Annotated in this window: 74 protein-coding genes, 17 tRNA genes, 1 rRNA gene, 1 pseudogene and 1 other annotated feature (2 of these 94 running past the window's edge); of the genes and pseudogenes, 21 read left to right on the forward strand and 72 right to left on the reverse strand. The window is 50.1% G+C overall.

The annotated features are described in order from the left end of the window. Positions 1-289: the 5' portion of a hypothetical protein gene (locus NYE70_RS12445; RefSeq protein WP_213655992.1), read on the reverse strand. The gene continues 152 nt to the left of window position 1, outside the view; only the first 289 of its 441 coding nucleotides appear in the window; its start codon is at positions 287-289; its stop codon lies off the left edge, out of view. Between the two features lie 217 nt (positions 290-506). On the opposite strand from NYE70_RS12445, the gene NYE70_RS12450 reads away from it, so the two are divergent. After that, positions 507-1655: an MFS transporter gene (locus tag NYE70_RS12450; protein ID WP_211025969.1), complete on the forward strand. Its 1149-nt coding sequence runs from the start codon at positions 507-509 to the stop codon at positions 1653-1655. Positions 1656-2420: 765 nt separating this feature from the next. Continuing rightward, positions 2421-2768, forward strand: coding sequence for a toprim domain-containing protein (locus NYE70_RS12455; protein WP_341047585.1), 348 nt, complete (start codon positions 2421-2423; stop codon positions 2766-2768). 22 nt (positions 2769-2790) lie between these two features. Here NYE70_RS12455 and NYE70_RS12460 read toward each other — a convergent pair whose 3' ends face one another. From NYE70_RS12460 to trpS, 3 genes are all read right to left on the reverse strand, one after another. Further along, positions 2791-3390, reverse strand: coding sequence for an SCO family protein (locus NYE70_RS12460; protein WP_211025967.1), 600 nt, complete (start codon positions 3388-3390; stop codon positions 2791-2793). Between the two features lie 13 nt (positions 3391-3403). After that, a complete protein-coding gene (cyoE, locus tag NYE70_RS12465) occupies positions 3404-4345 on the reverse strand; it encodes a heme o synthase (protein ID WP_211025965.1) in 942 nt (313 codons plus the stop codon). A 276-nt stretch (positions 4346-4621) separates the two neighbouring features. Beyond that, positions 4622-5605 (reverse strand): tryptophan--tRNA ligase, encoded by a 984-nt coding sequence (gene trpS / locus NYE70_RS12470; protein WP_341046217.1) that lies wholly within the window; start codon positions 5603-5605, stop codon positions 4622-4624. Positions 5606-5674: 69 nt separating this feature from the next. After that, positions 5675-5931 (reverse strand) — a binding site (T-box leader). 139 nt (positions 5932-6070) lie between these two features. Between trpS and NYE70_RS12475 the strand changes: the two genes are divergently transcribed. Continuing rightward, on the forward strand, positions 6071-7048 hold the full coding sequence (locus NYE70_RS12475; protein ID WP_341046218.1) for an aldose 1-epimerase: 978 nt from the start codon (positions 6071-6073) through the stop codon (positions 7046-7048). A gap of 162 nt (positions 7049-7210) precedes the next feature. Then, on the forward strand, positions 7211-7447 hold the full coding sequence (locus NYE70_RS12480; protein WP_211025960.1) for an alpha/beta-type small acid-soluble spore protein: 237 nt from the start codon (positions 7211-7213) through the stop codon (positions 7445-7447). An 88-nt stretch (positions 7448-7535) separates the two neighbouring features. Here NYE70_RS12480 and NYE70_RS12485 read toward each other — a convergent pair whose 3' ends face one another. The 7 genes from NYE70_RS12485 to NYE70_RS12515 form a co-directional block, all read right to left on the reverse strand. Continuing rightward, positions 7536-7955 carry an O-methyltransferase gene (locus tag NYE70_RS12485; protein WP_213655919.1) on the reverse strand — a complete coding sequence of 140 codons (420 nt, stop codon included), beginning with the start codon at positions 7953-7955 and terminating at the stop codon, positions 7536-7538. Positions 7956-8151: 196 nt separating this feature from the next. After that, on the reverse strand, positions 8152-9231 hold the full coding sequence (locus NYE70_RS12490; protein WP_341046220.1) for an NAD(P)/FAD-dependent oxidoreductase: 1080 nt from the start codon (positions 9229-9231) through the stop codon (positions 8152-8154). A gap of 183 nt (positions 9232-9414) precedes the next feature. Then, positions 9415-10272, reverse strand: coding sequence for a MurR/RpiR family transcriptional regulator (locus tag NYE70_RS12495; protein WP_213655917.1), 858 nt, complete (start codon positions 10270-10272; stop codon positions 9415-9417). A gap of 69 nt (positions 10273-10341) precedes the next feature. Then, positions 10342-11049, reverse strand: coding sequence for a hypothetical protein (locus NYE70_RS12500; RefSeq protein ID WP_211025952.1), 708 nt, complete (start codon positions 11047-11049; stop codon positions 10342-10344). Positions 11050-11077: 28 nt separating this feature from the next. Further along, on the reverse strand, positions 11078-13219 hold the full coding sequence (locus NYE70_RS12505) for a hydantoinase/oxoprolinase family protein (RefSeq protein ID WP_341046221.1): 2142 nt from the start codon (positions 13217-13219) through the stop codon (positions 11078-11080). 44 nt (positions 13220-13263) lie between these two features. After that, positions 13264-14562 carry a citrate transporter gene (locus NYE70_RS12510; protein WP_213655914.1) on the reverse strand — a complete coding sequence of 433 codons (1299 nt, stop codon included), beginning with the start codon at positions 14560-14562 and terminating at the stop codon, positions 13264-13266. A gap of 67 nt (positions 14563-14629) precedes the next feature. Further along, the gene (locus NYE70_RS12515) at positions 14630-15979 is read right to left on the reverse strand and encodes an FAD-dependent oxidoreductase (RefSeq protein WP_211025945.1); all 1350 of its coding nucleotides are present in this window, start codon (positions 15977-15979) and stop codon (positions 14630-14632) included. 226 nt (positions 15980-16205) lie between these two features. Here NYE70_RS12515 and NYE70_RS12520 point away from each other — a divergent pair, with 226 nt between their 5' ends. Next, positions 16206-16910: an N-acetylmannosamine-6-phosphate 2-epimerase gene (locus tag NYE70_RS12520; RefSeq protein ID WP_211025943.1), complete on the forward strand. Its 705-nt coding sequence runs from the start codon at positions 16206-16208 to the stop codon at positions 16908-16910. Continuing rightward, positions 16907-17845 carry an ROK family protein gene (locus NYE70_RS12525; RefSeq protein WP_341046223.1) on the forward strand — a complete coding sequence of 313 codons (939 nt, stop codon included), beginning with the start codon at positions 16907-16909 and terminating at the stop codon, positions 17843-17845. Before NYE70_RS12520 ends, NYE70_RS12525 begins: the two co-directional genes overlap by 4 nt. A 57-nt stretch (positions 17846-17902) precedes the next feature. Here the strand turns inward: NYE70_RS12525 and NYE70_RS12530 are convergent, their stop codons facing one another. Both NYE70_RS12530 and NYE70_RS12535 read right to left on the reverse strand, forming a co-directional pair. After that, positions 17903-18838: a copper amine oxidase N-terminal domain-containing protein gene (locus NYE70_RS12530; protein ID WP_211025938.1), complete on the reverse strand. Its 936-nt coding sequence runs from the start codon at positions 18836-18838 to the stop codon at positions 17903-17905. Between the two features lie 136 nt (positions 18839-18974). Next, positions 18975-20789, reverse strand: coding sequence for a M3 family oligoendopeptidase (locus NYE70_RS12535; protein ID WP_341046224.1), 1815 nt, complete (start codon positions 20787-20789; stop codon positions 18975-18977). A 127-nt stretch (positions 20790-20916) separates the two neighbouring features. Here NYE70_RS12535 and NYE70_RS12540 point away from each other — a divergent pair, with 127 nt between their 5' ends. After that, positions 20917-21090, forward strand: a complete 174-nt coding sequence (locus NYE70_RS12540; protein ID WP_211025936.1) for a YycC family protein — start codon at positions 20917-20919, stop codon at positions 21088-21090. Further along, positions 21087-21317 carry a hypothetical protein gene (locus NYE70_RS12545; RefSeq protein ID WP_211025934.1) on the forward strand — a complete coding sequence of 77 codons (231 nt, stop codon included), beginning with the start codon at positions 21087-21089 and terminating at the stop codon, positions 21315-21317. The genes NYE70_RS12540 and NYE70_RS12545 overlap by 4 nt, the downstream gene beginning before the upstream one ends. 24 nt (positions 21318-21341) lie before the next feature. On the opposite strand, the gene NYE70_RS12550 is transcribed toward NYE70_RS12545, so the two are convergent. After that, positions 21342-22040 carry a DUF2225 domain-containing protein gene (locus NYE70_RS12550; protein WP_341046225.1) on the reverse strand — a complete coding sequence of 233 codons (699 nt, stop codon included), beginning with the start codon at positions 22038-22040 and terminating at the stop codon, positions 21342-21344. A gap of 41 nt (positions 22041-22081) precedes the next feature. Next, positions 22082-22465, reverse strand: coding sequence for a globin domain-containing protein (locus NYE70_RS12555; RefSeq protein WP_211026016.1), 384 nt, complete (start codon positions 22463-22465; stop codon positions 22082-22084). 386 nt (positions 22466-22851) lie between these two features. On the opposite strand from NYE70_RS12555, the gene ylbJ reads away from it, so the two are divergent. From ylbJ to NYE70_RS12570, 3 genes are all read left to right on the forward strand, one after another. Continuing rightward, the gene (ylbJ, locus tag NYE70_RS12560; protein WP_341046226.1) at positions 22852-24093 is read left to right on the forward strand and encodes a sporulation integral membrane protein YlbJ; all 1242 of its coding nucleotides are present in this window, start codon (positions 22852-22854) and stop codon (positions 24091-24093) included. A 67-nt stretch (positions 24094-24160) separates the two neighbouring features. Next, positions 24161-24964, forward strand: coding sequence for an NAD kinase (locus NYE70_RS12565; RefSeq protein WP_211025928.1), 804 nt, complete (start codon positions 24161-24163; stop codon positions 24962-24964). 27 nt (positions 24965-24991) lie between these two features. Continuing rightward, the gene (locus tag NYE70_RS12570; RefSeq protein WP_290406606.1) at positions 24992-26452 is read left to right on the forward strand and encodes a S41 family peptidase; all 1461 of its coding nucleotides are present in this window, start codon (positions 24992-24994) and stop codon (positions 26450-26452) included. Between the two features lie 377 nt (positions 26453-26829). Here NYE70_RS12570 and NYE70_RS12575 read toward each other — a convergent pair whose 3' ends face one another. Together NYE70_RS12575 and lipA are read right to left on the reverse strand one after the other, a co-directional pair. Continuing rightward, positions 26830-27171, reverse strand: a complete 342-nt coding sequence (locus NYE70_RS12575; RefSeq protein WP_290406607.1) for a YutD family protein — start codon at positions 27169-27171, stop codon at positions 26830-26832. A 20-nt stretch (positions 27172-27191) separates the two neighbouring features. Further along, complete coding sequence (gene lipA, locus NYE70_RS12580; RefSeq protein ID WP_211025734.1) at positions 27192-28091, reverse strand: lipoyl synthase; 900 nt, start codon at positions 28089-28091, stop codon at positions 27192-27194. Positions 28092-28379: 288 nt separating this feature from the next. On the opposite strand from lipA, the gene NYE70_RS12585 reads away from it, so the two are divergent. Further along, positions 28380-29366 carry a M23 family metallopeptidase gene (locus tag NYE70_RS12585; RefSeq protein WP_435530091.1) on the forward strand — a complete coding sequence of 329 codons (987 nt, stop codon included), beginning with the start codon at positions 28380-28382 and terminating at the stop codon, positions 29364-29366. 69 nt (positions 29367-29435) lie between these two features. On the opposite strand, the gene yunB is transcribed toward NYE70_RS12585, so the two are convergent. Both yunB and NYE70_RS12595 read right to left on the reverse strand, forming a co-directional pair. Further along, positions 29436-30323: a sporulation protein YunB gene (yunB, locus tag NYE70_RS12590; RefSeq protein WP_213655906.1), complete on the reverse strand. Its 888-nt coding sequence runs from the start codon at positions 30321-30323 to the stop codon at positions 29436-29438. A 383-nt stretch (positions 30324-30706) separates the two neighbouring features. After that, on the reverse strand, positions 30707-32866 hold the full coding sequence (locus NYE70_RS12595) for an alpha-galactosidase (RefSeq protein ID WP_211025727.1): 2160 nt from the start codon (positions 32864-32866) through the stop codon (positions 30707-30709). Between the two features lie 194 nt (positions 32867-33060). On the opposite strand from NYE70_RS12595, the gene NYE70_RS12600 reads away from it, so the two are divergent. Then, a complete protein-coding gene (locus NYE70_RS12600) occupies positions 33061-33888 on the forward strand; it encodes an AraC family transcriptional regulator (RefSeq protein WP_213655904.1) in 828 nt (275 codons plus the stop codon). A 37-nt stretch (positions 33889-33925) separates the two neighbouring features. On the opposite strand, the gene nadE is transcribed toward NYE70_RS12600, so the two are convergent. The 16 genes and pseudogenes from nadE to NYE70_RS12680 form a co-directional block, all read right to left on the reverse strand. Further along, the gene (gene nadE, locus NYE70_RS12605) at positions 33926-34744 is read right to left on the reverse strand and encodes an ammonia-dependent NAD(+) synthetase (protein ID WP_290406609.1); all 819 of its coding nucleotides are present in this window, start codon (positions 34742-34744) and stop codon (positions 33926-33928) included. A 17-nt stretch (positions 34745-34761) separates the two neighbouring features. Further along, positions 34762-35376, reverse strand: coding sequence for a nicotinate (nicotinamide) nucleotide adenylyltransferase (nadD, locus tag NYE70_RS12610; protein ID WP_211025721.1), 615 nt, complete (start codon positions 35374-35376; stop codon positions 34762-34764). A 16-nt stretch (positions 35377-35392) separates the two neighbouring features. Continuing rightward, on the reverse strand, positions 35393-36853 hold the full coding sequence (locus NYE70_RS12615; RefSeq protein WP_290406610.1) for a nicotinate phosphoribosyltransferase: 1461 nt from the start codon (positions 36851-36853) through the stop codon (positions 35393-35395). After that, on the reverse strand, positions 36853-37446 hold the full coding sequence (locus tag NYE70_RS12620; RefSeq protein ID WP_435530089.1) for a cysteine hydrolase family protein: 594 nt from the start codon (positions 37444-37446) through the stop codon (positions 36853-36855). The genes NYE70_RS12615 and NYE70_RS12620 overlap by 1 nt, the downstream gene beginning before the upstream one ends. 33 nt (positions 37447-37479) lie before the next feature. Then, entirely contained in the window at positions 37480-38256 is a 777-nt protein-coding gene (locus tag NYE70_RS12625; protein WP_290406611.1) for an NUDIX hydrolase, read from the reverse strand. A 196-nt stretch (positions 38257-38452) separates the two neighbouring features. Further along, positions 38453-38695: pseudogene (locus NYE70_RS12630) on the reverse strand (SDR family NAD(P)-dependent oxidoreductase); the annotation flags it as partial. Between the two features lie 88 nt (positions 38696-38783). After that, the gene (locus tag NYE70_RS12635) at positions 38784-38927 is read right to left on the reverse strand and encodes a hypothetical protein (RefSeq protein ID WP_213655900.1); all 144 of its coding nucleotides are present in this window, start codon (positions 38925-38927) and stop codon (positions 38784-38786) included. Continuing rightward, complete coding sequence (locus NYE70_RS12640) at positions 38924-40018, reverse strand: GerAB/ArcD/ProY family transporter (protein WP_213655899.1); 1095 nt, start codon at positions 40016-40018, stop codon at positions 38924-38926. Before NYE70_RS12640 ends, NYE70_RS12635 begins: the two co-directional genes overlap by 4 nt. Beyond that, complete coding sequence (locus NYE70_RS12645) at positions 40015-41217, reverse strand: Ger(x)C family spore germination protein (RefSeq protein ID WP_290406612.1); 1203 nt, start codon at positions 41215-41217, stop codon at positions 40015-40017. Before NYE70_RS12645 ends, NYE70_RS12640 begins: the two co-directional genes overlap by 4 nt. Positions 41218-41262: 45 nt before the next feature. Continuing rightward, complete coding sequence (locus tag NYE70_RS12650) at positions 41263-42801, reverse strand: spore germination protein (protein WP_290406613.1); 1539 nt, start codon at positions 42799-42801, stop codon at positions 41263-41265. Positions 42802-42926: 125 nt separating this feature from the next. Continuing rightward, positions 42927-44738, reverse strand: a complete 1812-nt coding sequence (locus NYE70_RS12655) for an FAD-dependent oxidoreductase (RefSeq protein ID WP_290406614.1) — start codon at positions 44736-44738, stop codon at positions 42927-42929. A gap of 144 nt (positions 44739-44882) precedes the next feature. Further along, the gene (locus NYE70_RS12660; protein WP_341046228.1) at positions 44883-46157 is read right to left on the reverse strand and encodes a MerR family transcriptional regulator; all 1275 of its coding nucleotides are present in this window, start codon (positions 46155-46157) and stop codon (positions 44883-44885) included. A gap of 500 nt (positions 46158-46657) precedes the next feature. Next, complete coding sequence (locus NYE70_RS12665; protein ID WP_341046229.1) at positions 46658-46780, reverse strand: hypothetical protein; 123 nt, start codon at positions 46778-46780, stop codon at positions 46658-46660. Positions 46781-46785: 5 nt separating this feature from the next. Further along, positions 46786-47844 carry a Gfo/Idh/MocA family protein gene (locus NYE70_RS12670; protein ID WP_341046231.1) on the reverse strand — a complete coding sequence of 353 codons (1059 nt, stop codon included), beginning with the start codon at positions 47842-47844 and terminating at the stop codon, positions 46786-46788. Positions 47845-48261: 417 nt separating this feature from the next. Further along, positions 48262-49062: a TrmH family RNA methyltransferase gene (locus tag NYE70_RS12675; protein WP_290406617.1), complete on the reverse strand. Its 801-nt coding sequence runs from the start codon at positions 49060-49062 to the stop codon at positions 48262-48264. 36 nt (positions 49063-49098) lie between these two features. After that, the gene (locus NYE70_RS12680) at positions 49099-49773 is read right to left on the reverse strand and encodes a potassium channel family protein (protein ID WP_211025696.1); all 675 of its coding nucleotides are present in this window, start codon (positions 49771-49773) and stop codon (positions 49099-49101) included. A 126-nt stretch (positions 49774-49899) separates the two neighbouring features. On the opposite strand from NYE70_RS12680, the gene sspI reads away from it, so the two are divergent. Beyond that, positions 49900-50133 carry a small acid-soluble spore protein SspI gene (sspI, locus tag NYE70_RS12685; protein ID WP_211025694.1) on the forward strand — a complete coding sequence of 78 codons (234 nt, stop codon included), beginning with the start codon at positions 49900-49902 and terminating at the stop codon, positions 50131-50133. 85 nt (positions 50134-50218) lie between these two features. Here sspI and NYE70_RS12690 read toward each other — a convergent pair whose 3' ends face one another. The 4 genes from NYE70_RS12690 to NYE70_RS12705 all read right to left on the reverse strand — a co-directional run bounded on the left by NYE70_RS12690 (position 50219) and on the right by NYE70_RS12705 (position 56175). Then, on the reverse strand, positions 50219-51802 hold the full coding sequence (locus tag NYE70_RS12690; RefSeq protein WP_213655893.1) for a peptide chain release factor 3: 1584 nt from the start codon (positions 51800-51802) through the stop codon (positions 50219-50221). Between the two features lie 153 nt (positions 51803-51955). Then, on the reverse strand, positions 51956-53404 hold the full coding sequence (locus NYE70_RS12695; protein WP_341046232.1) for a DUF5050 domain-containing protein: 1449 nt from the start codon (positions 53402-53404) through the stop codon (positions 51956-51958). Between the two features lie 170 nt (positions 53405-53574). Then, entirely contained in the window at positions 53575-55122 is a 1548-nt protein-coding gene (gene zwf, locus NYE70_RS12700; RefSeq protein ID WP_211025688.1) for a glucose-6-phosphate dehydrogenase, read from the reverse strand. A gap of 237 nt (positions 55123-55359) precedes the next feature. Continuing rightward, entirely contained in the window at positions 55360-56175 is an 816-nt protein-coding gene (locus tag NYE70_RS12705; RefSeq protein ID WP_341046233.1) for a YwmB family TATA-box binding protein, read from the reverse strand. Between the two features lie 128 nt (positions 56176-56303). Between NYE70_RS12705 and NYE70_RS12710 the strand changes: the two genes are divergently transcribed. Genes NYE70_RS12710 through NYE70_RS12720 form a run of 3 tightly spaced genes read left to right on the forward strand, consistent with a single transcriptional unit; the run spans position 56304 to position 60035 of the window. Next, a complete protein-coding gene (locus NYE70_RS12710; RefSeq protein ID WP_341046234.1) occupies positions 56304-57404 on the forward strand; it encodes an endospore germination permease in 1101 nt (366 codons plus the stop codon). Then, positions 57394-58890, forward strand: coding sequence for a spore germination protein (locus NYE70_RS12715; protein WP_341046236.1), 1497 nt, complete (start codon positions 57394-57396; stop codon positions 58888-58890). The genes NYE70_RS12710 and NYE70_RS12715 overlap by 11 nt, the downstream gene beginning before the upstream one ends. Then, the gene (locus tag NYE70_RS12720; RefSeq protein WP_341046237.1) at positions 58887-60035 is read left to right on the forward strand and encodes a Ger(x)C family spore germination protein; all 1149 of its coding nucleotides are present in this window, start codon (positions 58887-58889) and stop codon (positions 60033-60035) included. The genes NYE70_RS12715 and NYE70_RS12720 overlap by 4 nt, the downstream gene beginning before the upstream one ends. 46 nt (positions 60036-60081) lie before the next feature. On the opposite strand, the gene NYE70_RS12725 is transcribed toward NYE70_RS12720, so the two are convergent. The 7 genes from NYE70_RS12725 to NYE70_RS12755 form a co-directional block, all read right to left on the reverse strand. Continuing rightward, positions 60082-60732: a response regulator gene (locus NYE70_RS12725; protein WP_435530092.1), complete on the reverse strand. Its 651-nt coding sequence runs from the start codon at positions 60730-60732 to the stop codon at positions 60082-60084. Then, on the reverse strand, positions 60710-61798 hold the full coding sequence (locus tag NYE70_RS12730; protein WP_341046238.1) for a sensor histidine kinase: 1089 nt from the start codon (positions 61796-61798) through the stop codon (positions 60710-60712). Before NYE70_RS12730 ends, NYE70_RS12725 begins: the two co-directional genes overlap by 23 nt. 19 nt (positions 61799-61817) lie before the next feature. Continuing rightward, a complete protein-coding gene (gene liaF, locus NYE70_RS12735; protein WP_211025676.1) occupies positions 61818-62468 on the reverse strand; it encodes a cell wall-active antibiotics response protein LiaF in 651 nt (216 codons plus the stop codon). A 111-nt stretch (positions 62469-62579) separates the two neighbouring features. Further along, positions 62580-63281 (reverse strand): PspA/IM30 family protein, encoded by a 702-nt coding sequence (locus NYE70_RS12740; protein ID WP_213655887.1) that lies wholly within the window; start codon positions 63279-63281, stop codon positions 62580-62582. 3 nt (positions 63282-63284) lie between these two features. Further along, the gene (locus NYE70_RS12745; RefSeq protein ID WP_341046240.1) at positions 63285-63809 is read right to left on the reverse strand and encodes a PspC domain-containing protein; all 525 of its coding nucleotides are present in this window, start codon (positions 63807-63809) and stop codon (positions 63285-63287) included. After that, a complete protein-coding gene (locus NYE70_RS12750; protein WP_211025672.1) occupies positions 63809-64483 on the reverse strand; it encodes a PspA/IM30 family protein in 675 nt (224 codons plus the stop codon). Before NYE70_RS12750 ends, NYE70_RS12745 begins: the two co-directional genes overlap by 1 nt. Positions 64484-64543: 60 nt before the next feature. Further along, positions 64544-64840, reverse strand: coding sequence for a hypothetical protein (locus tag NYE70_RS12755; RefSeq protein ID WP_211025669.1), 297 nt, complete (start codon positions 64838-64840; stop codon positions 64544-64546). A 355-nt stretch (positions 64841-65195) separates the two neighbouring features. Between NYE70_RS12755 and NYE70_RS12760 the strand changes: the two genes are divergently transcribed. The 4 genes from NYE70_RS12760 (at position 65196) to NYE70_RS12775 (ending at position 69215) form a co-directional block, all read left to right on the forward strand. Further along, positions 65196-66473 carry an ArsB/NhaD family transporter gene (locus NYE70_RS12760; protein ID WP_341046243.1) on the forward strand — a complete coding sequence of 426 codons (1278 nt, stop codon included), beginning with the start codon at positions 65196-65198 and terminating at the stop codon, positions 66471-66473. A 628-nt stretch (positions 66474-67101) separates the two neighbouring features. Continuing rightward, positions 67102-67455 carry a hypothetical protein gene (locus tag NYE70_RS12765; protein ID WP_341046244.1) on the forward strand — a complete coding sequence of 118 codons (354 nt, stop codon included), beginning with the start codon at positions 67102-67104 and terminating at the stop codon, positions 67453-67455. Positions 67456-67562: 107 nt separating this feature from the next. Beyond that, positions 67563-68057 carry a cation:proton antiporter regulatory subunit gene (locus NYE70_RS12770; RefSeq protein ID WP_211025663.1) on the forward strand — a complete coding sequence of 165 codons (495 nt, stop codon included), beginning with the start codon at positions 67563-67565 and terminating at the stop codon, positions 68055-68057. Positions 68058-68363: 306 nt separating this feature from the next. Next, on the forward strand, positions 68364-69215 hold the full coding sequence (locus NYE70_RS12775; protein WP_341046245.1) for a YitT family protein: 852 nt from the start codon (positions 68364-68366) through the stop codon (positions 69213-69215). Positions 69216-69374: 159 nt separating this feature from the next. Here the strand turns inward: NYE70_RS12775 and NYE70_RS12780 are convergent, their stop codons facing one another. From NYE70_RS12780 to NYE70_RS12905, 26 genes are all read right to left on the reverse strand, one after another. Further along, a complete protein-coding gene (locus tag NYE70_RS12780) occupies positions 69375-71219 on the reverse strand; it encodes a DUF2264 domain-containing protein (RefSeq protein ID WP_341046246.1) in 1845 nt (614 codons plus the stop codon). A gap of 45 nt (positions 71220-71264) precedes the next feature. After that, the gene (locus NYE70_RS12785) at positions 71265-72404 is read right to left on the reverse strand and encodes a glycoside hydrolase family 88 protein (protein WP_373316839.1); all 1140 of its coding nucleotides are present in this window, start codon (positions 72402-72404) and stop codon (positions 71265-71267) included. Positions 72405-72440: 36 nt separating this feature from the next. Beyond that, a complete protein-coding gene (locus tag NYE70_RS12790; protein ID WP_341046248.1) occupies positions 72441-74273 on the reverse strand; it encodes a heparinase II/III family protein in 1833 nt (610 codons plus the stop codon). 291 nt (positions 74274-74564) lie between these two features. After that, complete coding sequence (gene nrdG, locus NYE70_RS12795) at positions 74565-75068, reverse strand: anaerobic ribonucleoside-triphosphate reductase activating protein (protein WP_341046249.1); 504 nt, start codon at positions 75066-75068, stop codon at positions 74565-74567. Positions 75069-75072: 4 nt separating this feature from the next. Beyond that, entirely contained in the window at positions 75073-77253 is a 2181-nt protein-coding gene (nrdD, locus tag NYE70_RS12800; RefSeq protein WP_341046250.1) for an anaerobic ribonucleoside-triphosphate reductase, read from the reverse strand. Between the two features lie 195 nt (positions 77254-77448). Then, complete coding sequence (locus tag NYE70_RS12805) at positions 77449-78180, reverse strand: class I SAM-dependent methyltransferase (protein WP_211025647.1); 732 nt, start codon at positions 78178-78180, stop codon at positions 77449-77451. A gap of 21 nt (positions 78181-78201) precedes the next feature. After that, positions 78202-79056 (reverse strand): aminoglycoside 6-adenylyltransferase, encoded by an 855-nt coding sequence (gene ant(6) / locus NYE70_RS12810; RefSeq protein ID WP_341046251.1) that lies wholly within the window; start codon positions 79054-79056, stop codon positions 78202-78204. A 61-nt stretch (positions 79057-79117) separates the two neighbouring features. After that, the gene (locus NYE70_RS12815; protein WP_341046252.1) at positions 79118-79972 is read right to left on the reverse strand and encodes an alpha/beta fold hydrolase; all 855 of its coding nucleotides are present in this window, start codon (positions 79970-79972) and stop codon (positions 79118-79120) included. 195 nt (positions 79973-80167) lie between these two features. Continuing rightward, positions 80168-80247, reverse strand: a tRNA-Leu gene (locus NYE70_RS12820). Between the two features lie 34 nt (positions 80248-80281). Then, positions 80282-80358, reverse strand: a tRNA-Arg gene (locus NYE70_RS12825). A gap of 12 nt (positions 80359-80370) precedes the next feature. Then, positions 80371-80456, reverse strand: a tRNA-Leu gene (locus tag NYE70_RS12830). 11 nt (positions 80457-80467) lie between these two features. Continuing rightward, positions 80468-80541: transfer RNA gene (locus NYE70_RS12835), tRNA-Cys, on the reverse strand. 11 nt (positions 80542-80552) lie between these two features. Then, a tRNA-Gly gene (locus NYE70_RS12840) sits at positions 80553-80627 on the reverse strand. Positions 80628-80633: 6 nt separating this feature from the next. After that, positions 80634-80708 (reverse strand) — tRNA-Gln (locus NYE70_RS12845). A 22-nt stretch (positions 80709-80730) separates the two neighbouring features. Next, positions 80731-80806 (reverse strand) — tRNA-His (locus NYE70_RS12850). A 28-nt stretch (positions 80807-80834) separates the two neighbouring features. Continuing rightward, positions 80835-80908, reverse strand: a tRNA-Trp gene (locus tag NYE70_RS12855). A gap of 8 nt (positions 80909-80916) precedes the next feature. Then, positions 80917-81001: transfer RNA gene (locus tag NYE70_RS12860), tRNA-Tyr, on the reverse strand. Between the two features lie 5 nt (positions 81002-81006). Next, positions 81007-81082, reverse strand: a tRNA-Thr gene (locus NYE70_RS12865). 23 nt (positions 81083-81105) lie between these two features. Beyond that, positions 81106-81181: transfer RNA gene (locus tag NYE70_RS12870), tRNA-Phe, on the reverse strand. Between the two features lie 84 nt (positions 81182-81265). Beyond that, positions 81266-81342: transfer RNA gene (locus NYE70_RS12875), tRNA-Asp, on the reverse strand. A gap of 33 nt (positions 81343-81375) precedes the next feature. Beyond that, positions 81376-81449 (reverse strand) — tRNA-Met (locus NYE70_RS12880). A 37-nt stretch (positions 81450-81486) separates the two neighbouring features. Next, positions 81487-81562: transfer RNA gene (locus tag NYE70_RS12885), tRNA-Val, on the reverse strand. Between the two features lie 60 nt (positions 81563-81622). Beyond that, positions 81623-81697 (reverse strand) — tRNA-Glu (locus tag NYE70_RS12890). Between the two features lie 21 nt (positions 81698-81718). Beyond that, positions 81719-81810, reverse strand: a tRNA-Ser gene (locus tag NYE70_RS12895). A 3-nt stretch (positions 81811-81813) separates the two neighbouring features. After that, positions 81814-81889, reverse strand: a tRNA-Asn gene (locus NYE70_RS12900). 65 nt (positions 81890-81954) lie between these two features. Then, positions 81955-84487: ribosomal RNA gene (locus tag NYE70_RS12905) — 23S ribosomal RNA — on the reverse strand (it continues 397 nt past the right edge of the window).

Raw genomic sequence — 84487 nt, forward strand, 5'->3', positions numbered from 1 at the left:
TACCGTCCGGATTCCGGTTCAGCTTCGCTTCGCTAGCTTCCTTTTTCATCATATTCAATGCTTCGGTTTTGCTGATATCCACCGCCTGCTCTTTAACCGCTCCCACCGCGTCGCCGATATCCTTCAGGGAAATTCCGCTGTATACGATGATAAATGCGGCGATGACCAAAACAAGCGCCCATTTCACAACCGTCTTCACCAAATTTAAAATCAGGAACAGTACGACCAGAGCTATAACAATAACCAGCCAGTTCTGTTTCAGAAATTCAGTCCAGACTTGCAAATTCAAATCCAACATGACCCACGCTCCCAAAGTTCTTTAATATCAGTTCAGGCACGCATGCCTGCATGCTTTATACATTATACATGATGGCCCAGTCCAATGTCAGCTTAACCCCGTTTTTCCGCAAAAACCAGGAAATAGGACGAATCCCTCAATCCGGTAATAAGTTCGTCCTTGGAAACGTACAAGTAGATCATAAGAACTTTCCAGGGAGGCACAAGGAATGAAAATGGCATTTTGGCTTTATTTCTTTATGTTTCTCGCTTTTTTCGATCTGCACGCCCAGTATCCCATCCTGACGCCATTTGCTTTATCGCTAGGTGCGGCTCCGACTTTCATCGGCTGGATGATGGGCATTTACGCCCTGACGCATTTACCGGGCAATCTTCTGGCCGGTCAGGGTGTTGACCGGCACGGAAGCCGGGGCTACATGATTTTCAGCCTGATCGGAGCCGGGTGCATTCTATTGCTGCAAGCGCATGTCACTATGCCTTGGCAGCTCCTGGCGCTCCGGTCGATCAGCGGTTTCGTGCTGGCCTTCTTATCCCCGGCATGTCTCGCGATGCTCGCTTCCCTGTCCAAAAATTCGGTCCAGCAAGGAAAACTGATGGCCGGACATGGAGTCGTGCATACGCTCGCCTCGGTCGTTTCCCCGGCCGCCGGCGCATTTCTGGTCGCCCGGACCGGTTACTCGCTTACCTTTCAATCCTTAGGCTGGCTCTTGATTGTCACGGGCATCATCGCCATTTTTACGATTCACGAGCCGAAGAAGGAGAGGTTGGCTCCCTCTTTAAACGCAAAGCATATTCCCGTCAAAATCAACATCATCCCTTTGCGCTACTATGTGCTACCGCTAGCCGTATCCTGCTCGCAGGGGATTCTCTTCTTCGAGCTGCCGCTGCAAGCCGGAGGTACGTCGGGTATTTTGCATACCGGCCTGTATTTCTCGATCATCAGCCTCGGGGCGCTCGTCACTTTGTCCATGCTCTTCCTGAATCGCTATAGCCCGTATAACCGGGTACTGCTGGGTATTTTCGGCATTGCTCTGTCCTTTTTCGCTTTGGCGGCTCTGGATTTCATTCCGCTCCCCGTGTCGCTCTTTGCTCTTGGAATGGCCAAAGGGATTACTTTCCCTGCGATGGCCTCCATGTTCATCGACCTTAGCGGCGGCAAGCGGCTGGGCACCGTATTTTCAGTGCAATCCATAGCCATGTCCATCGGCTCGTTCATCGGACCGATCACGGCGGGCATGCTTCACGAGACCCATTCGCCATATTTTTTCGCATTTCTTCTACTGATGGTCGTCCTGATGTTTACCCCGCCCACGAAACGGCGGGATACACCGGCCCCTCCAGCTATCATTGGAACCTGACAGAACGTCTCAAAAGTTCTTACTTACCTTAACCGGAATAGTTGACTTGCTTTGTAAACAGTTTGTTTTTTGCTTCCGAAATTTAGCTGTGGCAGAGTGGGTAAGGCAGGCAGGGCCCACTGAGAAATAACTGGATTTTCTACAGTTAGTTCCCCACAAATATACCTTTTAGATAAATTAGATGTAAAACCTCCATCTATTTTCGCCGATCATGCCGGATTCGGGCCTTTAAGAACAAATTAACTGTAGTTTTTCCAGTTAATTTCGATTATCCGGCAGATTGGGGGAAATTAACTGTAGGTTTTCCAGTTAATTTCCTAGGAGCATGCACCACCCTCTGTCCATAGGTCCGAGCCCACCTCATCTAGATTATTAGGGGTCCACTGCTGCCCGAATAATTTTTCGCCCATAGGCTGGCACACAGAGCACGGGCCATTGTGCCACATAGTATATCGTGTAGTAACCGATCGAAATGAAAGTGGGGTGAACCTATGGGCTACGTTAATCCTTGCGGACCAGGACCGGGGGTAGGAGGCATATGGACATCGACAGGAGCCATCCTCGTTCTGTACATTTTGCTTGTCATCATTCTCCGCTCTCCTTTCTTCTACTAATAAGAAAACAGAGCACGGAGCTGTCTGACGTAGTCGCTGGCTACGTAGGGCAGCTTTCTTACTTTTGCATGATAAACCACACGGGGTATAAACTAAGTAGGTGCCTCCTTCTATGGACGCATGCATTAGACAGATAAGGCAGGTGATCACGTTGTCCATCAGCATCATCGTAGAGGGCAAAAACGACCTCAGCAAACTAAGGCGGCTTCTGAACGGGGAAGTGCGGATTCATTGTACCTTCGGGACGCTCAACTCGCAAAAACTGGAGTCTCTGCGCAAGAACGTTAAGGGGGACGAGCTATATCTGTTCCTTGATAATGATCCTTCAGGCAAAAGAATCCGCGGTGTGCTGAGAGACACTTTTCCGGATGCGGAGCAGATCTATACCCGCCGGGGTTATGCAGGCGTAGAAGGCACCCCGGACGAATACGTTATCGCGCAATTGGAAAAGGCCGGCCTGGAGGAATTTATTGTTTATCCCCCGGCCAGCCCTTTTTGATTGATGATCACACTAAATTAATTTATTCCTTAGCCAAATCGGCTACCGCCTTCGCAATTTCGTCGGCCGTTACTTCCGGCCGGTAAATTTCCCGCAGGTTTCCGTCCCGATCGACCAGACCGATCAAATCCATATGGACGAAATTGCCGTCCCGGTCCTGGTTAATGAGAATTTTAAACGAGTTCATCGCCAAATCCATAATTTTTTGCTGGTCCCCCCGCAAGAAATACCAGCCCGAATAATCGGCTTTAAACTTATCTCCGAAGGCCTTGATTTTCTCTCGCGTATCTCTCTCCGGATCAAAGGAGATCGAAACAATGGAGGCGTCTTTGGCAAACAACCCCTTTTCTTTCAGCACATCCTGCACTTGGCTTAACCGGAACGTAGTCACCGGGCATACGTCCGGGCAACTGGAGAAGAAGAAATAGAAAAGTCGAACCTTACCGTTCGTATCCTCCAAGGTTACGTTTTTTCCGTCCACATTTTCCAAGTTGAAGCTTTCCACCGGGCGGATGACCGGCAGCTTTGGCTTGGCAAAAGAATCCCATAATAGATACCCCGCCAAGACTACGCAGATCGCCAGCAAAATCCATGTCCATTTGTACTTTTTCAAAAGGGTCATGACGTCTCCTCCATTACAACCATACCGTATCCAAAATCATCACGATCAAAGCGATCGTCAAATAGTTGACCGAGAACAGAAATACCTTTTTGGCCCAACCTTCATCGTCAGTTGAACGAAATCCTTTGAGCGCCATGAAAAGCCAAGCTACGGACAGGATTTCTCCGATAATAAGAAACCAGATCCCCGTATAATCATAAAGATACATTAATACCGGAATCGGAATCAGTAACACGATATACGGAATCATTTGTATTTTCGTTCTAGGAATGCCTTTAACTACAGGCAGCAGCGGGAAGCCCGCAGCACGGTATTCCTCGACGCGCCGGATGCCGAGCGCCCAGAAATGGGGAGGCTGCCACAGAAATAACAGGGCGAAAATGAGCCAAGCTCCCATATCGATATTTCCCGAAGCGGCGACGTATCCGATCAATGGAGGCATCGCTCCGGAAATCGCACCGACCGACGTGCTCCAGGTGGAAGTACGCTTCAGCCAAAGCGTGTAAACAACGACGTAAACAAACATGCCGACAACCCCGAAGGCCCCGGCAAGCAGCCCTGAAAAGGCGAATAGTACGGCCAAGCCGATAATGCCCAAAGCAACGGCATACCAGAGAACGGTCTTCGGCGATAGCTTGCCCACCGGTAACGCACGGTTCTTGGTGCGGGCCATTTTAGTGTCCAGATCCCGGTCAAAGTAGTTATTGAAGACACAGGAGGACGCCATAACCAACACGGTCCCGATCAGCGTTAAAATAAGTTTTCCATATTGAAGGTCCCAATGGGAAGCCAGCCAAAACCCGGCGAATGCCGCGATCAAGTTGGAGCGGAGAATTCCCGGCTTCGTCAACGCAACAAAATCTTTCCAAGTTGCCGATTCCCCCGGGGGCGAAGGTCTTACAGAGGACAGCGTCGCCGATTCCGCAGGAGAATGGTAACTGAATTGTTTATCCACTTTTGATTGTGCCTCCTAATTTATGAGATAGAGGTTCCGTATATATAAACCACAGAAAATTCAATGATTTTCAGCCCTTGCTATAAACTTTATCATATCAAAATGCGAAAGTGTTTGACAATCATTTGATCATTGGTGTTTATTATGACAATTCAGTGACATCTATATATTGATTTAGCTATATAAGTTGAAAAATGGATAGCAAGTAAAAAATCCGGACAAATTGTCTGCCCGGATTCTCTTGATGTCACACTTCACGTTTCGCAAATTGATTTCTTATTCCGGCATGAAGCCCATTAAGTTCTGCACATCGCGCAGCGTCTTCTCCGCCATTTCCGAGGCTCTCTCCGCACCTTGGCGCAGAATGTCACGAATTTCCCCGGACTCCCGGATTTCCCGGTAACGCTGCTGGATCGGTTCCAGCGTACCAACTACGACTTCGGCCAGGTCCTTCTTGAACGGACCGTACATCTGCCCTTCGTACCGCTGTTCCACTTCGGCAACCGACAACCCGGAGCATTGGCTGTAAATGGTGATCAGATTGCTGACCTCCGGCTTATTGGCTGGATCGAACTTCACTTCACGCCCGGAATCGGTCGTAGCGCGGCTGATCTTCTTACGGATGTCGGCAGGAGAATCAAGCAGGTAAATCGCGCTGCCCGCATTCGGGTTGCTCTTGCTCATTTTGTTCGACGCATCGTCCAGCGACATGATCCGAGCCCCCACCTTTGGAATGTAGGGTTCGGGAATAGTGAAGTATTCGCCGAAGCGGTGATTAAAGCGTCCAGCCAAATCCCGCGTCAATTCCAAGTGCTGCTTCTGATCTTCTCCAACGGGAACCAAATCCGCATTATAGATCAAAATATCCGCAGCCATCAGAGCCGGATACACGAACAAGCCTGCTCCGACAGATTCCTTACCGGCTGCTTTATCCTTGAACTGGGTCATCCGCTCAAGCTCGCCCATCGAGGTCAGGGTGGTCAGAATCCATCCGAGTTGGGAATGCTGGCGCACATGAGACTGCATGTACACATTCGCCTTATTCGGATCGATTCCCGCCGCTACGAACAGAGCTGCCACCGCTTCCGATTGCTCGCGCAAGTCGGCAGGATCTTGTGATACTGTAATTGCGTGAAGATCAACGACCATGAAGTTGCAAGTATAATCATCCTGCAAGGTCACGAAATTTTTTAAGGCTCCAATATAGTTGCCTAACGTAATTTTACCGCTAGGCTGGATGCCGGAAAGTACTCTTTTCATCTAAATCAGCCTCCAAGAAATATAGTGTAAGGTCAGGGTTTACAGAAAAAACAAAAAGGCCCCACATCCTCAAGGGACGTGAGACCGTGGTGCCACCCTTATTCACCGGGAAAATAACTTCATGACATACATCGTCATCAGGCTCCCGGCCTTATCTTCCGTAACGTGGAATCAGACGGCCGGCATACTGCGTAAGGAAGAATCCTTTCCGGTTCTGCACGGCGCTCAAGGGTCCATTCGGCAAGGTTCTTCCTCCGGTTCGCATCAACCACCGGCTTTCTGCAGAAATGAAACTTTTGCTTACTTGTCCCTGTCATCGCATTACATTTATTCACCCATTAATATAAGCTCATCATATAGTTCTTCAAGCCGCCATGTCAAATCCATTTTTCGTCCCGGAAAAAAAGTGTTATTATAGTCTCAAGCTTAGGGTTACGATTATTATGTGGGAAAAGGAGCAACGATATGAAAAAAGTGACCAAAGGGCAATGGAATGGTTACGATACGTATATCTTACATAGCCGCGAACTTGAAGTCACACTGCTACCCCGCCTTGGCAATAATGTCATTAGCATATGGGATCATGCCCGGCAACGCGACGTTCTGCGCCGTCCGGAGGAAGACGATCTTGAGTTCTATCTGCAAAAGCCGTATCATTTCGGGGTTCCGCTGTTAATTCCCCCAGGCCGAATTCGCAGAGGGCATTTTACGTATGCCGGTCAGGAGTACCAATTCGACCAGAATACAGCAAATGACAATCACATCCATGGACTTCACCGCACTCAGGCATGGTGTGTCAGCGATATCGATGAGGACGAAGACGGTTGCGCGATTACCACTGAATTTATGACGAGTGATGATCCCAACTGGATGCGCCAATATCCGGTTCCTTTAAAACTGGAGATGACCCTTCGTTTACAGGGGTCTTCCTTGAAACAAACTTTTAAAATAAGTCATTTGGGCGACCGGCCGGCACCTTTTGGTTTAGGCCTTCACACCTGGTTCCTGCTTGACGGAGAGCCTGATCAATGGACTCTGAAACTGCCGGTAGACAGCATCTATTCATCCGATGAAGAATTAATCACTACCGGGGAAACCGCTCCATTGGGAGAACTCGCGGCATTGAACGACGGATTGAATATGAAAGGCAGAAACTTTGATACGATGTTTAAAATAGGTCAGAATCCCGTTCTTGCCGAATTGATTCGCAGCGACGGATATGGGCTGCATTATTCCGCGGACCCGGCCTATTTCAAACACTGGGTTCTCTATACAAAAGGAGAAGCGGATCAATTCCTTTGCATCGAGCCTTACACCTGGCTGCCGGACGCTCCGAATTCCGGACTTCCGGATTCAGAAACCGGCCTGATCGATCTTCAGCCGGGGCAGACGCTGGAATTGAACGTAAACCTGGATATGATCTATCCTTCTGAAGAAGCTTAAAAGCATCTTATAATAAGGAGCCATCTCCCTAACGGGAAGTGGCTCCTTATTTGTTGCTGGGAGAAATGCAATAATTACCACTGCTATAGTTTGACGATAAGCCGAATATTTTGCGCTCCAGAAACCATACTAACATCACAAAGGCCAAAGGAGGTGACAAATATGGCAGGTCAAAACCAAGGCCGCGGTAGCCGCTCTAACAACCTTGTAGTTCCTCAAGCAACTGCTGCATTGCAACAGTTGAAATATGAGGCAGCTCAAGAATTGGGCGTGCAAATCCCGCAAGACGGTTACTATGGGAACTACACTTCCCGTGAAACCGGCTCCCTCGGGGGTTATATCACAAAACGTCTGGTACAATTGGCAGAGCAGCAATTGTCGGGTCGTTCGAACCTGTAATCGGTTTTCAGTTTCCCCCTATACCATATAGGGAGACAGGCGGTCTGCGCTAGCAGGTCGCCTGTCTTTTACATTATAAGTGCACTGATCAGGAAGATACGTCTGCATCTTGGTATGTATGAATATGATTCTTTCGCGGATAACGCTGAATCATCAGATTTGCCATGTTGTAATTGGATTCTAGGATGGCGTCAACGACAATCATGTCCTGTCTGATCGCAAAGTCATAACTGATTTCCCCATGAGTCCAATATTTCTTGTATCTTAATGCTTCAATGGCCATCGTACGAAAAGAATGAAGCTGAGTCGCCGATAATCCGGCTTCCTCGTCCACCATGCGGCCGTTCCGGCCTGCGATCGGATGATGTCGAATCCCGAATTTTCCGATCCCGTTGTTTCGGATTTGGATGAATACGGTCCCCGATGTCATTCCGCCAAGCTCTGATTCCAACTCTTTAAAGACCATATCCACCTGTCTAGCGAGTGATAGCTGATCGGTATTCAGCATATTCACCCTCCCTTCCCGTGTAGTACCCTAGCACCTTAGGGCTTACGTCTCATTATAGGACATACTTATATAAGCATCAACAATATACAACAAAAATGGTTATTTATTACTATACAAAATATGACTTTACCCCCTTTCTCTTCTATAATTCAACATATTTGCTGTTCTTTCGACATGCGAAAATTATCCCTCTATGTCATTTCCCGCCCCATCGCAAAAACCGGGAGATTATTTTCAACACATCCATCTGTGTAGTGAGCAGCTTCTCACCCCAATATCCATTCATCTTTTTTACGAGTTTGTCTTTTTGTGAATTATCCATCTTTTCATACCACCTGCGGAGAATCAAAGAATTTCGGTAACTTTCACGTATTTCTTTCGTCGTTTCGATATAGGATCCAAGACCGCATAAGTCCTCCGCCGCATAAATTCCCGACAACATCGCAGGGAACTGGCCAAATCCAAACAAAGGCATAATCGTCCCAAGGCAATTACCCGTAAACAATGTATTTCCTATTCTGGGCTCATTGCACTGCCCGATCATGTAGTTGTTCACTTCAAAATGATCGGTTATCTTCAAATTTTGTCCTAAATCCAAGCATACACGTTCATAGAACAGGCTCCATTTCTCATCACCGCTGTCAGGCGGGGAATGCAATTCATCCGGGAAGGCGATTACGAGGTTAGCCTCTGTCTTCGAATAAGGAATCAAATATCCGTAGCCTTTCGGAGCGTAGCGGTCATCCAACCAGCACATCACGCAGTAACGCGAAAAATCTCCTTCTACCGTTGCACCTTTAAGTGTAACTGTAAGATCAACTTCGAAATTTTTCATTTCGGATGCGTATTCCGCATCGCCTGTCGCCACGATGACATGGGTATAATCCTTTGCCAGATCTTCATAGGTATGTTCCGAATGATAATGAATGTTCGACTTGACCTGGCGGCCAAGCTGATTTTCGAAAGAGTTCTCATGTCGGCCGCGGATATTGCTGAAACCCAGGTGTCCGCTCAATTTCGCCTGTTCGTGCTCGGAGTGAATGATGAACTCGCCGATATGCCCTGTCGGGTGAAGATAGATTTGATATTGATCCGCCAAATAGGAGATCTCGTCACGAACCGGTCGCGAAAAAATCGTAAGCAGGACCTCTCCGTTGACGAATCGGTCCCCGATGCTTCCCCGCTTCTCGAAAATATCCGGATATATTCCCAACTGCTCCAGGCGAATAGCGCAGGCCAACCCTGATAACCCGGCCCCCATAATCGCTACCTTCATATTGGTCTCCTCCTAAATCTGTAACTAACTCCCCCACTTCTTATTTTGTCCTCGACCAGCTTTGTCTAAGCATCAAGCAAGTTATAATAACTCGAAGCCGCGGTACGAATTAGCTCCTACTCAAGACAGATAACAAAAAGCGGCTTGCCTCCGTCGGCAAACCGCTTTTTTGTGAATTTTCTATCAATAATACTCCGTCACCGAAGGGCGACTGGAAATAATGCCTTCGCTGTCCAGCTTCTTCTTCAGATAGGATTTGTCCGAGGATATAAGCAGGCTCGTGACGGCATCCACTACAAACAAAAATGTAATGTGATTCGACATCATCGCACTGTTGCTGACCGACATTTTGTCCGGTACGATGATATTCGTTTCCGCGGCCTCGGTAACCGGCGAAGAATCATAACAGGTGATGGCCACCGTCTTCGCCTGGTTCATCTGCGCCGTGGAAACCGCATCGATGATTTCGGGCGTCGCGCCGGAACGGGTAAACGCGATGACGATGTCCTCCGCCGTAGCTTGGGACGCTGCGATTTTCATCGCCCTGCTGTCGTTGCTGGCCTCGGCGCTGATTCCGATCATCGTCAGACGGTTCTTCAAAGCCATAGCGGGCAAGAAGGAATCAAAAATGCCGAATATATGAATGCGTCTGGCCTTCTTCAGCATTTCCGCCACGTTCAGCAGCGCCTCCTCGGAAACCATAGCCGACGTATTGACGACCAGCTCGTTGTAATCGAGAGCCAGTCCATCGATCGGCGTGATTTCGCGGCGTTCTTTTTTTCGCGTCTGCATTTCCCGGTAGAATGTATCCTGGGCAATGGCGATCTTGAAATCGTTAAAACCCTTGAAGCCGATCTTCTTGCAAAACCGGTTGATGCTTGTTTCCGATACGCCGATTTCATTGGCAAGTGCCGTAATCGTATGTTGGCTGATGAATTCGGAATTGTGAATCACAAATTGAGCGATCTGGTTTTCACCGTAAGTAAACTTTTGCTTAAGCGAAATGATCTTTGCAATCACCGCGGGTACTTGCGAAGCCATGATATGTCCTCCTGCATTTGCGGAGAAACGTCCTGTAAAAACGTTCTCACGCAATAAACGATTTACTTATTATAGCATATGGAGTCCATTCTCGCCCAAAATCATTTTCCACTTTTTCACATTTTCCGTAAACTGCTCCATTTTCATATGGCCTGTCTGCATCAGATAAATATTATCCAATAGGCTGGGTAAATAAGGCAAGCCGAGTAAACCTTTGCAGAAGGCGTGTGCTGCAATTTCGCTGCTCTGCAGAATCGTCGCCGTTCTGCGGAAGGGGCCGATTTTCAGGCACTCCACCGGCTCCAGCAGCTCATTCGTAAATTGTCCGCTGCGGTACTCCAGCAAGTGATAGTACTCATGTGCCAGATGGATGTCCACAATCCTGTCGAAGGTAACCGGACCAAGCGCTCCCTCCGCGGCCTCAGCCGCTATTTGAAGCTGGTGCATGGATTCCCGGTAAACGGTAATCTTCGGCACCTTCCCGCTCCAATCCAACTGGGCCCGAAGCGCGACCTTGAAGGCTCCCGTACCGGCTGCGGCCGCCAAGTTAAATTTCACGCCCGCTTGATCGAGCAGCTCCCGGATATCCCGGCCTTTCAACCGGTCCGCGGCCTCTCTGCCCATGTCCAAGGAACGGGACAGATAATATCCGTACTTGTCGGGCGCGATTTTATGAAAAACCGGATCCCGCTCCAGCTCGGCCAAAGCCAGCACCTCATCGCTAAGCCCCAAGCCGCGGATCTTGAAGACTTGTTCCTTATTTCGTACCCCCGTCATGGCTCCATCAGCTCCCTTCCGCTTCCGGTTATTGATACGCTACCGCAAGCCAAAATTCCTCATCACCCAGCATTTCCGTCTCCATATCCAAAATGGACAACATTTGCTCCTTTGTCTGCATTCCGGTCAGATCGAGCATTTTTTCCCGGAAAAATAAGAATACCTTCGGAATTGTCGCATTTGCATCCGAATAAATCGTGTGGTCATCCAGGAAAGCCACAAAGGCATCATGCCGCTGCTTCTTGGCAAACTGACCGTAATGAACCCCGGCCTGCTTGAACCGGACCACGCCCTCCCTGTCTACCACGCTGACGGAAGTGCGTTTCTTCTTCAGCAAGCCGAAGAAGGATTTGCGAATTTCCTCGCTGGCGAACAAATGCCAGCGGCCGGTTTGGGCAGCCAGGACCATCGAATCGGGCGGCACGTCCACAGAGCTCGCCGCAATACTTCGCATTTCCTCTTCCGTCAAAGCCGCCTGTCCCAAATCCTTGGACCGGAGCTCGGTTGAACCGGTAGCGATCGCTCGCAAAATGTTCTTCTGATTATCGATCTCGATCATGATTTCAACGGTTTCTTCGCTCGCACCGGACTGAACGATCTTATCCATCACATCGCTGCGAATCCGCTTGATATCCGCTTCGGTCGGGTTGATGACCGTCCGTTCGATCTGCTCCTTGACCATAGCCAGAGCTACCCCAATCGTCGAGATAAAGGGCGCATTCTTGGCGATCTGCCATTTCATTTGTTCTTTCTCGGCCATGGCAGGTATCAGGACGGCTCCGCTGCCGCCTCCGCCGACCAGAGTGACGAAAGAACGGTCGAGCTCGTAATCGGCAATCATTTCATTAACCGTCTTCATTGTCTTCTCGATGGCGATATCCATCACCTGGCGGGCCGCCGACTCTCCGGACATTCCCAGATGCGCGCCCAAAGCGTCCCACGCCAATTCCGCGCTTTGCTTCCCGGCGTACGCATAGTCGCCTTCCGGCACGTAGCCGAGCAGGTTGGCCGCCCCCGCCAGCGTAAAGGAAAACTCCCCGCCGCTCCCCCGGACAATGGCGTATTCGGCGGCGTCACCTTCGCGCGGACTGATGAACAGAACTTGTGCATCCTTCAATTCGCCCGGATCGGCGAAGCATTCATAGGCCTTCCCGGCAATATGGGCACTCCGCGGGCCGACGTCGACGATCTTGCCGCCTGACACGCGGATCATACTGCCGCCCGCTATGCCTAGGGTCCGGACATCCAGGGACTGCAGGTAGGTGCGGTGTCCCCCGACCTGCGCGTTTTGGATCATGACCTTGCCGTTTTTGATAACCGAGATATCCACGCTCGTTCCTCCGACTTCAAAAAAGATGCCGTCGGATATTTTCTCGTACATCAGCGCCCCCGCGACGCCGGCGGCCAGCCCCGACAGCATTGTCAGGATCGGACGCTTGCGCACCTCGTCGATGCTCATAACCCCGCCGTCGCAGCGCATGATCATCAGCTGTGAGGTGATGTTCGCGTTCTTGACCGATTTCTCGGTCATATTGGCCGTCTCCATCATCTTGGGAATCAGACTGGCGTTGATTACTGCCGTCCTGGTCCGAGTCCGCAGGCCGTATAACTGGGAGATTTCATGTCCGCCGGTCGCGAACACGCCACGCCGGTTCGCCGCTTCGACGACGCGCAGTTCACTCGTCGGATCATCCACACTGTAGGCCTCGGAAGCTACGATGACTTCGGCCCCTTGAGAAAGCAGATCCTCCAATCCCTGCTCCACGGCTTCATCCTTCAAATTTTTGGAATCCTGGTACGTATGGTAGGTCTGCAGGTTTTTGCCTGGTGCGAGTTCGATCTGTCCCGGATTGGACTCGCTGCGCGCGCTCAATCCGTCCATTCCCGCCCCCATGCCGAGGATGCCGACTCTGGCGACATCCCCTTCCAGCAGAGCGTTGGTCGCCTGCGTCGTCCCATGGGCGATGAAAGTTACATCCTCCGGAGCAATGCCTTTACTCGCCAAGATGCTTTGCAGAATCTGCACAATCCCCTTCGCCACGCCGTCCTCATCGTGATGGGTGGTCGGAATTTTCATTTTTTCGATGATCTCAAACGTTTCATTATCCAGCACGACCGCATCCGTAAACGTACCGCCGACATCAATGCCAACCCTTACTTTTCGACCCATTTCATATCTCCCTCCTATCTCTCTATATCCATGGCGTCTTTATTCTAAAAAACTACGAACGAGCCCCACACCATGGAGATCAACACGGCTGCAACCATCCAGGGCAGAGTCCGCTTCAAAATTTCGTTAATGTCACTCTTCGTAAAATCGGCCACCCAAACATTGTGGGAGTTGGTCGGATCGGAAACGGACTGCACATTGCTGACTACCCGAAGCGCCAGCATAGCAGCGATCGGCGTCATGCCCGCCCCTACGAACAGAGCGGCGATCCCGCTACCCAGGCCCCACACGTTAAGCGGACCGCGGTAAATTGCCAGCGGCGACAAAATCGTAAAGAACAGGATGTACATCCACGGGCTGTTCGGCAGCACCGATTCGATGACCGGCGAAATGATCGCCGTAACCTGAGGCGCCATAACCGCATTGACCAGCATACCGATCCCGATCATCAGCCCCAAGGCTCCGGCCACATCCTGAATTCCTTCCACCAGGGAGCTGGAAAGCACATGTACCGGACGTTTCGGCCAGGACAGCAGCAACGTGGCAACCGCACCGATGATGACGGCAGGCACGATGTCCATTTTAAAGGCAAAAACCATAATTACAGGAACCAATGGGCTGATCAGAGCGATGGTTGGCACTTTTCGACCTCCTTCAGGAGTCGGAGAAGTAGCCGGCATGGCCCATGCTTTGCGTCCGCGTCCATCGCGGCGGGCATAAAACACGATCATGATCATGCTGATTACGATAAGCGGTAAAGCGGCGATCAAAGTATAGTCAGCAACGGTGGAAACCGGCAGACCCATGACATCCACGTAAACCGCCCAGTTGGAAACGTTGAACAGTACCCCGACGCCTACGGAAGTCAGCAGAACGACGGAGGCAAGAAATTGACTAATTCCGGCGGTCAGCATAATCGGGATAATGATCGTCCCTACGAGAATAACCATTCCGAGACCGCTTGCCGCGGAAAAAATAACCGATGCCGTAACGAAGAACAATAGGGCGATCAGCACCGGTTTGTCGCCGGCCAGCTCGGCAGCTTTACGGATAATAGCCTTGGTAATCCCGACTTTATTCAAGATCTGGCCGAACCAGGCGCCGAAAATTAGCCCGGCTATCGCCGTAGACAGCCGCATGGAGCCTTGGGCAAGAATCGTCCCGCTAAGCGTGGCCGTATCGGGAGTACTGGAAGACCAAGGCACGCCCGCGATCAATGCAAACAGAATCGCCATACATGGCAGCGCCAGAATCGTCGGCAGCTTCCGGGTCATCATCAGCGCCGAAAAGACAAGAAATACGACTAAAATGCCAATTGCCTGTACCCACATCATTGAACTCATGGTTCAATCCCCTTTATCATTCAAATTAAGAAACAACCGGTTTCTATCGTTAGTTCTCTTGTCCAAATTAAAGCTCCAGGTACGCGCCTTGCTTTTTCAGTTCGCTTTGTACCCGGGTTACGTCAACCTGCTGGACATCCAGGTTATGCAACGCTGCCTGCGCTGCGGCAACCCCTCCGGCATGCCCGATGGCGCCGGTCGTTGGCGTTGTTCTGACGGCGGCCTGGGCTTCGAAAGTGGCGGACAGGCAACGGCCGATAACGATAACATTTTTGATAGTCGGCGTAATCAGGCAACGGTAAGGAATGCTGTACATGCCGCCCCATTCCAGCTTTTCATGCTTCGTTCCTTCACCGTCGGGACTGTGGATATCGATCGGATAGCCGGAATGGGCAATCGTATCCTCAAACTTCGTCTGCGACAGAATATCTTGCGCCGTCAACGTATAGAGGCCGATGATTTGTCGTGATCCGCGCACGCCGATCGCTGGGCCGGTAGATTCCACGACAGCGTTTTCAAAACCGGGAACGTATTTTTTCATAAAACGCTCCAATTCCCTGCATTGCTTGCGACCTTCCGTCTCGGCCCGGCTTAGGCTCCATGCATCCGTACCGTCATGCCCGAGAATCCGCGTCGTGTTCATGATCACCTCGCCCGGTGTATTCGTTTCGAAGAAGAGAATATCCTCCCGCGGAATGGAAATCTCGCCGTTCTCCTTCGCTTTCTTGAACAGACTGACAAAGCCGGCGGTCGACAGCCGCGGAGCTTTCTCAATGATCGAGGTGTCGCCATTGTAAAGCGGAAAATCCTCCGGATGGGCATGGATATAAGCCTTCACTTTAGGAATATCGACGTTAATCATCTTCATCTTCAAGGTCATCGGCTGGGTCGCCCCATCGCTTTCGCGTCCTTTCGTGAAAGGAGCCCCCGCACGAACGGACAGGTCGCCGTCCCCCGTACCGTCGATGAAGACTTTGGCGGACAGCTTGCTCAACCCGGACTTGTTGCAAACCGTAATTCCGGTAATCCGCTGGTCCTCCGTATGCACCTCAGCCAGCATCGTGTGGTACAGAATCTGTCCCCCATTCTCCAGGATCATGGATTCCAGTTCTACCTTCATAGCCTCGGCATCGAACGGAGTCACCGAGTACGTGAACCCGACCGTATCAAAAATATGCCCCGGCGATTTGCCGATCCCTTTCAGCCTTTCGATCAATTCATCCGTAAATCCCTGAATAGCCTGCTTCTCCCCGGCATGAAAAGTCATCATCGGGCCGACTCCATTGGCGGTCAAAGTACCGCCCAGATAGCCCTGCTGCTCCACGATCAGCGTCTTTGCGCCCGACTTGGCGGCCGCCACTGCGGCCATCGTACCGGAAATGCCGCCGCCCATTACTATGACGTCAAACGACTCCATCTTGGCAATTCCTCCTCAGTATGTGGTTTGCTGTTTCTTGAGTTCTAAAGTAGCAGAATAATTCCAGCTTGTAAATGATTATGTTTATTTTTTTCTAAATATCCGTTAAATTAGAAAATTATTTTCTTTACATGTTTGTTTAATGATTTTATACTTTGAAATATCTAGTTGTATGCGCTTTATATATTTTTAAAGACTATATTTATTAAAGGAGTCAAAAGAGAATATGGAGAAAATACTGGAACAGTTGAAAGGACAACTGATCGTATCCTGTCAAGCTTATCCGGGAGAAGCGCTGTACGGAAGCCATATCATGACAGCCATGGCGATTGCCGCCAAGGACGGAGGAGCTGCGGCCATCCGGGCCAATTCGCCGCAGGATGTGGCTGCTATTAAAGAAGGCTGCGGATTGCCGGTCATCGGCATCTGGAAACGGGACTATCCCGGCTCGGACGTTTACATTACCCCGTGCCTGTCCGATGCGGAGTTGTTGTTTGCTGCGGGCGCCGATATCGTCGCCGTAGATGCTACAGAGCGGGTGCGGCCTAATGGAGAGACCCTGGAAACGTTGGTGTCCGGCGTCCGAAAGCAGCCCGGCCGATTACTGATGGCCGATGTCTCAACCTTGGAGGAAGGAATCGCCGCCGCCGCGCTGGGATTTGATCTGATCTCCACGACCTTGTCCGGCTATACCCCTTACAGCCCGCAGAGCGAAGCCCCTGACTTCCATTTGTTGAAGGAGCTGGCCGCCGCCGTGCAGGTACCGGTCATTGCCGAGGGGCGGATTCAGAATCCGGAACAGGCCGCCGAAGCGCTGCAGGCGGGTGCCTTCGCTGTCGTCGTTGGAACGGTGATTACCCGTCCACATTCGGTGACGGAACAATTCGTCCGTACCATCAGGGGGGCCGAGTCAGCCGGTAATGCCCGATGAACCGGATCAGAGGCGCCATCGGCATCGATCTCGGAGGCACCGGCATCAAATCGGCGCTAGTCGGCGCGGACGGCAGCGTCAGACACTTCCGCACTACGCCGACTGAGGCCTCGCGGGGCCGAGATGCCCTCCTTGCCAAACTGTACGACATTATCGAGGAGCACCGGCGGACCGCTGAACAGGAAGGAATGCAACTGCTCGGCATAGGCATAGGAACCGCCGGTTCGGTCGACCGCTCCGGCACGGTTTCCTATGCGACGGAGCATTTACCCGGCTGGACAGGAACCCCACTAAGGCAACTGCTGGAGCAGGAGTCCGGGCTCCAGGTCACCGTAATGAACGATGTCCATGCCATCGCGTTGGGTGAACAATGGAAAGGAGCGGCTCAGGCCATTCCCGATTTTGCATGCGTTGCTATAGGTACGGGAATTGGAGGATGCATCGTCAAGGGCGGCACGATCGAAGGCGGAGACGACGGTTATGCCGGCGCCTTCGGTCACCATATCGTCGCCATGGGCGGCCTTTCATGCACTTGCGGCAATCGCGGCTGTTGGGAGAACTACGCTTCCGTGACCGGGCTTAAGAATCTGATGCGCGAACATGAAGCCCCGGATTCCTGGGTTCAGGATCCGAGGGAGCTGTTCGCGGCAGCCCGCGGCGGGGATGCTCGGTCACTGGATCTTATCGGTCAGTATTCGGAAATCATCGCCATCGGTCTCTCCAATCTGGCACACATTCTTAATTGCCGCCGCTTTCTCCTCGCTGGAGCTATTACCGCTCAGGGAGACTTCCTGTTGGATAGAATCGGCGAGCATTTGCGCCGTATCGTCATGCCCGTCTACTGGGGCGACGGAATTCTCCTTCATGCCGCCGTGTTAGGTGAGCATGCCGGGGTCGTCGGTGCAGCATCTTCCGTAGCGGGTATGAGAAATTAAATAGCTTCCCATGACATAAAAGCCGGCAAGGTGTATCCCTGCCGGCCTTCTGTCATATTATTTTGATTGTTCTTCTTCGTAAACTACTACGGAACCGGATTCCGCTTCCCATTTCACCTCTGCCCCCAGAGCTTCACTTACGAAACGGGCCGGGACCAGCGTGGTGCCCTTTACAGTCGTTGAGGGAACTCCCAATTGCTTTTTCTCCCCGTTGACAAGCGCCGTTTTGCTGCCGAGTATCAGCTTAATGGTGATGTCTTCCTTTGTAATCGTGATTGTTTTCGTTTTCTCGTTCCAGTTTACTTCCGCCTGGAGCGCTTCTGCAATGGTTCTGAACGGCACCAGCGTATTCCCGTCTTGCACTACCGGAGGCACCGCCAAGGCCGACTCTTCTCCGTTTACAAACAGCTTCACGCCATGTTTGCCGAGCTTTTTATAATACTTGCCAAGCTGCTTGTATCCATCGAGGTTTTTCACATTCGCTTTAATGGCTTCCTTCTGGACGTAGACCGCATCCGTTACGCTTCCTTGCTTGTCCAACAGATCTGCGGCTTCGGATAATGCAGCTTCGGCCTCGATGATCGCCTCCAGCTCGGTTCTCATTTCATCGGTCAAATGCGCGTCGTATTTACTCAGCAAAATCTCGGCAACCACCGCGCCGGCAGGCTTATCCTTAACATTTTCAATCGCGTGCAATAACCCCTTATATCCTTGAGGCCCCCGCTTGTTATCTGTATATGTCGCATCGGTAACGGTAACTTTTTCTTTTTCCTTTTCTTTTTCTTTCGCTTTCTGCTGCTTTTGATTTTCGGAATTATTGATTTTTTCCGTTTTGTCATTTACCGGTTTACCGCTAGGTTTGTTTTGCTTCGAAACTTCCTCTTTTTTGTCCGGTTTGGCTCCCTTGTTGTCGTTTTTGGCAAAGACCGGACTGCCGACCAAACTTATAGCCAAGATGCAAGTCAGAGCGATGACCCACGTTTTCTTTTTCATTAATCCGCCTCCTTAATCTGTCTTAAATTCAATATCGGCATCACGATTATTATGTTTAGTTGAAAAATATGGTATCGGCGCAAAAAGCCCCGCCATCAGGATAATCCCTGACAGCGGGGCTGTATTCAAATTGATTTTACTTTGTCAGTTCCAGGAACAGCTTCACATCTTCCACGACTACAGACACGGCTTCACGCCAAAAATCAGGCTTTTTCAGGTCTGCATTCAGATGTTTAGCCGCCAATTCTTCAACGGTCATCCGGCCGGTATCCATCAACAGCGCGTCATATTTGTCGGCAAAACCGGCTCCTTCGCGAGCGGCAAGCGCATAGATTCCGGTACTGAACAGGTATCCGAATGTATACGGGAAGTTGTAGAACGGAACACCCGTAATATAGAAATGCAGCTTGGAAGCCCAGAAATGCGGGTGATATTCCCCTAATGCTCCGCGGAACGCTTCCCGCTGCGCTTCTTCCATTAATGTGCACAATTCCGACGCTTCCAGCAATCCTTGCTTGCGCTTCTCATAGAACCGCGTTTCAAACAGGAAGCGGGCATGGATATTCATGAAGAAGGCGATGCCGCTCTGAATTTTGTCCGCCAAAAGGCTGATTTTTTCCTTTTCACTGGCCGCATTCCGGACCAGAGCGTCCGCCACGATCATTTCCGCAAAGGTGGAAGCCGTTTCGGCTACATTCATGGCATAGTCCTGATTGAATTGCGGAAGCTCATCCATCAGATATTGATGATAAGCGTGACCAAGCTCGTGCGCCAGCGTCGCCATGTTCGAAACCGTGCCCCCGAAGGTCATGAATATCCGGGTTTCCTTGCTCACCGGCAGTGAAGTACAGAACCCGCCCGGACGTTTACCGGGGCGATCCTCCGCTTCGATCCAGCCTTTGTTAAAGGCCTGCACCGCAAAATCCGCCAGCTTCGGACTGAAGTTCCGGAATTGCTTGACGATTTCGGCTGCGGCCTCGTCATAGGTGATTTTCCCCGTAACCTCGCCCAGCGGGGCATCCACATCGCTCCAATTCAGCTTTTCCAGGCCTAACAGCTTTGCCTTCCGTTCCAAATAAGAGACGAAGATCGGTTTGCTTTCCTCAATCACCTGCCACATCGTATCCAGCGTTTCACGGGACATCCGGTTAATATCAAGCGGCTCCTTCAAGACATCTTCCCAACCGCGCTTATCGTATACTTTCAACCGGAACCCGGCTAACCGGTTCAAGGTGTCCGCAGCATAATCGGCAACCCCGCCCCAAGCCTCTTCCCATTTGCGGAATGTCGTATCCCGGACGCTCCGGTCCGGATCGTCAAGCTTGTTCGCCGCTTGACCAACGGAAAGAGTCACGGTTTCTCCCTTGTCATCGGTATAGGGAACACCTACCTTGGCGACGATCGTATCGTAATGCTGACCCCAGCCATGATAGCCGTCCACGGCAAGGTCCGAGACCAGGCTCTCCAGATCAGGCGATAACTTTTCTTTTGCCGCATGACGCTTTTCACTTAACACAAACGAGATCGGCGAAATTTCGGGACGTGCCATCCATGCTTCCCACACGGAATCTTCCGTCATCTGAAGTATATTTTGAAACAGCGTCATCACAGTTTCGTACTTCGCTCGAAGCGCGGTCACTTTGGATTCAAGCTGCACTGCTTTTTTGTCATGCTGGTCCTGTGCCGTCAAACACTCCACAAAACCCGAAGCTTCCAAAATGCGACGGGAAGCGCTCTGCATACCTTCGATCAAGTCATCGAAGCGGCCGGTATCCTCCGCATGTTTAGGAGCCTCGGCCCCTTTCAGACCTTCATTCAACGAGGAGAGATCTTCCTCCAACTGGTCAAGGAAGGACCGGAAAGCCTCTGAGGAAGAACCTCCCGTAAAAATCTTTTCAAGATCCCATGTCGGCGTAACCGGATTGCTTAATTGTTCCATCGCTATATTCATCCTTTCTTGTCCCCCGTATTGATCCCGGGCGGAATAAAAGTGTATAACTATAAGTACATATTTGCCCATTTGAGCTGTTCGACAACGGGGCGTATACTAAGTAACACATTTAGGAGGTAATTTTATTATGAAGCCATTGCAAATCTCGCCGGAAACCGCAATCAAGCTGGCTGCCGAACTGAAGGTGCCAATCGAGCATCTTATGCATATGCCGCAACATATATTACTGCAAAAAATCGCGGAGCTAGCCACGAAGGAAGCCGCTGGCCAGCAGGCCGACAAACCGGATCAGTCATCATGATTCCTTTTGAGAAGACGCTGCCCTACGACATCATCATGAAAGATGTCTATGTACTTGAATGCCCCTTCTGCGGAACAAACAATGTCCTGCTTCCCCTTAAGCCGCGCGATATTATTCAGGTCCATGAGGGAAAAAAGAAGCTGCTTGTCTTCCCTTGCTGCGGAAACAAAGTCATGCTCTTGGACAGCGATAATGATTATTTGCTGACAGACACCGTTCTACGTTAAGAAATGTAAAACAGCGGGGTTACATTAACCCCGCATTTCCTCCGGCAATTCCTGCCCACCGTTCAGCATTTCCTCACGAAGCAAAGCCCACTGTTCCCGGCAGGCCCGAATCATGGCCGCGTCCATAATCCGCTTGTCATTGATGACGCGGGAGAACCATTTCACCGCATCGTTGTTATTCCCCGTACGGCGATGAAGCTCACCGATCAGGTACATCAAGCGGGCATCGCTGCCTTGCATGTCCTCATTTTCATAAACCCGGATATAGGAGTCCAGGGAAAATTTCAGGAACCGCTGCTCCTGCTCCTTGTTGTCCTGATACCTGTAAAGCCAGGCAATATGATGCAGCAGGCTCGCGACGATCCGATCCTTTTCCCCGATCGTTTGAGCGCATAACAATCCCAATTTGTACGTTTCGAGGGCCGTGTTCCAATCTCGGTGTCCGCCGAAATCGCGTTGGACGAACCGTTTGCCGATGACTTCCTGGAACCGGCTCCGCTGCATATCATTAATTTTTGGATTGAAATTTTCCGTCGACGCGAATCCGCAGGAAGGACAAATCCGCACTACATAATAATCCGGATTCTCCGCCCGGTAATATCCGCAAAAATCCGTATCCGTCCGTATAGCCCGTTTAAAACTCTGACGCACACGTGAGGTTGAGAAAACGGCTTCGCAATGGCTGCATGTCACCTTGATCTGGTAAAGAGGTTCTAATTCCACAGGATTAACTTCCTTTCGTATCCGTCTAAAATAAGTGCGCGTTATTCCTCTGTTGTATTGACGAAATGAAAAGCTGGGCCCGACAAACGTTTAAGTACGAATTCCCGCAGCGGCTCCTCGACCCCTATCTCCTCCAGAGCATTGCGCATGCATCCAAGCCAGGCTTCCGCCCGTTCCGGCGTGACCGGGAAAGGGAGATGACGAGCCCGCATCATCGGATGACCGTATGCATCGGAGTATAGGGACGGCCCCCCGAAAAATTGCGACAGAAACATATACTGCTTCTCCATCACCGGATAAATATCATCGGGAAAAAGCGGACCGAGCAGAGGATTCTCCTGCACTTTCGGATAGAACGCCTCCACCAGCCGCCGGATGGTATCAGCTCCGCCCAAATTATCGTAAATGCTTAAACTTGGATTCAATATATCTCCATCTTTCATACGAATTATTAAAAAAAGTTTATACTGTCCTTATTATACCAAACTTATGGCAAAAAAAAATAAAAGCTCCGAAACGGAGCTTCTACGTATAAGTGACCTCTTGAGCAGAGGAATGTCTAGTAACTGCGCCAATCCTCTTCACCGGAACGGACTAGAGAGGCGCGAATGACGTATACAAAGGCGCAAACGAGAACACCGGCGACAAAGCTCATCTTCAACACTCCATCCATGTTCGACTTTATAGGCACATTTTAACATAAAGAAACGAAAAATACAGCCTCTTTTTGTAATCGCTTTCTTTATTTTTTGGTGCTGTTTGTCCCTTCGAATACATACACTTCACTAAGATCCTAGTGGAGGCGTTACTAATGAATTTAAAGCGATGGAGCACTCTATCCTTGATCGCCGCAACGCTGTTTATGGCGGTGCTTATGCTGGCGTTCCCTCGCGCTTCGTGGGAAGCCGGAATAAGAGGGCTCGCCATTTGGTGGGACGTGCTATTTCCGTCCCTTTTTCCATTCTTCGTCATTTCCGAGGTCATGCTTGGCTTCGGAATCGTGCATTTTCTCGGCAAGCTGCTGGATCCGCTGATGAAGCCGCTGTTCCGTATTCCTGGAAGCGGCGGATTTGTGGCCGCCATGGGTTTTGCCTCCGGCTATCCCGTCAGTGCCAAGTTGGCTACCAAACTAAGAGAACAGCGGCTCGTTAGCCGTGAAGAGGGAGAGCGCCTCGTCGCTTTCACAACCTCTTCGGACCCTATTTTTCTGATCGGCGCCGTGTCGGTCGGCTTTTTTGGCAACCCTAAACTGGCCGGCATCCTAGCCATTTCCCATTATGGCAGCGCGTTGCTGCTAGGGGTGCTGATGCGCTTTTACGGGACCCAAGGCGGAGGAGGCAACCAAGACCAGCCCTCTTCAAAGTCACCCCGCCCCTCATTCAGTCTCCGGACCGCGCTGAAGGCGATGCATGAAGCAAGGCTGCAGGACGGGCGCAGTCTTGGCGAATTGCTCAGACAAGCCGTCGGTTCTTCCCTGCAGCTCATGACCGTTGTCGGCGGATTGGTCGTATTTTTCTCCGTCGTCCTGGAGGTATTAACGGCCTCCCATGTCATGAACGCATTGTATTCCGGCGTCCGGCTGCTGCTCCCGGCTGTCGCCCTGCCCTCCGATCTCGCAGAGCCGCTGGTCGGCGGGCTGTTTGAAGTGACGCTTGGCGCCAAGGCAGCGGCGGCTCCGGCGGGAGTTCCGCTGATGTTCAAGGCGGCGGCCGCCGCCTTTATTCTGTCCTGGGGCGGACTGTCGGTCCATGCCCAGGTGGCCAGCATCTTGAACGGAGCGGATCTTCGCTATTTGCCATTCCTAATCGCCCGCCTGATTCATGCCGTTTTGTCCGCAGTTCTTCTGCTTCTGATATGGAACCCCCTGATGGGCCATCTCCCCGCCTTTTTCCCGCTAACTTCAGAAACAGGGGCGATATTCTTCGGATGGGGAGGCGTTCCGAAAATGATTTCACTGATGGTGGTCCTCATCGCCTCACTCGTTATTGTCTCGCTGCTTGCCGGAATCATTCACCGGATCGTGCCGGGAATAGGGAAGCGGGCTGGAAAATGAAACGTTGTGTTCTGTTTCGGAATTGATTATGATCGTTACAAAAGGAAAAATAAAGGAGCCTGTCATCTTGAGATATTACGTTCTGGACCGCGGAGATCAGTTGTCCGTTGACTTAAGCGAATCCTTCCATAAAATGGCGTCCGAGCAAGGACTGCAACTGGATGCCGAATCTCCGGATATCGTCGTATCGATCGGCGGTGATGGCACGATGCTTCATGCCTTTCATACTTTCATCGACCGGATTCCTTCAATCGCCTTTGTAGGCGTTCATACCGGACATCTCGGCTTCTATGCCGACTGGAAAGCGGATGAAATTCCCGAATTGATCCGGATGATGAGCAGCCATAAAGATGAAGGGATGCTAAAGCCCCGGATTGTCCGTTATCCGCTCGTAGATTTGGAAATTCGCAAAAAATCGGGAACTTCATCTTATATATGCTTAAATGAGTTTACTCTCAAAAGCGTTGACGGGACCGTCGTAGCCCAGGTGGATATTAACGATCATTTGTTCGAGATGTTCCGCGGTGACGGCATTTGCGTTTCCACCCCATCCGGCAGTACGGCCTATAACAAAAGTCTGGGGGGAGCCATGATCCACCCTTCCATCGAGGCTTTGCAAATCTCGGAAATCGCTTCGATCAATAACCGGGTTTTCCGGACCATGGGATCCGCTCTGGTGCTGCCGAAGCATCATCATTGCGATATTTATTCCAGAAAAGAGCAGAACCTGCTGCTTACTGTAGACCACATTAATTTGCCTATGGATGATCTGATTTCCGTCCGCTGCCAGGTGGCCGCACAAAAAATCAGCTTCGTGCGTTATCGGCCGTTCCCTTTCTGGAACCGGGTCCGGAACGCTTTCCTGGGCTAACACTTTTTTAGCAAAGGATAATCATTTATGAAATTGAACAAGTTTTACCGCAAAGCCCTCATTCCGCTGCTGGCGATTCCGTTGCTGGGCCTTCCCCAAGCGGCGGGCGCAGCGGCGGACAGCGCAAAAGCCGCCGAAGAGGCGGGGCAAACCTCCGAGATGGAGATTATTCAAGAAGTGCTTAATTATTTGGACGCTTATAATATCGAGGGAGCAGACAGGGAGTTATTTCTCGAGAACGCGATCCGAGGAATGGTTTACACCTTGGATGATCCTTACAGCGATTATTACACCGCTGAAGAATTGGCGGAATTCGAAGACAGCGTGAATCAGGAATTCGTCGGCATTGGAGTAACACTCCGGTTTACCGGGAACAAGCTGTATATAACCGATGTGCTGCCCGGTTCCCCAGCCGGTTCCGCGGGGCTGAAGAAGGGAGATATCATTGCCAAGGTTGACGGGGAACCGGTCAAAACCGGCGAGGATATTCTTCGGATACAGGGTGAAGAGAATACGAAAGTGCTTTTGGGTATAACCCGCGGCAACCAGAACCTCTCGCTCTCCGTCAAGCGGTCCCATTTCTCGCTTCCTTCCGTTACGGGAAGCTACATTCCTTCGGGCAGGATCGGATATATCACCTTATCCTCCTTCTCCGAGAATGCGGACAAGGAATTTGCAGCCGAGCTGGACAAGCTCCGCAAGGCGGGGATGAGATCGATGGTGCTGGATCTCCGGGACAATCTTGGCGGATACGTGGATTCGGCGGCCAACATCGCCAAGTATTTTATGAAGAGCGGTACATTAATGTATACGTCCGGACAAAACGGTGAACTCGAAGCGGTGACCATTTCCGGCGGACAAGATATCGGAATGCCGGTTGTCATTTTAACTAACGAATTGACCGCCAGCGCCTCCGAGATTTTAACAGGTGCCCTGCATGATAATGGGATTGCAACCGTTGTAGGGACTCAAACCTATGGAAAAGCACGAATTCAAAACGTCTTTACGCTCTCCAACGGCAGCTCCCTGAAGCTTACGGTTCAGCGGTACTTAACGCCGAAGCGGGAGGACTTCAATCATGTCGGCCTTAAGCCGGACATCGAAGTGATGAATAACGCTACAGCCCAGTTGATCACAGCCTTGAACAAGGCGGGAGCAAGAACCATTGAACTAAGCGGTAATGCTTCTTCACTAACTATCAACGGCGTGGCTTTTAGCGGTTATGTCGATACCTTGCAAAGCGGCGACAAACTCTATGTCCCTTCCCGTATTCTTGCAGCGCTGCTCAAAGGCGACGTAGCGTGGAGTGCCTCCACCCAGAAGCTGACCGTCACGAATGCCGCCGGAAGCAAGGCCGGGTTTACGATCGCGGCGAAAACCGCCAAAATGATCGATGGGGAAACCTATGTGGAAATTCATGAGTTCCAGAAGAAGTTCCCTGACATCAAATGGAGCTTCAAGCAAGGCACGCTTCACTTATCCAAATAAACTTATCGCATCGTCATCGCAATTATAAGCATCATTCTTGGAACCTGGGGCCACTTGGCTTCGGGTTCTTTTTATTTCCTTTTGTTCTAACTTAGAACCTTCAAAACCTTCATTCATTGCGGTGATCTAACAATCTAACATGCTAACGGACATGAGGGCCGCTAACTGCCCCAAATTTTACTTTTCTAGACGCTAACGGACATGAGAGACGTTATCCGCCACTATATGCTTCAAAAAGTCACCTTTTCTACGCTTTAACGTCCCTGGTGTCCGTTAGTTTTTCAAACCACCTGTTTTGGCGCAAATAACGGCCTCCATGTCCGTTAAATCTCCAAAGTGTTGTTCCGCTCAACTGAAAATAAAAAAACGGCCCCCGATCAAGATTCGGGAACCGTTTTTTCTTCGCCTGACGGCTGTTTTGCTGCCGGGACGTTTTCTTTGGTATTTTCTTTAACCTTTTGCAACACAAAATATTTACATCCGAAATTGCAGTATTCGTTGATATAGTCCGTAATGCCCGAGTAAGCCGTGTCGCGATTTACTTTCGGGTGGTTATCGCGTAAAAAGCCCTTTAAGCGCAGCTTTTCGTAACCCCAATCCCCGATAATATAATCGTATCTATCCAGGACCTCACTGTATCTTTGCTTAAATGCTTCCAAATCCCAAGCATCCTTGTAATTCTGAATCAGTTCATAGTTTTTGCCGCCGATTTGAATCAATCGCCATACCTCCTTACCCGCTAAACGGAAGCGGATGCACCTTCTTTATGGCTCTTCGCCGATTTGACCTGCTCATGGGCATGGTAGGAGCTGCGGACTAGCGGTCCGGACTCCACGTGGCTGAAGCCGCGCTTCAAGCCCTCTTGTTTTAGCTCCGCAAATTGCTCCGGAGTATAGTATTTCTCCACCCGCAGATGCTGCGGGGAAGGCTGCAAGTATTGGCCGATCGTCAAAATATCGCAATCCACAGCACGCAGATCATCCATCGCTTGCAAAATTTCGTCCCATTCTTCGCCTACCCCAAGCATAATGCTCGATTTCGTAGGAATGGACGGCTTCATCGCCTTGGCGCGCTGCAGCAATTCGAGGGACCGACGGTATTTCGCCTTGGCCCGGACCCGGTCCGACATCCGTTCTACCGTTTCAATATTGTGGTTCAAAATATCGGGTTTAGCTTCCATTACGATTCGCAGCGACTCTTCATTTCCGAGAAAATCAGGGATTAACACTTCCACGGAGCACAGAGGCAAACGCCCTCTAATGGCATGAATCGTTTCCGCAAAAATCCGGGCTCCTCCATCGTTCAGATCGTCCCTGGCGACACTTGTCACTACGCAGTGCTGCAAATTCATATTTTCGGCCGCCTCGGCTACCCGCTTCGGCTCCTCCAGATCGAGCTCGGTCGGCATTCCGGTATTCACCGCACAGAAGCGGCAAGCACGGGTGCAGGTTTCGCCCAGAATCATAAAAGTGGCCGTACGGTTAGCCCAGCATTCATATATATTGGGACACCGCGCTTCTTCACAGACGGTATGCAGCGTCTTGGAGCGCATCATATTTTTAATGTCCTGATAATTATCTCCGGTTGTCAGCTTAATTCGAATCCAGTCTGGTTTAGGTTCACTCACGGGTTTTGGCAAATCTGGAGACCTTCCTTCTTGTGGAATAAGCTATAGCGCCATTTATTATATCATGAATTCACTGGAAATACCTACTTTAAAAGGTTGTTCAAATAGTCATCTTTGGATGCTTCGCCAATTTCATAATTCCCCTGCCTCCTCAAAATTATGAAATCTGCACTAAAACTGGAATAAAAACACAACCTTTGCATCAACCTAAGTGACAGCCAACCCAACCAAAGGAGGAGATCTTCCTTGAGATCTTTTGTTATTTCCGGCGGTAAAATCATTCGCATCCTTATCTGCGTTATGGTGCTTACCTCGCTGTCGACGGTCCCCGGCTTTGGCGCGGCTGCCGCCAAGGCTCCCGGAACACCGGCAACGTCCGCCGGCAAGAGCATTCACGAACTAAGGCAGACCCTGTATCAAGAGACCGGAATGCTGACACAGATTCCTTGGTACTGGCTTGCAGCGATAGATCAATATGAACGCACGATCACCCCGCGAAAAAAGACGGAGTCCACAAAAAAACGGCTTGTGGACCTTAATTTTAAAGGCGCTGTCTGGGCCGGACCGCTTAACCCCAATCCCGAGGATACGGTTCCCGCGACGATCGGATTATTCGGCGGTCTCGGTAAGGACGCCACCGCCGACGGAGCGGCGGATCCCAGTAACGACCGGGATGCGTTGTTCACACTCGCTACCTATCTTAGCAGCTTCGGGTATGAGGACGAGGATTTTCGCATAGCGTTATGGCGTTATTACCAGAATGACTCCTCGGTAACGAGAATTCGCCAGTTTGCAAAAATCTATAAAACCTACGGCCGGGTTGATCTGTTGGCCAGCGCATTCCCCCTTCCCGTAAAAAGTGTGTACACCTTCCGGGACACATGGGGCGACCGACGGGGCTGGGGCGGCCTTCGAACCCATGAAGGCACCGACTTATTCGCCTCCTATGGCGTACCTGTCCGCAGCGTCTGTTACGGAGTCGTCGAGACGAAAGGCTGGAACCCATATGGCGGCTGGCGGATCGGTATTCGGGATTTAAATAACCGATATCATTACTACGCCCATTTGCAAGGTTACGAGAAAAAGATCGAGGTCGGCGACGTCGTCGAACCCGGTCAAACGATCGGCTGGGTAGGCAGCAGCGGATACGGGCCTCCCGGGACCCAAGGACGATTCGCGCCGCATCTTCATTACGGAATTTACAGGGACACCGGGACGACGGAATGGGCATTCAATCCCTACCCGCTTCTACGGCAGTGGGAAAGAGCGGACCGCCTAAAAAAGTGACCCCTGCCCTGTCTTCTTCATATAGATCCGCCCTTTACAATAAAAAAGACGCCCTGGTGGGCGTCTTTTTTATTTATGACTGTCGGACTGTTCCGGGCTTTCGGCACTCCCTGCATTTCCGTCGCCTTTACTCCCGCTACCCGTATTTCCTGCCTCTCCATCCGTGCCGGAGGAGTCCTTCTCCGCTTCATCGGATTGCACCTTGGTCCCCGAATCTTCCGGAACTGCGGGCAGCGCGATATTCGGCGCACCGGCCTGATCTCCCACTGGATTCCCCTTGCCATCGTAATAATACATAGGGACATCGCCGACAACGAGCAGATAAGATACCGGAATCTCCGTCTCCACGGCCTGCGGTTCCATATCAAAAGGCACCACGACGGCAAGTTCCGTGCGTACGCGCAGATAAACCTCAACTAAAATATTGTTGATGCCTGCATCCTGCCGCCGGGTGTTTAAATCGACCTTAACGTCGCCTTTTGGCTCGATCTTGATTGGAATCCCGGGTCCGAAGGAGGCAAGAATCGGACTGCCGAGCGCCTGCCCAAGCGGGATGTGCTCCGATAACCGGGAAACCTCGTCGAGCGTGGTCCGGACCGTCTGAATCGTATCGGAAGTAATTCGCATGTGAGCGGAATAGTTCAGCATGAAGCCCGAAACCTTCCCCGCATCATCGGTCTTCCAATCGATCAGGTTCCCCACCTCTTGCTCGTTCGCGACCTGCGAGGTGATCGCCTCATTAATCGATTCCGTGGCGATTTGCTTCACCCGGATTTTCGCCAGATGCATGATCGGCTCCTTCATATGGCGCTCGACATATTGAAAAAACTGAAAAATGGCAATAAACGTAATGGCCAGGACGACAAGCCAAATCTTTCGCCTGCTAAGCGGCCCCCTTCGCCGCCCTCTGTGCCATCTTCTTCTCCGGCTGCGAAATCCCCTTCTAAACCGCAGCATTCCTTCATCCCCCCTGCTTTGTCCACGGCGGAACATCTATACAGGTTATGCTGGACAGGGTGAAAAAAGAAGGCCGGGCTGCCACTTGCCATCGAACGTTGATGCTTCAGTACCGATAATATATGATGCAATTAGGAGGGGAGAGCAAATGAAACAATTAATGCGCAAAGCCGCAAAGGCATTCGGGCTTTCCGTAATCAGCTTGATTTGCCCTCCTATGCGTCTTTGGCATTCTGTTCTTCTTCGGAGTATGGTATTACGACAATTTTATGTGAATGTCTTCAGTTCCCCGAGTATTCTTAAAAGAAAAAGGATCAAGCAAAGGGGTATCGCTCCCCTTCCGCTTGATCCTTTTCACTTTGTTTAATTGATTACGAAGCGAATTAACGCTTAACCGCCTTCAACTTGAATTTCGTGCTGGCGTAGTCGCCCTTCAGTTCGGGGATCACGAGCCCAAAGTTCATCAAGCGGTCACCCGGCCATACGCCGTCCAAACCCTCCACGGAATAGTCTAACTCCGGATTCAAGCCTTTGAAGCGTAATCTTTTCTCCGGCGGATGCGGTTCGGCCAATACTCTGAAAAAGAAAGCGATCGCTTCCTTCCGGTCTGGCGAAACGAACATCCATGCCGACTCCGTGCTTTCGAACGGACTGAGCAGCCGGTATAGGTCGCCCTGCTGTACCAGCGAGCGAATCCCCTTATATTCCTTCACCTGCTCCTTGACGATCTCCTTTTCTTCTTCCGTGAACTTGGTCAGATCCAGCTCGTAGCCGAAATTCCCGGACATCGCGACGTCGCCTCTCATTTTGAGCGGGGTCATCCGTTCCACCTGGTGGTTCGGTATTGCGGATACATGGGCGCCGATCGAGCTGACCGGATAGACCAGGCTGGTTCCGTACTGGATCTTCAGCCGCTCCACCGCATCGGTGTCATCGCTGGTCCAGGTTTGCGGCATGTAATACAACATGCCGGGATCGAATCGGCCGCCGCCGCTGCTGCAGTTCTCGAACAGAATATCAGGAAAGCGGGAGGTCAGCCGTTCCAACAGCTCGTAGAGACCCAAGATTTGACGATGAGCGATCTCCGACTGGTGTTCCGGTGCAGCCGCAGCCGAACCGATCTCCGTCAAACTACGGTTCATATCCCATTTGATGTACGCAATCGGAACCGTGCTGAAGATGCCGCTCAGCGTCTCATAAATATATTCGCGCACTTCGGGCCTCGAGTAGTCCAGCACCAGCTGCCATCTTGCTTCCGTTCTGCGTCTGCCTTCCACATGCAGGCACCAGTCCGGATGTTTGCGGTACAGCTCGCTTTCCGGGGAGATCATCTCCGGCTCGAACCATAGACCGAACTTCATTCCCAATGCATTGATCTTTTCCGCGACTTCCGTCAGTCCTCCCGGCAATTTTCTCAAATCCGGCGTCCAATCTCCAAGAGACGTTCTGTCGTTGTCCCGTTTTCCGAACCAGCCGTCATCCAGCACAAACAGCTCAATGCCCATTTCCGCGCCCGCTTTTGCTATGTCTATCAGCTTTTCAGTATTAAAATCGAAATAGGTGCCTTCCCAATTGTTCACTAGAATCGGCCGCTCCCGATCCCGGTGTACGCCGCGGCTCAGCCGCGTACGGTACAAGCGGTGATACATTCTCGACATCTCTCCCAAGCCGTCCGCCGAGTAAACCATAACGGCTTCCGGTGTCTGAAACGTTTGTCCCGGCGCAAGAACCCAGGTGAAATCGAACGGATTAAGACCGATGGAGAACCGGGTCGATTTAAAGGAATCCACTTCTGCAACTGCCGCGAAATTTCCGCTGTATACAAAGCTAAGGCTGTAAACCTCCCCATGATCCTCATCCGCTCCCGGCTCGGCCAGAGCAATAAACGGATTCAACTGGTGCCCGCTCATCCCGCCTCTGCGGCCTTCGATGACAGTTCCGCCGGGACCCAGCGGTCGCCGCTGAATATGCGCTTCACGGGACCAGGAGCCGGCCAGGTAAATCATGTCCAAGTCCGAGCGCGGCAAATCCACGCTCGCGCTGAGCGCCTTCAGAAGCTGAAGACTCTGCCCGCCTTTATTTTCAAATCGGACCGATCTAGCGATCGCGTCAGAATGCCGGAACACGCTGTAACTGAGCGTCACCGCAAGACCGGTGTACTCATCCTTCAACTCCAGCTCTAGAGTTTCGGCCTCGTCATCACTCTCGGTATAGAGACCCGGCAAGCCCTCCAGTTGCGGTTTACCGGCAATAATACGGTATCCCTGATATACTAGCTCCGTAATTCTTGATCCGTCTTCCAGCCGTACTTGATAGGCCGGATTGCGGAAATCGCCCGAACCGTATTGCGGATACTCTTGCGGAAGACGATCCAGAAGAAGCGGGCCATCCATATTGATCAGACTTTGCGGATGCTCTTCCATACGCAGCTTTTTGCCCCAATAAGCGTGTGCCGGATAGCCGTTTACGATTTGTAGAATATAGCTCATCCGCTCCGATTGCAGATGAAAAATTCCTTCTTGTTCATAGTAACGAATAGCCATATAAGGTTGATCCCCTTTTCCTTAAAATAGTTTGAGGAAATGTGCTCTCTCCATCTTAAAGCCGGGCCTTCCCCGCAGTAAATGGAACATGACTATGGAAATATGGCATAATGATAGATGATTGTACATTTTCCGATAATATTATACGTTAAATATGTCATTGTACTTGATTGAATATAGAGGACTGAATCATTATGATGGAATACCTGGCAGGCAACCCCTCATTTTTGGATCTGCATATTACGCAATATGGATTAGAGCAGTGTTGGCCGCAGCATGATTACGGGCCTGCCGTAAGAGATCATTACCTCATTCATTTCATACTTGATGGCCAAGGTATTTTCGAAACGGGGAACCGTACCTATCACCTCAAAAAGGGCCAGGCCTTTCTCATTGTTCCGGAAGCCGTCACTTATTACCGGGCCGATGCCGCCGATCCTTGGACCTATGCCTGGGCAGGCTTTCAAGGCATCCAGGCGGAAAGCTATTTGCGGCAGGCCGGACTGTCTATGGAATCTCCGATTCTGGATCGTATCGACCCCGATACCGTGGAGCGTTGTATCCGGCATATGCATGATTCCAGAGCCCTCCCGAGCGGACGCGATTTGAAGCTGACCTCGCTCCTGTACTCGCTGTTCTCCCATATGGCCGAAACCAATCCGCCCCATGCCCCGGAGTCCAGGAAGGACGATCGTCAGGACAAGTATGTTAATAAAGTGGTTGATTTCATCGGCACCAATTACGGAAACAAAATCAGCATTTCCCAAATTGCCAATTTTGTCGGGCTGGACCGAAGCTATTTGTGCGCTGTTTTCAAATCCCGGACCGGTTCCAGCATCCAGGAATATTTAATTGCTTTCCGGATGAACAAGGCTTGCGGATTAATGGGCAACAGCCTGCTTTCGATCGGCGACATCGCCAGATCGGTCGGTTACGAAGACCCGTTATTGTTCTCCAAAATGTTCAAAAAAGAAAAGGGCCTTTCCCCCAGGCAGTATCGTACCGCATACTTTCCGGGTTAAGGCCCCTTTTCGGGAGTACCATTTATATGTTAGTTGCTTACTTCCACCATTCGTCAAAAGGCGTAGCCGGAAGTTCCCTTTTGTGCATCGTCACCGTGTACCGCTTTTCGATATTGGCCTTCGCCTGCGGTTCAACCTCTTTGCCCGTAAGGTACTGGTCCAGCACCTCATACGACAATCCGAGCTCCGTTTCGTCCGCTTGCAACGGTTTGTTGTCGAGCAAATCCGCTGTCGGCGTCTTTAAGTACAAGCGTTCCGAGGCGTTCAGCTCCTTCAGGAGCTCCCGTCCTTGTCCTTTGGTCAGCCCCGCCAGCGGCATAACGTCGGCGCCGCCGTCACCGAATTTCGTGAAGAAGCCGGTGATGGCCTCCGCCGCATGATCCGTACCGATCACCAGGCATCCCTTCTCTCCGGCGATCGCATATTGAGCGATCATCCGCATCCGGGCTTTGACGTTTCCTTTGTTAAAGTCCGACATTCCGCTGCCAGCCATCGCCGCGAATTGTTCGGCAAAGGCATCCACCGAGGACTGAATGTTAAACTCGAACGATTCATCGGGCTGAATGAATTCCAAAGCTTCCTTAGCGTCCACTTCATCCCGTTGGATCCCATAGGGGAGACGGACGGCGTAGAACGTAGCCTCAAGCCCCTCTGCCCGTAGCTCTTCGACCGCAAGCTGGGCTAGCCGTCCCGCCAGCGTCGAATCCTGCCCTCCGCTGATTCCCAGCACATACCCTTTTGCTCCCGCTTTTTTGCAATACGCCTTCAGAAAATCGATACGCTCGCGGATCTCCTCTTTGACATCAATCACCGGTCTTACCTGCAACGCCCCGATAATTTGTTCTTGTGTATTCATCTTGTTCCTTCTCCTCTCTATTTATATAATTGATGATTCTTAATATAACTATAGCAATTGTCGGGTACCAGATACCGGGGTTCCCCACCAAGCCGAAACTCTTCCCTGATATAGGTGGAGCTGATTTCCATGGCTAACCCTTTATCAATAAGATGAAAGGTATGACCGTCATCGGCATTTCGGAGAATCGGCGATTTGCTGATCGCCGACAGCATGTTGATTCCGTCTCTTGCCATGACAATAAACTTGTTCTCGCGAATCAACTCTTCTGACTTCTTCCACTTCCCGGCTCCGATATCCAGCAGCAGGTCCGCGCCCATAATAAAGTAGATTTCGTCGTCCGGAAACTTGTTCTTGAAATGCTGCAAGGTCAAATAGGTGGCGATTTCCCAGCCTGCTTGCTTCATTTCATAATCGTCCGGGACAAATTTATCATTCCCTGCAATGGCCAGCAAAATCATATTCCAACGATGCTCATCGCTGACATTCATCGATTTGTCCGGCCGTTTATTGGAGCATGGCAGAAAAATGACCTTATCCAGTTTGCAGCGATGGGCAACCGTGCTTGCCGTCCAAAGATGCACATTCGTAATCGGATCGAAGGAGGATCCATAGATTCCGATTTTCCCCATAGCGCGCACTCCCTTCTCAGGCTTGCATGTTTTCGCTCACTTTTTGGCGGATCTCTTCAATCCGTTTCATTTTATTGTCCCAGCATTCCTGGCTGAGATCGACCGGATATTCGGCCGGATTCAACAGCCGCTTGTATTCGTCCCACAATACGTTCAGGTTCTCTGCCGTAAACTGCTTGATTTCCTGCAGCGAAGGGAGCTTATAAACCAGCTTTCCATCCGCAAAAATGGTCTGATGCAGCTCCCTCGCCTCAAAATTCGTCACGAATTTGGCGATATGCGTGTGAACGGGATGGAACATCTTGAGGCGTTCCTCCTGCTGAGGTTCTTCATGCTCCAAAGCGATATAATCGCCCTCCGACTTCCGGTTGCCTTTGTTGATGATGCGGAATACTCTTTTCCGGCCGGGCGTCGATATTTTTTCGGGATTCGAGCTGATCTTGATTGTATCGACCATCTCTCCATGCTCATCCTCGATGGAAATCAACTTGTAGACCGCTCCGAGAGCGGGCTGGTCATAGGCCGTGATCAGCTTGGTGCCGACGCCCCACACATCGATTCTCGCCCCTTGGGCTTTCAGGTTCATAATCGTGAGCTCGTCGAGATCGTTGGTCGCGTAAATTTTCGCTTCGGGGAAGCCCGCTTCATCAAGCATTCTCCGCGCTTCCTTCGACAGATATGCCAAATCGCCGCTATCCAGACGAATGCCTTTGAAGTTGATCTTATCCCCAAATTCCTTGGCCACCTCGATCGCCGTAGGCACACCCGATTTAAGCGTATCGTACGTATCGACCAAAAATACGCAATCTTTATGACACTCCGCATATTTGCGGAAAGCTGTGTACTCGTCACGGTAAGCCTGGACCATCGCATGGGCATGCGTTCCTACGGTAGGAATTCCGAACAGCTTGCCGGCCCTTACGTTCGAGGTAGCTTCAAATCCCGCAAGGTAGGCGGCTCTCGCTCCCCAAATGGCAGCGTCCATTTCTTGCGCCCGACGGGTTCCGAATTCCATGCTGATTTCGTCTCCGATCACTTGCTTGATCCGCGAAGCCTTCGTAGCGATCAGCGTCTGAAAGTTGACGATATTGAGCAGTGCGGTTTCGATCAACTGCGCTTCCGCCAACGGAGCTTCAATTCGCATAATCGGTTCATTGGCGAATACGAGCTCCCCTTCCTGCATCGACAGCACGTTTCCCGTAAAAGTAATACCTTCAAGATAAGCAAGGTAGTCCTCGCCATATCCCTCTTCTCTTAAATAAGCCAAATCGCTCTCCGTGAAGCGGAATTCCGAGAGGTAACGGATCACCCGCTCCAATCCGGCAAAGACGGCATAGCCGTTCTGGAACGGTATTTTACGAAAATAAACTTCAAATACCGCTTTACGCTGGTGAATATTGTCCTTCCAGTAGGCCTGTGCCATATTGATTTGATATTTATCCGTGTGCAGGGCGAGACTGTCGTCAGCGTAGCTCATTATAACTCCTCCTTCAGATGATGGGGTCGGATATCCGCACCAAGCGATCCTTTAAAATGGCGCAAGGCCCAGGCATGGCCTTCCTGATCAAAGCTTGCAACCGCAGCTTCGTGGATCACCAGGTCAAAGCCCTTATTGTACGCATCCACCGCCGTATGGAGCACGCAGATGTCGGTACAAACTCCAACCAGATGGAGTTCCGTGATTCCCCTTGCGCGGAGTTGGAGCTCCAGATCGGTGCCCGCAAACGCGCTGTATCTTGTTTTATCCATCCAATAGACATTCGCTGCGGTCTTGTTAGCCTGATACAAAGCATCAAGTTCCCCGTAAAGCGTACGGCCCTTCGTTCCATCGAGATTATGGGGCGGAAACAGTCTGGTTTCAGGATGCAGCGTGTCTCCCTGCTTATGAAGATCGATGGCGAAAACTACATAATCATTATTCTGTATAAACTCGCGGGTAATATCCGTGATCGGCCCTTCAATGGCTTGCCCGGGAGCCCCACAGGTCAATGCGCCGTCCTCGGCGACAAAATCATACGTATAATCGATATTAATCAAAGCCCGATGGATCACATTCATTTCCTTCGTCATTTTCGTTTCCTCCCCTAAATGATTATCAAGAATTTACTTTCTGGAATGGTAAAGCGATGTATTCACTTCAGCATCAATAAAACAGTAGAGCTGGGTCGGCTTTTTGGAAGTCCGCGTCGTCTTCTTTCCGGCGATTTCCCGGATGAAGGGCAGCGACTTTATTTTTCTGGCAAATGCGGCATCGAGAGAGATGGCTGAATCGTTCGTCACGGTCAAAAGCACGGCTTGAAGCTCGGAATAAGTGAACTCTGACGGCAAGAAGTCCTTCGCCGCTGTCGTTTCAAGCAGCTTATGCCGGATTACTGAAATCGCATCCCGGATAATCTCCGCATGGTCAAAAGCCAGATCAAGCTTCAGAACCTCTTTTACGGAAAACAGCTCTACCTCGCTTGCGTCGTCGTTCGCCTGACGCTTGGCAAGCTGATGTTCAGGTACGATGGCAAAATGGGCATTTGAAATGATCCATCCGCGTGGGTCACGTCCTGGGGCATCATATACCCCGAAATGCTCAAGATGAATATTCTCTACCCCCGTCTCCTCCATTAACTCACGCTGAGCCGATTGAAAAGCGGTCTCGGCCGGGTCGACGAATCCGCCGGGCAGAGCCCATTTTCCCGCTTCGATATTCAGCTTGCCTTCGCTGTTCGTCATACTCCGCTTGATTAGCATGAGCTTGAGATCCATGACAGGCGGTTTAAACATTTCCCGCTTCTCGGGCAAAATCGAGAATACCGCGATATCCGAAGTATAACCGTCCGGGGTTCTATACTTTTTCACATCGTATTGCTGCATTGCTTGCTCATTCGACATTATCAAAGATTCCTTTCTGCCACTTTTAACTTTTAACATTTAACGTTTTGTTAATTGTATTATATGCAGCTATTTCCATCTTGTCAATCCTGGCTAAAAATTTTTCGATAAATAAAAAAGACTGAAGAGAAACCGGAGCCTCTCCGGTGACCCTGCAATCTTTTGTGGTTTGAGTTATTTGGGAGCGTGCAGTCTATTACGCCGTATAGCCTCCATCAACAAGTAATGAAGTGCCGGTTACAAAATCATTTTCACATAAAAAAACAATGGCATGCGCGATTTCTTCCGGCCGGCCGAGTCTTCTTATAGGATGCCTTGCAACAAGACCATCGTAAAAATCGCCAAGGGCTTCTTTATTAACCATTCCGGACTCGACATACCCCGGGCATATGGCATTAACTCGTATATTTTTACCGGCATATTCGTGAATAATCGATTCCGGTTATATCGTCCCCAACCCCGTTCTCACACATACCGCCGTAACTTTATCGACGAAATAGAGTCATACTTATCGCATCAGCCGCGTCCTAATTCCGTTTCTTGCTTTTCTTTTTCCATCGAATCCAGGTAATCACGGAGCCGAGCAGCGCTCCAACCAGCAGCGTAAGCTGAAACTTCCAAGGCGCGGCAAGAAGATTGCGGGATTCCCAGGAAAAAAAGTGTCTGATCATGTCTTGAGCCCCGCGATCCATTTTCTAACCGGTAAAGCGAGCAGCACAATGCCCGGCAATACAAGAAACATAGGAACCCACACGTGGTAGGGGATGATTTGCTTCGCCACCTGCAAATGCTCCGTAAAGCTGATCACCATGGTCATAGATACGAACAAGGCCATAAGGGACGCAGTCACGACCATGGGCTTCTCGCTCTTCCCCCCAATTAGGTAACGCAAACAGACGGCTGCCGAGAAAAGATGCACCGACATTTTAATAAAAGCGTTCACCACTAAATAAATAATTCCGATCGCATCCAGGTTATCGAAATAATTGATATTGGACAGCTTGAGCAAAGCAAATGCCGGATACATCATTTGTTGAAACGCCATCTCTCCCAAACCCGAAACGGCTAACAGGTCCATCAACGCAATGCTGAAGCCGGCCAATAGGGTTCCTCCCGCCGTCCAAAGCGCCAACCCTTTTTTTTGCCCTACATAACTCCAAATTATTGCAAACTCGATACTCTCCCCGAACGTTTGCATAAGGCCGAGCGGCCAAACGGCTTTCCAAATTCGTCCCCACCCCTCTCCAACCACGGGAAGCAGATTGGCAAAGTGAAACGTGCCTGAAGAGGCCAGCAAAGTGACTTCCAACATTATCGATATATAGATCAGCGGGAGGAAAAAGCCGGCCAGTCTAGCGATCACTTCTATCCCGCCCAGCAAAGCATAAATAACTACGCCCAAGAAAGTAAATCCGATAATCCAATCGGGGGTGCGGTTCAAGATGGTCACCGGGAAAAGAAAACGGACATCGCTAATAATGCGCGCTGCATTATAAATAAACAGCAACGGAAAGAGCCAGGCCAGCGGAGTTCCCAACCATTTTCCGAATATCCAGGGAAACCACTCCACCAGTGTCAAACCTCCGGTCGCCTTGAAAATAAACAGGTAGATCAGCACCAGTCCTGCGCCGAATAATGTGGAAATCCCCGAAGCTATCCAGGCATCCCGCCCCGCATCGGAAGAGAAGCCAAATATAAGTGTGGTTCCCAATTGAAACAACGCCAACAGCGCAAACATCTCATATTTCGAAATCTGCGTCATTTTTGCTCCACCTCGCTGTCGCTGATCTTTATTGTTTTATTAGTAAGACCGTTGCGCAATACCCTGACATCCACATCGATCTTGGTTTCCATCTCTGAAAACAAGGTGTCCCATTGCTCCCGATAAGACTTTTTCCAAGTCAGGGGATATCTGCGGTAAATGGACTGCCCAAATCCAAAAATGTCGCTTTGCAATTCCCTTTGCACCTTTTGGATGGATCCTGTGATTCTGTTTTCAATTTGTTTTTTAAATAAATCAATCACAGATTTCGTGTTTTCGGAAATTTCCAGATCCATGTCGGAAGTATTTTCATAAATATTTGCACTCACATCGGCATGAAGCGTAACCTCCATTTTGCCGGTTTTCCCTACCTTCATCTTTCGTGAAACATTTACCTTCTCCAGTTCAGCACTAACTCGTCCTTTTCGCTTGCCCTCATCAATTTCTATCGTCACTACGCCTTCTTCAACTGTATCGAGGACCCATTGTAGCCCCCGCGCCTCATCATCATTAAGCCAGCCGACCATTTTATCTTTTTTGAAGACGGCGCTCCCTGATATGACCAGGTTTTTATATTTGCTGTCCCCGCGTTCGGATGCGGTAATCTCCAGAATCGGCGCAAACGGCTCCACCCCCTCGGATTGCAAGGCGTTCAGGAAATCGACCAGCCGGACCGTAGGGAGTACACGCCGCTTGAGTTCCTCAAAAATCACCTCTGAAGACAACCTCTCGAATTTAGGCAGGTAGTTCATTACATCGGAAGCCGTTGTGGCTGAAACGGCGATATAGCTCTTCATTTGCGATTCACGGTAACGTTCAAAGAAATCCAATATCTGGCTTACTCCACTCTTGGCCATGCTGCTGCCAATGATAATGATTCTGGAGTGGGAGAAAAAAATTTGACGAGGAAGCTTTTGCTGTATACTCCTGTACGATTCCATGACGGTAGCCCCCTCCTCGGAGACGACCCAGCCGGAGGTATCGGCCAACTTGGTTGTCCCCGCTCCTCCTTGCGAGGAACCTGTTCCTATCAGCAGAGGAACTGCCAGCTGCAAGGAGAGCCTGATGTTCCCGTTATTTCCTTTATCTATCCCGATCGCAGAAACGATCGCGATATCGTTGACCTCCTTATTACTCCAGCAAGCCGTCAAGCTCATCGACATGGTCGCTATCAACAGGAGAATAGCCGCTTTTCGCATAATGTGTTCCTTTCAGAAAATATCTGTCTCGGGCACCGGCAGTCCTTACGATTTAGGAGGGCGCGGTCTTAAACCTCCTTTCATCCGCCGAAGATTTGCCTTTCCGGTCTGCAAAGGTCGCTCCTTCATGCTCCACCATGGAAAACGTACGAATACATCTTTTAATCCGGCGGCCTGCAGAGGAATGATGGGGGACAAATAAGGGACACCGAAGGAACGAAGCTTGACCAGATGGATAAGAAGAACAAGCAGCCCCAGGAATATACCGTATAGACCCAACGATCCCGCCAGCAGCATCATAGGAAAACGCATAACGCGAAAAGCCAATCCCTGGCTGTAGATTGGGAAGATAAACGAGGCGATTCCGGTAAATGAAACGACGATGACCAGCGTTGCCGATACAATGCCAGCCTGAACGGCGGCCTGGCCGATCACCAGGGCGCCTACGATACTCACCGCTTGCCCCACTGGCCGAGGCAGCCGTATGCCGGCCTCCCGTAATCCTTCGAAAGAGGCCTCCATCAATATCGCCTCGATAAGGGCCGGAAAAGGCACCGCCTCCCGCGAGGCGGCGATGCTAAGCAACAGGCTGGCCGGAATCATCTCCTGATGGAAGGTCGTTAAGGCAATGTAAATGGATGGAAACACCAACGCGCCGATCGCGAGGCCCAATCTCAGAAAACGGGTCATCGTCGAAAAAATATAATTTTGATAATAATCTTCGCTAGCCTGCAGCGTTTCAACAAATAATCCAGGTACCACCAAAACAAAAGGAGTATTATCTACAAGGATGACCACTTTGCCTTCCACGATGCCGCTGACCGCACGATCCGGCCTTTCCGTATTGATGACTTGCGGAAACACGCTGAAAGGGTTGTCGCAGATCAGTTCTTCGATATAACCGCTCTCCAATACGGTATCTATTACAATTCTTTGAATCCGTTGTTTGACTTCATCCACTAACCCCGGCATGACTACGGAATCCAGATAGACCAGCTCCATATCCGTTTTGGACAAGGTGCCTACCTGAATTGACTCCACCTTTAGATCCGGGGTAGCTAACCGCCTGCGAATCAGAGTCGTATTCGTTTGCAGACTTTCCGTAAACCCGTCCCGTGCACCGCGAATGACCGGTTCGGAAGCCGGTTCCTCAACAGATCGCTGCTCCCATTTGCTTAAGCTGACGAGAAGGATCTTCCGGCAGCCGTCCAGGATCGCTATCGTATCCCCTTTGCATAAGGCGGTAAGTCCCTGTTCCAATTCCATTTCTGTCCTTAACTGCCCGGCATCCGACGAGCTTCCGGACAAATCCTTGGCGTTCCCCCCGTTCCCGGCCGTCTTCAGAGTCCCCGATAAATCCTGCTCCGATTCCATCCGGCTTAACGGATCAATAACTTCCATCTGCAGTCTCGTATCATCCGTCATGCCCGCAATAAAAATGAGATAGCCCTGTTTACCGGACTGCAGCGTAAATTTATGGTATTCCACATCCGAGCACCGTTCCATCTTCCCTTGGAACAAGGCCAGATCTTCCTCCAGTTTTCCGGTAAGCCCAGTACCGTCTTCGCGAGCCTTGCTGTTCAATCCCCAGGAACCCCTTTCCAGCCGACACTAATTATCTGAAGTATGATTATTTTTCCATCAAACTATTCGGAATTCAAAAAAGCACGGAGCGTTTGCTCCATGCTTTAGAGGGATCCTGCAGGGGGTTACTCCCCGTCTATGGCTGCTTTAGCGGCATGTTCTCCGCTTAGGCGACCGCTAGTTAAGGCATATTGAACTGCGCTGCCGGTCATATAAACCTGGTTATACAGGTAACGGTTCGCTGCTTCACCGCCCGCGTATAGATTATTGATCACCGAGCCGTCCTCTTTAAGAACCCGATAATTCTCATCCACCTTCACGCCTCCGAAAGTCCCCATGGTTCTTGGATAGAACTTGAACGCGTAAAACGGCCCTTTTTTTACGGATACCAGCATTTTTGCGTCTTTCTTGAATAAATCTTGGCCGGAAGCCACGCCTTCATTGAACGTATCCATTGTCTTTATAAGAGCCGCTTCCGGAACTTGCATCGCGGCAGCCAGTTCTTTAACGGTATTCCCGACCGCGATTTCATCATTCGGTAGCTGTCCTTCAATCGATTTGATCACATCAGCATTGGCTTCGCTTGAGTCAATGACCACCCAAACTTGCCCGTTGTCGGCAGCCTTGTTCGTCACGACGGCGTAATGACTGTTTTCATTCATATAGCGCTCGCCTTGTTCATTCACATACATCTTCGTCGGATCCCATTCAAGGACGCGCAATTCTGGAACGCGAGCCGCTATGCCCAGGCCGATAATCCACGGATCTTCATAGAGCGCTGCCCCTAACTTTTCCGCCATCACAATCCCGTCGCCCGTACTGCCCGCCGCCGACGCAGATACGTCCATCACTTCCACGAATTCCGGCAGGAAACGCTTCATAAGCTCTTCGCTTCTGGCGAATCCGCCGGTGGCGATGATGACCTTCTTGGCATGAACGGTCAGCGTTCCTTCGGCATTCTCAGCTTTGACGCCTACCACATTGCCTTTGTCATCGGTCAATAATTCCGTTGCCTTGGTTTCTGTTAAAATATCGATTCCTTTATCGTTCAGCGTTTTCTCCATATTCGCAATTATAGTCGCACCGCTCTTTTCAGGGAAATGCAGGCGAGCCACAGGGTCGACGCCAAAGCCGGCCACGTTCACGTACTTATGATTCATGTAATCGACCAGCCAATGGGTCGTATCCACGGCATCGTCCATAAATTTGCTCACGCGGTCGTAATCCGGATATTTACCGTCCGGATTACTTGTACTCTGGCGTTCCTTCCAAAGCTTCAGCCATGATTCCGGCGAATCCTCAATGCCTTGCTCCTTCTGGAATCGCGTGCCCGTCGCCCCAATCGCTCCGCCGGATAACGCCGTAGATCCGCCCAAAGTACCCATTTTTTCGAGCACGATGACTTTCGCTCCGTTCTCAAAAGCCGACCCGGCGGCTGCCAAGCCTGTCCCTCCACCGCCGATGACGACAACATCCGTGGTCAACTCATTTTCCTGATGCGGTTTATCCTCGGTTACGGCTGCAATCTTAAGGGCATCTACATCTCCGCCGGCCTGTTTGACACAGTCTTCAACCGCAGCCAAAATAGCCTTCGATGAATTGGATGCGCCGGACACCATGTCCACAGCCAAGGTTTGCCCGTCCACAATCTGCTGCGGGATGCGTTCCAGGGCTTTATCGCTAAGCCCTTCCGTTTCGCTGTTGTCCTTCACAGTCACGGAAATGATGGAGTTCTCGTCAAACACGACCTCCACCGTAACATCCCCATTGTTACCGGCAGCCTTTGCCGTATAAGTGCCCGGTTTATACTTGCCCGAAGCCGATGCCGCCTCCGCCCCCGAGTTCTTGGCCGTATCGGATTTGGAGCAGCCGAATACGCTCAGTACCATTAGAAGCCCCAGCAGCAATAAGCCTACCTTTTTCGCATTCATTTTCATGTCCTGTTCCCCCTTGATTTATAAAACTCATGAATATAATCATGATTCTATATGCTGGGGTTATGACGACGTCAATACGACTTTGTGAAATTATGCACGTGAATAAACGCGTAAAAATTGAAAATTTGGGGTTAACCCGACATTTCAAGATATTCTATTATGCTTCAGTTTGACTCCCTGTTGGACACCCGAACAAAACATATCAAAATTGACTTTTTTCTTGCCTACGTACAGAGTCAGATATTGTTCTTTACCTTGAATGTCGATATACGGATTATCTTCAGTGATCGGACCCAACTCCGAGACATCCAGCTCCGTAAAATTCAATTGTTGCAATTTACACAGCATTTTGTCCCAATTGAAAAGGTCTCTGAGCTTAAGCGGAACATGGAGATAATCCTTGCAATACGGCCCCAAGTGAGGATAGGCTCCCACGAGCAGCCCCTCTTGTTTCAGGAACGGAGAGACGATATCCATCAGATCCCTGTCCGCGGTTTTGGCATAGGTTTTGCTCATCCAATGGTCGACGATGATATCGATCGACGCAGGAGCAAAGGGCAATCGGTCCAATTCGCAGCAGAAGAAGATAATGTTGTTATGCTCCTGCTGAAGCTCAATATTATTTTTCATATTACTAATACGCTCTTTGTCATGACAAATAAGAATGTAAGTACAGCTTTTCGGCAAAAATTCAATGTATTGCATTAAAAACCGGCCGACGCAATTGTCCAGCTCCATAATATATCCAGATTGGCTTCCGTGATTTTGAATGTAATCGATTAAGGTAGACGTTCCGTTATACAAAAAGTTAATGTACTTGGGTGAAGCAGCCTCCAGGAAATCTTGTTTCGGCGGAATCTTCTTCTTTTTGCCGACTGCCGCTTTATCTACATAAATTCCATCCTCGATGTATGAAATATATCCGCATTCACACTGAAATTCGGCTTCCATCAGCATGTTTCTTTCAATCGTGCCCCCGTTAATGTCCAAGGCTGATTTGCATTCAGGGCATTGCAAAAGCGGTGTAGAGGATATGGGAAATCCAATTTTTCTATGTATGCTTGCTTTATCCATCTTCAGCTCATGGATCCGTTTCTTTAGATGTCCATCGATCTCTTGGAATTTTAATTGCTCGAGCCGGACTTGTTCCTTTTTTCTTTCCAACTGGGATAAGTAAAAACTTCTAAAGTCATTCGACTTTTCTCCCTCGAGCCGGTAAAAGCACAGAATCTCCTGAATTTCTGTCAGCGAAAAATCCAGCTGCTTCAGCTTCACGATCTCTTCGAGATCTCCGCTATCCTCTTCCGTAAACCTATACTGGGAGCCCTGCTTTTCCGCAACAAGGAGCCCCAGATCGATATAATGGCGAATCGTATCTTGCGTAATATTGTTTTTTTTGGCAAATTCACCGATTTTCATGTTTGCTGCTCCTTTAGGACCGTTGATGTCGATATTGTTGTGAATAAAATCACAAGTTATAGTAAAGAAAAACCTCTGTTTGTACCAGAGGATCGCAATAGAGTACTTCTATAGTGTTTATATTCGTTTATATTCTCCCTCTCTCCCGATAAATCCTGCTGAAATGCTATGAGTATATGAAAATTAGATAGGGGAGCTCCCTCTCTTATGACGCGAGGAAATTCAAATTCTAACGGACACAGAAGCCCTTATCTGCTCAGAATCGGGGATCCCGGGAAGCTAACGGACACAGGAGACGCTAACCGCCGGAAATTGTCCTTCATCAAGGCTTTTTGGACATTTTAAGGGCTGTGGCGTCCGTTAGGTTTTTTTATAGATGATTTTCGCCTCAATAAGGTCTGCGGTGTCCGTTAAGTATGGGTTCCCCTTGGCTCAACCAGCCTTCGACGGACGATTAGTCGGGTTTCGGCTTCACTTAACTCCATTCAGCTCAATTCTGTTCAGGCCAATCCGATCGTCCCGACCGACTCATAAGGGTCCGTTCTAAGCCTGCTTGAAGCAACAAGACCCGGTTCTCTTGAACCGGGTCTTGCATCATCAGCTACAACTTTCCATTGTATCACGAACATTAGATACTTCTATGAATCACGCTCTTGGTTGCCGCCGCCTCAAAAATCGTCTCAATCAGCACCAGTACACGATGTACTTCCTCGTTCTTTACCACTGGCTCCGCTGTTCCTTCAATGGCGGAAACATAGTTGGCATAGAAGCTTTGCACTGCAGGGGCCGGTTTCTCAATAGGAAGGTTAAGCGTGGACTCTTCGGACGGCGGCGCCATCGTCTTGGTCAACCCCTGGCCGGCTTGAATCGGTTTCGGCTCGACGTGGGCGACATCCGGATTCCGCGTGATGATCTCCCCGCTCAAATCCCAATCTCTGATTACGGCGGTACCTTCCGTCCCTTTGATATACCAGCGCGGCAGCTTCACGTAGTTGGTCGTCCCCACTTCAATGAGTGCCGTCAAGCCATCCTTGAACGTAATGTAGCTGGTAAAGCCGTCATCCACTTCGGTACCCAAAATATAACTTAACGTAGCAGCAACGCTTTCGATTTGGCTGTCCGTAATCAGAAGCAGTTGGTCCAGTAAATGCACACCCCAATCCAGCAGCATGCCTCCGCCGTAATCCTTCAACTGGCGCCAGTCGCCGGGAATGCCGTTGGCTCCCTGAACCCGTGATTCCAAATGGAACAATTCCCCCAAGGTCTTCTTGTCGATGATCTCTTTGGCAATTCGAAAATCTTCATCCCAGCGGCGATTTTGATGCACCGAAAACAAGCGATTCTCCTGTTTCGCTACTTCGACGATATCCATAAAATCGGAACTGGTTATCGTAACCGGCTTTTCGCAAATGACATGTTTACCGGCCTGCAGCGCTTTAATCGCAATCTCTTTATGAACGTCATTAGGCGTGGCGATCAGAACCACATCCACGGATTCATCGGCCAGAACGGCCTCCAGGCTTGGATAGGTCTTATGACCACTGGCTTTAGCCAGGTCCATCCGATACTCCACGATATCGTATACGCCGATAACGGCAACCTGAGGCTCGGATTCCATCAACTTGACGTGATAGCTTCCCATGCCCCCGTAGCCGATAATAGCAACATTGTATATCCGATGATCCATTGTCAATCTCCTTCTCTCTACTTAATTGTGCCTTAAACATGCTCAACACGATTATCCATCTGGAAATCTTACCTCAAATACAAATACAGTATAGAATCCGGTAGAATAAACGAAAATGGCGGAATCATACTCTTTTTGTACAAAAACTACTTTTTATTTGAAGCCTTATTGTTTCGATTCCGGCAACAAACGCTCGTAAAGCCGAAATCCCCTTTGCTAGCTTGCCATGGAAAGTCGCAATTAATCTATTAAATTAGTCTCTTTAAGCCGGATAGAAAATACGAGGAGATACAATTGACGAAGGAGTAAGGAGGAGGGTTTAACTGAAGACGGATAAAAAAAGACTGGAGCAAGGTTCCGGCAAAGTGCTGCTGAACCTCTCCAGTCTTTATTATTGTTTAGGATCGTTGGCCGCCATTATCGGCCGGTCGAGAACTCCCGCTGCCGCAGCGCTTCGTACAGCAGCACCGAAGCGGCCATCGCCACGTTCAGCGATTCGGCGCGGCCGCGCATCGGGATGATGAGGCCGTCGTCCATGAGGTCGCGGACTTCCGGACTCAGGCCGCTTCCTTCGCTGCCGAACATCAGCCATACCGGCCCGGTGAAATCGTACGCGTAGCAGTTCACCGCTGCCTGCAGGCTGGTGCCGGCGAGCCGGATGCCGCGAGCCTTGGCCTGCGGCAGCAGCTCGTCCAGCTTGCCGTGTACCACCGGCAAGTGAAAGAGCGAGCCCATGGTGGCGCGCAGCACCTTGGGCCCGTAGATGTCGGCGCATCCGGCGCCGACAATAACTCCGTCCGCACCGACCGCGTCGGCGGTGCGGATAATGGTGCCGACGTTGCCGGGATCCTGCACGCCGTCGAGCACCACAACCAGGCCGCCTGCCGTATCCAGCAGCGGCTGCAAGGCCCCGCCGGCTTTGCGGACGACGGCGAACACCGGCTGCGGCGTCTTCGTATCGCTGCATTTTCCGATCACGGCTTCAGACACCGCGATCCACTCCACGTCCAGGCCTGCGGATGCAGCCTCGGCTAACTCGCCGGGAATTCCCGCCTCCGCCTCGTAGCAGACGCATTCGATATCCGCTCGCGCCTCCAGCGCCTCCTGGACGAGATGGATGCCTTCGATGAGGAACTTGCCCTGCTTATCGCGCTGCTTCTTCTCAAGCAGTCCCGCCCATTCTTTTACCCGCGGATTTTGCGGAGACAATATTTGCATGTCCGGTTCATTCCTTTGCCAAAATCATTTCCTCGATCAAGCCTCCGAATAGGCCAGCTCCATCTTGGTCAGGTCATTCTTCTCGCCGACAATGACGAGGATATCGCCTTCTGAGAGGCGGTCGCTGGAGGATGGAGAAATATTCATCTTCGATCCGCGTTTGATCGCCATCACGTTGCAGCCGAATTTGGCGCGTACGTTCAGTTCCTTCAGGTTTTGGCCGAGCATGGCCTTGGTGGCCCGCAGCTCGACAATGCTGTATTCATCCGACAATTCGATGTAATCCAGAATATTCGGAGAGGTCAGATGATGCGCTACGCGCAGCCCCATGTCCCGCTCCGGATAAATCACTTTATCCGCGCCGATCTTTTGCAGCACTTTCCCGTGCAGCTCATTCTGAGCCTTGACTACAATCAGCGGGCCGCCCATATCTTTCAAAATAAGCGTCGTGAGAATGCTCGCCTGGATATCTTCCCCGATCGCCACGACCACGACATCGAAGTTGCGGATTCCGAGCGCCCGAAGCGCTTCTTCATCGGTGGAATCCGCCGATACCGCATGAGTCACTATATTCGACACCGCCTGGGTATGCTGTTCGTCCGCATCGATCGCGAGTACGTCAAACCCCATTCCGCTGAGCGCTTTAGCTACACTTAAACCGAACCGTCCCATGCCGATTACGGCAAATTGTTTTTTCTCCGTATGAGCCATTTCTTCACCATCCTAGAGACTTATGGATTGATATAGTATATCACAATGTCATGCAAACTTGAATTTTTGGCCCCTTGACCGGGAACGTTAAGTTTTGGGCGATCACTATTTCAAGGAGGGTTACCAATGCCAATCACCATGAGTTTGCGTGAAGCCGTCCTGCATAAAATCCACGGCAAAAGCGAAAGCGGAATGCGCGACATGATCGAAGGCTCAATCGATGCACAGGAAGCCGCTTTGCCCGGTCTCGGTGTAGTGTTTGAGGTGATCTGGAAGAACATTGATCACACCAAACAGGATGAGTTGGTTTCCGTGCTGCAAGACCAGCTGGAACACAGTAATCTTAAGCCGTTGAAATAAGACCCTGCCCGAAAAAAACAAGCCTTCAGCATTCCGCTGAAAGGCTTGTTTTCATGAGATCAAAATCTCTGGTTTCCTGGATGGCTTATGGAGCCGTCTCCAAAAACTGTGCGTCCGGATTTTTCTCCATCGCCGTACGCATCGCATATTCATTTTCGAACAAGGCGACATAGTTGCCTTTTTTATCTTTTACCAAAGTGGAATTAATGCGGAACTTCGAAGGATCGACTTTGTCCGCGACAATCCAGCGGGCAAATTGGAACGGCATCCGCTGAAGCATCACATCGACTCCGTATTCGCCCTTCATCCGGTATTCGAACACTTCAAACTGCAATTGTCCGACAACGCCCAGCAGCGTATCTTCAAAGCCTACCGTGGTGAAGACCTGAATCGTCCCTTCCTCGGTCAACTGGTCGATCCCTTTTTGATACTGCTTATGCTTGAGGGCATTCTTGACCGTAACCTTTGCGAAGATTTCCGGCGAAAAGGTTGGCAGTTCATCAAAGGTAACTTCCCCGCCTTGACTAAGCGAATCTCCGATCCGGAAAATTCCCGGGTCGAACAAGCCGATAATATCGCCCGGATAAGCCTCGGTAACAATGTCCCGGTCCTGAGCCAAGAATTGCTGCGGCTGGGACAGCTTGATTTCCTTGCCCACCCGAACATGCTTAACTGACATTCCGCGCTCAAACTTGCCGGACACGATCCGAAGGAATGCGATCCGGTCCCGGTGCGCCGGGTTCATATTGGCCTGGATCTTGAACACGTAGCCGGAGAATTTCTCGTTCGTCGGTTCAACGACCCCCGTAGTGCTCCGGCGCGGCTCCGGTTTCGGTGCCAGTTGAAGGAAGTTCTCGAGGAATGTCTGTACGCCGAAATTGTTCACCGCACTGCCGAAGAAAACCGGCGTCAATTCCCCGCGTTTCACTTTTTCAAGATCAAACGGATCGCCCGCTACATCCAGCAGCTCCAAGTCCTGGCACAACTGGTCGTGCAGGTAGTCGCCCGCCATTTCGCGAATGACCGGATCCTCGTAACCATCCACTTTCTTCACTTGAATGTTCGAATGGTCGTCGCCCTGGAACAGTTCCACCTGATTCTTCATCCGGTCATAAACGCCGCACAATTCCCGGCCCATGCCGATCGGCCAGTTCATCGGAACGGAACGGATACCGAGCACTTGCTCGATTTCCTCCATCAATTCGAACGGGCTGCGTCCTTCGCGGTCCAATTTGTTGATAAACGTAAAAATCGGAATTCCCCGCTTGGCGCATACCTGAAACAGCTTAATCGTCTGCGCTTCGACGCCTTTGGCGACGTCAATCAGCATCACGGCGCTGTCCGCAGCCGTCAAAGTCCGGTAGGTGTCCTCACTGAAATCCTGGTGGCCCGGCGTATCCAAAATATTGATACGATGGCCGTTATAGTCAAACTGCATGACGGAAGATGTCACGGAGATTCCCCGCTGCTTCTCAATTTCCATCCAGTCGCTTGTTGCGTGCTTGCTGGCTTTCCGGGCTTTAACCGATCCCGCTAAACGGATGGCGCCCCCGAACAAAAGCAGCTTTTCTGTTAATGTCGTTTTCCCTGCATCCGGGTGGGAGATGATCGCAAACGTTCTCCGCTTATCCACTTCCTGCTGCAGCAGTTGTCCCAATGCGTTGCTCATTCTCACTTTCCTCTCGCTTCTACAAAGTCATACCTGTTATTGTAACATATTTTGGCTTGACTTACGCAGATACGGAAGCTGGAAATTGAATTCTATAAGCCTAATTTTGAAATGAACGCTGAACAATCACCTATCATTCTTATTTAGGCGCTTTTACTGATTTACGGTATATAGCTTCTCCGGCTTCACTTGGCCGACCAGCGAAACACGGTACAGCTCCCGCTTGATGATTCGATGGCCATCTTTCGTATAAATAACCGTATAGTACATGTAATTTCCTGCAATCTGAATCTCCTGAACGGAACCGCTTTTCGGAATAGTCACAAAAGGAACTGGCTTAGGTTCGTCATCCAAGGCCATTTTGTAAATATGACTGGTCCCTCTGAAATACATATAAGCAATATTATTTTTGTAATTGATAACCTCTATGTCAATCTCATTTACCTGAGTAAGGACGTCAGCGCTTTTTATCTTCAGGGTATCCTGTAGAAGCGAACCGGCTTTTAACGGAATGGTCGTAATCTCTCCTGAGAAACCGCTCATCCTCAAGTTATCTCCGATAACGGTCATATTTCTGCCTCTCAAGTAAAACTCGGCAATCTTTTGCCCGGCCGTCGTATAGATGTAAACATCATTCCAGTCCGCTGCGATCAGCCAATCCCCTCGAATTTGAAGCCTGCCTACCTCAACATCACCGAGCTTCTTCAATCCCGAACCATCCAGCTTCATTTTGTACAAACGTTGTTGATCCTGCCAGTTTCCAAAATAAATCCAGCCCTTATCGATGACAAACACACGCGCCAAATCATTTTTCTTCCCTACGATTGATTTCTTCGTACCGTCCATTTTAATTTTGTAAAGGGAATATGCGTCGTGAGAGCCGGAACCCGGATTATCTCCCAAGAAATACAGCCACTCCCCGTATGGAACCAGATTATAAATACTTTCTCCACTTGCAATCTGTTTGGTTTGCTTTGTTTTTAGATCATATCTGTAAAGCACATCCTGCTTAATCGATTGTTTGACATAAAAATGATATTTGTCCGTACTTGCAACATGTCCGAAATCAGCCAGATTCCCGTTTAACTGGTCTTGCTGTAGAGACACATCACTGGATACAGGTGCTGGAATGGGGAGTATAACATCCGGATCCGGTTCCCCATTCCATATAAGGTAAGAGGTATTGACCAGTCCGTCCCATTTATAAGTAATCCCAAAGGCCTCGCAGATCCCCTGCAGCGGTATGAATAACGTCTCCTCTTTGACGACGGAAGCGGTCTTGAACTGGCCGGCTTTTCCGTTTACCCGATACAATGTCTCTCCCGATTTAAACTCAAGCTTCTTTCTGTCATAAATTATAAATATCTCATTTCCGCTCTGTTCAACTCTCATATGTAAGGAATCCGATAAAAAAGATAACGGGACGAAAACGACATCATTTTCATCAAAAAACGGCTCTTTTGAGAACTCCGTAACCTTTTCCCCATTGATTTCGATCCGTAGCGGCAACCCCGGTGTTGAGGTACCTGCAGAAACGATCGTTGGGAATAACATGACTATGCCCAAAAAGAATGCTATGACCTTTACTCCAATTTGTTTCATAAATTCACTCCTCGTACTTTATATACCATATCCTACCATCCGCTTGATAATTTCGGAATACAAGATATGGAAAAAGCCTACCTACTCAAATTGTAAAACAACGCAAAAAAAACCGCCCTCGGGTTCTCCGAAGGCGGTTTGTAGTCTCACATCAATTTATTTGGTTCAGGTTACGGCGTTACCCAAACGACATTATCTTCTTCCTGGCCATTGACCGGCCACCAGTGGAATCCATCCTTGGCGAGCAGTTCATGGGCTTCTTGCGGACCCCAGGAACCGGCAGGATAAGAACTGATATCTCCCGGATTTTGCGCCCATGCCGATGCGATCCGGTCGATGAACGCCCAGGCGGTAGCCACTTCGTCCCAGCGGGTAAAGTAGGTGGAATCCCCGTGCGCCGCATCAAGGATCAGACGCTCATAGGCTTCCGGCGAGTTGATCCCGACCTGGCAGCTTTGGCAGAATTCCATCGCCAGCGGTTCGATCTTGGAATCGGAGCCTGGCTTCTTCGCGTTGATCTTGATATAGATCCCTTCCATAGGGTTTACGCGAATAACAAGCAGGTTCGGCTCCAGGTTATGCTTCTGACCCAGATATACGTTCGTCGGCATTTGCTTGAACTCTACGACAACTTCAGTTGTCTTAACCGGAAGGCGTTTGCCTGTACGGATATAGAACGGTACGCCGGCCCAGCGGAAATTGTCAACGAATACCTTCGCCGCAAAGTAAGTTTCCGTGTTGGAGTTCGGGTCCACCTTATCTTCCTGGCGGTATCCTGGAAGCTTCTTGCCTTTGCTTTCGCCTTCCGTATATTGACCGCGAATGACGCTCTCTTTCACTTCCACAGGGGAAGCGTACGGACGCAATGAACGGAGAACCTTCACCTTCTCGTCCCGGATATCTTCCGGGTACAAACGGCTAGGCGGCTCCATCGCAATCATGGTCAGCATCTGCAGCATATGGTTCTGGCCCATGTCGCGCAGAGCTCCCGAATGATCGTAATATCCGCCGCGTTCTTCTACGCCCACGGTTTCGCTAAGCGTGATTTGAATATTTGCGATATGCTTGTTGTTCCAAAGCGGCTCAAAGAACGCATTGGCAAAACGGATTACTTCAATATTTTGAACCATCTCTTTGCCGAGATAGTGGTCGATCCGGTAAATTTCTTCTTCTTTGAATACCTGATTCAGTTCTTCGTTCAGCTTCTGTGCGGAGAGCAGATCGTAGCCGAACGGCTTCTCGATGACCAGCCGGTGCCAGCCGCCGCTGCTAAGCATGCCGCCCTTCTGCAGGTTGAAGGATACGCTGCCGAACAGCTCCGGCGCAAGCGCCAGGTAGAACAACCGGTTACCCGGAATGCTGAAACGGGATTCCACGGATTCGGTCAGTTCGCGAAGCTCGTGATATCCGTCGATGTTATTGATGTCCAGAGATTTGTAGGAAAAATGCTCAGCAAACTGCGTCCACTTCGATTCATCCTCCACTTTATAACGGCAAAATTCCTGAATAGAGCGATGAACGTCATCCCGGAATTCCTCCTGCGAACGCGGACGGCGCGCCACGCCGATTACGGCGAAGTCCTCAGCCAGCTTTCCTTCGCGATAGAGTGAATATATAGCGGGAAAGAGCTTGCGGCGTGCCAAATCTCCGGTTGCCCCAAAAATAAAAAATACCGCTCCTGGTGTCTGCAGTGATTCTAGATTTTGAATATCAGCCATGGCTCCTCATTTCTTTCTATGTAATATAGTGAATATTTATTCAATTACCCACCAATGATATGAATTTACACGGCATCACTGGATGTGATGTAATTTTAGCATATTCACATAAAGGATGCCATCATATTCATATCAAAAAATGACGGTATTTCAGAAAATTCATCTAATATTTATCTAATATTTACATTGCCTTCACTTATAGTGCGAGTTCAAACAGTCAGGTTTTCAAGACAACCTCTAATATTCAATTGTCAGCAACGGTGAGCCTAACGACAATTCCTCCATCCCTGTTTCCGAATTGCGGTGAACGGCCATCTGCAACGACACGGTCTTGCCGCCGCTAATCACGGATAATGGTAGATCGGGAATGTAGTAAGTCCGGCTGACGGTGTCTGCGTCTTTATAATTTTCCACAAGTCCCATTTTTAATGCATGAGCAGCATAATCCTCCAGCTCTTGCATTCTGTCTTCAATCGATGTGCTTACGATTTTACCCGTATCAGGAGATCCCCCGTTCTCCGGCTTCATCGTCCCCTGCAAAGCCGCGTTCCAGTGAATGGATACTCCCTCATCCGCAAGCGATTCTCCGGAAACCGTCTGCTCGGATTTCATTTCCTTCAATGTCTCCATGCCTTCCCCCTCCAGTCTAAGAATGACATAATAGGTCCCTTCTTTGACCGGCGTAACCGTTAGTTTGGAGCGGATTTCCATCGAACGGCCATACGCGGAATAAACCTCATGATCTTGTACTGTCTCCGGATCAACTTCGGACAGACCCAGTCGGGTGGCGAGCACTCCTATCGCTTCTTCCGGCGCCAACAGCGTGTTCCAATCCCCCTGCCATTTCACCGTACCCTTCATTTCTTCATGAATGGAACCGGTGCCCAGAGCAAGCAGTTTGTCCCACTGAGCGCCCGCAGCATCGACGGGATCGCTTTCTTTCACTGCGGATGCCTGGTCTTTAGCCAAGCTGCCCAACAGCAAAATCAGCAACAGCATGCAACCCGCCAATATGATCGATCCGTTCCTCCACTTTTTCACCGGAATAGGCATCTTCATTTCCTCCGCTACTCTATTAATCTATGAGAACAGGATGTCCTGATAGAGAGCAACTTATACCTGCATATCTTTTCTTGATTTGGATACCATATACTGAAATTTTCGAAGAGAGGAGCCTATAGATGATAAAATCGCCAAAGCCCTCCATATCGCAAGCCATTATGATGGTTATGCTCACCGTGGGGATCACCAACCATGTATTTGTTATCCCGGCTTTGATGCAGGCCGCCAAGCGGGATGCCTGGTTTTCCGTCATTCTCTCCATTCTTCCATTCGGCATATTTACTTGTCTGCTCATCTTTATTTCAAACCGGACCCAGAGTAAATCGCTGCACATCTGGATCAGCAGCCGGTTTGGAGCGTTCCCCTCCTATTTGTTCCGCGCGGTCCTTACCGTTTATTTCTTTACGATAGCCTGGTTTACCTTATTCGACACGATTACATGGACTAAGAATACGTTTCTGCCTTATACCCCGACCTGGGCCACTCTGATTGTACTTCTCGGACTTTGTTTAGCCGGGGCAACCCTTGGTATAAAAACCATTGCCGTAGCGTCGGGGCTGCTTCTCCCCCTCGTTGTCGTTTTAGGCTTTTATGTCGGAATAGCCAATGTGGAGTTCAAAGACTACAGCCTTTTATTTCCGATTCTAGAATTTGGCTGGGGGCCTCCGGTGAAAGGCATGGTGTATGCCTGCTCCGGTTTGTTTGAATTTTTTCTCATTATGTTCATCCAGCCGCACCTCGAAAAACCACTAAAAAAGAAACACTTCTTCCTGTTAGCCGTGATCATTACCGGCCTAACGATCGGGCCGCTTACTGGAGCAATCTCCGAGTTCAATCCATACGAAGCTTCGTTGCAGCGGTATCCCGCTTATGAAGAATGGAGAATTGCCGGATTTGGGAAGTATATATCTCAAACCGATTTTTTCTCCATATATCAGTGGCTTTCCGGGAGTGCTATCCGGATATCCTTCGCTCTGTTTGCTGCCGCTGATTTATGGGAGTTCAAGAAGCCCAAGTCCCGCTTCATTCTGCTGCTAATTATGGCTATTACCTTAATTCCGCTGGGAAATTACGTTTTCAACGATGTACAGTTTCAATTTATGATATTTCATTATATTTTCCCGGGAAATTTAATGCTGATGGGCGGTTTTACCCTGCTGCTCGCCATCGCTGTTCTTATACCCGGCCGCAAAAAAGGAGGCTCCTCTCATGAAACATGATCCGGGATCCGGGTCACCCGGCAAACCTCTAATCATAACTCAAGAATTGTTGAAGGAATATTTCAAGAACTCGGCTGACGTAATGCTTCACTGTTTTAACGCCGCAGGTTCCGATTTGGACACCCAGCCTGTGATCCTTGCATTTTCGGCTGGAATGATCGACTTCAAGCAATTGAATCAGCTTGTGCTTCCCGGTCTTGCCGCCATTTTCAGGGATTATCCCGAGGCTGTGCCAACGGAGATTGAGCACAATAACCACCTGCCATTGACTCCCGTGCAGATCGACAGTTTACATGATATCGCTTATCGGATATACAGCGGAAATCTGATTGTCTTCATAGAGAAGCTGCAATCCTGCTTTAGTCTTGATATCTCTAATCCTCCAGCCCGATCTCCTGAGGAGCCCTTGACCGAATCCTCGATCAAAGGTCCCCGCGACGGTTTCACGGAGGAATTAACGACCAACATTGCATTGATGCGTAAGCGGCTTCGCACCCATTCGCTAAGTATCGAGCAGTTGGTGAAAGGGCGGCGCGGCGAAACCCGGATTGCTCTTTTTTATATCAAGGATATAATCAACCCCGACATTCTGGAGGAAATCCGCAGCAGATTGAACGGGATCGATACGGACGCCATTATCGGCACCTCATTCATTGAAGCAATTGTTTCGGGTAAAAAAGGCCACGCCTTATTCCCTCTAACCGATTACACAGGGAGGCCTGATTACGCCGCGGACGCCTTGTTATCAGGCAAATTCGCAGTGATGGTCGACGGATCGCCGATGGCGACTATCGCCCCCGTAACTTTGATGAATCAGCTTATTTCCCCGGAGGACGCCAATACGGCCTATTTTATTGTATCCCTGCAAAAAATACTGCGGATTGCAGGTCTGCTAATCTCCTTCTTCCTGCCGGGCTTCTATATTGCGCTAACGACGTTTAATCTGGAGCAAATACCGTTGCCCCTGCTGGCGACCATCACCAATTCGAGACAAGGTTTACCTTTTCCGATTCCTCTCGAAACCTTTATCATGCTGTTCCTGTTTGAGATCTTCAACGAAGCCGGGCGCCGGCTGCCCAAAGCTTTGGGTCAGACAGTTACCGTCGTAGGGGGTTTAATAATCGGAGATGCTGCGATCCGCGCCGGAATCACTTCACCGACTATCATTGTCACCGTGGCTATAACGATAGTAGCGGCGTCCGCCCTGATCAATCAAACGCTCAGCGGGAGCGCTTCCCAACTACGATTGGTGATCCTGGTTCTCTCTTCTTTGTTAGGCATGTTCGGCTTCATGATCGGAACTTTCGCCGTGGTGCTGTACATTTCATCGTTGGAGAGTTATGGAGTTCCCTATTTGTCGCCTATTTCCCCCTTCAACAAAAAGGACTTTCTCGTGGCCGTTATAAAAGAGCCGGCGGATAAAGATTTACAAAGGCCATATTATCTGCGAACCCAAGACAATAAGGGAAGGGGGAACCAATCTTGAAAGTATTGTCCGTCCTGTTAATGCTGGCGCTTCTGCTCACGGGCTGCTGGGATGTCAAAGAGGTACAAAGCGTCAACTTCATCACTGCGCTCGGCGTAGATTACATCAAGGATCATTATGTGATTTATGCCCAGATGCTGGATTTCGCGGAAATATCTCAGCAGGATACCCCTTCCAATACCGGAAAGGCGAAAATATGGATCGGAAAGGCTGAAGGAAAGACAATGACGGAGGCGCTAAACAATCTGTATCCCGCCTCCCAGCAGCGCACGCTCTGGACTCATGTGAAATCGATTGTCTTCTCCAGGTCATTGCTGGAGAGCCATTTACCTGAAGCGGTAGCCAGCCTCCTTCGTTCCCGCGACTTCCGCTACACGCCCTGGGTGTTTGGGACGGACCGGGAGCTGGGCCAGCTGCTTTCAAGCGTATCGCTGCTCAACCATTCCGTGATCAATTCCGAGCTTATGGATCCCATGGAAGTTTTCAAACAATACTCGTCTATCGAGCCGATTCAACTGATCAAACTCATTAATGGGATTAACGAACCCGCAGGCAGAGCGCTGCTTCCGTCGATTACTATAACTGATGCGGTATGGAAAGATAATAGCGAACCGATCAATCTTGTGAAGCTGAACGGGGCATTCTGTATTTCAAAGGGGAAAAACACGGGGTTCATGGATATGGAGCAATTGAACGGAGTGAGATATACTTCCTTCAGGAATATGTTTAAATACCCCTTAACGCTGGACATGCCGGATGGGAACCATGTCGTACTCAATATTGTTTCCTCCAAGTCAAAGTCTCATTTTAAGATAAAAGAAGGCGTTCCTGTGGCCCAATTGAAAGTGAAAGCCAAGATTCATGTTGTAGAAGTCAATAAAGAGAGCGGCGCCAACGCTAAAAAAATCAAAGAATTAGCTCAAATTGCGGTTGCTAAAGAGGTAAGAAATACTTTTGCGGAGGCCCGGCAGAAGGATATCGATATTTACGGATTTGAGAAAACATTGTACAGAAAACATAATTCCAATTGGAAACAGCTGAGCTCCGGCAAGCCGATTTCTCTCATCTCCAAAATTGATTTGGGGGAAGTCGAAGTTAATTTAAAGGTCGTACACGCCACTTCCTACAAATTGTCCGATCATTAAAAAAGAAGCAACCCTGGCATACGCCGCCGGGCTGCTTCTTCATATTTCATTCCGCAAGGCCGTTCTTGTAGGCATAGATCGCAGCCTGGGTACGATCTTCGACACCCAGCTTGGCCAGAATGTTCGTAACGTGGAACTTCACCGTCTTGATCCCAATGATCAGATCATCGGCGATATCCTGATTCGATTTGCCTTGTGCCAATAAGCGAAGAACGTCCATTTCCCGTTCGGTGAGGTCTTCATGGGCCGGGGTTTCCGGTTTGGGTTGACGGAACCGGTTCATCATTTTGGAAGCAACCTGGGATTCCAATACGGACTGGCCTCTGGCCGCGGCACGGATCGCTTCCGCGATTTCGGAAGCCCGGGAGGTCTTCAGCAGATAGCTGAACGCTCCGGCTTCGATAACCGGATACATCTTCTCGTCGTCGAGATAACTGGTCAATACAATCACCTTGCATTCCGGATACAGCGCAAGCAACTGCCGCGTCGTCTCGATGCCGTCCATCCCTTCCATCACTAAATCCATCAAAACGACATCAGGTCTATACTCCTGAGCCAGCCGAATTCCCTCTTCTCCGCTGCTGGCCTCTCCGACGACTTCAATGCCTTCCTCGGTGCCCAGTACAGCTGCAAGTCCGATCCGCACCATCTCATGATCGTCAACCAGCAGCACTTTAATCAATTTCTCCATTTCCATCTCCATGATGATCGTCCCCCCCGATTTCCTCATTCAATAACGGTATCGTAATTTCAATGCGCGTTCCCTTGCCCGGAGCAGTAATGAATTGAATCGAACCGCCGATCTCCCGAACCCGCTCCTGCATCGTCGACAAGCCATAGGAGGCCTGCTTCTTGTCATCAAGTTGAAAGCCTATTCCGTTGTCTCGCAGCGTAACTTTAACCGCCGTATCTCCCTTCCGGTGGATCCGGATCTCCATTTTGTCGGCCTTGGCATGGCGCAGCGTATTGGACATCGCCTCCTGGATGATGCGGAACAGATGATTCTCGATTCCTTTCCCGAGATTGAGCTCCTCATCCATTTCAAGCGACAAGTCCATCGGCACCTTGGTCTTGAGTTCTTTCACAAGCTCGCGCAAGCCTTGCGACAACTCCTTCCCCTCCAAATAGACGGGCCGTAAATGCAGCAGCAGCGCTCTCATTTCGGATTGGGCCACAGAGGCCATCTCTTCGATCAATTCGACCTGGCGCTGGGCCTTGTCGAAGTCTTTATCCAGCGTTCGTCCTACGGCCGTAGCCGTCATGGAAATCGCGAACAACTGCTGGGATACCGCATCATGAAGCTCTCGGGCAAGCCTTTGCCTTTCCTCCACGATCGCCGAAACTCTGGCCTGCTCTGCAAGCTGCGCGTTATGTGTGGAGAGCCGCTGCAGCGAGCTCACCTGCTCTTCCCAACGCTTGCCGATCCGCTCCAGTTGCTCCCCAAGCCCCCCGATCTCATCGACGCCAAGCTTCGGCACCGTTCCGGTCTGATTGCCCTTTTCCCATTGAAGCAAAGCATTCCGCAATAGATCAATCTTCCGCTTCTGACGGTATCCCTGAAAGAAACCAAAAGCCGCTCCAACGCTGAGCAGCAGGGTCAGCAGCGTCAATCCGGCCTGAATCCCCGTTCTCCAACTGGTTGACGGCTTGAAATATCCATATGTATATAGAACATACACAATAACGGCCAGTAAAACAAAGCACAGGAGAATCCCCTCCCGCATACTTCGGGAAACCATGTTCCCAGGTCTTTTATTCTTCATGCGGAGCGATCCTCCCGACTTAAATTAATCGTATATCTACATCTCCCACTAAATAGGAAATGATAATTTTCACTTTTTGGTCGCGCTCTTCATAATTCGGCGATTTCCAGTATAACCGGTTCAACATTCCCGTTTCCCGGTCATGACCAAACTCAATCTGTCCGAACAATACGAACGCTTCGATCTCGACACCATAATCCTCGGACACGGCCAGATCAATATCGCCGACAATCCCCTGAAACATGAGGATGTTGTTTGTGCCCTCCATAATGGAAAGTGACATATCGATGTCAATTTCCCCCAAGATGTGCCACATGCTTGTATTTCTCAAAGTCCAAGGATCACGATCCCAGTGAATGCTCGACGTGATGCTCTGCTTTTGCATATAATTGCCCTGGGGTTGTGTTTTGCGAATTTTTGCATAATATAAGCCTAACGAGACCATGAGAATCGCAACGACCAACATAAAATGATCCAGCAGGATCAACCCTCCGCCTACGGCCATTAAAATGTATCCCGTTTTGACCTCTTCCCCTTGGCGAACCTTGTAGATTCCGTATCCTAAAACAAATAGGGCGACGATGGTTAAAAAACTCAGCCAGTTGCCGAAAATCATCAAAAGGCCAAGTCCGATCAATCCGATGGCGAGGAACCTTTTCCGCTTATCCATGCCGCACCTCCTGCCGGTCATAAGTTGGAAAAGCCATAACGGTATGGAATCCATACCGCATGGCTTTACCATGGTCTAGCATAACACATTGTCCTACTTACTGTGTAGCTGTTACTCCGCGCTTTCTTCGCGTTTCTCAGCCGGGCTCAGTTTAGCTTTCAAAGCTTCGAGCTGAGCATCTACTTTCAACTGCTTTTCGGCATCGGCCGGGCTGATATAAGTCGAAGGTGTTGTACCCCGGTAGACTGCGCCGGACACTTCCGCCTCAGCTTCCAACTGCATGATTTTCTCTTCCATCCGGTGGAATCCGAGCGAAGCGTTGCCGCTTTCGATCGAGTGCAGCGTGCTGATTTGGGACATTTGCTTTCTAGCCTTAGCCATTTGCGCACGGCTTACCAGCTCGTTACGTTTGTTGCGCAGTTTGTAGAACTCATCCTTCATTTCATGGAGCTGCTGTTTCAACTCATTGGCTTGCGCCTCGGATTGAGTATGCAAATCGCTGAATTCCGCTTGCTTTTGATCGAAGTGAATTTTTTCTTCAAGCAGCTTGCGTGCTACTTCTTCCTGCCCGTTTCTCAGAGCGATTTCGGCTTGCGCCTCTCTTTGGCTGGAAATACGGATAGCTTCATCAAGACGCTGCTTCATTCTGCGTTCATTAGCCATTTGTTTAGCTACGGTTACCTCGGCGTCACGGATTTCTGCCTCCATATCGCGCAGGTATTGGTTAAGCATTACGATTGGATCCTCTACCTTATCCAACATGTCATTGACAGATGCCTTCGTGATATCTTTAATTCTTTTGAATACTCCCATTGTTTACACTTCTCCCTTCTCATAGTTGGAAAGCTTTTTACGAAGCTCTTCCAGTTCTTTTTTCATGGCTTTCTTTTCGATATCTTGCATCATGGAATCCAGATTGGAGGCCTCCGCCCCGTTAAATCCGGAATTCCCGGCATTTACGTTGCCGTTGTATGGATTGTTGTTTCCGTAAGGTTGGTTGGCACCATGGGCGTTGCCTCTAAATGGAGGCTGCGGGGGACGCTGCGGGCCCCATCCGTATCCCGGACCACCCGGCATTCCGCCGCCGTAACCGCCTGCACCTCCATTGCCATTCCAACCGTTGTTATGAAAGTATGGATCGAATGGTTCATAGGGCTCTTTTGAAATGACAAGCGATGCAATCAGGTATATGAAGATCGTCGTCCCACCCGTGAACGGCACGCTGATGATCGTCAAGATCCGCAGCGCCGTAGAGCTGATTCCGAAGTATTCGCCCAGTCCGCCTAGCAGACCGGTAAACCATCTATCCCTTCTGGAACGGTATAAACTCCCCATCTTCATTACTCCTCTCCTTTGTTATTCAGCTTCTGCTTCAAACGGGAGAGCTCCTGTTCCAGAGTCGATTGGATCGCGGATCCGGCCTGGTTTACGAAGTCCTGACCTGCTTTGCGCAAATCGCGTAAGCTCCGGGCCTCCCATTCCATATCGGATACCCGGTCCTCCAGACGATTGAACATTTTCGGAACGTCTTGTGTCCCGTATCCGTTCATCCGCTGGTTCATCCGCTGCTGCAAACGAAGAGTTTCCATTCTGGCGTAATAGTACTGCCGTTTGCTGTAGACCACCTGATATTCGGTCTTCAGCTCATGAAGCTGATGTTCAAGTTCCTGAAGCGACTCCAAACTCTGCGTGTAAAGATCGGTATACTGCTCGATTTTTTCGTCGTATAACATCTTCTCCTGCAGCGCAAGCTTGGCTAGATGTTCTTCACCTGCCTTCAGGGCAAGCAGCGCCTGTTCCTCACGCTTGTTCCGCATAGTCGTCGCCTGATCCACCTGCTGTTTCAGTTGTTTGGTGTGACCGGCGTATTGATGATGAAGCTTCTCGGCTTCCGCAATTTCCTGGCGGGTCTCGATCAGGAATTGGTCGATCAAGCGTACCGGATCCTGTGATTGTTCCAGGCGTTCATTCAAGTTTGCTACTGTAATATCCCGTACTCGGCGAAATACACTCATGCTCTTTTGTCCCTCCTAACCTTTCGGCTATTCTTCTATCAAATGTATTCGTATATATGATCAGTAACCCCGCTTGCCTTTGAGGGAGGAAATCCCGTATACGATCAATCCAATTCCGAGCACCGGAACGATCAGCCAAGCCAGCTTGGAGATCAAGGATATAATCCCCAGGAACAGAACGATCCACCCGAAAAACGCATTTCCGCGCTTTATTCCATAGTAGCCAAGAGCGATCATCGCTATCGCGAGTACCAAGCCGAACAGGCTACCCAGGAACGGAGTCAATTTGCCCAGCAGAATCAGAACGCCAAGGGCAATAAGTATTATCGCAAAACCATTGGGCCGATTTGTTCTCATTGTTTATCACCGCCTCTCATTTGTTCAACCTTATGACTCTATTTTAGGCCTGAATGGGTTTCTTCAAAACGGACCGGGGACGGTTTTTGAACCTAGACCAAAGTCGAGGTAAGGTTCCGCCTCAGGATAGACAGGCGATTCCGCCTGCTCCGGGCTTTCAGTCTTTACTTTTCAAAAAGCCCATAATATAATGATAAATGCACTGAAAACAATAGAAAACGACAGTTATCGGAGGAGCCTGCCATGATGGGGGCTCTTTTTGCCTATTTTCAGGCTTATATAGCATAATTACGCCCCTTCATGGCAATCTATAAAGTAGTCCGAATTGCTGTTTACACAACCGAGGAGGAGTAATATGGAACATCAAGCTATTTGGGCAATCGCCATCTTTTTGCTTACTTATGCACTTATTATCTCAGAGAAGATTCATCGGACACTGCTAGCCATGGTCGGAGCCGTACTGATGATCGTGCTGGGCATCATTGATCAGGAAACGGCCATCCACCACATTGATTTCAATACGCTCGGATTGCTGATCGGGATGATGATTATCGTCAATACGACGGCGGAAACGGGTCTCTTCAACTATATAGGGATTTGGACGGCCAAAAAGGCCAAAGGTAATCCTCTTACGATTTTGTGGCTTCTCGCCCTCATTACAGCGGTAGGGTCAGCCTTTCTCGATAACGTCACGACCATTATTTTAATGGTGCCTGTGGCATTCAGCATTACTCGCCAGTTGAAAGTAAAACCTTTTCCATACGTTTTCGCATTGGTTATCGCCTCCAATATCGGAGGTACAGCTACGCTGATCGGGGATCCGCCGAACATTATGATCGGCAGTGCCGTAAAAGAACTGACCTTCATGGCGTTCCTGCAAAATCTGGCTCCGGTTGCCATTCTGATTTTAGCGGTGACATTGCCGCTCTTCATTCTGATTTTCCGGAAAGGCTTGAAAACCTCAAACGCACTTCGCGAGGGCATGATGAAAATGAGCCTGAATGGGCTGATTTCGGACCGGAAGCTTTTGGTGAAATGCCTGACGATTCTGGGGCTCACCCTGATTGGATTTTTCATGCATCAAACCTTCCACTTGGAATCCGCAACCGTAGCCTTGGCCGGAGCTTTTCTCCTTCTGTTGCTTACAGGCGAACATGTGATGGAAAGAGCTTTCCGAACCGTGGAATGGCCGACGATCTTTTTCTTCGTGGGACTGTTCGTGCTTGTAGGCGGACTGATCGAAACCGGAACCATCAAGCAGTTGGCGGAGCGGGCTATCGATTTAACCGGGGGAGACCCGCTGTTTACTTCGATGCTCATATTGTGGCTGAGCGCTATAGCCTCCGCTTTTCTGGATAACATACCGTTTGTGGCCACGATGATTCCGATGATTCAGGACATGGGAAGCATGGGGATCAACAACCTAGAGCCGCTTTGGTGGAGCTTGGCACTAGGCGCCTGCCTCGGCGGTAACGGCTCGCTGATTGGAGCGAGCGCCAACCTGATCGCTGCCGGCATGTCCGCCAAGGAGGGAGAACCGATTAGCTTTATGAAATTCTTAAAATACGGTTTTCCGCTAATGCTGCTATCCGTTGCGATAGCAAGTGTTTATATTTTGATTCGCTACTTTTAAAATTGGAATGGAAAAGTCGACTTTTCAGCACCGAGAAGGTTGGATGAAGAAGGGACTGAGGAGCGGAGCGTAGGCAAAACCTACGTGAGCACCGGAAGGCCCTCCTGATTTCAAGATTCGATGCCGGATATGCAGCCTGAGACACTTCGTGATCAAAAGATGACTTTTTAACTACCTCTTTCAATCTGTGTTCAAAAAGTCGACTTTTCAGCACCGAGAAGGTTGGATGAAGGAGGGACTGAGGAGCGGAGCGTAGGCAAAACCTACGTGAGCACCGGAAGGCTCTCCTGAATTCAAGATTCGATGCCGGATATACAGCCTGAAGCGCTTCGTGATCAAAAGATGACTTTTTAACTACCTCTTTCAATCTGTGTTCAAAAGTCGACTTTTCAGCACCGAGAAGGTTGGATGAAGAAGGGACTGAGGAGCGGAGCGTAGGCAAAACCTACGTGAGCACCGGAAGGCCCTTGTGAATTCAAGATTCGATGTCGAATATGCTGCTTGAAGTGCTTCGTGATCAAAAGATGACTTTTTAACTACCTCTATAAAGTCTTAAATTCTTTGAGATAAAAGGCATTGTATGCTATCCTTTGAAGTAAGTAACTATAATTCAAAGGGAGGGATAAACATGAGGAAGCGGATCCCAAAGGTAGCCACAGTACTGGTTATTGCGTTTCTGACCTGCTTCATGTTTTTGTCCCTTCCCGTTCTTTCTTTGACTCCCGGGGTATCCGAGAATATGGGAAAGGATGCATTTGATACAGAGCAGAGCAATCGTTCCTACAAGGTAACTCTTCGTCTTAATTCTTCGCATCAGGGCAAGCTATTTATTGACAGAGCTCCATCTTCATTTCTGGCAGCCTATGTATTGGCACTACTAACGCTTGTCATTCCGCGGGTTTTTCTTCGCCCGTTCTTTTACCTGTTTAAGAAACGTATTGTACTCATGCCGATCAAATTTACGAGTATGTTCGTGGCTTGATATTGGCTGCCTACGCAGTCTTATTAGGCCTGGGCCGGTGAATTTCCGGCATTATTATCCAAACCCTATCGGGAATGGTTACTATGAACTCTGGAGGCTTGAAGCTAATGAATCTCAAAGAAACGGATTTGCCGGGCATAGGTAAAAAATTTGTTGTCCAAACGCGCAGCGGTGAAAAATTGGCAATCATCATTCATGATGACGGCCGACGGGAAATGTATCATTATGATGAAGAAAATCCTGATGACCGTACTCGTAAGATTGTGTTGGATGATGACGAAGCAAGATACGTGTCGGCGATTGTCGGAGGCGTAACCTACCAACCAACCGCCCTTGAAAATATTGAAGTTGCGCTAGGCGGTCTTATTATCGAATCGTATCGTCTTGAATCGAATTTTAAAGCTATCGGCAAAACTATAGGTGAACTGAGAATTCGCCAGCGGTCCGGTGCGACCATCATCGCTGTGATCGAGAATAACCAGAAGAAGCACGTCAATCCGGGTGCGGATTTGATGCTTACGGCTAACGCTACGGTTGTCGTAATCGGAGAACGCCTGCATCAACAACAAATCAGACATATTCTGCTCAATGGCAGTGTTTGATTGAATTTATATCATACTTGGTCTGGCGGTCGCCCTCATTGCGGTCGCCAGGCTAATCTCTATTAAAACTTCGTTTTTCTTATCCGAATCGGCCCGTCCGCATTTATCGGAGTCAACTTAGCGCTTGGAGTCCTCTTATAAACCATATCCGCGTTTCTCATGTTTAACCGCACTGTGCCATTCCCGTCGCCGAAGCGATCGGCGCTCTTCTCCTGATTCTGTTGATTTGCCGAAACGAAGTACGTCAAAGAGATCGAAGAATTCGGCTTCCACAAATTTCGTTACCCTTGGAAAGGGGGAGTGAGCTTGAAAAACAAACTCACGGCCGAATCTCCAATGCACGACCGCCGATATCCATGGCGGATATATCCCTTTTTACTCAGACTGGCCGGCATCATCGCCGGAGCCTTGCTTGCCGCTGCTGGATTGGAACTGTTTCTTATGCCGCATGGCATCGTGGTAGGCGGGGTGACCGGCTTATCCGCGCTGTTTGCCCTAACGACGGAAATGAGGCTTGGCCTGTTCTTGTTCCTGCTGAACCTGCCGTTACTTGTGTTGGCACGCAAAAATATCGATGCTTCCTTTGCAATATTTACGGTGTGCGGACTGCTTGTATTCTCAATAGGTACGATACTGCTGCATCCATATCCGGCGCTCATGGGCGATCCGCTCCTTGCCGCTTTGATCGGCGGTCTTTCGCTGGGGCTCGGTCTAGGCCTAGCTTTGCGTTTTGGAGGCGCCCTCGATACGGCTGAGAAGGCCGCCGAAAGGTTTCGTTCCCTTAAACGAAAGAGTCTGTCGCCGGAGGGAATGTTGATGATGCTGAACTGCTTCATCCTGCTAGCCGCCGGGTTTCACTTTGGCTTTGAACAAGCCGTATATTCGGTAACCGCCTATATTCTCGCTTATGAATCGGTGAAAATACCGCTGTTTGGCTTAAAACTAAACGTCCTGGTCCAGATTGAAAGCCGGGAATGCGCCGAGATCCAAACTGCGCTGGCGCGCTATCTAAACCGCCGCGCTGCTTATGTCGGAGAAGCTCCAAGCAACGGCGTCCCCCAGATGCTGGAATACAAATGCCATCGATGGGAAATGCCTCGTCTTAAAGCGATCGTGAAAAATTGCGATCCGGACAGCGAAATTTCCATCCGTTCTTGAGATTTGTACCATCATTTTCATGCCTCCTTTTTTGCTTTATGATTAAACGCAAAAAGTCCCCGACACCTGCCGGATCAATTCCGGCGGGATCGGGGACGTTTGTTGTTTTGCATTATTGAAGAGAAATCCAGATCTGTCACGTTTCAGCCTTCGGACTATTTACCCAATTCGCAGAGCTTCTCCATCTTCCAGTTTGATTACCACCGTGCCAGGCTCCACGGTTACTCCCAGCCCTTGCAGCGCTTCCTCAAGCTCCGGTCCCTCACCGCTCCCCGGCTGACCGTATACGGCCGCCGCGAGTATATGGGTTCCCGGCTCCAGCGCGGCCACTAACGTCGGGAGAACTGTGCGCGGATGCAGCAGGTTGGTATTCGCATTCGGATATACGATCAGACCTTCGTCATAACCTAGAAGGCAGTGAATTCCCGAATGGCCCGTAGCGTTGACCGCTCGTACATCCTGCCCGTTCACCTTCACGCCCTGCTCTTCCTGCAAGCCCAGCGCAAACCCGCCTTCGGCGGCATCCAGGCTGCGACCGGTCGTGATCCGGTGAATCCGAACATGCCACGGCAAGCCCGCGACGATCCAGGTCTCAACCTCTACATTGGACCAAGGCAGCCACCTTGCGTACAAGACATGGCCGCGAATCCAGGTTTCCTCATTCTTGCGGCGGACGCGGTACAAATTGTCACGTTCACTGAGCCCGAGCATCGAGTCCATGGCTGCTTGGCCGAGCCCCCATTCCGCTCTCGGCACGCTGAAGCCGAACGCCGAAGAGTAAGCAAACTTCTCATATTTGGCCGAGGTGTGGGTATGCTCATTCGACGACAAATGACCGGCATTAAAGGCGGTGACATGTCCGGTGCTTTTCTGGCGGCACAGCACCAGGTGAGGTTCTCTTTGGACGGACAAAGCAGGTAATGAGGGCAATTCCTGCTCCGGCTCGCTCCAAAAACGCTCCGAATCCTCCAGGGCAAGCACCAGAAACGTCTTCAATGCCCAGTATGGAGAGCCCGGCGAATTATAGTTCTCCCCCATCACCAGATTGGGATAAGCATAGCCGACCGTCAGAACGCCGCCGGCGTCAAAGATCGGCTGCTTGAACCACCAGCGCAAATTACGCAGGATAAGTCCCTTCACCACGCCCGGAGTGAAGGTATCGGTCCAGGCCTCCGCGTAGGCAAATGCGCTCCAGAAGGCGGACTGGGCGAAACGGTACGTCATGCTGCGCCCGTAGGCGAGAGCGGCCCCGTCGGACGAAAACCATTGAATGAAATCTCCGGCAAATTGTTTTGCTCGTTCCTTAAATCGCAGGCAGCGTTCCGGATCTTCCTTCTCCATAAGCTTGGAGTAGACCAAGCCATAGTAATGGATCGCAAATGGCACATAGTAGTCGCTATGTCCTCCCTCCCCATCGCTATACCATCCGCAGCCAAGATAAAACTGCTCAATGCGCTGCAGGTTTTTCTCCATTTGAACCTTGTCGTACCGTTGGCCCGTCTTGTAAAAGCCCATATTGACCATGACATGAAAGAAAAGCCAGTTACAATCATGGCAAGGGTGGGAATTGATCGTGTTCAGCCAGTTATACAAATTGCGGCGCTGCCGCTCCTCAAGCGGCTCCCAGATCCGCTCCGGAATCATACTAAGCGCCATGCCGAGAACAGCCATCTCCACCAGACGTTGATCGTAATCTCCTACGTCTCCCCAATAATCTTTATGTTCCGGATCGGTTCCGCTGATGATTCCCCGCAAGCAGTCCTCCCACAATTCGTCCGTGCCGCCTCCCGCCAAATGCGGGACGATCCCCCAAAGAATGCGGGAGAACCCCTCCATACCGGCAATCTCTTCTCCGTATCCGGCACTGCTCCCTTTGATCGGGAGCCGGCTTCCTCCTGCAGCATACAGTGGTTTAAGCGGTCTTACGAGCTGTCCAAGCGCATCTTGGAGATCCTGCTTACTGTCCAGCGGATTATGTTCGATCGATTTCAAAATGCCTTCCATGGAGCCACGTCCTCTCCTTCATCTAGTCGCCTAGCATTCCCTTGCTTATTCCCAGTAAAACGGTCCGCAGCCTTTCAGGCGGGCAAGTCCTTCGACAAAATAGTAGTCGCCGTAAATGAGGGGTACATCCACATTAGATCCCTGCGGATAATGGCTGGTCCCATGAAGCAGAAGACCTTCCTCCGCCGGATTCTCCCAATCGCCGTAATTTTCGTACAGCGATTTGAGGATGCGCTCCCCTGCGGCAAAATAGACTCCTGCATCCTCTTGGCCGTCAAGCATCTGCGCCAGCAAAATGAGGCCGCTTGCCGCGCAGGAAGCGGCCGACGTGTCGCGCAGCTGCCGAAGCTCCTCCGGCGCGCGGAAATCCCAAGCGGGCACGTGATCTTCCGGCAAACGACTGAGGAAGAAATGGGCCGCTCTCATCGCGGCGGTCAGGTAGTCGTGCTTGCCAGTATGTTGATAGGCAAGGGTCAGTCCGTAAATGGCCCAGGCTGCGCCGCGGGACCAGGCCGATTCCGGAGCATACCCTTGTCCTCCCAGCCCTTCCACCTTGTCGCCCGTCACCGGATCGAAATTAATGATATGGTAGACGGAGCCATCCTTGCGGATAAAATGCTGTACGACCGTATCCAGATGCGCCTCTGCAATATGGGCAAAGCGCGGATCTCCGCTAACCCTGGAGGCCCAGAACAAGAGCGGCATATTCATGCAGCAATCGATGATGGCCACGCCTTCGTTCCGCTCTCCTTCCGACCATGGATTCCAGGCCCGAATATAGCGGCCCTTCAGATTAAAGCGGGCGGCAAGGTAATTGGCCGCCTTGAGCGCTCTGACCCGGGATTCCTCATTGCCGGTCAATGTGTAGTTCGCTACGCTGGTCAGCGTCCACATGAAGCCGAGATCATGATCCAGCCGGACATAAGCGTCCAGAACGCGGTCCAGCTTAGCCTCGCATTCCTCGGCAATGAGCTTGAGCTCCTCCTTGCCGCTCCCGTTATACAGCAGCCATAGCAGGCCCGGCCAGAATCCGGCGGTCCACCATTCGGGTTCGGCCAGATCATAGACTCCGCCCTTACTTGCGTGCGGAAAGTTCGAGCCGATTCTCGCCGTATTCCGCAGCGTCTTGTTCAGGGATTGATTCCAAGCCTCGTTCACCCATGCCAACTTCTTTGCCATTTGCATCAGTTCCTCCGCTTCGCAAAATATGATGAACTTTATTCAACTTATATTGATATTTGTAAATTTGAATTTGAACAATATCTCCAATTCCGTATTCGCCTCAGGCTTCTTCAGATGGAAGTCCAGCGCATAGTAAACGGTGTCCTCCCCGAAATGATTGCGGAAGGTGATCTCGTTCACCTCAGTCCGTAGGCGTTCGAAATCATAATGCAGCTCCTGACCCATGGAGCCGAAGGCAAAGAGTAATACCCCCGCTGTCTCCGATTCCGCAGGCTTGATCAGCGAAATGAAGCGTTCCATCAAGCGCTGCGGGGCACTGGCAAACCGATAAACATCCTGCATTTCCAATTCAGGTAACGCCGTCTTGCGCCAAACCCAAGATCTCGTGAACGACTCCAGCCCTTCGCAGATATAAGCTGCGGATAGCTCCACCGCCAGCCTGCTTTCAGCATCGCTGATCAACTGCTCCAGAATCGTTGCGGCTTGGCCGCGGCCTTCGGACTGGAGCACGCCGTCGATGATCGGGACGGAATGTCCCTGCGAACCGTTGCAGTCATAAACATACCCGGCTTCCCGAAAATAGTCCTTCGTATATTCACCGCATCCGAGATCGGACAGAAAAAAGTCGCCCCCGCCAGCCAAAATAAACTGGCCCAGATCGTTATGGTTGTGCGGCTCGTCATTGTGCCCGCCTTTGGCGGCGAAGCCAAAAGTTCCTGCTTCCGTGTCCGCACGGGAGATCAGCCAGCCGGCATCTTCAAGCCAGAAATCGCCGGGGCCCCAATCGGCGCAATCTTCCGCAAGGCCGCGCCAAAGCAGATTGCGGAGTGCCGGGGCCCAGCGGCTGCAATGATCCTCACGGAAATCGGCGCGCAGCGATACCGGCGGAGATTGGACCTCCTCATACTTGGCTGCAAGATACCTCGACAATCCAAGCTGGACACTCGAATGCGGCAACGCATCCGAAAAATTGACGACCGCGTTGCCGCCAAGGAAACACTTTTGTTGAAAACCGGCAATCCGGCGGACTTTCTCCTCGCTGAACCAGTCCAGCTTGCCCCCGCTGCGCTTCGATAGCAAATCGGAGTAATAAACGATATAACCGAATCCGTAATTCCAGTAGCTTAAGCCTTCCAGACAAGCGCCGTCATCGCCGAAGCCCCGTAAATAAAAGCCCATACTGCGCTGCGTCTTCTCCAGTATCCGAACCAGCCGTTCAATATCATGCTTTTCATGAAGCAATAAAAGCGCAGCAGAGCCGATCGAACCGGCGCAAACCGCCGACCAATTATGCTCCGCCTCTTTCCAGCTATAAGGACCGTTCTCCAGAAAAGGCTGGAACAGCCGCTCATTCACCAGCTCTCCGATCACCGCGCGGAGCATCGGCGGCAGCCGTTCGCCGAGCAGCAGGCGAAGCTCCGCCAGCGTAAAGCCGGTCTCTGCCGAGAATAAATCGATGGCCTTCCCGAGCGACTCATCGTTGTCGAGATGAGCCGGCAAGCACCAGGTCACTTCGCCGCAAATCGACCAGACCGCATCCAGCAAGGCTGCCTCATAACGCTCACACTCCGGCTCCAGCAGCGACAGGATCGCAAACGTCCCCAACCGCCTTCTTTTTTCGAAATATACCGACTCGTATTCAAGTCTTGAGCCCTGCTTTGTAAACAGCGAAAACAACGAATAGGTCAGTTCCTCGGCCGGAGCGGCGAGCAGTCGCTCCCCCTCCGACGTGATCTCGGCAACATCCGCCGCGTAATCCCCGCTGCTTCGTACCATGTTCCAGAACGTCACTCCGTCCCCTCCCGGATAATACAATTCCGGACCGGCAGGCGTCATGTTCCTTACAAGCTCCGCAAGCCTGGTGATGTCCATCGCGCTGCTCCCTTTTCTTGTACTTTGACTCTTTAATCTATCTCCCCTCTATCATAACGAAACCACCCAAATGTTCATAGTGAACATTTAGATATGATACTGAACTTTTCGCACCCAAAATACAGTTTATATCAGTTTAAGTAGTTCGATATCCCGCATTTCAGAAAAATCCCGAGCCGTGGATCCGACCAGCACGGGAATGATCGAAATGACGCTAGCCGCGACGACGGAATCCTAAAACCTAACAGCCCCCGCCTTGAACTTCAAGACGAGGGCTGTGTATATTTCTGATTATAGGGGTATTAGTACAGCCTGCTTTGTTCGCAAGCTTTCTTTCACGTCGATCACGCGTTGATTGTTGGAGCCCCTCCACTTTAACTTCAGATTACGCTGTTCCAGGATGAACTTTCCGTCGATAAGCACGTCGCAACAAGATAGCAGCTTCCGTTTGTTATCGTCCGCGATAATCTCTTCGAACGTATAACCGGACCAGACCCAGATATCCTTGCCGCTGCATTCGTTGCGAACCCTGGAAGCAAGCCGCAGCAGTCCATCAACATTCTGAAACGGTTCTCCGCCCAATATGGACAAGCCGGTAATCTGAACATCCGGCATATTCAAATCGCCAATGATCTGTTCTTCCAGTTCTTCCGTATAAGGCTTCCCGTAATTAAAGTTCCATGTAGCCGCATTAAAACAGCCCTTGCAGTGATGCGTACAGCCTGATGTAAAAATCGAATGCCGGAGTCCTCTTCCATTGATAACGTCAAATCTTTTATAATCCGCGATATACATAAGCTCACATATGTTTAACGCGGGAGAGCACTTCTTTTTGCTTGCCCGCATTAAACGGCCGTTGGCTCGGCTCCGACAAATACCCGCAGCAGCGCCGGATGACGGAAGAGGTTTTCGGATTGGCATTGCCGCAGTTCGGACATTCAAAGCCAGTATTTGTCGCTTCAAACTCACCTTCAAACCCGCACTCCAGGCATCGATCGGTCGGCGTGTTCGTTCCAAAATAGGGCACCCGTTCATAAGCGTAATCCCATACCGCTTCCAGCGCCTCCGGATTGTTGACCATCGAATCGAATTCGCAGTACGTAATAAATCCGCCGCTTGCGTATTGAGGGTAATCCTTTTCGAATTGTATCTTTTCAAATGGAGTCACTTTCTTGTTCACGTCGAGATGGAAGGAGTTCGTATAATAACCTTTATCCGTCACTCCTTCAACACGGCCGAACTTCTCCTCATCCAGTCTGCAGAAGCGGTAGCACAGGGATTCCGCCGGTGTGGAATACAAACTGAAGCCGTAACCGGTCTCCTCTTTCCATTGCTCGGCTTTTTGGCTTAAGTACTGCACGATCTGCAGCCCTTTATTTCGCAATTCCTGATCGTCAAAAAGACAGGTTCCGTACAAAGCCATCATCGTTTCATGGATGCCGATATAGCCTAGCGAAATGCTAGCTCTTCCGTTCTTAAGCAGATGATCGATGGTATCCTCCGGTTGAAGCCGGCTGCCCGCCGCGCCCTCCATATACAAAATCGGGGCCACCTTCGCTTTGACGCCTTTTAAGCGCTCAATACGATACATCAGTCCTTCCTTGCACACTTCAAGAAGCTCATCCAGAAGGCGGTAAAAAGCGGCTTCCGAGCCGTTAGCTTTGACAGCGATCCGCGGCAAATTGGCGGTGACTACCCCCATGTTAAACCGGCCGTCATGGAGTTCCTCTCCGTTCTCCTCATATCTGCCCAAAAAAGAGCGGCAGCCCATCGGAAATTTGAAGGAGCCGGTAATTTCTTTGACCTTCGGTACGGAAATGATGTCGGGATACATTCGTAATGTACTGCATTTTAAAGCCAGTTGCTTGATGTCGTAGTTTGGATCCTCCGGCTTTAAGTTGACGCCCTCTTCCAGGCCAAAGATCAGCTTAGGGAAAATGGCGGTTTTCCCGTCTCTACCAAGCCCGCGGATCCGGTTTTGCAAAATAGCGATTTGGATTTGCCGCTCCGCCCAAGACAATCCACGCCCGAAGCCGAATGTGCTGAATGGGGTTTGTCCGTTGGCGCTTACCAGCGTATTGATTTCATATTCAAGAGATTGAAACGCATCATAGGTTTCTTTCTCGGTCAAACTTTTAGCATACTCAAAACAACGCGGGTACTTCTTATGTAATTTTTCATTTTCCCAGGAAATATCTATATCTTCGATTTCGTCAATTTCCAGCATATACAGCCATTCCAGGCCTTTACGATAGTGCTTTTTAAAAGATTCAAACACATAGGGGGCCAAAATTCTGTCTATTTCATTAATCGTATTGCCGCCATAGATGTGACTCGCCACTTGTGCGATAATCTGTGCCGTAATCGCTGTAGCGGTTGTAATAGACTTTGGAGTTTCGATCTGAGCATTGCCGAGCTTGAAGCCGTTCTCCAGCATTCCCTTCAGGTCAATCAGCATGCAGTTATAAATCGGGAAATAAGGGCTGTAATCCTGATCATGAAAATGAAGGTCCCCGCTGTTGTGGGCTTCGACTACCCGTTTGGGGATCATGTAGGTTTGGGCGAAATCCTTCGCCATGATGCCTGCCAGCAAATCTCGCTGCGTCGGAATGGTCGCCCCATCCTTATTGGAGTTCTCTTTCAGTACCTCTTCATTCGTGAGCTCCAGGAGGCCAAGTACCTTCTTATCCAGACTGCTGCGTTCACGCCGCTTCAATGTTCTAATTTCGCGATAGCCAATGTAGGCCTCGGCAGCGTCTTTCCTTCTGCTATTCATCAGCGCGGATTGAACTTCATCCTGAATATGTTCGATATCCACTTTCTCCAGCTTGGAGATTTTCCGTGTCACTTTGTCGGCTATCTTTTGTGCCAATTCGGAGTCGCCCTTTTTCTTCGTACTATTCATGGCCGCGCAAATCGCATCGATGATTTTCTGTTGATTGAATGCTACCTCTGAGCCGTCTCGCTTAATAACTATCATTTAATTCATCCTTCGTTAGTGATTTTAAGATCAGGTATACAACTAAGGGAAAGTCTAAGCTTATTGCCCGCCTGTCCAGAAAGTATACCCTATCAAAAATCAACTTACAGTGATTATAGACACTGTCGAAGGCAAAAACTACTATATATAGTATTGAAAGCTTCTCTGTGTATGATTATGGTACTGGGTCCTTCCTTATTTATCTGCGGCAATCAACAAAAAGATGGGTCTTCGGCTTGCATCCTTCCATTCCGGATCCTGCTCGATCTGGTAATCTTCCGGCTTAAGTTCGGACATCTCCCGAATTCGAAATCCCGATGTAATGAGCGCATTCACCTGCGTCGCAATGCTTCGGTGATACTTAACGACATCATGATCAAGAAATCTTGCATTTCGCGGCCCTTCTTCATGATAACGATCGACCGGCCAATGCAATTTCTCTCCCCTCTCGCTGTAAACCCAGTCTTGTTCCGGAAGCGCGGTATACACCGGGTGCTCTACCGAATACACAAAGGTACCGCCGGATGCGAGACAGTGATAAACCTTGCGGCAAATGCTCTCAAAATCTCCAACATAATGGAGTGCGAGGGAACTGATCACCAGGTCAAACTCCCCCTCGGCATAATCGATATCTTCAATGGCGCTCCGCTGATATTTGATCTTCTCATCGCGGGTCATGCTTCTGGCACGCTCCAGCATTTTCTCAGAGAGATCCACGCCTACAACGTAACTGGCATCATGCTCCCGTACATATCTGCTGTGCCATCCATAACCGCAACCGAGATCAAGCACCTTTTTGTCCTTGAGTTCCGGAAGCATCGCCCGAAAAACGGACCACTCCCCGGCAGCATCCAACCCTCCTGTTGAACGGGGCATTTGGCTGTATTTCGTGAAGAAGCCTGGATCGTCATAGCTATTTTGTTTCATGGCAATCAACCTCCTTGTAGTTTACCTCAATGATGCGTAAATACTTTCAGTATACTTAGTGATAACCTCATCATAGTCGGGATAGTTATATTCAAGTCTTTCTGATACAGCTTTCGAGTATGTTCTAAATAAGTCATAACAAGTTAATAACGACTGCCACATTTCCGGATACCCATTCTCCGAATAGGTGGATAGGAGCTTTTCCCAATGTTCATTGGAAAGATAACGATTAATAAACTTATAGTTCTTCCCCACACTAAAATTGTACCCTTGCTCCGACCCGATGTTCCAGGCCATCATCCTCAGCAAATTAGGTCTAGCAATCTCATTGAGATGATCAATCGCAAACAGGATCTCTTTTCTCGCTAATCCTTTTACTACATAGGTCGAACCCATCCAGAACTCATTACAACAATCGTCAAATTCTCTTGCAGTAGGCTTTTTAATCCAATATTTATGATCGTTGGCGAAAACTTCATTCTTGAGCAGCAGGTCCTTGTCGAGCAACACTTCAACTAAACCATCGCTATTGGCAAAATAATCTTCCAACTCGTTAATGGGAATTAATGTCAGGTCTACTTTGTTTCCATCCTCAAAAATCATTAAATAGGAAAACCAATTCCCCAATTCTGGCGGAAACAGCTCCATATCTTCAGGCTTTTGCATCATGAGCATCTTCCCGAAAACTCGAAGCCACTCATCATTTCCTTTGAAAAAATCGATATCTGTAACGAAATAAGAGAGGTCATAGTCTTGAAATCGATCAGGGAGAATGTTTTTGTTGGTGCGTGATCCTTCCAAAGTTACCAATCGAATTCGATCATCCTTAACAGCAAAATCCATAAGGAGTTTCATCATTTCTTGTTCACTTCTCAAGACAGTAACCCTCCATTTCGGAACCCTCGCAAATGAATACTATTTATGCAGTAGAAAGATTTCATTGCTCTTGCCGTTTTAAGAACAACACTAATGCATCGTCATACTCAACCGCATGCTTTCCAATCCATATGAGATGTCCCCAGGAGTCAAGAATACATTGTTCTGCTTGGGGAATATATGCCTTTGCATATTCTGCATGGCTTAAAGGTACTGAACGATCATTTTTACTGTGCATGATTAACGTCGGCGCTTGAATATTGGCCATTTCTTTGGAATAATCATGCTTGTGCTTTAAGTCAATGAGAAAACCTGAATGAGAGCGTTGCCGGTTATTCATTTTGCGAAACTCTTCAATCGCGGTGTTGTCTATTCGTTGTTTTACTTCTGAATAAGACAAATTTGAGAAAGAAGATGCCATCAATCTGAACATTAATTTCGGGAACAGGTTGCTGAATACCGCCAGCATCCTCCAAGTTCCTTTTTCCCTATTCGGATTAAAAATACGCATTGCAACTCGATATGCTTGATCCGCCGGTGCAAGCCATGGTTTTGTAACCGCACACTGCAACGTAAAACTAGTGACCCTGGCAGGAAATAAGGAGCAAAACAAAATACCGCTAGGTCCGCCAGCTGAGATCGCCATGACATGGACATGATCAATGGATAAATGATCCAATAGCTCCTTATACAAGCTGCATGCTAGGATCAATTCCATCACTGGCGTAGTACGGCCATATCCTGCACGAGAGGGAGTAATAATAGAGAATCCCGACTCTAACAACCGTTCATAGCCGAATACCTCCTGGCACCCCGAGTGCCCTCCATGAAGAAGCAATATGGGGATTCCTTTGCCAATTACCGTGTATTCCAGTGTTGTGTCTCCAACTTGAAGTGTATGAATTTCCCGACTCATAGTCTTCACCTTCACCCTCGTTCTACTTCACTCAAATGTAAGTCTAACAGCAACACATAAAATTTCCATCTTTTTATTGCTCCACTCTGGTAAAGGAAGGGCTGTTTTTTTGCTGTTGCAGGCACGGAGAGCTCTCTCTTCAAAATAAAAAAAGTCCATCAGATATTATCTGATGAACTTTAGATTTAAATGTAATGCCGGTGAAGGGACTCGAACCCCCACGGTTTCCCTCACGATTTTGAGTCGCGCGCGTCTGCCAATTCCGCCACACCGGCATAATCATATTTATTTTCTTTAAGCGAGTTATAATGGCGTCCCCTAAGAGATTCGAACTCCTGACCTTTTGATTCGTAGTCAAACGCTCTATCCAGCTGAGCTAAGGGGACATAAATCAAAAGTGCGGAAGACCAGACTTGAACTGGTACGATAGTCACCTACCGCAGGATTTTAAGTCCTGTGCGTCTGCCGATTCCGCCACTCCCGCTAAAAAGAAAATGGAGGCGCCACCCAGATTCGAACTGGGGGTAGAGCTTTTGCAGAGCTGTGCCTTACCACTTGGCTATGGCGCCTTATAATAGAATGGAGCGGACGACGGGAATCGAACCCGCGACCCTCGCCTTGGCAAGGCGATGCTCTACCGCTGAGCCACGTCCGCTTAAAATGGCTGGGGATATAGGATTCGAACCTATGGATGACGGAGTCAAAGTCCGTTGCCTTACCGCTTGGCTAATCCCCAACGATTATTTTTTAGTTAAAAATGGGGCGATCGATGGGACTTGAACCCACGAATGCCGGAGCCACAATCCGGTGCGTTAACCCCTTCGCCACGACCGCCATAAAAAGTATTAAGTTATTTGAAAATTGGCAGGGGCAGCAGGAATTGAACCCACACCAAAGGTTTTGGAGACCTTTGTTCTACCTTTAAACTATGCCCCTATAAAAAGTGGTGGAGGCTGATGGATTCGAACCACCGAACTCGTAGAGAGCAGATTTACAGTCTGCCGTGTTTAGCCACTTCACTAAGCCTCCAAGTATGGTGCCGTCGAGAGGACTTGAACCCCCAACCTACTGATTACAAGTCAGTTGCTCTACCAATTGAGCTACAACGGCATGTTACCTATTCAATAAATCAATGGTGGCTCGGGACGGAATCGAACCGCCGACACGAGGATTTTCAGTCCTCTGCTCTACCGACTGAGCTACCGAGCCGTATTAAAAGTTTCGGAACCTTCTACCTACCCCGGTGCTATACTCAGCAATGGTTACAGTGACAGTTTCCTTCGTGTAAATAAATGGCGGAGCCGACGGGATTCGAACCCGCGGTCTCCTGCGTGACAGGCAGGCATGTTAGGCCTCTACACCACGGCTCCACACTAGTAAATCTTCATCCCTCAAAGGGATAATTGCGGGGGCAGGATTTGAACCTGCGGCCTTCGGGTTATGAGCCCGACGAGCTACCGGGCTGCTCCACCCCGCGTCAGTTAAAATGATTATTTACTTGTCAAAGTAAATTATGGTGGAGGCTGAGGGGATCGAACCCCCGACCCTCTGCTTGTAAGGCAGATGCTCTCCCAGCTGAGCTAAGCCTCCAGGGAAAGACAAATTTAATTGTACCAGAAACCTTAGTGTTAAATCAAGTGAAAAGTTAAATGGTGACCCGTAGGGGATTCGAACCCCTGTTACCTCCGTGAAAGGGAGGTGTCTTAACCCCTTGACCAACGGGCCTTACTTATTAAAGAAAAATTATGGCGGAGAGAGAGGGATTCGAACCCTCGAGACGCTTGTGACGCCTACACGATTTCCAATCGTGCTCCTTCGGCCAACTCGGACACCTCTCCATATGGCTCCCCGAACAGGACTCGAACCTGTGACAACTCGATTAACAGTCGAGTGCTCTACCAACTGAGCTATCAGGGAATATTCATATTCAGATGATTGATCACCTGAAAACTGGATACGAAACTTAAATTTGCATTAGAAATTTGGATAAGCCCTCGACCGATTAGTACCTGTCAGCTCCATACATTGCTGCACTTCCACCTCAGGCCTATCAACCTCGTGGTCTTCAAGGGGTCTTACTAGTTGGGAAATCTCATCTTGAGGGGGGCTTCACGCTTAGATGCTTTCAGCGCTTATCCCGTCCGCACGTAGCTACCCAGCTATGCTCCTGGCGGAACAACTGGTGCACCAGCGGTGCGTCCATCCCGGTCCTCTCGTACTAAGGACAGCTCCTCTCAAATTTCCTACGCCCACGACAGATAGGGACCGAACTGTCTCACGACGTTCTGAACCCAGCTCGCGTACCGCTTTAATGGGCGAACAGCCCAACCCTTGGGACCTACTTCAGCCCCAGGATGCGATGAGCCGACATCGAGGTGCCAAACCTCCCCGTCGATGTGGACTCTTGGGGGAGATAAGCCTGTTATCCCCAGGGTAGCTTTTATCCGTTGAGCGATGGCCCTTCCATGCGGTACCACCGGATCACTAAGCCCGACTTTCGTCCCTGCTCGACTTGTCAGTCTCGCAGTCAAGCTCCCTTATGCCTTTGCACTCTTCGAATGATTTCCAACCATTCTGAGGGAACCTTGGGGCGCCTCCGTTACTCTTTAGGAGGCGACCGCCCCAGTCAAACTGCCCGCCTGACACTGTCCCCGCACCGGATCACGGTACCAGGTTAGAACTCCAATACGATCAGGGTGGTATCCCAACGGCGCCTCCACCGAAGCTGGCGCTCCGGCTTCTTAGGCTCCCACCTATCCTGTACAAATCGTATCAAAGTCCAATATCAAGCTGCAGTAAAGCTCCATGGGGTCTTTCCGTCTTGTCGCGGGTAACCTGCATCTTCACAGGTATTAAAATTTCACCGGATCTCTCGTTGAGACAGCGCCCAAGTCGTTACGCCATTCGTGCGGGTCAGAATTTACCTGACAAGGAATTTCGCTACCTTAGGACCGTTATAGTTACGGCCGCCGTTTACTGGGGCTTCAGTTCATAGCTTCGGGTTACCCCTAACCACTCCCCTTAACCTTCCAGCACCGGGCAGGCGTCAGCCCGTATACTTCGCCTTGCGGCTTCGCACAGACCTGTGTTTTTGCTAAACAGTCGCTTGGGCCTTTTCACTGCGGCCCCCTCGTGCTATTCACACTACCGGGGCACCCCTTCTCCCGAAGTTACGGGGTCATTTTGCCGAGTTCCTTAACGAGAGTTCTTCCGCGCGCCTTAGAATTCTCTTCTCGCCTACCTGTGTCGGTTTGCGGTACGGGCACCTTCACCTGGCTAGAGGCTTTTCTTGGCAGTGTGAGATCATGACCTTCGGTACTGTAAATTTTCCCTCCCCATCACAGCCCAGCCTTACGATGTGCGGATTTGCCTACACATCAGCCTCACTGCTTGGACGAGCATCCATCAGCTCGCGTCACTACCCTACTGCGTCACCCCATTGCTCATAACGGTTTACGGTGGTACAGGAATTTCAACCTGTTGTCCTTCGACTACGCCTTTCGGCCTCGCCTTAGGTCCCGACTTACCCTGAGCGGACGAACCTTCCTCAGGAACCCTTAGGCTTTCGGCGGATCAGATTCTCACTGATCTTTTCGTTACTCATACCGGCATTCTCACTTGTATGCTGTCCAGCGCTCCTTACGGTACACCTTCAACCTACATACAACGCTCCCCTACCCCTGATACATAAGTATCAAGCCATAGCTTCGGTGGTGTGTTTAGCCCCGTTACATTTTCGGCGCAGAGTCACTCGACCAGTGAGCTATTACGCACTCTTTAAATGGTGGCTGCTTCTAAGCCAACATCCTGGTTGTCTGTGCAACTCCACATCCTTTCCCACTTAACACACACTTGGGGACCTTAGCTGATGGTCTGGGCTGTTTCCCTTTTGACAATGGATCTTAGCACTCACTGTCTGACTCCCGGATAATAAGTATATGGCATTCGGAGTTTGACTGAGCTTGGTAACCCTTGGCGGGCCCCGCACCCAATCAGTGCTCTACCTCCACTACTCTTCTTTCCGAGGCTAGCCCTAAAGCTATTTCGGGGAGAACCAGCTATCTCCGAGTTCGATTGGAATTTCTCCGCTACCCCCACCTCATCCCCGCATTTTTCAACATACGTGGGTTCGGGCCTCCAGTGCGTGTTACCGCACCTTCACCCTGGACAGGGGTAGATCACACGGTTTCGGGTCTACGCCTACAAACTTAATCGCCCTATTCAGACTCGCTTTCGCTGCGGCTCCACCTTCTCGGCTTAACCTTGCTTGCAAACGTAACTCGCCGGTTCATTCTACAAAAGGCACGCCATCACCCATAGATCGGGCTCTGACTTCTTGTAAGCACACGGTTTCAGGTTCTTTTTCACTCCCCTTCCGGGGTGCTTTTCACCTTTCCCTCACGGTACTGCTTCACTATCGGTCACTAGGGAGTATTTAGCCTTACCAGATGGTCCTGGCAGATTCATACGGGGTTTCACGTGCCCCGCACTACTCGGGATCCGTCTCGGAGGGAA

The organism is Paenibacillus sp. FSL R5-0407 (genome assembly GCF_038009185.1).
Classification (GTDB): Bacteria; Bacillota; Bacilli; order Paenibacillales; family Paenibacillaceae; genus Fontibacillus; species Fontibacillus vini.

Excerpts from the sequence above, each read along its gene's own strand:
- NYE70_RS12450 (WP_211025969.1), top strand. The coding sequence starts at position 507 with ATGAAAATGGCATTTTGGCTTTATTTCTTTATGTTTCTCGCTTTTTTC.
- NYE70_RS12460 (WP_211025967.1), bottom strand. The coding sequence starts at position 3,390 with ATGACCCTTTTGAAAAAGTACAAATGGACATGGATTTTGCTGGCGATC.
- trpS (WP_341046217.1), bottom strand. The coding sequence starts at position 5,605 with ATGAAAAGAGTACTTTCCGGCATCCAGCCTAGCGGTAAAATTACGTTA.
- NYE70_RS12475 (WP_341046218.1), top strand. The coding sequence starts at position 6,071 with ATGAAAAAAGTGACCAAAGGGCAATGGAATGGTTACGATACGTATATC.
- NYE70_RS12480 (WP_211025960.1), top strand. The coding sequence starts at position 7,211 with ATGGCAGGTCAAAACCAAGGCCGCGGTAGCCGCTCTAACAACCTTGTA.
- NYE70_RS12485 (WP_213655919.1), bottom strand. The coding sequence starts at position 7,955 with ATGCTGAATACCGATCAGCTATCACTCGCTAGACAGGTGGATATGGTC.
- NYE70_RS12490 (WP_341046220.1), bottom strand. The coding sequence starts at position 9,231 with ATGAAGGTAGCGATTATGGGGGCCGGGTTATCAGGGTTGGCCTGCGCT.
- NYE70_RS12495 (WP_213655917.1), bottom strand. The coding sequence starts at position 10,272 with ATGGCTTCGCAAGTACCCGCGGTGATTGCAAAGATCATTTCGCTTAAG.
- NYE70_RS12500 (WP_211025952.1), bottom strand. The coding sequence starts at position 11,049 with ATGACGGGGGTACGAAATAAGGAACAAGTCTTCAAGATCCGCGGCTTG.
- NYE70_RS12505 (WP_341046221.1), bottom strand. The coding sequence starts at position 13,219 with ATGGGTCGAAAAGTAAGGGTTGGCATTGATGTCGGCGGTACGTTTACG.
- NYE70_RS12510 (WP_213655914.1), bottom strand. The coding sequence starts at position 14,562 with ATGAGTTCAATGATGTGGGTACAGGCAATTGGCATTTTAGTCGTATTT.
- NYE70_RS12515 (WP_211025945.1), bottom strand. The coding sequence starts at position 15,979 with ATGGAGTCGTTTGACGTCATAGTAATGGGCGGCGGCATTTCCGGTACG.
- NYE70_RS12520 (WP_211025943.1), top strand. The coding sequence starts at position 16,206 with ATGGAGAAAATACTGGAACAGTTGAAAGGACAACTGATCGTATCCTGT.
- NYE70_RS12525 (WP_341046223.1), top strand. The coding sequence starts at position 16,907 with ATGAACCGGATCAGAGGCGCCATCGGCATCGATCTCGGAGGCACCGGC.
- NYE70_RS12530 (WP_211025938.1), bottom strand. The coding sequence starts at position 18,838 with ATGAAAAAGAAAACGTGGGTCATCGCTCTGACTTGCATCTTGGCTATA.
- NYE70_RS12535 (WP_341046224.1), bottom strand. The coding sequence starts at position 20,789 with ATGAATATAGCGATGGAACAATTAAGCAATCCGGTTACGCCGACATGG.
- NYE70_RS12540 (WP_211025936.1), top strand. The coding sequence starts at position 20,917 with ATGAAGCCATTGCAAATCTCGCCGGAAACCGCAATCAAGCTGGCTGCC.
- NYE70_RS12545 (WP_211025934.1), top strand. The coding sequence starts at position 21,087 with ATGATTCCTTTTGAGAAGACGCTGCCCTACGACATCATCATGAAAGAT.
- ylbJ (WP_341046226.1), top strand. The coding sequence starts at position 22,852 with ATGAATTTAAAGCGATGGAGCACTCTATCCTTGATCGCCGCAACGCTG.
- NYE70_RS12570 (WP_290406606.1), top strand. The coding sequence starts at position 24,992 with ATGAAATTGAACAAGTTTTACCGCAAAGCCCTCATTCCGCTGCTGGCG.
- NYE70_RS12585 (WP_435530091.1), top strand. The coding sequence starts at position 28,380 with ATGGTGCTTACCTCGCTGTCGACGGTCCCCGGCTTTGGCGCGGCTGCC.
- yunB (WP_213655906.1), bottom strand. The coding sequence starts at position 30,323 with ATGCTGCGGTTTAGAAGGGGATTTCGCAGCCGGAGAAGAAGATGGCAC.
- NYE70_RS12595 (WP_211025727.1), bottom strand. The coding sequence starts at position 32,866 with ATGGCTATTCGTTACTATGAACAAGAAGGAATTTTTCATCTGCAATCG.
- NYE70_RS12600 (WP_213655904.1), top strand. The coding sequence starts at position 33,061 with ATGATGGAATACCTGGCAGGCAACCCCTCATTTTTGGATCTGCATATT.
- nadE (WP_290406609.1), bottom strand. The coding sequence starts at position 34,744 with ATGAATACACAAGAACAAATTATCGGGGCGTTGCAGGTAAGACCGGTG.
- nadD (WP_211025721.1), bottom strand. The coding sequence starts at position 35,376 with ATGGGGAAAATCGGAATCTATGGATCCTCCTTCGATCCGATTACGAAT.
- NYE70_RS12615 (WP_290406610.1), bottom strand. The coding sequence starts at position 36,853 with ATGAGCTACGCTGACGACAGTCTCGCCCTGCACACGGATAAATATCAA.
- NYE70_RS12620 (WP_435530089.1), bottom strand. The coding sequence starts at position 37,446 with ATGACGAAGGAAATGAATGTGATCCATCGGGCTTTGATTAATATCGAT.
- NYE70_RS12625 (WP_290406611.1), bottom strand. The coding sequence starts at position 38,256 with ATGTCGAATGAGCAAGCAATGCAGCAATACGATGTGAAAAAGTATAGA.
- NYE70_RS12635 (WP_213655900.1), bottom strand. The coding sequence starts at position 38,927 with ATGATCAGACACTTTTTTTCCTGGGAATCCCGCAATCTTCTTGCCGCG.
- NYE70_RS12640 (WP_213655899.1), bottom strand. The coding sequence starts at position 40,018 with ATGACGCAGATTTCGAAATATGAGATGTTTGCGCTGTTGGCGTTGTTT.
- NYE70_RS12645 (WP_290406612.1), bottom strand. The coding sequence starts at position 41,217 with ATGCGAAAAGCGGCTATTCTCCTGTTGATAGCGACCATGTCGATGAGC.
- NYE70_RS12655 (WP_290406614.1), bottom strand. The coding sequence starts at position 44,738 with ATGAAAATGAATGCGAAAAAGGTAGGCTTATTGCTGCTGGGGCTTCTA.
- NYE70_RS12660 (WP_341046228.1), bottom strand. The coding sequence starts at position 46,157 with ATGAAAATCGGTGAATTTGCCAAAAAAAACAATATTACGCAAGATACG.
- NYE70_RS12670 (WP_341046231.1), bottom strand. The coding sequence starts at position 47,844 with ATGGATCATCGGATATACAATGTTGCTATTATCGGCTACGGGGGCATG.
- NYE70_RS12675 (WP_290406617.1), bottom strand. The coding sequence starts at position 49,062 with ATGCAAATATTGTCTCCGCAAAATCCGCGGGTAAAAGAATGGGCGGGA.
- NYE70_RS12680 (WP_211025696.1), bottom strand. The coding sequence starts at position 49,773 with ATGGCTCATACGGAGAAAAAACAATTTGCCGTAATCGGCATGGGACGG.
- sspI (WP_211025694.1), top strand. The coding sequence starts at position 49,900 with ATGCCAATCACCATGAGTTTGCGTGAAGCCGTCCTGCATAAAATCCAC.
- NYE70_RS12690 (WP_213655893.1), bottom strand. The coding sequence starts at position 51,802 with ATGAGCAACGCATTGGGACAACTGCTGCAGCAGGAAGTGGATAAGCGG.
- NYE70_RS12695 (WP_341046232.1), bottom strand. The coding sequence starts at position 53,404 with ATGAAACAAATTGGAGTAAAGGTCATAGCATTCTTTTTGGGCATAGTC.
- zwf (WP_211025688.1), bottom strand. The coding sequence starts at position 55,122 with ATGGCTGATATTCAAAATCTAGAATCACTGCAGACACCAGGAGCGGTA.
- NYE70_RS12705 (WP_341046233.1), bottom strand. The coding sequence starts at position 56,175 with ATGCCTATTCCGGTGAAAAAGTGGAGGAACGGATCGATCATATTGGCG.
- NYE70_RS12710 (WP_341046234.1), top strand. The coding sequence starts at position 56,304 with ATGATAAAATCGCCAAAGCCCTCCATATCGCAAGCCATTATGATGGTT.
- NYE70_RS12715 (WP_341046236.1), top strand. The coding sequence starts at position 57,394 with ATGAAACATGATCCGGGATCCGGGTCACCCGGCAAACCTCTAATCATA.
- NYE70_RS12725 (WP_435530092.1), bottom strand. The coding sequence starts at position 60,732 with ATGGAAATGGAGAAATTGATTAAAGTGCTGCTGGTTGACGATCATGAG.
- NYE70_RS12730 (WP_341046238.1), bottom strand. The coding sequence starts at position 61,798 with ATGAAGAATAAAAGACCTGGGAACATGGTTTCCCGAAGTATGCGGGAG.
- liaF (WP_211025676.1), bottom strand. The coding sequence starts at position 62,468 with ATGGATAAGCGGAAAAGGTTCCTCGCCATCGGATTGATCGGACTTGGC.
- NYE70_RS12740 (WP_213655887.1), bottom strand. The coding sequence starts at position 63,281 with ATGGGAGTATTCAAAAGAATTAAAGATATCACGAAGGCATCTGTCAAT.
- NYE70_RS12745 (WP_341046240.1), bottom strand. The coding sequence starts at position 63,809 with ATGAAGATGGGGAGTTTATACCGTTCCAGAAGGGATAGATGGTTTACC.
- NYE70_RS12750 (WP_211025672.1), bottom strand. The coding sequence starts at position 64,483 with ATGAGTGTATTTCGCCGAGTACGGGATATTACAGTAGCAAACTTGAAT.
- NYE70_RS12755 (WP_211025669.1), bottom strand. The coding sequence starts at position 64,840 with ATGAGAACAAATCGGCCCAATGGTTTTGCGATAATACTTATTGCCCTT.
- NYE70_RS12760 (WP_341046243.1), top strand. The coding sequence starts at position 65,196 with ATGGAACATCAAGCTATTTGGGCAATCGCCATCTTTTTGCTTACTTAT.
- NYE70_RS12765 (WP_341046244.1), top strand. The coding sequence starts at position 67,102 with ATGAGGAAGCGGATCCCAAAGGTAGCCACAGTACTGGTTATTGCGTTT.
- NYE70_RS12770 (WP_211025663.1), top strand. The coding sequence starts at position 67,563 with ATGAATCTCAAAGAAACGGATTTGCCGGGCATAGGTAAAAAATTTGTT.
- NYE70_RS12780 (WP_341046246.1), bottom strand. The coding sequence starts at position 71,219 with ATGGAAGGCATTTTGAAATCGATCGAACATAATCCGCTGGACAGTAAG.
- NYE70_RS12785 (WP_373316839.1), bottom strand. The coding sequence starts at position 72,404 with ATGCAAATGGCAAAGAAGTTGGCATGGGTGAACGAGGCTTGGAATCAA.
- NYE70_RS12790 (WP_341046248.1), bottom strand. The coding sequence starts at position 74,273 with ATGGACATCACCAGGCTTGCGGAGCTTGTAAGGAACATGACGCCTGCC.
- nrdG (WP_341046249.1), bottom strand. The coding sequence starts at position 75,068 with ATGTATATCGCGGATTATAAAAGATTTGACGTTATCAATGGAAGAGGA.
- nrdD (WP_341046250.1), bottom strand. The coding sequence starts at position 77,253 with ATGATAGTTATTAAGCGAGACGGCTCAGAGGTAGCATTCAATCAACAG.
- NYE70_RS12805 (WP_211025647.1), bottom strand. The coding sequence starts at position 78,180 with ATGAAACAAAATAGCTATGACGATCCAGGCTTCTTCACGAAATACAGC.
- NYE70_RS12815 (WP_341046252.1), bottom strand. The coding sequence starts at position 79,972 with ATGAGTCGGGAAATTCATACACTTCAAGTTGGAGACACAACACTGGAA.